The 115,343-nt window shown below is 48.6% G+C and carries 96 protein-coding genes, 1 tRNA gene, 4 pseudogenes and 1 other annotated feature (2 of these 102 only partly in view); of the genes and pseudogenes, 92 read left to right on the forward strand and 9 right to left on the reverse strand.

The features are described from left to right. The 31 genes and pseudogenes from FYJ34_RS09120 to rpsI all read left to right on the forward strand — a co-directional run. Nucleotides 1-561 carry the 3' end of a DNA polymerase Y family protein gene (locus tag FYJ34_RS09120; protein ID WP_330582567.1) on the forward strand. Its footprint begins 666 nt before the window's first position, so the window shows 561 of its 1,227 coding nt (coding positions 667-1,227); its start codon lies off the left edge, out of view; it ends in the stop codon at nt 559-561. Beyond that, on the forward strand, nt 542-1,429 hold the full coding sequence (locus FYJ34_RS09125; RefSeq protein ID WP_154478045.1) for a YitT family protein: 888 nt from the start codon (nt 542-544) through the stop codon (nt 1,427-1,429). Before FYJ34_RS09120 ends, FYJ34_RS09125 begins: the two co-directional genes overlap by 20 nt. 181 nt (nt 1,430-1,610) lie before the next feature. Beyond that, the gene (locus tag FYJ34_RS09130; protein WP_154478047.1) at nt 1,611-2,822 is read left to right on the forward strand and encodes a carboxylate--amine ligase; all 1,212 of its coding nucleotides are present in this window, start codon (nt 1,611-1,613) and stop codon (nt 2,820-2,822) included. A gap of 10 nt (nt 2,823-2,832) precedes the next feature. Beyond that, nucleotides 2,833-3,534 (forward strand): cysteate racemase, encoded by a 702-nt coding sequence (gene cuyB / locus FYJ34_RS09135; RefSeq protein WP_154478049.1) that lies wholly within the window; start codon nt 2,833-2,835, stop codon nt 3,532-3,534. Nucleotides 3,535-3,563: 29 nt separating this feature from the next. Further along, on the forward strand, nt 3,564-5,060 hold the full coding sequence (locus FYJ34_RS09140; RefSeq protein ID WP_173017090.1) for a UDP-N-acetylmuramoyl-L-alanyl-D-glutamate--2,6-diaminopimelate ligase: 1,497 nt from the start codon (nt 3,564-3,566) through the stop codon (nt 5,058-5,060). Beyond that, on the forward strand, nt 5,050-7,092 hold the full coding sequence (gene priA / locus FYJ34_RS09145; protein ID WP_154478878.1) for a replication restart helicase PriA: 2,043 nt from the start codon (nt 5,050-5,052) through the stop codon (nt 7,090-7,092). Before FYJ34_RS09140 ends, priA begins: the two co-directional genes overlap by 11 nt. 24 nt (nt 7,093-7,116) lie before the next feature. Further along, nucleotides 7,117-7,605 (forward strand): peptide deformylase, encoded by a 489-nt coding sequence (def, locus tag FYJ34_RS09150; RefSeq protein ID WP_154478053.1) that lies wholly within the window; start codon nt 7,117-7,119, stop codon nt 7,603-7,605. After that, a complete protein-coding gene (fmt, locus tag FYJ34_RS09155) occupies nt 7,606-8,580 on the forward strand; it encodes a methionyl-tRNA formyltransferase (protein ID WP_154478055.1) in 975 nt (324 codons plus the stop codon). Between the two features lie 24 nt (nt 8,581-8,604). Next, nucleotides 8,605-9,651 carry a radical SAM family protein gene (locus FYJ34_RS09160; RefSeq protein ID WP_154478057.1) on the forward strand — a complete coding sequence of 349 codons (1,047 nt, stop codon included), beginning with the start codon at nt 8,605-8,607 and terminating at the stop codon, nt 9,649-9,651. Beyond that, a complete protein-coding gene (locus FYJ34_RS09165) occupies nt 9,648-10,652 on the forward strand; it encodes an ABC transporter substrate-binding protein (RefSeq protein WP_154478059.1) in 1,005 nt (334 codons plus the stop codon). Before FYJ34_RS09160 ends, FYJ34_RS09165 begins: the two co-directional genes overlap by 4 nt. Then, entirely contained in the window at nt 10,652-11,455 is an 804-nt protein-coding gene (locus FYJ34_RS09170; protein ID WP_154478061.1) for an ABC transporter permease, read from the forward strand. The genes FYJ34_RS09165 and FYJ34_RS09170 overlap by 1 nt, the downstream gene beginning before the upstream one ends. A gap of 156 nt (nt 11,456-11,611) precedes the next feature. Then, nucleotides 11,612-12,313: a zinc metallopeptidase gene (locus FYJ34_RS09175; RefSeq protein WP_154478063.1), complete on the forward strand. Its 702-nt coding sequence runs from the start codon at nt 11,612-11,614 to the stop codon at nt 12,311-12,313. Between the two features lie 52 nt (nt 12,314-12,365). Further along, on the forward strand, nt 12,366-13,664 hold the full coding sequence (rsmB, locus tag FYJ34_RS09180) for a 16S rRNA (cytosine(967)-C(5))-methyltransferase RsmB (RefSeq protein WP_154478065.1): 1,299 nt from the start codon (nt 12,366-12,368) through the stop codon (nt 13,662-13,664). A gap of 213 nt (nt 13,665-13,877) precedes the next feature. Further along, entirely contained in the window at nt 13,878-14,918 is a 1,041-nt protein-coding gene (rlmN, locus tag FYJ34_RS09185; RefSeq protein WP_154478067.1) for a dual-specificity RNA methyltransferase RlmN, read from the forward strand. A gap of 10 nt (nt 14,919-14,928) precedes the next feature. Further along, on the forward strand, nt 14,929-15,672 hold the full coding sequence (locus FYJ34_RS09190) for a Stp1/IreP family PP2C-type Ser/Thr phosphatase (protein ID WP_154478069.1): 744 nt from the start codon (nt 14,929-14,931) through the stop codon (nt 15,670-15,672). Then, on the forward strand, nt 15,666-17,687 hold the full coding sequence (gene pknB / locus FYJ34_RS09195) for a Stk1 family PASTA domain-containing Ser/Thr kinase (RefSeq protein WP_154478071.1): 2,022 nt from the start codon (nt 15,666-15,668) through the stop codon (nt 17,685-17,687). Before FYJ34_RS09190 ends, pknB begins: the two co-directional genes overlap by 7 nt. Before the next feature lie 31 nt (nt 17,688-17,718). Continuing rightward, entirely contained in the window at nt 17,719-18,597 is an 879-nt protein-coding gene (gene rsgA / locus FYJ34_RS09200) for a ribosome small subunit-dependent GTPase A (protein ID WP_154478073.1), read from the forward strand. A 2-nt stretch (nt 18,598-18,599) separates the two neighbouring features. After that, complete coding sequence (gene rpe, locus FYJ34_RS09205) at nt 18,600-19,262, forward strand: ribulose-phosphate 3-epimerase (RefSeq protein WP_154478075.1); 663 nt, start codon at nt 18,600-18,602, stop codon at nt 19,260-19,262. Between the two features lie 79 nt (nt 19,263-19,341). Beyond that, complete coding sequence (locus tag FYJ34_RS09210) at nt 19,342-20,100, forward strand: thiamine diphosphokinase (RefSeq protein ID WP_330582569.1); 759 nt, start codon at nt 19,342-19,344, stop codon at nt 20,098-20,100. 298 nt (nt 20,101-20,398) lie between these two features. Continuing rightward, nucleotides 20,399-20,788: a MerR family transcriptional regulator gene (locus FYJ34_RS09215; protein WP_154478077.1), complete on the forward strand. Its 390-nt coding sequence runs from the start codon at nt 20,399-20,401 to the stop codon at nt 20,786-20,788. A gap of 87 nt (nt 20,789-20,875) precedes the next feature. Continuing rightward, nucleotides 20,876-22,039, forward strand: a complete 1,164-nt coding sequence (locus FYJ34_RS09220) for an iron-containing alcohol dehydrogenase (RefSeq protein ID WP_154478079.1) — start codon at nt 20,876-20,878, stop codon at nt 22,037-22,039. 11 nt (nt 22,040-22,050) lie between these two features. Further along, nucleotides 22,051-22,275 carry a putative quinol monooxygenase gene (locus tag FYJ34_RS09225; protein WP_154478081.1) on the forward strand — a complete coding sequence of 75 codons (225 nt, stop codon included), beginning with the start codon at nt 22,051-22,053 and terminating at the stop codon, nt 22,273-22,275. 93 nt (nt 22,276-22,368) lie between these two features. Next, a complete protein-coding gene (locus FYJ34_RS09230) occupies nt 22,369-22,920 on the forward strand; it encodes a flavin reductase family protein (RefSeq protein ID WP_154478083.1) in 552 nt (183 codons plus the stop codon). A 51-nt stretch (nt 22,921-22,971) separates the two neighbouring features. Further along, nucleotides 22,972-23,079 (forward strand): annotated as a pseudogene (locus FYJ34_RS15165) (ATP-binding protein); the annotation flags it as partial. A 331-nt stretch (nt 23,080-23,410) separates the two neighbouring features. After that, nucleotides 23,411-24,511, forward strand: coding sequence for a redox-regulated ATPase YchF (ychF, locus tag FYJ34_RS09240; protein ID WP_154478084.1), 1,101 nt, complete (start codon nt 23,411-23,413; stop codon nt 24,509-24,511). Between the two features lie 162 nt (nt 24,512-24,673). After that, nucleotides 24,674-25,588: a prolipoprotein diacylglyceryl transferase gene (lgt, locus tag FYJ34_RS09245; RefSeq protein ID WP_154478086.1), complete on the forward strand. Its 915-nt coding sequence runs from the start codon at nt 24,674-24,676 to the stop codon at nt 25,586-25,588. After that, nucleotides 25,563-25,792: a binding site (T-box leader), on the forward strand. Its footprint overlaps the gene before it by 26 nt. A 144-nt stretch (nt 25,793-25,936) precedes the next feature. Further along, the gene (locus tag FYJ34_RS09250; RefSeq protein WP_154478088.1) at nt 25,937-26,083 is read left to right on the forward strand and encodes a hypothetical protein; all 147 of its coding nucleotides are present in this window, start codon (nt 25,937-25,939) and stop codon (nt 26,081-26,083) included. Between the two features lie 12 nt (nt 26,084-26,095). Then, nucleotides 26,096-27,319, forward strand: a complete 1,224-nt coding sequence (gene tyrS / locus FYJ34_RS09255) for a tyrosine--tRNA ligase (protein WP_154478090.1) — start codon at nt 26,096-26,098, stop codon at nt 27,317-27,319. 137 nt (nt 27,320-27,456) lie between these two features. Then, complete coding sequence (locus FYJ34_RS09260) at nt 27,457-27,918, forward strand: DUF1307 domain-containing protein (RefSeq protein ID WP_173017091.1); 462 nt, start codon at nt 27,457-27,459, stop codon at nt 27,916-27,918. Between the two features lie 277 nt (nt 27,919-28,195). Continuing rightward, complete coding sequence (rplM, locus tag FYJ34_RS09265) at nt 28,196-28,624, forward strand: 50S ribosomal protein L13 (protein ID WP_154478093.1); 429 nt, start codon at nt 28,196-28,198, stop codon at nt 28,622-28,624. Nucleotides 28,625-28,651: 27 nt separating this feature from the next. Beyond that, nucleotides 28,652-29,044, forward strand: a complete 393-nt coding sequence (gene rpsI / locus FYJ34_RS09270) for a 30S ribosomal protein S9 (protein WP_276959021.1) — start codon at nt 28,652-28,654, stop codon at nt 29,042-29,044. A 355-nt stretch (nt 29,045-29,399) separates the two neighbouring features. Here rpsI and FYJ34_RS09275 read toward each other — a convergent pair whose 3' ends face one another. Continuing rightward, nucleotides 29,400-30,599 carry an ATP-binding protein gene (locus FYJ34_RS09275; protein ID WP_154478095.1) on the reverse strand — a complete coding sequence of 400 codons (1,200 nt, stop codon included), beginning with the start codon at nt 30,597-30,599 and terminating at the stop codon, nt 29,400-29,402. A gap of 707 nt (nt 30,600-31,306) precedes the next feature. Beyond that, nucleotides 31,307-32,524 (reverse strand): iron-containing alcohol dehydrogenase, encoded by a 1,218-nt coding sequence (locus tag FYJ34_RS09280; RefSeq protein ID WP_154478097.1) that lies wholly within the window; start codon nt 32,522-32,524, stop codon nt 31,307-31,309. Nucleotides 32,525-32,744: 220 nt separating this feature from the next. On the opposite strand from FYJ34_RS09280, the gene FYJ34_RS09285 reads away from it, so the two are divergent. From FYJ34_RS09285 to FYJ34_RS09325, 9 genes are all read left to right on the forward strand, one after another. After that, entirely contained in the window at nt 32,745-34,325 is a 1,581-nt protein-coding gene (locus tag FYJ34_RS09285; protein ID WP_154478098.1) for a putative DNA modification/repair radical SAM protein, read from the forward strand. A 51-nt stretch (nt 34,326-34,376) separates the two neighbouring features. Then, nucleotides 34,377-35,147 (forward strand): TIGR03915 family putative DNA repair protein, encoded by a 771-nt coding sequence (locus FYJ34_RS09290; protein ID WP_330582570.1) that lies wholly within the window; start codon nt 34,377-34,379, stop codon nt 35,145-35,147. 148 nt (nt 35,148-35,295) lie between these two features. Next, nucleotides 35,296-36,189, forward strand: coding sequence for a 4-hydroxy-tetrahydrodipicolinate synthase (dapA, locus tag FYJ34_RS09295; protein WP_154478100.1), 894 nt, complete (start codon nt 35,296-35,298; stop codon nt 36,187-36,189). 15 nt (nt 36,190-36,204) lie between these two features. Then, on the forward strand, nt 36,205-36,963 hold the full coding sequence (gene dapB, locus FYJ34_RS09300) for a 4-hydroxy-tetrahydrodipicolinate reductase (RefSeq protein ID WP_154478102.1): 759 nt from the start codon (nt 36,205-36,207) through the stop codon (nt 36,961-36,963). A gap of 41 nt (nt 36,964-37,004) precedes the next feature. Then, nucleotides 37,005-38,960 carry a fructose-1,6-bisphosphatase gene (locus FYJ34_RS09305; RefSeq protein ID WP_154478104.1) on the forward strand — a complete coding sequence of 652 codons (1,956 nt, stop codon included), beginning with the start codon at nt 37,005-37,007 and terminating at the stop codon, nt 38,958-38,960. A gap of 311 nt (nt 38,961-39,271) precedes the next feature. Next, entirely contained in the window at nt 39,272-41,845 is a 2,574-nt protein-coding gene (gene secA / locus FYJ34_RS09310; RefSeq protein WP_154478105.1) for a preprotein translocase subunit SecA, read from the forward strand. Between the two features lie 151 nt (nt 41,846-41,996). Further along, nucleotides 41,997-43,104, forward strand: a protein-coding gene (gene prfB, locus FYJ34_RS09315) for a peptide chain release factor 2 (protein WP_276958537.1) whose coding sequence is annotated in 2 segments (ribosomal slippage) — nt 41,997-42,071 and nt 42,073-43,104 — 1,107 coding nt in all. Because the reading frame shifts where the segments join, the coding sequence is not laid out codon by codon here. 20 nt (nt 43,105-43,124) lie between these two features. Next, on the forward strand, nt 43,125-44,354 hold the full coding sequence (locus tag FYJ34_RS09320; protein ID WP_154478109.1) for a homoserine dehydrogenase: 1,230 nt from the start codon (nt 43,125-43,127) through the stop codon (nt 44,352-44,354). A gap of 72 nt (nt 44,355-44,426) precedes the next feature. Continuing rightward, the gene (locus tag FYJ34_RS09325; protein ID WP_154478111.1) at nt 44,427-45,629 is read left to right on the forward strand and encodes a cofactor-independent phosphoglycerate mutase; all 1,203 of its coding nucleotides are present in this window, start codon (nt 44,427-44,429) and stop codon (nt 45,627-45,629) included. 82 nt (nt 45,630-45,711) lie between these two features. Here FYJ34_RS09325 and FYJ34_RS09330 read toward each other — a convergent pair whose 3' ends face one another. Next, nucleotides 45,712-46,182, reverse strand: a complete 471-nt coding sequence (locus FYJ34_RS09330; RefSeq protein ID WP_154478113.1) for a CYTH domain-containing protein — start codon at nt 46,180-46,182, stop codon at nt 45,712-45,714. A 207-nt stretch (nt 46,183-46,389) separates the two neighbouring features. Between FYJ34_RS09330 and FYJ34_RS09335 the strand changes: the two genes are divergently transcribed. The 18 genes from FYJ34_RS09335 to guaB all read left to right on the forward strand — a co-directional run bounded on the left by FYJ34_RS09335 (nt 46,390) and on the right by guaB (nt 67,666). Next, nucleotides 46,390-46,938 (forward strand): DJ-1 family glyoxalase III, encoded by a 549-nt coding sequence (locus tag FYJ34_RS09335; protein WP_154478115.1) that lies wholly within the window; start codon nt 46,390-46,392, stop codon nt 46,936-46,938. Further along, the gene (locus tag FYJ34_RS09340; RefSeq protein WP_154478117.1) at nt 46,931-47,611 is read left to right on the forward strand and encodes a hypothetical protein; all 681 of its coding nucleotides are present in this window, start codon (nt 46,931-46,933) and stop codon (nt 47,609-47,611) included. Before FYJ34_RS09335 ends, FYJ34_RS09340 begins: the two co-directional genes overlap by 8 nt. A gap of 111 nt (nt 47,612-47,722) precedes the next feature. After that, on the forward strand, nt 47,723-49,009 hold the full coding sequence (gene tig / locus FYJ34_RS09345) for a trigger factor (protein WP_154478119.1): 1,287 nt from the start codon (nt 47,723-47,725) through the stop codon (nt 49,007-49,009). Nucleotides 49,010-49,043: 34 nt separating this feature from the next. Next, on the forward strand, nt 49,044-49,625 hold the full coding sequence (gene clpP / locus FYJ34_RS09350) for an ATP-dependent Clp endopeptidase proteolytic subunit ClpP (protein WP_154478121.1): 582 nt from the start codon (nt 49,044-49,046) through the stop codon (nt 49,623-49,625). 33 nt (nt 49,626-49,658) lie between these two features. Continuing rightward, entirely contained in the window at nt 49,659-50,915 is a 1,257-nt protein-coding gene (gene clpX / locus FYJ34_RS09355; RefSeq protein ID WP_154478123.1) for an ATP-dependent Clp protease ATP-binding subunit ClpX, read from the forward strand. A 95-nt stretch (nt 50,916-51,010) separates the two neighbouring features. Beyond that, nucleotides 51,011-53,353 (forward strand): endopeptidase La, encoded by a 2,343-nt coding sequence (gene lon, locus FYJ34_RS09360; RefSeq protein WP_154478125.1) that lies wholly within the window; start codon nt 51,011-51,013, stop codon nt 53,351-53,353. A 10-nt stretch (nt 53,354-53,363) separates the two neighbouring features. After that, nucleotides 53,364-53,981, forward strand: coding sequence for a ribosome biogenesis GTP-binding protein YihA/YsxC (yihA, locus tag FYJ34_RS09365; protein ID WP_154478127.1), 618 nt, complete (start codon nt 53,364-53,366; stop codon nt 53,979-53,981). Then, a complete protein-coding gene (gene ytvI, locus FYJ34_RS09370) occupies nt 53,968-55,113 on the forward strand; it encodes a sporulation integral membrane protein YtvI (protein WP_154478129.1) in 1,146 nt (381 codons plus the stop codon). The genes yihA and ytvI overlap by 14 nt, the downstream gene beginning before the upstream one ends. A gap of 192 nt (nt 55,114-55,305) precedes the next feature. After that, nucleotides 55,306-56,853, forward strand: coding sequence for a YifB family Mg chelatase-like AAA ATPase (locus tag FYJ34_RS09375; RefSeq protein WP_154478131.1), 1,548 nt, complete (start codon nt 55,306-55,308; stop codon nt 56,851-56,853). Between the two features lie 15 nt (nt 56,854-56,868). Beyond that, the gene (gene dprA, locus FYJ34_RS09380; protein WP_330582572.1) at nt 56,869-58,047 is read left to right on the forward strand and encodes a DNA-processing protein DprA; all 1,179 of its coding nucleotides are present in this window, start codon (nt 56,869-56,871) and stop codon (nt 58,045-58,047) included. 40 nt (nt 58,048-58,087) lie between these two features. Further along, entirely contained in the window at nt 58,088-60,172 is a 2,085-nt protein-coding gene (topA, locus tag FYJ34_RS09385) for a type I DNA topoisomerase (RefSeq protein WP_154478132.1), read from the forward strand. A gap of 61 nt (nt 60,173-60,233) precedes the next feature. Further along, nucleotides 60,234-61,016 carry a GTP-sensing pleiotropic transcriptional regulator CodY gene (gene codY / locus FYJ34_RS09390; protein ID WP_154478134.1) on the forward strand — a complete coding sequence of 261 codons (783 nt, stop codon included), beginning with the start codon at nt 60,234-60,236 and terminating at the stop codon, nt 61,014-61,016. A gap of 4 nt (nt 61,017-61,020) precedes the next feature. Continuing rightward, nucleotides 61,021-61,320, forward strand: coding sequence for a hypothetical protein (locus tag FYJ34_RS09395; RefSeq protein WP_235899425.1), 300 nt, complete (start codon nt 61,021-61,023; stop codon nt 61,318-61,320). A gap of 126 nt (nt 61,321-61,446) precedes the next feature. Next, nucleotides 61,447-61,731 (forward strand): co-chaperone GroES, encoded by a 285-nt coding sequence (locus tag FYJ34_RS09400; RefSeq protein WP_154478142.1) that lies wholly within the window; start codon nt 61,447-61,449, stop codon nt 61,729-61,731. A gap of 31 nt (nt 61,732-61,762) precedes the next feature. After that, nucleotides 61,763-63,388, forward strand: coding sequence for a chaperonin GroEL (gene groL, locus FYJ34_RS09405; RefSeq protein ID WP_154478144.1), 1,626 nt, complete (start codon nt 61,763-61,765; stop codon nt 63,386-63,388). Nucleotides 63,389-63,714: 326 nt separating this feature from the next. After that, nucleotides 63,715-64,203 (forward strand): DUF6106 family protein, encoded by a 489-nt coding sequence (locus tag FYJ34_RS09410; RefSeq protein ID WP_154478145.1) that lies wholly within the window; start codon nt 63,715-63,717, stop codon nt 64,201-64,203. 202 nt (nt 64,204-64,405) lie between these two features. Further along, nucleotides 64,406-66,076, forward strand: coding sequence for a SpaA isopeptide-forming pilin-related protein (locus tag FYJ34_RS09415; protein ID WP_173017092.1), 1,671 nt, complete (start codon nt 64,406-64,408; stop codon nt 66,074-66,076). 135 nt (nt 66,077-66,211) lie between these two features. Further along, entirely contained in the window at nt 66,212-67,666 is a 1,455-nt protein-coding gene (guaB, locus tag FYJ34_RS09420) for an IMP dehydrogenase (RefSeq protein ID WP_154478149.1), read from the forward strand. A gap of 191 nt (nt 67,667-67,857) precedes the next feature. On the opposite strand, the pseudogene FYJ34_RS15170 reads toward guaB, so the two are convergent. Further along, nucleotides 67,858-69,866, reverse strand: a pseudogene (locus tag FYJ34_RS15170) (oxidoreductase). A 432-nt stretch (nt 69,867-70,298) separates the two neighbouring features. Between FYJ34_RS15170 and FYJ34_RS09430 the strand changes: the two are divergent. Both FYJ34_RS09430 and FYJ34_RS09435 read left to right on the forward strand, forming a co-directional pair. Beyond that, nucleotides 70,299-71,093, forward strand: coding sequence for a shikimate kinase (locus FYJ34_RS09430; protein ID WP_154478883.1), 795 nt, complete (start codon nt 70,299-70,301; stop codon nt 71,091-71,093). After that, nucleotides 71,086-71,592 carry a YqeG family HAD IIIA-type phosphatase gene (locus tag FYJ34_RS09435; RefSeq protein WP_154478151.1) on the forward strand — a complete coding sequence of 169 codons (507 nt, stop codon included), beginning with the start codon at nt 71,086-71,088 and terminating at the stop codon, nt 71,590-71,592. The genes FYJ34_RS09430 and FYJ34_RS09435 overlap by 8 nt, the downstream gene beginning before the upstream one ends. A gap of 19 nt (nt 71,593-71,611) precedes the next feature. Here the strand turns inward: FYJ34_RS09435 and FYJ34_RS09440 are convergent, their stop codons facing one another. Together FYJ34_RS09440 and FYJ34_RS09445 are read right to left on the reverse strand one after the other, a co-directional pair. Next, the gene (locus tag FYJ34_RS09440) at nt 71,612-73,048 is read right to left on the reverse strand and encodes an MATE family efflux transporter (RefSeq protein ID WP_154478152.1); all 1,437 of its coding nucleotides are present in this window, start codon (nt 73,046-73,048) and stop codon (nt 71,612-71,614) included. Between the two features lie 37 nt (nt 73,049-73,085). After that, nucleotides 73,086-73,730, reverse strand: a complete 645-nt coding sequence (locus FYJ34_RS09445; protein ID WP_154478154.1) for a GntR family transcriptional regulator — start codon at nt 73,728-73,730, stop codon at nt 73,086-73,088. 213 nt (nt 73,731-73,943) lie between these two features. Here FYJ34_RS09445 and garR point away from each other — a divergent pair. The 14 genes and pseudogenes from garR to FYJ34_RS09515 form a co-directional block, all read left to right on the forward strand. Next, nucleotides 73,944-74,885: pseudogene (garR, locus tag FYJ34_RS09450) on the forward strand (2-hydroxy-3-oxopropionate reductase); the annotation flags it as partial. 13 nt (nt 74,886-74,898) lie between these two features. Continuing rightward, nucleotides 74,899-76,323 (forward strand): four-carbon acid sugar kinase family protein, encoded by a 1,425-nt coding sequence (locus tag FYJ34_RS09455; protein WP_154478157.1) that lies wholly within the window; start codon nt 74,899-74,901, stop codon nt 76,321-76,323. A 131-nt stretch (nt 76,324-76,454) separates the two neighbouring features. After that, complete coding sequence (locus FYJ34_RS09460; RefSeq protein ID WP_154478159.1) at nt 76,455-77,756, forward strand: four-carbon acid sugar kinase family protein; 1,302 nt, start codon at nt 76,455-76,457, stop codon at nt 77,754-77,756. An 18-nt stretch (nt 77,757-77,774) separates the two neighbouring features. Further along, nucleotides 77,775-78,773 (forward strand): 4-hydroxythreonine-4-phosphate dehydrogenase PdxA, encoded by a 999-nt coding sequence (pdxA, locus tag FYJ34_RS09465; RefSeq protein ID WP_154478161.1) that lies wholly within the window; start codon nt 77,775-77,777, stop codon nt 78,771-78,773. A 22-nt stretch (nt 78,774-78,795) separates the two neighbouring features. After that, on the forward strand, nt 78,796-80,208 hold the full coding sequence (locus FYJ34_RS09470; protein ID WP_154478163.1) for a GntP family permease: 1,413 nt from the start codon (nt 78,796-78,798) through the stop codon (nt 80,206-80,208). 156 nt (nt 80,209-80,364) lie between these two features. Then, entirely contained in the window at nt 80,365-81,126 is a 762-nt protein-coding gene (locus FYJ34_RS09475) for a DeoR/GlpR family DNA-binding transcription regulator (protein WP_154478165.1), read from the forward strand. Between the two features lie 207 nt (nt 81,127-81,333). Continuing rightward, nucleotides 81,334-81,891, forward strand: a complete 558-nt coding sequence (gene efp, locus FYJ34_RS09480; RefSeq protein WP_154478167.1) for an elongation factor P — start codon at nt 81,334-81,336, stop codon at nt 81,889-81,891. Nucleotides 81,892-82,528: 637 nt separating this feature from the next. Further along, nucleotides 82,529-83,452: a DUF5688 family protein gene (locus FYJ34_RS09485; protein ID WP_154478169.1), complete on the forward strand. Its 924-nt coding sequence runs from the start codon at nt 82,529-82,531 to the stop codon at nt 83,450-83,452. Beyond that, entirely contained in the window at nt 83,424-85,631 is a 2,208-nt protein-coding gene (locus FYJ34_RS09490; RefSeq protein ID WP_173017093.1) for a SpaA isopeptide-forming pilin-related protein, read from the forward strand. Before FYJ34_RS09485 ends, FYJ34_RS09490 begins: the two co-directional genes overlap by 29 nt. A gap of 65 nt (nt 85,632-85,696) precedes the next feature. Then, nucleotides 85,697-86,071, forward strand: a complete 375-nt coding sequence (locus FYJ34_RS09495; protein ID WP_154478172.1) for a DUF4160 domain-containing protein — start codon at nt 85,697-85,699, stop codon at nt 86,069-86,071. An 11-nt stretch (nt 86,072-86,082) separates the two neighbouring features. Next, on the forward strand, nt 86,083-86,337 hold the full coding sequence (locus FYJ34_RS09500) for a DUF2442 domain-containing protein (protein WP_173017094.1): 255 nt from the start codon (nt 86,083-86,085) through the stop codon (nt 86,335-86,337). Nucleotides 86,338-86,634: 297 nt separating this feature from the next. After that, entirely contained in the window at nt 86,635-88,056 is a 1,422-nt protein-coding gene (locus tag FYJ34_RS09505) for a hypothetical protein (RefSeq protein WP_154478175.1), read from the forward strand. 151 nt (nt 88,057-88,207) lie between these two features. Further along, nucleotides 88,208-88,279: transfer RNA gene (locus FYJ34_RS09510), tRNA-Arg, on the forward strand. A 345-nt stretch (nt 88,280-88,624) separates the two neighbouring features. Further along, complete coding sequence (locus tag FYJ34_RS09515; protein WP_154478176.1) at nt 88,625-93,223, forward strand: Cna B-type domain-containing protein; 4,599 nt, start codon at nt 88,625-88,627, stop codon at nt 93,221-93,223. 275 nt (nt 93,224-93,498) lie between these two features. Here the strand turns inward: FYJ34_RS09515 and FYJ34_RS09520 are convergent, their stop codons facing one another. From FYJ34_RS09520 to FYJ34_RS09530, 3 genes are read right to left on the reverse strand one after another with little or no spacing between them, the layout of a single operon-like run. Further along, nucleotides 93,499-94,284, reverse strand: coding sequence for a hypothetical protein (locus tag FYJ34_RS09520; protein WP_154478178.1), 786 nt, complete (start codon nt 94,282-94,284; stop codon nt 93,499-93,501). Further along, a complete protein-coding gene (locus FYJ34_RS09525) occupies nt 94,278-94,979 on the reverse strand; it encodes an ABC transporter ATP-binding protein (protein WP_154478180.1) in 702 nt (233 codons plus the stop codon). Before FYJ34_RS09525 ends, FYJ34_RS09520 begins: the two co-directional genes overlap by 7 nt. A gap of 3 nt (nt 94,980-94,982) precedes the next feature. Continuing rightward, nucleotides 94,983-95,348: a GntR family transcriptional regulator gene (locus FYJ34_RS09530; RefSeq protein WP_154478182.1), complete on the reverse strand. Its 366-nt coding sequence runs from the start codon at nt 95,346-95,348 to the stop codon at nt 94,983-94,985. Nucleotides 95,349-95,602: 254 nt separating this feature from the next. Between FYJ34_RS09530 and argS the strand changes: the two genes are divergently transcribed. From argS to mraY, 18 genes and pseudogenes are all read left to right on the forward strand, one after another. Further along, nucleotides 95,603-97,363: an arginine--tRNA ligase gene (gene argS, locus FYJ34_RS09535; protein WP_154478184.1), complete on the forward strand. Its 1,761-nt coding sequence runs from the start codon at nt 95,603-95,605 to the stop codon at nt 97,361-97,363. Further along, nucleotides 97,364-98,536 (forward strand): alanyl-tRNA editing protein, encoded by a 1,173-nt coding sequence (locus FYJ34_RS09540; protein ID WP_235899426.1) that lies wholly within the window; start codon nt 97,364-97,366, stop codon nt 98,534-98,536. It abuts the gene before it with no gap. A gap of 140 nt (nt 98,537-98,676) precedes the next feature. Next, nucleotides 98,677-99,996 (forward strand): S1C family serine protease, encoded by a 1,320-nt coding sequence (locus FYJ34_RS09545; protein WP_154478185.1) that lies wholly within the window; start codon nt 98,677-98,679, stop codon nt 99,994-99,996. Between the two features lie 363 nt (nt 99,997-100,359). Further along, complete coding sequence (locus FYJ34_RS09550) at nt 100,360-102,597, forward strand: heavy metal translocating P-type ATPase (RefSeq protein ID WP_154478187.1); 2,238 nt, start codon at nt 100,360-100,362, stop codon at nt 102,595-102,597. An 8-nt stretch (nt 102,598-102,605) separates the two neighbouring features. Continuing rightward, nucleotides 102,606-102,905 (forward strand): metal-sensing transcriptional repressor, encoded by a 300-nt coding sequence (locus FYJ34_RS09555; protein ID WP_154478189.1) that lies wholly within the window; start codon nt 102,606-102,608, stop codon nt 102,903-102,905. A 126-nt stretch (nt 102,906-103,031) separates the two neighbouring features. Then, nucleotides 103,032-103,229 (forward strand): heavy-metal-associated domain-containing protein, encoded by a 198-nt coding sequence (locus tag FYJ34_RS09560; protein WP_154478190.1) that lies wholly within the window; start codon nt 103,032-103,034, stop codon nt 103,227-103,229. Between the two features lie 47 nt (nt 103,230-103,276). Next, a complete protein-coding gene (locus tag FYJ34_RS09565; RefSeq protein ID WP_154478192.1) occupies nt 103,277-103,648 on the forward strand; it encodes a hypothetical protein in 372 nt (123 codons plus the stop codon). 24 nt (nt 103,649-103,672) lie between these two features. Then, nucleotides 103,673-104,854: an FtsW/RodA/SpoVE family cell cycle protein gene (locus FYJ34_RS09570; RefSeq protein WP_154478194.1), complete on the forward strand. Its 1,182-nt coding sequence runs from the start codon at nt 103,673-103,675 to the stop codon at nt 104,852-104,854. A 177-nt stretch (nt 104,855-105,031) separates the two neighbouring features. Continuing rightward, a pseudogene (locus FYJ34_RS09575) lies at nt 105,032-105,869 on the forward strand (DegV family protein). Between the two features lie 183 nt (nt 105,870-106,052). Further along, nucleotides 106,053-106,298 (forward strand): hypothetical protein, encoded by a 246-nt coding sequence (locus FYJ34_RS09580; protein WP_206671428.1) that lies wholly within the window; start codon nt 106,053-106,055, stop codon nt 106,296-106,298. A gap of 323 nt (nt 106,299-106,621) precedes the next feature. Further along, entirely contained in the window at nt 106,622-106,870 is a 249-nt protein-coding gene (locus FYJ34_RS09585) for a hypothetical protein (RefSeq protein WP_154478196.1), read from the forward strand. Next, entirely contained in the window at nt 106,809-108,176 is a 1,368-nt protein-coding gene (locus FYJ34_RS09590) for a peptide MFS transporter (RefSeq protein WP_154478197.1), read from the forward strand. The genes FYJ34_RS09585 and FYJ34_RS09590 overlap by 62 nt, the downstream gene beginning before the upstream one ends. Before the next feature lie 119 nt (nt 108,177-108,295). Then, on the forward strand, nt 108,296-110,086 hold the full coding sequence (locus FYJ34_RS09595) for an aminopeptidase P family protein (protein WP_154478199.1): 1,791 nt from the start codon (nt 108,296-108,298) through the stop codon (nt 110,084-110,086). 300 nt (nt 110,087-110,386) lie between these two features. Further along, on the forward strand, nt 110,387-110,827 hold the full coding sequence (mraZ, locus tag FYJ34_RS09600; RefSeq protein WP_276958693.1) for a division/cell wall cluster transcriptional repressor MraZ: 441 nt from the start codon (nt 110,387-110,389) through the stop codon (nt 110,825-110,827). Between the two features lie 12 nt (nt 110,828-110,839). Beyond that, nucleotides 110,840-111,790, forward strand: coding sequence for a 16S rRNA (cytosine(1402)-N(4))-methyltransferase RsmH (rsmH, locus tag FYJ34_RS09605; RefSeq protein WP_154478201.1), 951 nt, complete (start codon nt 110,840-110,842; stop codon nt 111,788-111,790). Between the two features lie 173 nt (nt 111,791-111,963). After that, the gene (locus FYJ34_RS09610) at nt 111,964-112,512 is read left to right on the forward strand and encodes a hypothetical protein (RefSeq protein ID WP_235899491.1); all 549 of its coding nucleotides are present in this window, start codon (nt 111,964-111,966) and stop codon (nt 112,510-112,512) included. Between the two features lie 96 nt (nt 112,513-112,608). Then, the gene (locus FYJ34_RS09615) at nt 112,609-114,504 is read left to right on the forward strand and encodes a peptidoglycan D,D-transpeptidase FtsI family protein (protein ID WP_154478202.1); all 1,896 of its coding nucleotides are present in this window, start codon (nt 112,609-112,611) and stop codon (nt 114,502-114,504) included. A 46-nt stretch (nt 114,505-114,550) separates the two neighbouring features. Further along, a protein-coding gene (gene mraY / locus FYJ34_RS09620; protein ID WP_154478204.1) for a phospho-N-acetylmuramoyl-pentapeptide-transferase crosses the window boundary here: on the forward strand, nt 114,551-115,343 show its 5' portion. The gene runs 164 nt beyond the window's last position; the window shows 793 of its 957 coding nt (coding positions 1-793); the start codon lies at nt 114,551-114,553; its stop codon lies off the right edge, out of view.

The following is a 115,343-nucleotide window of genomic DNA, read 5'->3' on the forward strand; positions in this document are numbered from 1 at the left end:
AAAAGCCACGGGCGCAGACTGTGGGAGTTTGCCAATGGAGTGGATACGTCGCCGCTACAGACAGAAAGGCAGGCAGCCAAGGGGGTCGGAAACTCCGTGACCCTCCCGGAAGACCTGAAGACGCAGGAGGAACTGTTTCCGGTACTGTTAAGCCTTTCCCGCAAAGTCGGGAAACGGCTGTCCGGGGCAGGACAAAAGGCGCTGGCTCTTAGCGTAGAGATCAAGTATTATAATTTTGAGACCAGCTCCCATCAGAAGCCTTTGGAAACGGCAACGGACGATCCCATGGTTCTTTATAAGGCGGCGACGGGGCTGTTTTTGGAACGGTGGAACGGGAAACCGGTGCGGCTTCTGGGAGTCCGGAGCATGAAGCTGGTCAGCGGGAGGGAGCCCAGGCAGATGAGCCTGTTTGAGCGGGAGGTCTGGCGAAGCCCGCAGCGGGAACGGCTGGAAAAAGATATGAAAAAGCTTCAGAAAACATACGGGGAACAGGTTCTTGCAAAAGGATTTCGAAAAACAGGAAAGAGAGGGGAAGAGATATATGAAGAGAGGAATCGGTAGCATAGACTGGAAGGAGCTGGGAATAGATATTGGGGTAGATATCCTGGCTGGAATTTTTATTGCGGCGGGAATCTACAATTTTGCCCTGCGGGCCAATTTCCCTGTGGCGGGATTTTCGGGACTGGCCATTGTGATGTACCACCTTTGGAAGATCCCGGTGGGAGCGGCGACCCTGCTCTTAAATGTGCCGGTATCGATCTTTTGTTATAGGTATTTGGGAAAAGCCTTCTTTTTTAAGTCGGTAAAAAGTATGCTGATCACCTCTGCCATTATGGATTATGTAGCGCCTCTGTTTCCGGTATATCAGGGAAGCCGGCTTTTGGCCGCTCTTTGTATGGGAGTCTTGGCAGGAATCGGCTATTCTATTGTATTTATGAGAGCATCTTCTACCGGAGGACAGGATTTCATCAGCGTGGCCATCCGCAAGCTGAAGCCCCATATCACGCTGGGACTGATCACCTTTGTGCTGGATGTGATCACCATCGTCATAGGAACGGTGGTAGTGTTTAAAGATGTAGACGGGCTGATCTACGGAGTGATCGTAACGTATCTCATGGCCATTGTAATGGACAGGATCCTGTATGGAATCGATGAAGGAAAGATGACGCTGATCGTGACGGAGCATGGTAGGGAGATCGCAAGAAAGATCGACGAGTGTTCCGGGCGGGGAGCTACCATCCTGAGAGGACAGGGAACCTTTTCCGGGGAAGAAAAGGACGTGGTCATGTGCGCCTGCAACAACAAGCAGATGTACACCATCAAGAAGGCGGTGCATAAGGTGGATCCCAAGGCCTTTACCATCATTATGGAATCCAACGAGGTGGTGGGAGAAGGGTTCAAGGAGGACAGCAAGGATCTGAACTTTTAGACAGGAATAGCAGAAATGGAAGCCGGCAAAGGAGGGCGGCCTTCGGGTTGACAATCCCGGGGGATTAGGCTAGAGTAAATCCTGTAAACAAAGAGCGGAAGCTGTCTGCGGACAAAAGGCTTCAAACAGGAGATTCCGGACAAGGGCGGATGTCCGCAACGAGTAAAGTGAGGAAAAAACCATGGAATTTAAAAACAGAGAATTTGTTCCCGTTATTTTCGGAGGGGATATCAATACCTACAGTGTGGCGAGGGCGTTTTACGAAGAATATCAGGTGCAGACCTATGTGTTCGGCAAATATCTTTCCGGCCCCAGCTATGAAAGCAGGATCACCATCTATCAGGCAGATCCCCAGATCGAGACGGACGAGAAGGTGATCGCGGCGCTGAACGGACTGGCGGAAAAATTCCCGGATAAAAGGGTGATCGCTTTCGGGGCGGGAGATACCTATATCAATCTCCTAAGCAAGAATAAGAAGCAGTTGAAAGAGAATGTGATTGTTCCTTATATCGACTTTGAAATGATGGATCGTCTCCAAAGAAAAGACTTTTTCTACGACCTGTGTGAAAAAAATGGAGTGGATTACCCGGACACCATTGTATACACGCCGGACATGGGTCTGGATTTTGCCATGGAGTTTTCTTATCCGGTGATCCTGAAGCCGTCAGAAAGCGTGACCTACTGGCACCATCCCTTTGAAGGCCAGGAAAAGATCTTCTACATTCAAAACAGGAAGGAACTGGAAGCTGCTATCCAAAAGACCTATGAGGCAGGCTATGAGAGCCCTATGATCATCCAGGATACGATTCCCGGAAGCGATGAGAGCATGTATGTGCTGACCTCCTATTCCAACCGGGAAGGTCAGGTGGTCATGATGTGTCTGGGGCATGTGCTTTTGGAGGAACACGGTCCCATTGCCAGAGGAAATCATGCGCTGATCATTACGGAAGAGAATGAGACTTTGATGAAGCAGGCAAAGAAGCTGCTGGAAGATATGCATTATGTAGGGTTTTCCAATTTTGATATCAAATACGACAGCAGAGACGGAAAATACAAGTTTTTTGAGATCAACACCAGACAGGGAAGAAGCAACTATTATGTGACTGGATCAGGGTTCAATGTAGCCAGATATGTGGTGGAGGATTATATTTATCAGAAGGAGCAGCCGCTGAAGCTGTCGAAAGATCCTCATCTGTGGATGGTGATTCCGCGAAAAGTGGCGTTTCGTTATGTAAAAGAAGAAAAAAACAAAGAGGCCATGCGTCGGCTGATCCGGGAAAAGAAGGTGGTCAACCCGGTATTTATGAAAGGAGACGGAAAGCTGTCAAGACTGTACCGGCTGTTCCGGACGCATATGAGCCATTTTGTAAAATACAAAAAATATTACAGCTAATGAGGTAAATATGAGGAAAAAGCTAGGAATCATAGGAGGCATGGGACCGGAAGCTACCAGCTTCTTTTATCAGGAGATCATAGCGCATACGGTGGCGGAAAGGGACCAGGATCACCTGGATATGGTGATCCTGAACCATTCTTCCATGCCGGACAGGACAAAAGCCATCCTGTCGGGGGATCACAAAGAGATTCTGGAAGCGCTGATCAAAGACGCCAGGGATCTGGAGTATATGGGCGCTGCACACATAGCGGTTCCCTGCAATACTTCCCATTATTTTCTGGATCAAGTGCAGAAGGAAGTAGGGATTCCGATTCTCCATATGGTGAGGAAAAGTGCAGAATATGCGGCAAAAGAGATGATGCCGGGAGGTAAGGTGGGGATCCTGGGAACGGAAGGGACCATACAGTCGGGAATCTACCACAGAGAATGCCGGATGGCAGGGATAGAACCGGTGACGGTGCCGGAGGATCTGCAGGCGGGGATTACCAGCCTGATTTATGAAGACGTAAAGGGCGGCAGGACGCCGGACGGCAGAAAGCTGGAGAATGCACTTTCTTATCTCCGGGAGAAAGGATGCGAAAAAGTGATCCTTGCCTGTACCGAATTGTCCGTATTCCAAAAAAAGGAAGGAACCTCCCAGGTCTGTCTGGATGCGATGGACGTGCTGGTAAGAGAGGCGATCCTGGCATCGGGAGCAGAGTACCGGTAGAGCAAAGCGAAGATAAGAGGGTGAAAAAAGTGAGAAACTATACGCTGGCACAATACAAAGATAAGGTGGAAAGGCTGGGAGAAAAGACAGAGGAATCCCTGCAGGGAAAAGGTGGGGAGCTTATCCGGCATCTGACCTATAATTCCAGGGAGGTCCGGGAAGGAACGCTGTTTATCTGCAAGGGAGAGAAATTTCGGAAGGAATATCTGGAAGAAGCGATCCAAAAAGGAGCGGTCGCCTATATTTCCGAAAAGGTCTATCCCATGGAACGGGAGGTGCCCTACATTCTGGTAAGGGACATCCGCAAAGTCATGCCGGTGATCGCCGATATGTACTTCGGACATCCGGCACAGGATATGCGGCTTTTGGGGATCGGCGGAACCAAGGGAAAAACCACGACGTCTTTTTATGTGAAAGCGATCCTGGATGCCTACTGCCGGGACAAAGGCAAAACGCCCTGCGGCATTTTGTCCTCCATCTTTAACTTTGATGGAAGAGAAACGAAGGTAGCCCACAATACGACGCCGGAAGCGGTAGAACTGCAACAGTATCTGCAAAAGGGACGGGAAGCGGGGATGGAATATCTGGTCATGGAAGTTTCTTCCCAGGCGTTAAAGTATCACAGAGTGGACACGCTGACCTTTGATGTAGGCGTGTTCCTGAATATTTCGGAGGATCACATCAGTCCCATCGAACACAAAGATTTTGAAGATTATTTTTCCTCTAAGAAAAAGATGTTTGCCCAGACCAGGACAGCAGTGGTCCATCTGGAAACCGACCATCTGCCGCAGGTGCTGGAGGCGGCCAGACAGGCGGAGAAGCTTGTGACCATCAGCTCTCAAAGGGAAGCGGATTACAGAGCAAGCCATGTGGAAAAGACCGAAACAGGCAGCCGCTTCACGGTGGAGGGACCGGGAGGCTACCGGGATGTCCTGACGCTTTCCATGCCGGGACTGTTTAATGTGGACAATGCGCTGGCAGCAGTTGCCGTATGCCGGGAATTGCAGATTCCGCCGCAGTATATCCGAAAGGGACTGGAGACGGCGAAGGTAAAGGGCAGGATGGAGATTTTCAGGAACCGGGAAAGGCAGCTGGTGGCGATCGTAGATTATGCGCACAACAAGCTGAGCTTTGAAACCTTGTTTTCTTCCATGAAAAAGGAGTTTCCGGATCACAGCATTACGGCAGTGTTTGGATGTACCGGAGGAAAAGCGCTGCAAAGAAGGAAGGAACTGGGAACGGTGGCAGGACGGTACGCCGATCTGTGCATCCTCACTTCGGATGAACCGGATTTTGAAGATCCCAGGGAAATCGCGGAAGAGGTTGCGGGATTTGTGAAGGGAGAGGGCTGTCCTTACCGTATCGTGGAGGACAGACAGGAAGCGATCCGTCAGGCGATCTGTGAGGCGGATCCCAAGACACTGGTGATCGTTGCAGGAAAGGGTCACGAAGGATCCATGAAGATCAAAGGAGTCTATGTGGATTATCCGTCTGACCTGGAGATCGTGGAGAAGTATGTACGCTGATATTATCATAGATATTACCCATGAAAAACTAGACAGGATCTTCCAATACAGCATCCCCTCTCATCTGGAGGGGATGCTTGAGATTGGGATGGAAGTAGTAGTGCCTTTCGGAAGAGGCAACCATCCGAAAAACGGATATATTATCGGGTTTTCCAGAGAACCGTCTTACGACCGTACAAAGCTGAAGGCGATCCAGAAGGCGGCTCCCGGCAGGATGTCCATTGAAGCCCGGCTGATCAGCCTGGCGGCATGGATCAAAGAGGAATACGGAGGAACCATGATCCAGGCGCTGAAAACGGTGCTTCCGGTAAAAAAAGAGACCCGGTCCCGAACCAGCAGCCTGGAACAGTTTTCTCTGGAGCAGAAAGAGGCGGCCAGGCAGAAGCAGGAATACGAGAGGCAGGGAGGGAGACCGGTCCTGAACAAAGAGCAGCAGGAAGCCGCAGATCTGTTTCGGGAAGAATTCTGTAAAGGGGTAAGAGACACCTACCTGCTTTATGGAGTGACCGGAAGCGGAAAAACAGAAGTGTATCTGTCCATGATGGAAACGGTAGTGTCCCAGGGGAAACAGGTGATCGTTATGATCCCTGAGATTGCTCTGACCTACCAGACGGCTCTGCGGTTCTGCGAAAGATTTGGAGACCGGGTGGCGATCCTGCATTCCAGGATGTCTCCCGGAGAGCGGTATCACCAGATGGAAAGGGTCAAACAGGGGGAGATACAGGTGATGATAGGCCCCCGGTCTGCTCTGTTTACTCCCTTTTCCGATCTGGGACTGATCGTGATGGACGAGGAGCATGAAGGGACTTACAAAAGCGAACAGGTTCCCCGGTATCACGCCCGGGAAGTGGCCCGAAAACGGGGAGAACTGGAGGGAGCCAGCATTGTTCTGGGATCCGCCACTCCGTCTGTGGAAACCTTTTTTCAATGCGAGGAAGGAACCATCCGAAAACTGACCCTGCAAAACAGGGCGGAAGGAAGACTGCCCTCTGTCCGGACGGTAGATATGCGGGAAGAGCTGAGGGAGGGGCACACGGGGATCTTCAGCCGGCTTTTGCTGGAAGGAATCCGAACAAGGCTTGAAAAAAAAGAACAGGTGATGTTGTTTTTGAATAGAAGGGGATATGCGGGATTCGTGTCCTGCAGATCCTGCGGATATGTGGCCATGTGCAGACACTGCGACGTGGCTCTTTCCGAACATCGGGGGAAAAAACTGGTGTGTCACTACTGCGGATACGAGGAGGCCAGAACAAACACCTGCCCCAAATGCGGATCTCCCTATATCGGAGGGTTTAAGGCAGGGACACAGAAAGTGGAAGAGCTGCTTCAGAAGGAATTTCCGGAGGCAAGAGTGCTGCGGATGGATATGGATTCCACGAAAGGAAAAGAGGGGCATCGGCGGATCCTGGAAACGTTTGGAGCAGGAGAGGCAGATATTTTACTGGGAACGCAGATGATCGTAAAAGGACATGACTACTCCGGGGTAACACTGGTAGGGGTATTGGCGGCGGACCTTTCTCTATATGCAGACGATTATCTGGCGGCGGAGCGGACGTTCCAGCTGTTGGTACAGGCGGCGGGCAGAGCCGGCCGGGGCGAAAAAAAAGGAGAGGTGATCATACAGACCTACAACCCGGAGCATTACAGCATCCAGTTGGCAGCAACCCAGCAATATGAAGCCTTTTACCAAAAAGAACTGTATTACAGAGAAATGATGGAGTATCCTCCCATCAGCCATTTGGCGGCGGTGATACTTTCCGGAAAAGACAAGGAACGGCTGCAGACGGCCGCAGAATATCTGAAAAAATTTATGGAAAAGGCAGACAGGAAACAAGAGATGCGAGTGATCGGTCCGGCGGTTCCGACTGTGGAAAAAGTCAGTGATATCTACCGCAAGGTGATCTATCTGAAAGGAAAAGATCGGAAGTACATGGCAAGGATCAAGGATCTTACGGAAGCATATATTGAGATAAACAGAGGATTTTCAGAGGTGAAGGTACAATTTGATTTTCATCCTATGAATTTCCTGTAGGATGAAGAGAAGGGAGAAAAACAGATGGCAATTCGAACGATCAGAGAGATAGGGGACAGCGTTTTGACAAAGGCATGCAAGCCGGTTACAAAGATGACAGATCGGACCAGAGAACTGATCCATGACATGCTGGACACCATGTACGAAGCCGGTGGAGTAGGGCTGGCGGCGCCACAGGTGGGCGTGTTGAAGCGCATTTTGGTGATCGATATAGGAGAGGGGCCCATTGTGCTTCTGAATCCACAGATCATAGAGACAGAGGGAGAACAGTGCGGAGAGGAAGGTTGTCTGAGTGTTCCGGGAAAAACGGGAACGGTCACCAGGCCCATGTATGTGAAAGTCCGGGGACAGAATGAAGAACTGGAAGAGATCGAGCTGGAAGGAGAGGGACTGCTGGCAAGAGCTTTCTGCCATGAGATCGATCATCTGGAAGGGCGGATCTATGTGGATCTGGTAGAAGGGGAGCTGCGGAACGTGGAATATCAGGAAGAGGAAGAAGAGGAGGAACTGTAATTGAAGGTGATTTTTATGGGAACGCCGGAATTTTCCGTAGGAACCCTGGAGGCTTTGATCCGGGCCGGACATCAGGTGGTACTGGCAGTGACACAACCGGACAGGGCAAAGGGACGGGGAGGAAAGGTACAGGAATCTCCGGTCAAGGAGGCGGCAAAACGCCATGGGATCCCTGTGTTCCAGCCGGAAAGGATCCGAAAGCCGGAGGCGGTGGAAGAATTAAGAAAGTATCAGGCGGATGTCATGGTGGTAATTGCATTCGGACAGATCCTGCCCGGGGAAGTGCTGGAGATGACGCCCTATGGCTGCATCAATGTACATGCCTCCCTGCTTCCGGACTACCGGGGAGCAGCTCCCATTCAGTGGGCGATCCTGGATGGAAGAAAGGTGTCCGGAGTGACTACTATGCAGATGGATGAAGGACTGGACACCGGAGATATGCTGCTGAAAGAGGAAGTGGTTCTGGATAAAAAAGAAACGGGAGGCAGTCTTCACGACAAGCTGGCACAGATAGGGGCAGACCTGTGTGTCAGAACGCTGGAGGCACTGGAGACGGGACAGATTGAAGGGGAAAAACAGCCAAAAGAAAGTCCTACCGATTACGCCAGAATGCTGGACAAAGCCATGGGCAAGGTGGACTGGAGCCAGACGGCCCGGGCGATAGAACAAAAAATCAGAGGGCTGAATCCATGGCCCGCAGCCTGGACCATGTGGAAGGGAAAGCTTTTGAAGATCTGGGAGGGCGAGGTGCTGTCTTCCAAAGATCTTTTGAGAGAAGAAGATCCTTCTGCGCACCTGCCGGGAGAGGTGGTGACCGCCGGAAAGGATGGTCTGGTGGTGCAGACGGGAGAAGGCCGGATTCTGATCCGGGAACTGCAGCTTGCAGGAAAAAGACGAATGGCAACAGAAGAATTCCTGCGGGGAGTAACCTTGCAGGAAGGGGAGATTCTGGGAGAGAAGGAAGCAGAACGATAAAAGAAATCAAAGGAAAATCGAAACATGGAAAAGATATTCCCGGAAGCGGAGAGTAAGAAAGAGATAGATATTGAGAAATCCTTTCAAAAAGCGTTGACGGACGAAATCCTTCTGGAATATGATATAGAATGCCTGTTATATGCCGGGCTGGAAGAAGAAAAGCAGAGGGCTCTTAGGGGGAAGGCCAGAGAGATTGCCGCAAAAGAAGCAGGAAATCAGGGAAAGATCTGGGCATCTATCGGACTGGATTATGTCAATTGCCCGATGAACTGCAGCTTTTGTTCCATGGGATCTGCCTGGAATTCCTATGAAAAAAAGGAAGAGCTTCAGGAGAAGGAAGTAGTAGAAATCGCGGATTACTACGCGCGTCAGGGAGCAGACTGGCTGGTTCTGCGCACAACGGAATTCTATGAGTTTGACCGGCTGCTCCAAAGGATAAAGGCAGTCAGACAAAGGATAAAGAACGACTGCGTTCTGGTTGTCAATACCGGAGATGCAAACTCCCGGAAGGTAGAGGAATTAAAGGCGGCAGGAGTGGATATGATCTATCAGGCATTTCGCCTGAGAGAAGGAACGGACACCAGATTCGATTGCAACGCCCGCAGAGAGACCATAGAAATGATTTCTCAAAGCGGACTGAAGCTGTCGCAGTATCTGGAGCCTGTCGGACCGGAGCATACGGACAGAGAGCTGGCCGGGAGGATGACAGAGCTGATCCGGCAGGGAACCGATGTGGCGGGTATCATGGAGAGAGTTCCTGTTTCCGGAACACCCAAGTACGCTCTCGGAACGATGCTGCCGCAACGGATCGCCCAAATAACCGCAGTGCTTCGGATCGCCTCCAGGGCAAGCATCAGGGATATTGTCATACACCCATACCATCGCCCGGCAGTAGAGTGCGGGGCAAATGCTCTGGTGGTGGATGTGGGAGCGATTCCCAGGAGCCGGGGAATGACCCGAACAAGCTGGAAAAATCAGGATATGTTACAGGCAAAGCAATTTCTGAAAGAAAGCGGATACGAAGTAGACGACGCAGGAAATGAAAGAAATGAGAGGAGCAAAGGAAGATGAAAAGGAAGAAAGTGACAATGGTGTTTCTTGGCGTGATGTTGATGGTGGGGCTGCTTGGAGGCTGCGGAAAGAAGGCGGAAGAGAAAGCAGAAACAAAGAAGGACGCACAGCAGACAACAGAGGCAAAAGAGCAGTTGTACGAAGTGGGAACCTGGAAAACGGCCCAGACCATCCAGCCTTTCCTGTATGAAACGTTTGTAAAAGACGGAGGAAAGGTAGAGGTTAAGCCATTTACCAATCCGGGAGACATGAAGACGGCGCTGCTGTCAGAAAATATTGATTTTTGCGGAACCACCTGGGTGACGGCGATCATGGCGGCTTCCAAGGGAGAGCCGGTAAAGGTAGTGGCCTCCATGACGGAAAAATGCTCTGCCCTGGTAGTCGGAAAAGACAGCGGGATAGAAACGGTGGCTGACCTGAAAGGAAAGACGATCGCGTATGTACCGGGGACCATGCATCATATTCTGCTTCTGGAAACGCTTACAAAGGCCGGGATCGATCCAAATACAGAAGTAACGCTGCAGAAGATTGATTTTTTTGATATGGGACAGGCGCTGGCGTCCGGATCTATTGACGCTTTCTTAAGCGGAGAGCCATATCCCTCCATTGCAGAAACGGATGGATACGGGAAGGTGTTGGAATATCCGTATTACGATGAAAGTGTAGGTTATATCAACGCTGCAATGATCACCACGGAAAAAGAGATCAAGGAAAATCCGGAAAAGATTCAGGCGCTGGTGGACATGCATATTCAGGCAAGCAAATATTATATGGAACATCAGGAGGAATGGATTCAAAAAGCCGCAGAATTTGGCACAGAAGAAAAATACCTGACCAAATCCACGGAAAATATCCAGTTGTCCTGGGACATAGATGCCCAGACCAGGGAAAAAGTAAAAAAACTGGCAGAGCGGATGAAAGAACTGGGAATGATCGAGAATGTTCCGGACATAGATGCTTTATTTGACGTAAGCTTCCTGGAAAAATCGGAATACAGATAATGAAAAAGAAACAAAATAGTTATAAAATAGATTTTGTTAATTTTATTGTGCCAGTAGGATTTCTGGCAGCCTGGGTACTGTTGCCGGCTATTTTGCATACGCCGGAATACCTTATCCCCTCTCTGAAAAAGACAGGGATGGGACTGGTTGATTTTGTTTTTGGAACCTTTCGGATGAGTCCTTATGCGGGAACGTTTTGGAAACATTCCGTAGCAAGCTGGCACAGGGTTCTGGCAGGATTTCTAATCGCTTCCTTTTTGGGAACAGTGGCCGGGATGCTGACCGGATATTTTCAGATGGGAAGGAGGCTGCTGGATCCCTTCATTCACATGATCCGCATGGTTCCGGGAATCGGCTGGTTTCCTCTTGCCATGGTCTGGTTTGGCGTAGGGAATCGGACGACCGTTTTTCTCATCACTCTGGCAGCGTTTTTTCCGGTGTATGTGAACACGCTCAGAGCAGTACGGGACGTGCCTCCCATGCTTCTGGACGTGGGGCGGGTCATGGGAGCAGGCAAATGGCAGCTGTTCAAAATGGTGATCCTTCCGCTTTCCCTCCCGGGGATTTTTACAGGCCTGAGATTGGGGATGGGAATTTGCTGGGCGTATCTGGTTCTGGGAGAACTGACCGGAGTGAATGAGGGGCTGGGTGCGGTTATGATGGATGCCAGAATGCTGGGCAATGTGGATATGATCATCGTTTGCATGATCGTGATCGCCGTTTGGGGCAGGATCGGTGATCTGCTGCTGTTGTTCCTGTATCGGCGGGTAAAGAAAGAAACGGACCCTTATGAAGGAGAGTAAAAGCGGACAGTAACGGCAAAAACAGGTGCTGCAGTCCGGCGTTCCTGAGCAGGAGCATTTAAAAAACATGAAGAATTGTTAAATTTGTATGAAAAACAGGCAACCAGCCTGTTTTTCGTATATAATGGGAAGCATATCATACAGGAGGTAGAAACTATGTATTATTCCATGTATTTTGATCCAACATATATTTTGGTCCTTGTGGGAATGGTGGTGTGTCTGATCGCTTCGGCAAGAATGAACGCAACCTTCCAAAAATATGCGAAAGTAAGGAGCCACTCCGGGATCACCGGAAGAGAAGTGGCAGAAAATCTCCTTCGAAGAGAAGGAATCTACGATGTGCAGGTGGAGCATGTGGCGGGAAATCTGACAGATCATTATGACCCAAGAAACAAGGTGCTGCGGTTGTCCGACGCCACCTATCAGTCCAGCTCGGTTGCGGCAGTGGGAGTGGCAGCGCATGAGTGCGGACACGCCATCCAGCATGCGAAAGGGTATGCACCCCTTGCTCTTCGTTCCACATTGGCGCCTGTAGCAAATTTCGGCAGTATGATCGCCTGGCCGCTGATCCTTTTGGGACTTTTCTTCCGCAGCACCTCTTCCCAGTTGTTTCTGAATCTGGGGATCCTTGCATTTCTGGCAGCCGTGTTGTTCCAGCTTGTGACGCTGCCGGTAGAGTTTGATGCATCCAAAAGAGCCGTTCAGGCGCTGGGGACCAGCGGGATTCTTTACGAAGAAGAGGTAGGACATACAAAGAAGGTCCTGTCTGCGGCAGCCCTGACCTATGTAGCGGGAGCGGCAGCGTCAATGCTTCAGCTTCTGCGTATCATCCTTCTTGCAAATTCCAGAAGAGATTGAGAAAAAACGGCGACCAACAGAAAACAAGAAAGCAGGCAGGAACGAGCAGGGTATGAATGAGAGAGAACTGGCGCTGGAGGTTCTCCTTCAGATCGTAAAAGAGGGAGAATTCAGCCATATTGCATTGAGACAGGTATTGGCCCAGTATCAATATCTGGAAAAACGAAAACGGGCATTTTTGACAAAAGTGGTGGAAGGAACACTGGAACGGATGATAGAGCTGGATCATGTGATCAATTGCTTTTCCAAAACTTCCACAGACAGGATGAAGCCGGAGATCCTGTTGATTTTAAGAAGCGGAGTCTATCAGCTGTTCTATATGGACAGCGTTCCGGACTCCGCCGTTTGTAATGAAGCGGTAAAGCTGGCCAAAAGAAAAGGATTTGCGCCTTTGGCGGGATTTGTAAATGGAGTGTTAAGAAATATCGCGCGCCACAGGAAGGAAATTCCTTATCCAGACAAAAAAGAAATAAAAAAATATATATCAGTTCGCTATTCTCTTCCCGAATGGCTGGTGGATCAATGGGTGAAGGAATATGGGGCAGAGGTGACAGAACAGATGGGACAGGAATTTTTGAAGGAGCAGCCCCTGACCGTTCACATCCACACAGACCGGATAGACAGGCAGGCGCTGATCGCCCTGCTGGAGCAGGAAGGAGTCTGTGTCCGGCAGGATGATACCTACGCAGATGTGCTGTATCTGTCAGAGTATGATTATCTGGGGAAGGTATCAGGGTTTCAAAAGGGGTATTTTCAGGTGCAGGACATCAGTTCCATGGAGGTGGTGCGGCTGGCAGAACCAAAGGAAGGAGATCAGGTGCTGGATGTGTGCGCTGCACCGGGAGGAAAGGCTGTCCATATGGCACAGCAGCTACATGGCACCGGGCAGGTAGAAGCAAGAGACCTGACAGACTACAAGATAGAGCAGCTGGAAGAGAACCGGATACGAAACGGATTGTCTAATATGACAGTGAAGAAATGGGACGCCCGCATCCTGGATGAAGCGGCGGTAGGACAGAAGGACATCGTTCTGGCAGACCTGCCCTGTTCCGGACTGGGGGTGCTGGGCAGAAAGCCGGATCTGAAATACAAGATGACGAGAGATATGACAAAGAGTCTGTGCGCTTTGCAAAAGGAGATCCTGGAGGTGGTACGGCAGTATGTAAAGCCGGGAGGAAAGCTTGTGTACAGCACCTGCACCATCAACCGGGAAGAAAATGAAGAAAATACGCGGTGGTTTTTAGAGCGTTTTCCGGAGTTTGAGCTGAGAAAACAGGAACAAAGACTGCCGGGCATCCACAAAGGAGACGGGTTCTACCTTGCGGTCTTCCGAAAGTGTACAGAAGCTTAGACGAAGCAAAGAAGCGCCGGAAGGAGCAGGAATATGCAGGAAGAACGCCTGCGAACAGGAATTGGGACAAGAAAGTCGGGAATACCGGAAATTCTTTCCGGGACTAAAAAACAGACAGGCGGCAGCTCCCTGAAGCCTGGAAAGAGTAACAGATAGAAAAAAGGACTTTCTGGGAGCAGAAAGAGAAAATGAAACGGAAGTTGGAAAGAGACGATGGCGGAAAAACGAGAGATCAGATCCTGTACCAGACAGGAGCTAACAGAGATGATGGAGGAGATGGGAGAAAAAAAGTTTCGGGGCGAGCAGGTTTACCAGTGGATTCATCAGAAGCTGGCCGAAGACTTTGATGAGATGACCAATCTGCCCAAAAGTCTGCGGGAAAAGCTGAAAGAGCAGACCAGTCTCCACACGCTGCATCTGGAAGAAAGACAGGTGTCCCAGGTGGACAAAACAGAAAAATATCTGTTTTCCCTGGAAGACGGAAATATGATCGAAAGCGTTCTGATGCGCCATGCCTACGGCAACTCTGTCTGTATCTCCTCCCAGGCAGGCTGCCGGATGGGGTGTCGGTTTTGTGCATCGGGGATCGGAGGATTAAGACGGAACCTTTCCGTCGGAGAAATGCTGGGGCAGGTCTATGAAATCCAGCGCAGGACAAAGGAGAGAGTCTCTCATGTGGTGGTCATGGGAACGGGAGAGCCCTTGGACAACTACGAAAATTTTGTAGCCTTTCTGCGGATGATCAGCGACGGGCATGGATTGAACATCAGCCAGAGAAATATCACGGCTTCCACCTGCGGGATCGTTCCGGGGATCCTGCGGCTGGCAAAAGAAAAGTTTCAGATCACCCTGGCGCTTTCTCTTCACGGATCCAGCCAGGAAAAAAGAAAAAGACTGATGCCGGTGGCGTCTTCCTATCCGCTGGATCAGGTCATGGAAGCCTGCGACGTGTATTTGAAAGAAACCGGCAGGAGGGTCAGCTTTGAGTACAGCCTGGTGGCAGACGTCAACGATACAGAAGAGGATATCCGGGAACTGACAGAACTTTTAAAGGGCAGAAACTGCCATGTGAATGTGATTCCGGTAAATCCCATCCGTGAACGGGAATTCAAAAAACCGGGACGGGAAAAAGCTATGCAGTTCAAAAATAAACTTGAAAAAAACGGAATTAATGTTACTATAAGAAAAGAAAGAGGCTCAGACATAGATGGAGCCTGCGGTCAGTTGCGGAGGCGGCACATAACGTCTGAATAAGGAGATATACATGAAGATTTATGCGATGACAGATGTAGGAAGAAAGCGTGAAATGAATCAGGACTACGTCTATGTGACGGATGAACCTGTGGGACCCTTTCCCAACCTTTTAGTGGTGGCAGACGGGATGGGAGGACACAAGGCAGGGGATTTTGCTTCCAAATATACCGTGGGTGTGCTGAAGGAAGAGCTGGAGCATACACCTCTGGACAAGCCGGAAGAGATCCTGCGCAATATCGTCAGCGTTGCCAACGAGAAATTGATCAAAGAAGCGTCCAAGGACGTAAAGCTGGAAGGGATGGGAACGACGCTGGTGGTTTCCACCGTGGTGGGGAACACCCTGTATTTTGCAAATGTGGGAGACAGCCGTCTTTACCTGATCAATGACAAGATCCGTCAGCTGTCCAAGGATCATTCTCTGGTGGAGGAGATGGTCCGTCTGGGAGGGATCAAAGCGGAGGAGGCGAAGAACCATCCGGACAAAAATATCATTACCAGAGCCATGGGAGTCAAGGCGTCTGTGGAGGCGGATATTTATGAGTACCGTCTAAAAAAGGGAGATATCATTTTGATGTGTACCGACGGCCTCAGCAATATGGTAGAGGACGAGGATATGTTTGATATCGTAAAGGGAGCAAGGGATATAGTGGAAGCGGTGCAGATGCTGGTGGAAAAGGCCAACAGCAACGGAGGTCGTGATAATATAGGGGTGATTTTGGCACAGCCGCTTGCAGATGAGGTGAGTATATGGTAAAAGATGGAATATTTCTAGGGAAGAGATATGAGGTGCTAAGTAAGATCGGCGCCGGCGGGATGGCAGATGTCTATAAAGGCAGGGACATCATGCTGAACCGCTATGTGGCCATTAAGGTCCTGAAAAAGGCATACAGGGCAGACGACAGCTTTGTCCAGAAGTTCCGGTCGGAAGCACAGGCGGCGGCAGGACTTTTGGATCCCAATATTGTCAATGTATACGATGCGGGAGAAGACAGAGGTCTGTACTATATGGTAATGGAGCTGGTAGAGGGCATTACCTTAAAGGAATATGTGGAAAAGAAGGGGAGGCTTTCTCATCGGGAGGCGGTAAGTATCGCCATCCAGGTCTGCTCCGGCATCAAGGCGGCACATGCCGCAGGGATCATCCATAGAGATATCAAGCCGCACAATATCATCATTTCCAGAGACGGGAAGGTAAAGGTGACCGATTTTGGCATTGCAAAAGCCATTACATCCAATACCGTTACTTTTAATGCGATGGGATCCGTACATTACAGTTCCCCGGAGCAGGTCAGGGGAGGATACAGTGACCAGAAAAGTGACATTTACTCCATCGGGATCACGCTGTTTGAAATGGTAACAGGCAGCCTGCCGTTTGACGGGGATTCCACGGTTTCCGTGGCAATGCAGCATATCCAGGATGAGATACCGGTGCCAAGTGATCTGGTTTCCGGAGTTCCTTACAGCCTGGAACGGATCATTTTGAAATGTACCCAGAAGAATGCAGAACGAAGATATAAGAGCACAGAAGAACTGATCCAGGATCTGAAGCATTCGCTGGTAGATCCGGAGGGGAACTTTGTGTATATTCCGCCGCTAGAATCGGCGCAGACGATCATGATCAGCGACGAAGAACTGGATGACATCAAAAAATCCTACATTGATGGGGATGAAGACGACGAGGAAGACTATGACACCGGCATTATAGAAGACTACGATGACGAGGATTACGACAAGGAATATGCCAGAAAAAAGGAGCGATCGGCAGATGAAGTCAATCCCCGCATGAACAAGGTGATCAAGGTCATGACCATAGTGGCGGCGATCCTGATCGCTTTGATCCTTATTTTCGTCATTGGAAAGGCGGCAGGGATCTTCAAGTCGTTTCCTGCCATTGACAGCTCGGAAACGGAAAGCAAGGTAAAAGTACCCAATGTCGTAGGGATGACGGAAGAAGACGCCAAGACCGCTCTGAATAAAAAGGGTCTTGGGATCAAGGTGGTGGAACGCAAGGAATCCACCAAGTATGAGGCCGGCGTGGTTTCCAAACAAAAGACGGAAGCCGGCAAACAGGTGAAAAGGAATACAACCATAGAGGTGACGGTCAGCTCCGGACTGGTAGGAGAAGAGATCACTGTTCCGGATGTCAGCGGCATGAGCGAGGAAGAAGCACAGAAGGCTCTGCAAAATGCCGGATTCCAGAAGGTATCCTCCGAGTATGTATACAGTGATTCGGCTGCAGAGGGAGAAGTGATCGAAACGACTCCGGCAGTGGGATCCAAAGCCACCAAGGATACGACGATCGTGCTGAAGATCAGTAAGGGAGGCGAGAAGAAGTCTGTCCCCAATGTAGAAGGGACACAGGTGGCGACAGCGCAGGAGACACTGTTTAACGCAGGTCTGACGGTAGGAACCATCACCTATGAATACAGCAGCAAGGTGGCGAAGGGGATGGTGATCTCCCAGTCTGTGAAGAGTGGGAAGAAGGTGGCGTCCGGAACCAGTGTGGATCTGGTGGTCAGCGATGGGGAGGAACCGGCAGAGCAGGTAACGATCCCGCCCATCACAAACACATCCCTGGAAAATGCGAAGCAGCTGTTGAGTGCGAATGGATTGAAGACCGGCACGGTGACTTATTCCAATAGCGACTATCCGGCCGGATATGTGATCAGCTGTTCACCGGGAGAGGGTGCGGTGGTGGATGAAGGTACCAGCATCAATCTGGAGGTAAGCAAGGGACCTGCTTCTTCCGGAACGCAAAATTCAAATTAAAAAGGTTCTTGGAAATTTCGATGAGGAAATTATGCAGGGAAAGATTGTAAAAGGAATTGCCGGATTCTACTACGTGGATGTAGTAGGATCCGGTGTTTATGAGTGTAAGGCAAAGGGCGGATTTCGCCGGGACGGTAAGAAACCGCTGGTGGGAGATAACGTAGAGATCTGTGTTCTGGATGAAGACAGGAAGGTGGGAAGCATGACGGAGATCTTTCCTAGGAAAAACCAACTGATTCGACCGGCAGCAGCCAATGTGGATCAGGCGCTGGTGGTATTTGCGGCAGCCAGACCCAAACCGCACTTTAACCTCCTGGATCGCTTTTTGGTCAGGATGGAGCGGGAAAAGATCCCTGTCATTCTTTGCTTTAATAAAGAGGATATTGTGACAGAGGAGGATGTAAAGGCGCTGGAGGATATTTATGGAGCGACCGGGTATCCTCTTATTTTTACCAGTGCAAAGGAAGAAACCAACATAGAAATACTGAAAAGGGCATTGCGGGGAAAGACTACGGTGCTGGCAGGACCTTCCGGCGTAGGAAAGTCATCCCTTGTTAATCGTCTGATCCCGGAAGCGGATATGGAGACAGGGGAGATCAGCCGAAAGATCGAAAGAGGAAAGCATACCACCAGACATTCCCAGCTGTTTTTGCTGGGACAGGATTCCTATCTGATGGATACGCCGGGGTTCAGCTCTCTTTCCGTATTGGATTTTGAGAAGGAGGAACTGAAGGCATATTTTCCCGAATTTGCGCGCTGGGAAGAAGCCTGCCGGTTTCATGGATGTGACCATATTCACGAGCCCGGCTGTAAGGTGAAGGAAAAAGTGGAGGAAGGAGCGATTTCTCCTGTCCGATATAAAAGTTATCAGGAAATCTACGAAGAATTGAGAGGAAAGAGGAGGTATTAGCAATGAAGTATATACTTGCGCCGTCTATTTTGGCAGCCGATTTTAAGGAACTGGGCAAGGAAATTGCACGCACGGAAGAAAATGGTGCAGAATATCTGCATTTTGATGTTATGGACGGCATGTTTGTACCCAGCATTTCTTTTGGAATGCCTGTTTTGGCATCTATTCGTAGCGGCACCGATCAGTTTATGGATGCCCATCTGATGGTAGAGGAGCCGATCCGTTATGTGGAGGCTTTTCAAAAGGCAGGAGCCGATCAGGTGACGGTACATCTGGAGGCCTGTAAAGAGGTAGAAGAAACCCTGCGAAAGATCCGGGAGCTGACTATGAAGGTAGGACTTTCCATCTGTCCGGATACGGAGGTTTCCAAGCTGCTTCCTTATCTGGAAATGGTAGACATGGTGCTGATCATGAGCGTTCACCCGGGATTTGGAGGACAGTCCTTTATCCCGGCATCGCTGGATAAGATCCGCGAATTGCGGGCAGAGATCAGCAAGACGGGCAGAGAGATAGACATTCAGGTAGACGGAGGGATTTATCTGCACAACGTCAAAGAAGTATTGGATGCGGGAGCCAATATCATCGTGGCAGGCTCTGCTGTGTTCCGGGGAGACGCAGGAGAAAACACCCGCAGATTTATGGAGATCCTGCGGGAATATTCGTAAAGCCCAAACGCACCGGTATCAGCGGACGGAGCTGTGGAGGATCTCGAAAGAAGTGCGAAACAAAAAAAGAACTGCAGGCATGCCGATGGGAGTGCAGGCAGGAAAGCAAGAGCAGGGACAAGGCAGCAGGAGAGAGGAAGCAGGACATATGGGGAAAACGGCAGTGTTGGTAAGCGGAGGTATCCTGGAAGAGCAGTTTGCAAAAGAGTGGCTGGAAAAAGAGAGAGAGAAAGTTCTGGTAGGGATAGACCGGGGGGCAGAGTTTTTGTTTCACAGACAGGTGATGCCCGACTATGTAGTGGGAGATCTTGACAGCATGGACAGAGAGATCGCCGACTATTATCAGCATGCCGAGGGGGTGATCCTTCGCCGTTTCCATCCGGTCAAGGATGCCACCGACACAGAGATCGCGATCCGCCTCTGTATAGAGCTGAAATGTGATACGGTATATATTCTGGGAGCGACGGGAGGAAGACTGGATCATTTCTGGGGAAATGTACAAAGCCTTGCAATCCTGCTGCAGGCGGGAGTCAAGGGCGTGATCCTGGACAGTCAGAATCACATTTCCCTGCTGGGAAAGGGAGAGGTCTGCCTGAAAAGGCAGGAAGCCTACGGCCCCTATTTTTCCCTGTTTCCGTTGGGGGAAGAGCCGGTGACGGTAGATGTGAAAGGGGCGAAATACCCGTTGACCGGGCACAGGCTTTCCGCCTATAACAGCCTGTGCGTCAGCAATACCTTTGAAGAGGATACGGTTGCGATCCGAAGCTACGGAGGTACGGCGGTACTGATGCAGACCAGGGACGGAAAGAAGGACGGGAACGAAAGGGGCGTGCAATAAAAATCGCAAAATAAGGGGAAAGGAATCTTTCTGATGCACCTTATGGAGCATTCTCTTAGTAAACAGTGGATAGAAGTCATGAGTCCGGATAAAGAAACGATTTACTCCCTGTTTATATATGCGATAAAGCTTTCAAACAAACGAGCAGCAGATCCTGTCGAAAGACAGTTTTTGCTGGTCGTTTTTTTGTAAAATTTTTTGGATTTTTTTCGAGAAAATTATTGACTTGGAGTTAACTCAAAGGAGTATAGTACAGACAGGAGATACCAGAAACAAGTCGATTGGAAGGAGGAATGTCATGACCATTAAGGAAGTGAGTGAGAAATTTGATCTTACTCCGGATACACTACGCTACTACGAGCGAGTTGGTGTCATCCCGGCGGTAAATCGTACAAAAGGCGGCATTCGTGATTATTCCCAGCAGGACATAAAATGGATTGAGAATGCTGTCTGCATGAGGAGCGCCGGGGTTCCGGTGGAAATGCTGATTGAGTATGTGAAGCTTTTTCAAGAAGGGGATTCAACCATTACAGCAAGACGCGATCTTTTGATGGAAGTTCGGATAGAAGTGCAGAAACAGCTGGATAAATATCAGGCTACGATGGACAGGATAAATTATAAGATATCCCGGTATGAAGAAGCAGTGAAAACAGGTATTCTTATTTGGGACGCCGAGGAAATTCAATGAGCAACTGATTCAATTTGCAGCATGGCAACCAGAGTTTGAAACATCATAAACAGAGCAAATCATATTAGAGTTGAAGGAGGAACACATATGCAAAATTTTGATTATTGTACGCCAACCAGATTGATTTTTGGGCAGGGAGTTGTAGAAAAACTTCCTGAAGTTATGAGCCAGTATGGGAAAAAGATTCTTTTTACTTATGGTGGTGGAAGCATCAAGAAGCTGGGACTTTATGATAAGGTAAAGGAACTTCTCAAGGATTTTGAGATGGTTGAGCTTTCAGGGATTCAGCCGAATCCCAAGTATGATCCAAGTGTACTTGAGGGGGTTAAGCTTTGCAAGGAAAATGACGTGGATGTCATCCTTTCCGTTGGCGGAGGAAGTGTGCTGGACTGCTCCAAGGCTATAGCGGCCGGAGCAAAGTATGATGGCGATCCGTGGGATTTGATTTCCTATAAGGCAAAGGCTCAGGCGGCGCTTCCGATCGTTGATATTATTACACTTGCAGCCACAGGAAGTGAATATGACCCGGGCGGAGTCATTTCAAGAACCGAAACCAACGACAAGATTGGATATATAGATCCGCTTCTTTATCCGGCAGTTTCTTTCCTTGACCCTACATATACATTTACAGTATCAAAGAAGCAGACGGCTGCAGGCTGTGCTGATGCCATGAATCATATCATGGAGCAGTACTTCTGTGAGGATTCGACATTTCTTAATGATGGATTTATGGAAGCCGCTTTAAAAAGCCTTATGGCAAATACGAAGAAGTGTCTGGAAAATCCTGAGGATTATACTGCGAGAGCAGAGATGATGCTTTGCTGCACATATGGATGCAACAGAATCTATTCTCTTGGCAACAGTCAGTCAGGATGGCCCTGCCATGGAATGGAGCATGCTCTTTCAGCTTACTATGACATCACGCATGGGGAGGGACTTGCAATCATCACACCGAGATGGATGCAGCATATCCTAAGTGAAAAGACGGTAGGACGCTTTGTAAAATACGGTGTTAACGTATTTGGAATCGATTCAAATCAGGACAAGTTTGCTATTGCAGAGCAGGCGATTGACGCAACATATCAGTTCTTTGCATCTATCAATATTCCTATGCATTTAAAGGAAGTAGGAATTGATGAAAGCCGTATAGATGAGATGGCTCATCATGTAGCAGAAAACGAAGGCCTTGAAAATGCGTGGGTTCCGCTTCTTGAGAAAGATATTGCAGATATTTTCAGAGCTTCCTTGTAAATAAAAAGCATATGGGAAAGAATATACGCTATAACTATTTCCTTCCCATGAACGATCCGGAGACCGTGCTCTTGATCGATGCATGGGCAAGTCAGGAAGCAATAGATTTGCATCATGCTTCGCCTATGATACAGACGATAGCAGAGCTAAGAAAAAAATACGATCTCCATATGAAGGTTGAAAGATATGCAAGCACGGATACTCCGGAATCGGAGAAGCAATTTTTAAGGAAATAATAATGTTAGCAGAAAAGGAGAATGACTTACAGCAAAAGTATAGAGCCTTTCTGGCGGTCAACACACTTTATAAGATGATAGGAGGAACTGGAAATGAGCAGAGTTGATTTTGGAGCAAAACCACTTATGTACCCACAGCCGGTGCTGATTATCGGAACCTATGATGAGAATGGGGTGCCGAATGCCATGAATGCGGCATGGGGAATTACCACTGATTTCAAGGAGGTTACTATCAGTCTTTCGGATCATAAGACTACGGATAATCTGAAAGCAACGAAAGCGTTCACTGTCAGCATGGCTACGGAAGATCAGGTAGTGCCTTGCGATTACGTTGGCTTGGAGTCTGGAAGAAAAGAACCCGATAAGTTTGCGAAAGCCGGTTTCCATGCAACAAAGAGCGTGTTTGTAGATGCGCCTCTGATCGATGAGCTTCCGCTTGCTATGGAATGTAAGGTAAAAAGCTTTGAGGACGGTATTCTTATTGGGGAGATTATAAATGTTTCTGCGGATGAGAGCGTAGTTACCGATGGCACCGTAGACATTACAAAAGTGAGGCCGATCAGTTTTGATCCCTTTGGAAATGCTTACTTTGGAATCGGTTCAAAGGTGGGAAATGCTTTCAGGGATGGCAGGGCATTAAAGTAAACGAAAAACAGCCTCATAATCGCTCTTACACAAAAAACCTTTGGCAGGAATAATTCTTTGAGGCATATTTGGGATTCATTCGAAAAGATAGTTATTGTTGCCGGAACGGAAAAGCCTTGGAGAAATGAGGAGGGATATGTGATCATGGGGATGAAGTAGTTTCTCCGAAATGCCGATAATTTGGAATTTTAAAATCAGTGGCATCTGCCTGAAATATGGCAGGTGCTATTTTTGTATGAACACTCCAGATAGATTGTAAAAACAGAGTCGCTATGTTATAATACGTTGTCGTATTGGACTTTTTCTAAAAGACAAAAGGGGTTCGACAGACATGCATATGCTTACACATGAATCACTGGTAAATGCAGCACGCCAATTTCAGCAGATTACGCCACCAGTTACAAAAAGGGTGTAAAAAGGGTGCAATAAAAATATATAGAAAGGCGAAAATCTCGGTAAATCAAGGATTTTCGGACAGGTAAATACAAAAATGAAATTAGGAATCGTAGGACTGCCAAATGTGGGAAAAAGCACGTTGTTTAATTCTCTGACGAAGGCGGGTGCGGAATCTGCCAACTATCCTTTTTGTACCATAGATCCGAATGTAGGGGTGGTAACCGTTCCGGATGAACGTCTGGAGGTTTTGGGGGAGATGTATCACACCAAAAAGATTGTTCCTGCCGCAATTGAATTTGTGGATATTGCAGGGCTGGTGAAGGGAGCGTCCAAAGGAGAAGGACTGGGGAACCAGTTTCTGGCAAACATCCGGGAGGTGGACGCCATCGTACATGTGGTCCGCTGTTTTGAGGATGACAATATTGTCCATGTAGACGGAAGCGTTCAGCCGCTCCGGGATATTGAGACCATCAATCTGGAGCTGCTTTTTTCGGATCTGGAGATTCTGGAGCGAAGGATCGCAAAGACTGCCAAGTCGGCAAGAAACGACAAGGGGGCAGCCAAAGAGCTGGCGCTTTTGGAGAAGATAAAAGCACATCTGGAGGAAAACCAGATGGCCAAGACGTTTTCCGGTTTTGAGGATGAGGAGGAAGAATCCTGGTTTTCCAGTTATAACCTGTTGACAGGAAAGCCGGTGATCTACGCAGCCAACGTCTCCGAGGAAGAACTGGCGGATGATGGAAATGGCAACGAGAAAGTCCAGGCAGTGCGGGAATATGCAAAGACAGAGCACAGTGAGGTGTTTGTGGTATGTGCGCAGATCGAGCAGGAGATTGCCGAGCTGGACGAAGAAGAGAAAAAGATGTTCCTGGAGGATCTGGGACTGGAGGCTTCCGGACTGGAAAAGCTGATCCAGGCAAGCTACCGCCTTTTGGGATTGATCAGCTACCTGACGGCAGGAGAGCCGGAAGTACGGGCATGGACGATCACGAAGGGGATGAAGGCTCCTCAGGCGGCCGGAAAGATCCATTCGGATTTTGAGAGAGGATTCATCCGTGCAGAGGTGGTTTCTTACGAAGATCTGATGGCATCGGGAACCTATGCGGCAGCCAAGGAGAAAGGGCTGGTCCGCCTGGAGGGGAAAGAGTACGTTGTGAAAGACGGAGACATTATGCTGTTCCGCTTTAATGTGTAGAAAAGCCGGCAGAGGGAAACCCGAAGTGTCCGGTCTGTATCGTAACCCCGACAGAGGAAGGCGCTGAAGCTTTCATCCTGCCTGCAGATGATGCAAAGCAAGGGACCGGAGATCCCGTCTGTAGTTGCGATATAGAAAGAAGAAAGACAGAGGTTGGAATATATGGAAAACAGTATTGCATTTCCCAATCTGGGGATTTTGCTGAAATCGGTGGGCAGCCACATTTCCATCAGAGGATTTGAGATCGCTTATTACGGAATCCTGATCGGAATCGGGATTTTTGCAGGGATCCTGATTGCCGTAAGAGAAGCAAAGCGATCCGGGCAGGATCCGGAGATGATCTACGATCTGGCTGTCTATGGAGTGATCTGTTCCATTGTGGGAGCGAGGATCTATTATGTGGCGTTTTCCTGGGAGGACTATAAGGGAGATCTTTTGAGCATCCTGAATATCCGCCAGGGGGGACTGGCCATCTATGGCGGGATCATAGGGGCGGTACTGACTATTTTTGTGTATAGCCGGATCAAAAAACTGTCCCCCTTCATTCTTTTGGATCTGGTGGCTCCGGGACTTGCCGCAGGGCAGATGATCGGACGTTGGGGGAATTTTTTTAACAGAGAAGCATTTGGGGAATACACGAACAACCTGTTTGCCATGCGGCTTCCTCTTGCAGCGGTAAGGAGCGGTGATGTGACGGAGATGATGCGCCGACACCTTACGGAGGCAGACGGAATTTCCTTTATTCAGGTGCACCCTACATTTTTTTACGAATCCTGCTGGTGTCTGCTGCTTCTTTTGTGTTTACTCTGGTATAGTAGAAAAAAAAGATTTGACGGAGAAATCTTCCTTTTCTATCTGCTGGGATATGGTGCCGGAAGGGTCTGGATCGAGGGGCTGCGGACAGACCAGCTGAGATGGCCGGGCACAGACATTGCAGTGTCTCAGGTACTGGCAATCATCCTGATCCTTCTGTCTGCCGGATGGATCTGTAGCAAACGAAACCGCTTGACAAAAGGAAACAAATCGGCTACCATTTCTAAAACAGTAAAAGACACAGGCGAAGAAGAGAACAAGTAGCAAAGCTGACACCCCAACAGAGAGCTGCCGGCCGGTGAGAGGCGCGGGAAGGACGGTTTTGTGAATACATCTTGGAGCCCTGCACCGAAGTACAGTAGGCTGCAGCGCAGACATGCGTTATCATGTGGGACTGATATTATGCGTCCATGAGGCCGGCTTTGTCGGCGAATAAAGGTGGTACCACGGGAGTTTCTCGTCCTTATCTTCGGATAGGGACGTTTTTTTATTTTACAGAAAGTTGTGTTTCGTGAAATAAAGGATGCTCCGGCAGGATCCTGCTGCACTGATATGAAAATATGCACAAAACGTTTTGCCGCAGGCGGAGCGTTCTGCGAGGCGGGATTTTTGGTGAAAAAAGAAACTGTCGGAAGTCGGCTTGGCGCCAGAACAGATGGAAGGGCAGAAAGCCTGAAAAAACTTATGCCCAGGGAGAACACAGGAAGAGCCGAAAAAGAGAAACAGGAAAACGAAGAAACAAAAAAGGGAAAAGGATAGAGGAGGAAAAACATGGGTATTTATGAAGAATTACAGGAACGAGGACTGATCGCACAGGTAACGGATGAAGAAGAAATCAGAGAGCTGGTCAATGCAGGGAAAGCTACTTTTTATATTGGCTTTGACCCGACGGCAGACAGTCTTCACGTAGGGCATTTTATGGCGCTTTGTTTGATGAAACGGCTGCAGGAGGCAGGGAATAAGCCGATCGCCCTGATCGGAGGCGGAACCGGCTATATCGGAGATCCGTCGGGACGTACCGATATGAGAAGCATGATGACGCCGGAGATCATCGAACACAACTGCAACTGTTTTAAAGAGCAGATGAGTAAATTCATTGACTTTTCCGAGGGAAAAGCACTCATGGTCAACAATGCCGACTGGCTTTTGGACCTGAATTATGTGGAAATGCTGAGAGAGGTGGGGCCTCATTTTTCTGTAAACCGGATGCTGACGGCGGAATGCTACAAGCAGAGAATGGAAAAAGGGTTAAGCTTCCTGGAGTTTAACTACATGATCATGCAGAGCTATGATTTTTACAGACTGTTTTGTGATTACGGATGTAATCTCCAATTTGGAGGAGACGACCAGTGGAGCAATATGCTGGGAGGGACGGAATTGATCCGCCGGAAGCTGGGAAAGAATGCGGCAGCTATGACTATCACGCTTTTACTGAATTCAGAAGGAAAGAAAATGGGCAAGACCCAGAGCGGTGCCGTATGGCTGGATCCCAATAAGACTTCTCCCTTTGAGTTTTACCAGTACTGGAGGAATGTGGCGGATGCAGATGTATTGAAATGTATCCGAATGCTGACCTTCCTTCCCTTGGAAGAGATCCGCCAGATGGAGACCTGGGAGGGAGCAAGACTGAACGAGGCAAAAGAAATCCTTGCCTTTGAGCTGACAAAGCTGGTGCATGGGGAAGAAGAGGCAAAAAAAGCGCAGGAGGCAGCAAAAGCCCTGTTTAGCCAGGGGGCGGCCGCCGACATGCCCAAAACAGAGCTGACAGCAGAAGATCTGTCAGAAGGGAAAGCGGATATTCTGACGATCCTTGTAAAAAGCGGACTGGTACCGTCAAAGTCAGAAGCCAGAAGGGCTGTGCAGCAGGGGGGAGTATCTGTTGACGGAGAAAAGGTGGAAGATATCTACCGGACCTTTTCGGTGGAAGAACTGAAGGGAGAGGGATTTGTCCTGAAAAGAGGTAAGAAGAACTTCCGAAGAATCGTTTTGGCATAACGATTTCGCAAAGAAAATCGCAAGATATGGGCGGAAGGTACGAAGGTAAATTTTTTCTTGAAGAATCATTAGATTTCTTGTATAATATAAAAGATATAGAATGTTGGGGGGATACCCAAACAGGTAGGAGGAAAAATATGAAAAAAATCGTAAGTATTGTAGCAGTGGTTTGCCTTGCATTGGGCCTGGCTGCGTGTGGAGCAAAAGTAAAAGAAGAAAAGGGAGTAGCCGTTCTGACCATGGAACAGGAAGCCCTGAAAACAACCATGACTCTGGATGCAAAAGGGGATACGGTAACAAGGATCACACAGGATTCTGTGATTTCAACAGCAAACCTGACGGAAGAACAGATCCAGATGGTACTGACAGCTTCCGAACAGGCAAAGAGCAGCTATGCAGAGATTAAGGGAATTGAATATTCTCTGGAGCAGAAGGACGGCGAGATCGTAGAGAAGATCGTGATTCCGACAGATAAGGACACGTTGCAGGCAGTTATCAAGGCGGGGCTTCTGCCAGTGACAGACAGCAAAGCAGAGAAATTGTCTGTAAAAGAAACGAAAAAGGCGCTGGAAGCGGCCGGATGGAAAGTTGAAAAATAAGAGGACATCAGGGAGTCAGGCTTTTGAGCAGGGCTCCCTTTTTGCGTGTACCGGAGAGACGAGGCAGAAAAAATCTCTGTAAAGTGAGGGGATATGCAAAGAAATCTACGGAAAATGTATAAAGAAAATCTGCAAAAATCTTGACAATGAACAAATCCTATAATATACTGAATCGGTATGACGAAATAGGAAACAGCACGAAGCCAAAGCCCCGGAGTCTTGCTGATTTCAATAAGTATGGATTAGAAAACATGAATGATTCACAGGAGGTACACCAATGAAAACTTATATGGCAAATCCAGATAAGATTGAAAGAAAATGGTATGTAGTGGACGCTACGGGACATACATTAGGACGCTTGGCATCGGAAGTAGCAAAAGTGCTTAGAGGAAAAAACAAACCGGAATTTACCCCGCACGTAGACACAGGTGATTACGTGATCGTAGTAAATGCTGAAAAGATCCAGGTAACAGGAAAGAAACTGAACCAGAAGATCTACTATCATCACTCAGACTATGTGGGAGGAATGAAAGAGACTACATTGGCAGAGATGATGGCAAAGAAGCCGGAAAAGGTAATTGAATTGGCAGTGAAGGGTATGCTTCCAAAAGGACCTTTGGGAAGAGCGATGATAAAGAAGCTTCATGTATATGCGGGAGCAGAGCATGCACAGCAGGCGCAGAAACCAGAAGAGTTGAAATTTTAAGGAAAAGGTTGAAGGGAGGATATTACAGTGGCTAACGCAAGATTTTACGGAACAGGAAGAAGAAAAAAATCAGTTGCAAGAGTATATTTAGTACCGGGAACTGGAAATATTACAATTAACAAGAGAAGCATTGATGAATATCTTGGATTAGAAACATTGAAGGTTGTAGTTCGTCAGCCGTTGACAGCAACAGAGACAGAAGGCAAGTTTGATGTGATCGTCAATGTAAAGGGCGGCGGATACACAGGACAGGCAGGTGCGATCCGTCACGGTATCGCAAGAGCTTTGCTTCAGGCAGACGGAGATTACAGACCTGTACTGAAAAAAGCAGGCTATCTGACACGTGATCCGAGAATGAAAGAACGTAAGAAATACGGTCTCAAGGCAGCGAGACGTGCTCCACAGTTCAGCAAGCGTTAATCGAGACTTGGAAGACTTAAAAAACCCTGGAAAATCAACAGTTTCCAGGGTTTTTTCTTGCCCAAAAGTTCTGCTGTCATGTGTCATCATCTGTTGCTATTTGCAATTAAAATCGGTGTCAACAAGTGGAAAATTTATGAGGGTCGATTTTTGGTTGCGTCACAGACAAAAATAAGCCACCTGTTATACAGAAAACATTTCTTTTAATAACTGCCAAATATTATGGACAGTTAAGGTTCTTTCTTCCCTCTTGTCCAGCATCCTGTCCAGTTTTTTCATCCATAAGAACATCAGCGTCTGTTTCCTTTTTTGCTTGCATTTTTTGTCATCCTAAAAAACACTGCCTCGTATTGTTTCAACATTCAGCACTAAGCAAAAAATCCGCCAAGTGTACGATTTTTACCCCGTTGACATTCCCTGTGGCCAATTCGTCCAATGTCACAACATATTTAGGGTAGTGATCTTTGATTTCAAGGAGATTAGCGATTTCCCGGTCAGATTCCTCCGGCAGCCTGCGGCATACCTGTACATAGATGCGTTCATCTCGCTGCATCGCCACAAAATCAATTTCCTTCGTTTCGTTCTTTCCAATATAGACTTCATAACCTCGACGCCGCAGCTCAAAATATACGATGTTCTCTAGCATAGCCGCGATGGACTTTGGATTAAATCCCATGATACAGTATTTTAAGGACGCATCTGCCAGATAGAATTTTTCCTGGGTTTTCAGTACAGATTTTCCCTGCAAATCATACCGTTGGCAACGATAGATCACAAACGCTTTTTCCAGCCAGGTCAGATAGTTATAAACCGCCTCCACCGACAGGGAACGCCCCTCGCTCTTGAGAAACTTCGCAATGGCATTGGCTGAAAAGGTTTTGCCCACATTTTCCACGATATACTTTACAACACGGTTAAATAAATCAAAATTCGTAATGTTGTGCCGTTTTGTAATATCGTTCGTAATAACAGAGTTATAAATACCCTCCACGATCTGATAGACAGAGCGTTCGTCAAAGTTGCTCAGTGCCACAATGGGAAAACCGCCCAACCGAAGATATTCGTTTAACAATTCCTTTGGAGAACGGGAATCTGATTTTTTGAATTCCAAATACTCAGTAAAAGATAACGTATATACCGGAATGGAAATGTATCGCCCCGTCAAGTAGGTTGATATTTCGCTGGACATCAGCTTGGAATTGGAGCCGGTCACATAAATATCGGTGTTTGCATTCTCCAACAGACTATTGACCGCTTTTTCCCAATCGTCGATTTCTTGTACCTCATCTAGCAAAAGGTAGTAACGCCCTTCGCCGGTCATTTGCCCCTTTATACCGTCATACATATCTTTGTCGGTCATGCCATCATTAAAATCCTCCGACGTATATCGCATACTGATAATATGGTCTGCGGCAATCCCACTTTCCAGCAGATCCTCCCGCAGCATATCTAAAATTGTGGATTTGCCGCAGCGCCGGATTCCCGCTAATATCTTCACAAGCGGAACATCCCGATAGGTTTTCAGCATATTCATATAGTTTGATCGGATAATCATATCACTCGCCTCCTTATCCTTAGTATATCGAAAAAATCCAGAAATATCAAAGGTTTTTACTATCAATCCGTAAAAACTTATTGCATATCAAAACTTTTTTGTATTGGGACATTTAGATGTGCAAAAACAGGATACATCCATCTTGTTACAGGACATGTAGTTGGACTTGATACGGAAACAAGGGGAGCTCGAAGAAAGCTGCTTTCAATGGCAGGTTTTTGATACAGAACGGACGGGTGGAAACTACCCGCAAAAGACGAGAGCAACCAGAAAATATAGTGCGTCCTGACGCTCAGAGCTCACTTCAGTGGGTTTCAGTGAGTATTAGTTAATCTGAATGAGAGATTTGCCAACGATTACTTGACAGTAAACAGAGTATAACCATTATTGGATCTCTGTTAGCACTAATTGCTTGTGTTCTGAATTTTATTGTATAAAGGTATTGTGCTTCGTCTTCGTACGAAAAATTGTATATCAATACCTGTGGCATAGAGGGAAAGTTACTGAAGGAAAGATGAAATGCTTTGCTGATGCAATCTTTTTGTAAAAAAATAAAATCGCTGCCAGCTTATGCAAACTGGTAGCGATTTTATGACGGCGTTATTGCAGACAAAACGAGAGGGAGTACCGCTCCCTATCCTGACGAGGCAGGGATTCTGCGACACTCCCTCTGGGAGGTTTAAACGATGAAACGTTTTGTTGTCTTCTTAAAAATCTACTTCTGTGTCATAGTAACAGCACTTCAGAAGCTTTTCCATTTCTTCCGGAGAAGGCTGACGAGGATTGGAGCCGGTGCAGGCATCTGCAATGGCATTGACTGCGATTTCCGGCAGTCTCTCCAAAAATACCTTTTCCGGGACAAAGCCTTCCTCACAAGGATAAGAATCGGCTCCGTACTGTTTGATACAAAGCGGAATATTTAATTCTTTATTCATGCCGCGGAGAAAGTCGATCAAAAGCTGTATTTTTTCTTCTACAGAATCTCCGCCAAGGTGGATATGGTCTGCGATGGCGGCATAACGCTTTGCAGCTGCAGGATCCTTTGCATTGTATGCGATTACTTTGGGGAGATACATGGCATTGGCGGCGCCATGGATGATGTGAGCATGAAAATCATCAAAGGCAGCTCCCGTTTTATGAGCCATGGAGTGCACGATACCAAGCAGTGCATTGGTGAAAGCCATCCCAGCCAGGCACTGTGCATTATGCATACGGTTGCGGCTTTCCAGATCACCATTGTAGGACGGAATCAGATGCTCCTTGATCATGGAGATCGCATGAAGAGCAAGAGGATCCGTGTAATCCGAGTTGGCTGTGGAAACATAGGCTTCAATAGCGTGAGTCATAGCGTCCATACCTGTGTGTGCGATCAGCTTTTTCGGCATAGTATGCGCCAGCTCCGGATCTACGATGGCCACATCCGGCGTAATCTCGTAGTCTGCAATCGGATACTTGATGCCTTTTTCATAATCTGTGATGATAGAAAAGGCGGTTACTTCCGTAGCGGTGCCGGAAGTGGAGGAAATAGCACAGAAGCTCGCTTTTTTACGGAGTTTTGGAATGCCGAACACCTTGCACATATCCTCGAAGGTGATGTCCGGATATTCGTACTTGATCCACATAGCCTTTGCTGCGTCGATAGGAGAACCTCCGCCGATAGCAACGATCCAGTCCGGCTGGAACGCCAGCATGGCAGCAGCGCCTTTCATAACCGTTTCGACAGAGGGATCCGGCTCGATCCCATCAAAAATCTGAACTTCCATGCCCGCCTCTTTCAAATAATCAGATACTTTGTCAAGAAAGCCGAATTTTTTCATAGAGCCACCGCCAACACAGACCATTGCCCTGGTTCCGTCAAAGGTCTTTAGCACTTCCAAAGCGTCTTTTCCATGGTATACATCTCTTGGTAAGGTAAATCTGGTCATAGTAAACCCTCCTCTTAATAGTTAAAAAATTATCAATTACAGACAGTGTACGCCTTTTGCAAGAAATTGTCAATGATTTATCAATGACAATTTCAAAGAAAAAACAGCAGCTTTTGAAAAACCAAGTCTGAGAAAGAGGAAGCTGTAAAAAAATATGATTTTGTGAAAAAAGATGGGGTCAACACTTTACAAATCGAACAAATGTTTGTACAATAAAATCATGTTAGAGATAGAGAGAGGATCCACCATTCAGGAAAAATTGCATATTTTAGCGGATGCGGCAAAGTATGATGTGGCCTGCACATCCAGCGGTGTAAAGCGCAAAGGAAAGGAAGGGAGCCTGGGAAATGCGGAGGCATGCGGTATCTGCCACAGTTTTTCGGCAGATGGACGCTGTATTTCTCTGTTAAAGATTTTGCTGACAAACCACTGTGTGTTTGACTGCAAGTACTGTGTCAACCGCTGCTCCAATGATGTTCCCCGTGCTGCATTCACCCCGCGGGAGATCTGCGATCTCACCATAGAATTTTACCGGCGCAACTATATAGAGGGCTTATTTTTAAGTTCGGGAGTTATGAAAAGTCCCGACCATACCATGGAGCAGATGTGCGAGGCTCTCCGCCTTCTCCGGACAGAGTATCGCTTCAACGGGTATGTCCACGTGAAAGCGATTCCGGGAGCTTCGGATGAACTGCTGGCACAGGCGGGATGTCTGGCAGACCGTGTCAGCGTCAATCTGGAGCTGCCCACTGCCGAGAGCTTACGTCAGCTGGCACCTCACAAAAGTTTTCAGACCATTTTGCGGCCGATGGCAAAGCTGAGCCATACCATTGCGGCATACCGCCTGGAAGCGGGACAAAATCCTTCTTTGGAGAGGAGCAGGCTGAATACGCAGCTTCCGGAAAATATTTTCCGACAGAGAGAGCAAGTGACGATCGAGGGAAAAGAGAAACAAAGAATAGAGGCTTTACCGGGAGATTACGGGAAGGAAGAGAAGGATAAGAACCAAAGCGACCGGAGGGCAGAAGGACGGGAAACATGGGCGAACAAAAGGGGAAAGGCAGAAGGGGAAGAAAAACGAAAGACAGGAAACTTGTTGAGAGAAAGTGAAAAGCTGTTTCCGAAGATAAAAGGAAGTGCCGGACGCAGCAGGACGTTTGCGCCTGCCGGACAAAGCACACAGATGATCATAGGGGCGTCGGGAGAAAGCGACTATCACCTGCTTTTGACAACACAGAGGCTGTATCAGTCTTATGATCTGAAGCGGGTATTTTATTCTGCCTATATTCCGGTCAATGAGGATACTGCGCTTCCGGCGCCGGGCACACCGCCGCCGCTTTTACGGGAGCACAGACTCTATCAGGCTGACTGGCTGCTTCGGTTTTATGGATTTCAGGCACAGGAACTGTTATCTCCGCAGCATCCGGATTTTCATCCGCAGATAGACCCCAAATGTGACTGGGCGATCCGAAATCTGGGAGAGTTTCCGGTGGAGGTGCAGACGGCGCCCTTACATCTCCTGCTTCGGATTCCGGGGATCGGCCCCAAGTCTGCAAGACGGATCATACAGGGCAGAAGATACGGAAAATTGTCTTTCCAGGACCTGAGGAAAATGGGAGTGGTTTTGAAGCGGGCACACTATTTTCTTACCTGCCAGGGCAGGATGATGTACAAAATCTCTCTGGAAGAGTCCTTCATCCGGAACCAGATGATCTGTCTGAACGAAAAGGAAAACTGGCAGTTGTCCTACACCGGCTCCGAAAAACAACTGTCCTTGTTTGATGACTTCCATCTAAGATAAGAAAAATCAGAACCACAGAATCCGGAAAAGTCTGGTCGGCAGGAGAAGGAAGTGAGAGGAAATATGAAAATATTTACCTGTGAAAATGGGTTTGAAGGAATGATGACCGGTATCTACCATGCATGGGAGTGGAGTCTTCAAAACGGAAAGGAAAAAGTTGCGTTGAAACGAGAGCCTATCCGTCAGATGACTTTATTTGATGAATATGTACACGTGGAGCCGGACAGAAAGAAGGCGGAAAAGGTGGCGCGCTCCATTCGGAGAAAAATATCTGACAATGCTTATATTACAGTATATTACGCAACACTTTCAGAAGAGGATGTGTTGGATGATATCTATTTGTTTCTGCAGTTGGGGTTTGGTGTGGGAGAAAAGGTCACTTCTATGCTGACAGAGCCCTGTGTGATGAAGCTGATGGAAATACGGCGCAGAGTAGGAAATGAAGTGCATTACTGGCGGGAATTTACCCGGTTTGATGCCATTGGCCGGGTTCTGGTCAGCCACCTGGAACCTAAAAATCACGTGCTCCCTCTTCTAGGAAGCCACTTTAGAGACCGGATGCCGTCAGAAGACTGGATGATCATAGACGATCACAGACGACTTGCCCTGGTGCATCCCAGGAATCAAAGCTATTATCTGCGGATGCTGGAGGAAGAGGAGTGGCTGTCCCTGCAAAAAACGGAACAGCAAAAAGATGTGTACCAGGAGCTTTGGAAGACGTTTTTTGGAGCGATCACTATCGCCCAAAGAGAAAATAAGGCGTGTCAGAGAAATCACATACCGCTTTGGATGCGGAAGCATGCAACAGAATTTCGTAAATAGCTGACAGAATAACTGATAGCAGACAGCGATCCTTGTAAGAGGTACGAAGTGCGATAACATGCATTTGTAAGGTTTGACAGTACCTGGGAATAGTGTTAGAATTTCCCTAAGAAATTTGGCAGACGGCAACAGGAGAAGGAGGAAGAATATGGCTATTTTTGAAGGGTCCGGAGTGGCGATCGTAACACCGTTTTTTGAGGATGAAACCATTCATTACGAAAAGCTGGATCAGCTGATCGATTTTCATTGCGAAAATGGGACAGACAGCATCATCATCTGCGGCACAACAGGAGAATCCCCCACGTTGAGTGAAGAAGAGCATATGCAGGTGGTAAAGTTTGCCGTAGAGAGAGTCCGGGGCAGGATTCCGGTGATCGCCGGCACAGGTTCCAATGCCACCAGAACGGCGATCGACATGTCCAGAGAAGCCGTGGAGTATGGAGTGGACGGACTGCTTCTGATCAGCCCCTATTACAACAAGGCGACCCAGAAGGGGCTGGAAGCGCATTTTACCGCTGTTGCCAGGGAAGCCAAAGCACCTGTTATCCTCTACAACGTTGCCGGGAGGACCGGGATCAACATTGAAGCGACTACCATTGCCAATTTGGTAAGAGATGTGGACAATATTGTGGGAGTGAAGGAAGCTTCCGGCAATATTTCCCAGGTAGCGAAGATCATGTCTTTGACAGATGGGAAGATTGACCTGTATTCCGGCAATGACGACCAGATCGTTCCGCTTCTGTCTCTGGGTGGAAAAGGAGTTATCTCCGTTTTGGCGAATGTGGCGCCGCAGGAGACACATGATATCTGTGAACTGTTTTTTCAGGGAAAAGTGAAGGAAAGCGCGGCCCTTCAACTGAAGGCGCTGCCGCTGATCGATCAGCTGTTCTGTCAGGTCAACCCCATACCGGTAAAGAAAGCCATGAATCTTATGGGCTGGGAGTGCGGGCCGCTTCGTATGCCATTGACCGAACTGCCACCGGAGCAGACTGAGAAGCTGGCGAAAGCGATGCGGGAATTCGGAATACAGATACAGAAATAGAAATAGGAGGAAGATATGATCAAAGTCATATTGCACGGAAGCAATGGAAAAATGGGATGTGTTGTGGAAGCTCTTGTGCGGGAAGAACCGATGATGCAGGTGGTAGCAGGAGTAGACAGAACCGGGGAAATGCTTTCGGATTTTCCGGTGTTTGCTTCTATGGCAGAGTGTGACATAGAAGGAGACGTGGTGATCGATTTTTCCAACGCGCAGGCTGTTGACGGGTTGCTGGAAGTCTGTAGAGAACGAAAACTTCCGGTAGTCCTTTGTACGACCGGACTGTCACAGGAGCAGCTGGAGCGGGCGGAGCAGGCTGCAAAAGAGATTGCGGTTCTCAGATCAGCAAACATGTCTTTGGGAATCAATCTACTACAAAAGCTTTTGAAGGAAGCGGCGTCTGTTCTGGCACCGGCGGGATTTGACATGGAGATCGTGGAAAAGCATCACAAAAAGAAACTGGATGCGCCCAGCGGAACGGCGCTCGCTCTGGCAGATTCGATGAAGGCCTCTCTTTCCGGAGAATATACGTATGTGTATGACAGAAGCACTGTGAGAAAGGAAAGAGGAGAGGGAGAGATCGGGATCGTGGCAGTTCGCGGAGGCACCATTGTAGGGGAACATGATGCGATCTTTGCGGGATGTGATGAGGTATTGACCTTTTCTCATACAGCCTACTCCAAATCGGTGTTTGGAAAAGGAGCAGTAGAGGCCGCCAAGTTTCTTGCCGGAAAGCCGGCGGGACGGTATGATATGTCGGATGTGATACAGTTCTGAGTGCAGAATGTATACATAAATCATTCATATGGGAGGATGTTATGAAAGAGTTAGAACTAAGGTATTTAGAAAGACTTTCTCAGTTGTATCCAACCATCGCCAAGGCATCAACGGAGATGATCAATCTCCAGGCGATTCTGAACCTGCCAAAGGGGACAGAGCACTTTCTTACCGATATTCACGGAGAATACGAGGCATTCTCACACGTGTTGAAGAATGGCTCAGGTGCAGTGCGCCGAAAAATTGATGATGTCTTCGGAAATAGGATGAGTAGCAAGGAAAAACAATCTTTTGCTACTCTTATTTATTATCCGAAAGAAAAGATGGACAGGATACGAAAAGAGGAAGACGACATGGAGGGATGGTACAAGAAGACCCTCTATCAGTTGATCGAGGTGTGCAAGTGTGCGGCGGGGAAATATACGCGCTCCAAGGTCAGAAAGGCGCTGCCGTCAGACTTTGCCTATGTGATCGAAGAACTGATGACGGAAAAGGCAGAAATGGGAGATAAGGAATCCTATTACAATGCCATTGTAGATACCATTATCAGGATCAACAGAGCAGAGCCGTTTATCATTGCACTGTGTGAGCTGATCCAGAGGCTGACAGTGGACCACCTGCACATTGTAGGGGACATCTATGACAGAGGCCCGGGTCCCCATGTGATCGTGGACAAGCTGATCCGGCATCATTCGGTAGACATTCAGTGGGGCAATCATGATGTGCTGTGGATGGGAGCGGCGGCAGGGCAGAGAGGGTGCATCGCCAACGTGATCCGCATCTGTGCCAGATATGGCAATCTGGACATTCTGGAAGAAGGTTATGGGATCAATCTTCTTCCGCTTGCTACTTTCGCACTACACACCTATGGAGAGGATCCCTGTGACTGCTTCCAGCTGAAGGGGAGTTCCAGTGAAAATCCGCAGGAAATGCTGATGGATCTCAAGATGCACAAGGCGATTTCCATCATACAGTTTAAGGTGGAAGGAGAGATTATTCAAAACCGCCCGGAATTTGGCATGGAGAAGAGGAATCTGCTGCACTGTATTGACTATGAACAGGGAACCATCTGCCTGGATGGGCAGGTGTACAACCTTTTGGACAGTTACTTTCCTACCATAGATCCCAGACAGCCTTACGCTCTGACAAAAGAGGAAGAAGATATTATGGAACGCTTGGAAAAGGCGTTTTTAAACTGTGAAAAGCTACAGGAGCATATGCGTTTCCTTCTGGGAAAAGGAAGCCTGTATAAGGTGTACAACAACAATCTTCTTTACCATGGCTGTGTTCCACTGGAGGAGGATGGAAGCTTGAAAGTAGTAGACATCTACGGACACACCTGTAAAGGAAAAGAACTGTATGAAATTCTGGAGCATTATGTGCGGAAAGGATTCTACGCAGTGGACGAGGAGGAGAAAGAGAAGGGAAAGGATATGATGTGGTATATCTGGCTCAGTGAAAATTCTCCTCTCTTTGGCAAGGATAAAATGGCTACCTTCGAGCGTTATTTTTTGGCGGAGAAAGAAACCCACAAAGAAAAGAAAAATGCATATTACAAGCTGTTGGAGGACGAGGCTGTCATAAATGGGATTTTAAAGGAATTCGGATTGCCTTCCGAAGGAGCCCACATCATAAACGGGCACGTTCCGGTGAAGACGAAGAACGGAGAAAGCCCCATTAAGTGTAACGGAAAGGTGCTGGTGATCGACGGGGGATTTTCCAAGGCTTACCAGAAAGAGACGGGGATCGCAGGCTATACGCTGATCTATAATTCTTATGGACTGATCCTGGCAGCTCATGAATCCTTTGAGTCCACAGAGGCTGCCATTGAAAAAGAAAGCGACATCCATTCGGACAGTGTAGTAGTCAAGCGGGTGCTGAAGCGGAAGCTGGTCAGTGATACCGATACCGGCAAGGAGCTGCGGGAGCAGCTGGCGGATCTGGAACGGCTCCTGGAGGCTTACCGTAACGGCTGCATCAAAGAGCAGGTTTTGTAAACAGCCTGTCTGCGGAGCATGGCTTCCGGCGGCCTTTCAGAAGACAATATATCCTATAAAAGTGCGTGTTGCGTTATCTTGGAGGTAAAAGAGACGGCTGTACAGGAAGAGTTCTTGTGCAGCCGTGTTTTTTATGAAACGAAGCGTCTGCTTCCTGCCGTGAGAGGCGCTATAAAGGCAGAAGCCTTAGAAGCGATTTTGGCAGGGGCTGCTCCATCCGTATTTTCAGTTGAACTTGTGCGGGTTAAGTGCTAAAATGGGGAACGTAGTAGAACCATTTTTCAACGAGTAAAAAGAAGGAGTAAATAGTTATGGGACTCATGCAGAAATTGTTCGGCACCCACAGTGAACACGAACTAAAGAGGATTTATCCGATTATTGATACAATAGAAGCCCTGGAGCCGGAAATGCAGAAGCTGACAGATGAAGAGCTTCGTGGGAAAACGGCGGAGTTTAAAAACAGGCTGAAAGAAGGAGAGGCGCTGGATGACATTTTGCCGGAAGCGTATGCGGTGGTGAGAGAGGCGGCAGTGCGTTCCCTTGGGATGCGCCATTACAGGGTGCAGCTGATCGGTGGTGTGATCCTTCATCAGGGCCGGATTTCGGAGATGCGTACCGGAGAAGGAAAGACGCTGGTTTCCACACTTCCGGCATATCTGAACGCCCTGACAGGGGAAGGAGTGCACATCGTGACAGTCAATGACTATCTGGCGAAGCGTGATGCGGAGTGGATGGGAAGAGTCCATGAATTTCTGGGTCTGACGGTGGGCGTGATCCTCAACAGTATGGATAATGATGAAAGAAGAGCGGCTTACAACTGCGATATTACCTATGTGACCAACAATGAACTGGGATTTGACTACCTGAGAGACAATATGGTCATTTATAAAGAACAGCTGGTGCAAAGGGGACTGAAGTTTGCCATCATCGACGAGGTGGACTCTGTCCTGATCGATGAAGCCAGGACACCCTTGATCATTTCCGGGCAAAGCGGAAAATCCACCAAGCTGTATGAAGCCTGCGATATTCTGGCGAAGCAGTTGGAAAAGGGAGAAGCCAGCGGAGAGTTCAGCAAAATGAACGCCATCATGGGCGAAGACATCGAAGAAACCGGCGATTTTATCGTCAACGAAAAAGAAAAGAACATCAACCTGACAGAAGACGGAGTAAAAAAGGTGGAGAAGTTTTTCCACATCGAAAACCTGGCGGATCCGGAAAATCTGGAGATCCAGCACAATATTATCCTGGCGCTTCGGGCACATAACCTGATGTTCAAGGATCAGGATTATGTGGTAAAGGATGAGGAAGTCCTGATCGTAGATGAATTTACCGGACGTATCATGCCGGGACGGCGCTATTCTGACGGTCTGCATCAGGCCATTGAAGCAAAGGAAAAAGTAAAAGTAAGAAGAGAGAGTAAGACACTGGCAACCATTACCTTCCAGAACCTGTTTAACAAGTTCGAGAAAAAATCCGGTATGACAGGTACGGCGCTGACAGAAGAAAAAGAGTTCCGTGAGATTTATGGAATGGATGTAATCGAGATACCGACCAATGTCCCGGTGCAGAGGAAGGACCTGGAGGACGCCGTTTACAAGACACAGAAAGAAAAGTTCCGGGCGGTGTGTGATGCGATTGAAGAGGCGCATGTGCGGCAGCAGCCGGTGCTGGTAGGTACGATCACAATTGAAAACTCGGAGCTACTGAGCCAGATGCTGAAAAAGAGAGGGATCCGTCACAACGTGCTGAATGCCAAGTTTCACGAAATGGAAGCGGAGATCGTGGCGCAGGCAGGTGTGCATGGGGCAGTGACCATTGCCACCAACATGGCGGGTCGTGGAACGGATATCAAGCTGGATGAAGAGGCAAGAGAGGCCGGAGGTCTTAAGATCATCGGTACAGAGCGTCACGAATCCAGACGAATCGACAACCAGCTGCGGGGGCGTTCCGGACGTCAGGGAGATCCGGGAGAATCCAGGTTTTATATCTCTCTGGAAGATGATCTGATGCGGCTCTTTGGATCGGAGCGGCTTATGGGAATCTTCAATACCCTGGGGGTAGAGGACGGAGAAGAGATCCAGCATAAGATGCTGTCCAACGCCATTGAACGGGCGCAGCAGAAGATTGAAAGCAACAACTTTGGAATTCGTAAAAACCTTCTGGAATATGATCAGGTTATGAACGAACAAAGAGAGATCATCTACGAGGAGAGACGGCGAGTGCTGGACGGTGAAAACATGCGCGACTCCATTTTCCATATGATGAATGAATATGTGGAAAACAGTGTGGACGTGGTGATCGGAGACGATCAGGAGACGGAGGACTGGGATCTGACAGAACTGAATCTGGCAGTCAGAAACACCGTGCCCATGAAGCTGATCACGCCGGAGGATGTACAGCGGATGAACCGAAAGGAACTGAAGCATCTGCTGAAGGAGCGTGCCATGAAGGCCTATGAGATCAAGGAGGCAGAGTTTGAAGAGGCAGAGCAGATCCGTGAAATAGAAAGAGTCATCCTTTTGAAGGTGATCGACGCCAAGTGGATGGATCATATCGACGATATGGATCAGCTGCGTCAGGGAATCGGACTTCAGGCCTACGGCAACAGAGATCCGAAGATCGAGTACAAGATGATGGGCTATGAAATGTTTGACCAGATGACGAAAAACATCGCAGAGGAAACGGTACGCGCCATGTTCCATGTGCGGATCGAAAAAAAGGTGGAGCGGGAGCAGGTTGCGAAAGTGACCGGCACCAATAAGGATGACAGCGTAGCGGCAGCGCCGAAGAAACGGGCGGAAAAAAAGGTGTATCCAAATGATAAATGCCCCTGTGGAAGTGGGAAGAAATACAAGCAGTGCTGCGGCAGGAATCCGGTAGCCTAAAATCCAGGCAAAAAGTCGGCAAAAACAGTGCATGGAGGCAGCCCGGACCGTCCGTAAAACGGACGAAAGGTAAAAAAGGGCCGCTTCCGGCGGCCTTATGAAAACGAAAATACAAAGAAAACACAGACAGGAAAAGAAAAGAGGTGAGAAAGTGGTTGAGTTGGATCAGTACAAAGGATTGATGAACGCATATGAGGAACCCCTTTCTGAAATGAGGGATTCACTTTGACTCAAAAGGGAAAAAGGAACGGATAGAAGAGCTGCAGAGGAAAACGGAGGAACCGGGATTTTGGGATAATCCGGAAGAATCACAAAAGCATATGAAAGAGCTGAAATATCTGCAGGAGCAGGTGGAGAAGATCGACGGACTCTATACGGCTTTTGAAGATGTAGGCGTGCTGCTTCAAATGGCAGAGGAGGAAAATGACGTTTCCCTGTTGGGAGAGATCAAAGAAGAAATAGAGACCTTCGAGGCAACGTTTGAAGAACTCCGCATCCAGACGTTGCTGTCCGGGGAGTATGACGGCTGTGACGCCATTGTGACGCTTCATGCGGGAGCCGGAGGGACGGAGTCCTGCGACTGGGCGGGAATGCTGTACCGGATGTATCACAGATGGGCAGACAAAAGAGGATTTTCGCTTCAGGTTCTGGACTATCTGGACGGAGATATTACAGGGATCAAAGGAGTGACCTTTGAGGTCCGGGGAGAAAACGCTTATGGGTATTTAAAATCCGAAAAAGGGGTGCACCGCCTCGTCCGGATCTCCCCGTTTAACGCTACGGGAAAGAGGCAGACTTCTTTTGCATCCTGTGACGTGGTGCCAGACATTGAAGAGGAGATCGATATCGAGATCGGAGAGGACGACTTAAAGATCGACACTTACCGGGCCAGCGGAGCAGGGGGACAGCATGTCAATAAGACGTCGTCCGCCATACGTATTACCCACCTTCCCACGGGAATCGTCGTACAATGCCAGAATGAACGATCCCAGCATCATAACCGTGAAAAGGCGATGCAGATGCTGAAGGTGAAGCTGCAGCTGTTAAAAGAACAGGAGCAGGCAGATAAGGTGTCGGATATCCGTGGGGAGATCAAGGAGATCGGGTTTGGAAATCAGATCCGCTCTTACGTGATGCAGCCGTACACTCTGGTCAAGGATCACAGAACAGGAGAGGAAAGCAGCAACGTAACGGCAGTGCTGGATGGCAACATTGACAGCTTTATGAACGCATATTTAAAACAGGGACTGAAAAGTTAGGCAAACGGCAGGAGGATAGAATGGTAAAGGTAGCGGTTTTAGGATATGGAACGGTAGGAACGGGCGTGGTGGAAGTGATCCATGCAAACCGGGAACTTCTGAAAGAAAGGATCGGCCAGCCGATCGATGTAAAATATATTCTGGTCAGAAGAGAAATTCCCGACTGTTCCGTCTGGGAAAAGCTGACACAGGACTTTGAAAAAATTCTGGCAGATCCTGAAATTTCTATTGTAGCAGAGGTGATGGGCGGGATCGAACCGGCATTTACCTACGCAAAACGCTGTCTGGAAGCGGGGAAAAGTGTGGTAACCTCCAACAAAGAACTGGTGGCAAAGCACGGGGACGAGTTGATCGCACTGGCACAGAAGCGGCAGGTACAGTTCCTGTTTGAAGGGAGTGTGGCCGGAGGGATTCCGGTGATCCGGACACTGCACGGCTGCCTGACAGGAGACGCTGTCACGGAAATCGTAGGGATCCTGAATGGAACGACCAATTACATGATGACAAATATGTTCCAGAACGGAGCGGACTATGCAGAGGTTCTGGCAGAGGCGCAGGAACACGGATATGCAGAGCGGAACCCCGAAGCGGACGTAGAAGGATACGACGCCTGCAGGAAGATCGCGATCCTGACCTCTCTGGTATCCGGGAAGAAAGCGGATTTTGAAGAGATCTACTGTGAGGGGATCACCAGGATCACCACAGATGATATGAAATATGCAAAGCAGATGGGAAAAACCATAAAACTTCTGGCAATCATGAAAAAAGAAGAAGACGGAACCTATCAGGTAAAGGTGGCGCCGTTTCTTCTGGACGCGGGGCACCCTCTTTACAGTGTGGATGGAGTCTTTAATTCTGTATTGATCCGCGGCAACATGGTGGGAGAGGTGATGCTGTATGGAAAAGGAGCAGGAAAGCTGCCTACGGCCAGCGCAGTGGTGGCGGATCTTGTAGAAGCTGCCAGGCATCCGGCAAAGAGTGTGATGCCTGTCTGGAGCGGGGAGAAGCTCTCCCTTCAGGAAGCAAAAAAGGCCAGACACAGATTTTTCCTTCGCCTGAAGACGGAGGGGATGACAAAAGACCATCTGGAACGAATGCTGGGAGAAGGAACGGAGGTTACGGCCGGGATCCCCGGGGAAACAGGCTTTGTAACCAAAGAGATGACCGAAGAAGATTTTGAAAAGGCCATTGCAGAGGCAGAGCAGGAAATCCTTTCTGTGATCCGGGTGGAGGAATCACCGGCGATCTAAGAGAGGCGAAGACGGGAAACAGCAGAAATGATATAGAAAGACAGGAAGAAACAGGCGGAAAGGAGAGAGAAGATGAAATACGTAGTATTGCTAAGTGACGGAATGGCGGGACGGCCGATTGAGCAACTAGGAGGCAGGACCACGTTGGAAGCTTCTCATACTCCTACGATGGATCGGCTGGCAGCAACAGCAGAAGTGGGGCTGGCAGCTATGGTTCCCCAGGGAATGGCTCCGGGCAGCGACACGGCGAATTTGTCTGTGATGGGGTATGATCCCAGGATCTACTACACCGGCAGATCGCCATTGGAAGCGCTTAGTATTGGTGTGGAAATGGAAGAGACAGATGTGTCGGTGCGATGCAACCTGGTAACGCTCTCGGAAGAAACCACGGCTTATGAAGACCGCAAGATGCTGGATCACAGTGCCGGAGAGATTTCTACGGAAGAAGCAAAGATCCTGATAGAAGCGGTAAAAAAGGAACTGGAGGAAGATGGGTATGAATTCCATGTGGGAACCAGCTATCGCCATCTGCTCCTCCAGAAGCAGGGCAGCATCACGGAGCTGATCCCGCCTCACGATATTCTGGGACAGACGGTGGGATCCTTTTTGCCAAAGGAAAAGCTGCTTCGTGACAAAATGAAAAAAAGCTACGATATTCTTTCTTCCCATCCGATCAATCAAAAAAGAAAGGCGCAGGGAAAGAACCCGGCCAATTCCATTTGGTTCTGGGGAGCGGGAAGCAGGCCTTCTCTGGATTCTTTTTTGGAAAAGACGGGAAAGAAAGGAATCATGATCTCTGCGGTGGATCTTTTGAAAGGAATCGCGGCAGGAGCCGGAATGGATGTTGCCGCAGTGGAGGGAGCCAACGGCGGACTTCACACCAATTATGAAGGGAAAGCAAAAGCCGCACTGGATGCTTTGATAAAGGACGGATACGATTTTGCCTATATTCATGTAGAGGCCCCGGATGAAATGGGGCATCAGGGACTGGTGGAAGAAAAGATGAAAGCCATCGAGTATGTGGATCAGAGAGTATTGCGGTTGCTGGTGGAAGGAATGGAAGAGGCAAAGGAAGAGGTGAGGATCCTGGTGCTGCCGGATCACCCCACTCCCATTGCAGTAAGGACCCATACGGCTGACCCTGTTCCCTATCTTCTGTACGACAGTACAAGAGAAAGGGCGGGAGTAGAAGGCTTTGGCGAGAGGACGGCCAGTGAGACAGGAATCAGCCTGTCAGAAGGATACAGGCTGATCGAGCGTTTGTTTGCTGTATAAATACGAGGGAAAACGGCGTTTGCACAGGGAGAAGGGAAAACGGTAGGTTTCCCGATAAATGACGGAAACGGCAGGACTTCTGTTACAGAAGTCCCGCGCCATTGTCAGAGGCGGGAAGCCGGCTGAGAGTACTGTTTTGGTAAGCAGAGGAATAAGTGACCTCTTGTCCAAACCAGTCCGGCGGTAGAAAAGCCCTGGCAGCGGATTCATCCGGAAATTCCACCTCTGCCAGCATTAAAGGCGCCAGATCTCCCTGAAACAGATCCAGCTCGATCACAAAAGGATCCAGAGGGATCAGATAGCGCTTTTTCTGGATCAGACGGCCATCGACTTTAGAAAGAAGATGAAAAAAGGAGTCTTTTGTCAAGGGAAGTGTTTCTTCTCTTCGACTGAGGAATCCTTTTGATTTATAAGTCAGTTCATAAGAGTCTGCATCGCGGCGGATGCGGATCACAGGGTCCGTACACAGATATCCCTGCTGGATCAGGCGAACGGGATAACCGTCCAGTGAAAAAGGGATGGATGAGATCAAAAATTTACGTTCAATTTCCATAGTAGCCTCCAGAATATAAAAACAGATGGTTACCAAAGCCATGCAAAAGTAACTGCCGCAGGCGGCGAATCCTGCCTTGCAGGATACTTTTTAGGGCAGGATGCAGATTTCTAAAGTTGTATCCTTCTTTGAATATGATACAATCATAATACAATAAGATACCAGTTGACAAGGAACAGCGATCAAAAACGAAAAGAGGAGGGCATCATGAAAAAAGTCGGCGTATTTCTGGCAGAGGGATTTGAAGAGATAGAGGCTTTGACAGTGGTGGATCTGCTTCGCAGAGCAGAAATCTATGTGGATATCATCTCTGTGGAAGCACAGGAGGCGGTCAGGGGATCTCACGGGATCTGTGTGCAGGCGGACACCCTGTTTGAAGAGACGGATTTTTCGGAATATCATATGCTGGTGCTTCCGGGAGGCATGCCCGGAACGACCAATCTTCAGGAACACAGGGGGGTATGTACTCTGGTGAAAAGATTTTTGGTAGAAGGAAAATATGTGGCTGCCATCTGTGCGGCTCCTGTGATCCTCTCCGGCCTCGGACTGCTGAGAGGAAAGCGTGTAACCTGCTATCCGCTGGTAGAGCAGCAGCTGCAGGGAGCGGTGCTCACCGGGGGAAGAACTGCGGTGGACGGGCAGATCATTACGGGCCGGAGTGCAGGCGGAGCCGTAGAATTTGCACTGAAAATCATAGAGATCCTGGCCGGAGAAGAAAAAGCAGGAGAGATCGCAGAAGGGATCGTGTATGAATAAAAGCAGACAAAACAGATGCAAGAGGGCTCTTCTGATAAGCGTCAGTGTCCTGATCTGCTTTCTCGGAGGGTGCGGCAGGAAATTTGATGCGGTACATTATACGCAGGCGGTTCTGGACTGGAATTTTCAGGGCAATATTGACGGGATCCGCAGGTATGAAAAGGACGCCACGAAAGAAGAACTGATGCAGGGATATCAGACGGCGGTCGCAGGATTTACCCAGGCAGTGATCGGCAGCGAGTTTCCCATGGACGGCTACAAGGAAGAGGAGTTTAAAGAGCTGGTGTCAAAAATCTTTACCACGATGCGCTATGAGGTGATCAAGGCTGAAAAAAAGGGGAAAAACTATGAGGTCCGGGTGGAAATACGGCCAAGTGATGTGATGATCCGCTTTAAAAATGCGCTGACCACAGATTCCCTGAAACTGGCGGAAGAGACTGCGCAGGGGAAATATACGGGAACAGAAGAGGAGATACAGGAGCAGCTGCTCCGGGATATCGCCAATCGTTCCTACGAGCTGCTGGCAGTATCCTTTGAACACCAGGAATTTTTGGAGAAGAAAGAGATCCGTCTGACGGTGGAAAGAAAGAAGGATGGAAGCTATCAGATGGATGCGGAGGATTTTGAGCGTCTGATCAACAAAATACTCTGTCTGGACGAAATTCAAGGCTAGCTATTTAAGTGGGTATGTGATATAATTCATCAGTGAATGCATAAAATCAGGGTATTTTTCGGAAAACGAAAAAAAACGAAAGAGAAGATAGAAACAGGAGGAAATCAGGATATGGGTTTACAAGTAGAAAAATTGGAAAATAACATGGTGAAGCTGACCATCGAGGTGGAGGCTTCAGAATTGGAAAAAGCGCTGCAGGGCGCTTATATGAAGCAGAGAGGGAAGATCTCTCTTCCGGGATTCCGTAAGGGGAAGGTTCCCCGTCAGATGATCGAAAAGATGTATGGCGCAGAAATCTTTTATGATGATGCAGCAAATGCACTGATCCCGGACGCCTATGCGAAAGCGTACGACGAGAGCCAGCTGGAGATCGTATCCAGACCGGATATTAATGTCGTACAGATCGAAAAAGGAAAGAATTTTATCTTTACGGCAGAAGTTGCTGTGAAGCCGGAAGTAACCCTGGGAGAATATAAAGGGCTGGAAGTGGAAAAGACGGACAGCACGGTTTCCGAAGAGGAAGTAGACGCAAAGATCGCAGCAGAGGCAGAAAAAAATGCCAGGACGGTCGTAGTGGAAGGCCGCGGAGTGCAGGAGAAGGACGAAGTGATCCTGGATTTTGAAGGATTTGTAGACGGAGAAGCCTTTGAAGGCGGAAAGGGAGAAAACTATCCGCTGACCATCGGCTCCGGTTCCTTTATCCCGGGCTTTGAAGAGCAGCTGATCGGAAAAATGGCGGGAGAGGAAACAGAAGTAAACGTGACCTTCCCGGAGGATTATCATGCAGAAGAGCTGAAGGGAAAACCGGCTGTGTTCAAGTGTACCATTCACGAGATCAAGGCAAAAGAACTTCCGGAGATCGACGATGAATTTGCCGCAGAGGTATCTGAGTTTGACACTCTTGCAGAGTACAAGGCAGATGTGAGAACCAAGCTGGAAGAAGAAAAGAAAGAGGCGGCAAAAAGAGAGAAGGAAGACAAGCTGGTAGCAAAGGCAGTGGAGAACGCAAGCTATGATATTCCCAAGGCGATGATCGAGACGCAGACCATCCAGATGTTTGACAATTTTGCCCAGAGGATCCAGTCTCAGGGGCTGTCCGTGGAGCAGTACTTCCAGTTTACCGGAACCACTTCCGAGAAGATGCTGGAGGATCTTCGTCCGCAGGCGATCCGCAGGATCGAGACCAGACTGGTACTGGAAGCGATCGCAAAAGCAGAGCAGATCGAGATCAGCGATGAGAAGTTTGATGCTGAAGTGGAAAAGATGGCAGCTTCCTACAACATGGAAGCAGACAAGCTGAGAGAGTTTATGGGAGAGGCGGAGAAGAAACAGATCCGCGAGGATATGGCAGTGCAGGAGGCAGTAACCTTCCTGGCAGACCATGCGGTGGAAAAATAGAAGAAAGATCAAAGAGAAAGAAGGCGGTGGGAAGATGAGTTTAGTACCTTATGTCATCGAGCAGACCAGTCGGGGAGAGCGCTCCTACGACATCTATTCCAGATTATTGAAAGACAGGATCATTTTTTTGGGGGAAGAAGTTTCAGATGTGTCCGCCAGCGTGATCGTGGCTCAGCTTCTCTTTTTGGAAGCGGAGGATCCGGAAAAGGATATCCATCTTTATATCAACAGCCCGGGAGGGTCTGTTACGGCGGGAATGGCCATTTACGATACCATGCAGTATATCAAATGTGACATTGAGACCATTTGTATCGGGATGGCTGCCAGCATGGGATCTTTCCTGCTGGCAGGGGGCACCAAAGGAAAACGTCTGGCGCTTCCCAATGCAGAGATCATGATCCATCAGCCGTCCGGAGGAGCCAGGGGGCAGGCAACGGAGATTCAGATCGCGGCAGAACATATTTTGAAAACCCGTCATAAACTAAATCAGATCTTAGCTGAAAATACAGGACAGCCTCTTGAAGTGATCAGCGCGGACACAGAGCGCGACAACTTCATGTCGGCGGAGGAAGCCAAGGCTTACGGACTGATCGATGAGGTCATCAAAAGCCGATAGCCGAAGCTTTCGTGGAAGTGAAGGAGTGTAAATATGGCAGGAAGAAACGATGATCAGATCAGATGCTCGTTTTGCAACAAGACACAGAATCAGGTGCGCAAGCTGATCGCAGGACCGAACGGAACTTATATCTGCGATGAGTGTGTGGAGATCTGTGCAGAGATCATTGAAGAAGAATTTTACGGAAGTGAGGGGGAATGGAACCCTCACAAGGATATCAATCTGCTGAAGCCGGAAGAGATCAAAGCATTTTTGGACGAATATGTGATCGGTCAGGATGAGGCAAAAAAGGTTTTGGCAGTAGCAGTATACAACCACTATAAGCGGATCATGGCAGACAAGGATCTGGGAGTGGAGCTGAATAAGAGCAATATTCTGATGCTGGGGCCTACCGGCTGCGGAAAGACACTTTTGGCACAATCTCTGGCCAAGATGCTGGGGGTTCCTTTTGCCATCGCAGACGCCACCGCATTGACGGAAGCCGGATATGTGGGAGAGGATGTGGAAAACATCCTTTTGAAGATCATCCAGGCGGCGGATGGAGATATTGACAGGGCGGAACACGGGATCATTTACATCGACGAGATCGACAAGATCACAAGGAAGTCCGAAAATCCCTCCATTACAAGAGACGTTTCCGGAGAAGGAGTACAGCAGGCTTTGCTGAAGATCATTGAAGGGACGGTAGCCAATGTGCCGCCACAGGGAGGAAGAAAGCATCCGCACCAGGAGCTGATCCAGATTGACACGACGAACATTCTGTTTATCTGCGGAGGCGCATTTGAAGGGATCGATAAGATCGTGGAAAAGCGGATCGACCGGAAATCCATTGGATTTAATGCAGAGATCACCGAAAAGCAGGACAAAAACACCAGTGCCTTGCTGAAAAAGGTACTGCCTCAGGATCTGATCAAATTTGGGCTGATCCCTGAGCTGGTAGGACGTGTGCCTGTGATGGTAGCATTGGAGCAGTTGGATCGGGAAGCGCTGATGAAGATTTTGACGGAGCCAAAGAATGCAATTGTGAAGCAATACCAGAAGATGTTGGAGCTGGACGGTGTCAAACTGACCTTCGATCGGGAGGCACTGGAGGAGATTGCGGAGATTTCCCTGAAAAGAAAGACGGGGGCGAGAGGACTCCGTGCCATTATGGAAAATACCATGATGGATATTATGTATGAGGCGCCTTCCAACACGGCGCTGAAAAGCTGCCGTATCACGAAGGAAGTAGTGAAAGGAACGGGAGAGCCTAAGCTGAAGTTTGATTCCAGTGAATCAGAAAGCGCGTAGATAAGAAGGCGGGTACAAAATCATTGTGCCTGCCCCTTTTACATATGAAGAAAGGAGAAAAATCCCAGTTTTACAGATGGGTTTTCAATACATATATGGAAGAAAAGAACAGGATTCTGCCCATAGTGGCATTAAGAGGGCTTACGATTTTGCCGGAGATGGTAAAACATTTTGACGTAAGCCGGGATAAAACGATGAAAGCGGTGGAAAAAGCCATTGAAGAAAATCAGAAGGTCTTTTTTGTATCCCAGAAGGATCCGGCAAAGGAGGATCCCAAGGAGGAAGACCTGTACAAGATCGGCTGTATCGGAGTTGTAAAGCAGGTGGTGAAGCTGTCCAGGAAAATGACCCGAGTTCTGGTGGTAGGGGAAGAAAGGGCAAGACTTTTGGAACTGGAGACAGAAACGGAATATTTCAGCGGAAAGGTGGAAGCGATCCCCGACGAATATTTCGGAAAGGACGGGGAGCTTCTGGAACGGACGATCCTGGAGGAGGCCATGCTGGGAGGAGCGAAGGATATTTTCCGGGAATATATGCTGAAGGATCCCAAGCTTTCCAAGGAACTTTCAACACAGATAGACAACATTGGAGAGCTGACGCAGATGATCGACATGATCGCAGCCAATGTACCTTTTGATTTCACAGATGCGCAGCAGCTGCTGGAAGCCTACAACGTAGGGGAGAGATACGAACTTCTCATAGATAAAATGGTCCGTCATCTGCAGATCTTATCCATCAAGGAAGAGCTTCAGAACAAAGTCAAGGAACGGATGGATAAGCACCAGAAGGAATATGTACTGCGGGAGGAGATGCGGCTGATCCGGGAAGAGCTGGGAGACGACAGCACGCTGACAGACGCAGAAGAATTTCAGCAGAGGCTGGAAAAACTGAAGGCGCCTGTCGAAGTGGTAGAAAAACTGCAAAAAGAGATCAAGCGTTTTAAAAATTCTCTGAACAGTCCGGCAGAGACAGGAGTGATCCGCACCTATATTGAAACCCTTCTGGATATGCCTTGGGACAGGGTGGTCAAGGAACACAAGGATATCGAGTACGCCAGAAAGATATTGGATGAAGACCATTACGGACTGGAACCGGTAAAAGAACGGGTGCTGGAGTTTCTGGCAGTGCGGGCGCTGACAAAGAAAGGGGATTCTCCGATCCTTTGTCTGGCAGGCCCTCCGGGGACGGGAAAAACCTCCATTGCAAAATCCCTGGCGAAGGCGTTGAAGAAGCCCTACGTAAGAATCTCGCTGGGCGGGGTCAGAGACGAAGCGGAGATACGCGGACATCGAAGAACGTATGTGGGAGCCATGCCGGGAAGACTGGTGACCGGCTTAAAACAGGCAGGGGTAAAAAATCCCCTGATGCTCCTAGATGAGATCGACAAAGTCAGCAATGACTACAAAGGAGATACATTTTCCGCCCTTCTGGAAGTGCTGGATTCCGAGCAGAACCGGAAATTCAGGGATCACTACATGGAAGTGCCGGTAGATCTGTCGGAGGTGCTGTTTATTACGACAGCCAACACGCTGCAGACGATTCCCAGACCTTTGCTGGATCGTATGGAAGTGATTGAGATCAGCAGTTACACAGAAAATGAAAAGCTACATATTGCCGGCAGACATCTGCTTCCCAAGCAGCTTTCCAGACATGGACTGAAAGCCGGACAGCTTTTACTGAGCCGGGCAGCTCTGGGAAAGATCATACGGAATTATACCAAGGAAGCAGGAGTCCGGCAGCTGGAAAGAGTGATCGGAAATATCTGCCGGAAAGCGGCGAAGGAGATTTTGGAAACCGGGAAGAAAGAGATCCGTATTTCGGAAAGAAATCTGGAAAAATATCTGGGCAAAGAAAAATTTGTATATCAGATGGCAAATACGGATGACGAAGTAGGGATCGTAAGAGGTCTGGCATGGACCAACGTAGGAGGCGATACCCTTCAGATCGAAGTCAATGTGATGCCGGGATCCGGAGAGATCCTTCTCACCGGACAACTGGGAGATGTGATGAAAGAGTCGGCCAGAACCGGAATCAGCTACATTCGCTCGGTGGGTGAGGCAAAAGGGATCGCAGACAACTTCTTCAAAGAACATGACATTCATATCCACATTCCGGAAGGAGCGGTGCCAAAAGACGGACCGTCTGCCGGGATCACGATGGCAACGGCAATGCTGTCCGCCATCACAGGGAAAAAGGTAAGGGCAGACGTGGCGATGACCGGAGAGATCACGCTTCGTGGCCGTGTGCTTCCCATCGGAGGCCTGAAAGAAAAGCTTCTGGCAGCAAAAAATGCAGGAATTAAGACGGTGCTGGTGCCGAAGGAAAATGCCAGGGACGTGAATGAGATAGCGGCGGAGATCACAAAGGGACTGGAGATTCGTCTAGTTTCTCAGATGGATCAGGTACTGGAAGCTGCGTTTGTGAAAGAGAAAGAATAAGAGGAACGATATGGTTATTAAAAATGTTTGTTTGGAAACGGTATGTGGGATCACCAGCGTGCTTCCGGAAAATACGCTTCCGGAAATCGCCTTTGCCGGCAAATCAAATGTGGGAAAGTCCTCCCTGATCAATGCCCTGATGAACCGGAAAGCTCTGGCCAGAACGTCGGCAACCCCGGGAAAAACGCAGACGATCAATTTCTACAACATCAATGAGCAGCTGTACCTGGTGGATCTTCCGGGCTACGGCTATGCGAAGGTGTCGGCGAAGGAAAAGGAAAAATGGGGGAAGCTGATCGAAAGATATTTGCACGGATCAAAGCAACTAAAAGCAATCTTTTTGCTTATTGATGTGCGTCACGATCCTTCCGCAAATGATCAAATGATGTATCGCTGGATCGTAGAGCAAGGATTCCAACCTATCATCATTGCAACAAAACTGGATAAGTTAAAGAGAAGCCAGATCGACAAACATCTGAAAGCGGTCCGGCAGGGACTGGGAGTTCTGCCGGGAACGAAGATCATCGGATTTTCTTCTGTGACAAAGCAGGGAAGGGAGGAAATCTGGAATCTGGCAGAGGAAAAATGCCTGCTTCATGAGGAGGTGGAATCGGATGAAAGAGGATAATCATACGCTCCGAAGTGATCAGAGGCCCTACTGGAAGGTGATTGTAAGCCTGACCTTCAGCCTGTTGGGAACTCTTCTGTTTATCGTGGCAGGTGTGAAACTTTTAAGTTTCTTTATGCCTTTTGTAGTAGGGTGGTTTTTGGCGTATTTGGCCAGCCCCCTGGTAAACTGGCTGGAAAAACGATTGAAGATCGTGAAAAAGCTGGGATCGGCTTTTATCATCATTTTGGTGCTGGCGGTAGTGATCTTTCTCATCTATGTAGCCGGAAGCTGGATCTGGAAAGAGATTTCCTCTCTGTCCCAGAATATCCCCAATATGTACGGGGAGCTGGAGAAAGGGCTGCAGCAGATCGGAAGCAATCTGAAGGGAATCTTTGAAAAACTGCCGGAAGGAATCCAAAGCGGTCTGGATTCCAGTATAAAAAATCTGGATAAAACCATGGGAGAGATCATCAGTAAGATCAGTACGCCTACCGTAACGGCGGCAGGAAATGCGGCAAAAAAAATACCGTCGATGCTGATTTCTACGATCGTGACAGTTATATCCGCTTATTTTCTGATCGCAGAGCGGGAGGAGGTGCTGCGATGGTCCAAGAAGGTAACGCCGGATCCCATCGTAAAAAGAATGAGCCTGGTGATGTCCAACTTAAAATATGCGGTAGGAGGCTATTTTAAGGCGCAGTTTAAGATCATGGGAGTAGTGTTTGTTCTTCTGCTGGCAGGTTTTTCCATTACCGGAGTGAGATTTTCCGCACTGCTGGCTCTGGCAGTGGCGCTGCTGGACTTCCTGCCTTTTTTTGGGACGGGAACGGCTCTGATTCCCTGGGCAGTATACAAACTGATGGTGGGAAATTACAAAATGGCGATCGCACTGGTGATTCTGTACGCAGTCACACAACTGGCCCGACAATTGATCCAGCCCAAACTGGTGGGGGACAGCATCGGGATGAACCCACTGATCACGTTGGTGCTGCTGTATGGCGGCTATAAGCTGGGCGGTGTGGCGGCGATGATCTTCGCCGTGCCGGTGGGAATGATCGTGATCAATCTGTACAAGGCAGGAGCCTTCGATTATATTTTGGATGACATCAAGATCCTGGCAGACGGTATTATGAAGCTTCGAAAGCCATAAAGCTTCGGCGGATCCGGACAGTCAGGCATAAAAAAGAGAAAAATAAAAGACCGGCAGACTGTGAATTGACACAGAAAAAGAAATGGGATAAGATGAACACATCTTATCCATTTTTTATTTTCAATCAAAGTCCGGATCGGACACAATTCAAAACAAACCCAAACAATACAACAGAATAAAGGAGGAAGGAGAATGGCGTTTAGCAGAGTTCTGTCTGCGGCGATCTGGGGGCTCCATGTGAAAAAAATCCATGTAGAGACGGATATCAGCAACGGGCTTCCGCTGTTTCAGATGGTGGGATATTTATCATCAGAGGTCAGGGAAGCTTCTGAACGGGTCAGGACGGCGATCCGGAATTCAGGCATCCAGATGCCGCCCAGGCGGATCGTGGTCAATCTGGCACCGGCAGTGCTGAGAAAGCAGGGCACCTGGTTTGATCTTGCGATCGCACTGTCTTTGCTGGAGGGAATGGAGCTATTTCCGAAAGGAAAGCTGGAAGGGATCCTGGTGGTAGGAGAATTGGGGCTGGATGGCGGAGTACGGAAGGTAGCGGGAATCCTGCCTATCGTGCTCTATGCAAAAGAGCAGGGATTTCATACCTGTATGCTTCCCCGGGATAATGCCAGTGAGGGAAGGCTGGCAGAAGGGATCCGGATTCTGGGAGTAGGCAGCCTGCGGGAAGCAGTAGCGTATCTGCGGGGAAATCTCGAAGGATTTAAAGAAAAGGCAGAAGAAAAAAGGACAGAAGAGAAAAAGATAGAAAAAGAAACGAATCAATTTATAAATGATTTCCGGGAAGTACAGGGACAGGAAATCGTAAAAAGGGCGGTTGAAGTCAGTGTGGCAGGAGGACACAATCTGCTGCTCTTAGGTCCGCCCGGAAGCGGGAAATCTATGATCGCCGCCCGGATCCCTACTATTTTGCCGGAACTGACCCGGGAAGAACAGATAGAGATCACCAAGATCTATAGTGTGCTGGGCAAGCTGAATACAGAACATCCGTTATTAGAAGCAAGACCATTTCGCAGTGTTCACCACACAGTGACTAAGACTACGTTGGCAGGAGGAGGCAGGATTCCCGCTCCGGGGGAGATCAGTCTGGCACATAAAGGAGTTCTGTTTCTGGATGAGATGGCAGAATTTCAAAAGGCCGTGCTGGAAGTATTAAGACAGCCCATGGAAGAAAAAGAGATAGAGATCCAAAGAGTGCAGGCAAGCTGTGTGTTTCCGGCAGATTTTATGCTGGTGGGAGCCATGAATCCCTGTCCCTGCGGGAATTATCCGGATGAGGAAACCTGTGTATGCACACCGCATCAGATCCGTACCTACCTGGGAAAGATCAGTCAGCCTATGCTGGATCGCATGGATGTTTGCATTGAAACGCCAAAGCTTTCCTACGAAGTTCTGCGAAGAAAGGAGGAGGGAGAAAGCTCCCGGATGATCCGGGAAAGAGTGCAGAGGACGAGAGACATCCAAAAGGAGAGGTACAGAGAAAAAGAATTTCTGGTGAATGCCCGGTTAAAACCAAAGGATCTGGAAGAGTTTTGTCACCTGGGACCTGTGGAGGAGGAAGTGATGAAGCAAGCATTTAAAAAGCTGGATCTGACAGCCAGAACCTACCATAAGATATTAAAAGTGGCGCGTACCATTGCGGATATGGACGAAAGCGAAAAGATTTCAGCGGTTCATCTAAAGGAGGCGATCGGCTATCGGATGCTGGACAAGAGATATTGGAAATAGAGAAGGGAGTAGTCTGTGAAAGTGAAACAGAAAGAGGAAAAAGAAGAAAGTCAGGAAGAACTGAAACAAAGAGAGAAAGCGCAGGAAGAAAACGGACAGAAGCAGGAAGAGGAGACAGATGTTCCTTACGAAGCGTGGTTTGCCTCCATTTGGCAGATCCGCGGGAAAAAGAAGAAACGCCTGCAGGAAATGCTGGGAAGTGGAAGAGAAGTCTATCATCTGAAACGAGAACTGCTGGATAAGCTGAATATCCTGACAGACAGAGAAAAAGAGATTCTGTGGAAGGCCAGGGAAGCACTCTGTCCGAAAAAGGCATGGGAAAAACTGAAAAAGGAGCAGGTATCGTTTCTTCCTTATCATGCGGCGGAGTTTCCGGAAAGGCTAAGGAGGATAGAGGACGGGCCGTATGGAATTTATTTTAAGGGACGGCTGCCAAAAGAAGGGCAGAAAACGGCGGCTATCGTAGGGGCCAGACAGTGCAGTCGTTATGGGGAAAGGTTTGCCCTGGAATATGGAAAAGTCCTTGGGAAAGCCGGGGTGCAGATCATCAGTGGAATGGCGCGGGGGATTGACGGAGCGGCACAAAGGGGAGCCATAATCGGAGAGGGATATAGCTGCGGCGTCCTGGGAAGCGGTGTGGACATCTGCTACCCCAGAGAAAACAGAGGTCTGTATGCGGATCTGGCAGAAACAGGAGGACTTTTGTCGGAATATCCGCTGGAAGAACGCCCCCGACCGGAATTTTTTCCCAGGAGGAACCGGTTGATCAGCGGCCTGTCAGATGTGACGATTATAATAGAAGCAAGAGAAAAAAGCGGATCCTTTATTACGGCGGATTTTGCGTTGGAACAAGGGAAAGACGTCTATGCACTGCCGGGCCCAGCAGACAGTACATTAAGCCGGGGCTGCCACCGTCTGATCGCCCAGGGAGCGGGAATTTTGCTGTCTCCAAAAGATCTGCTAAGAGAATTGGGGATGACAGAGGCGACATCCTGTGATTTTGAGAAAACAGAGAAAGTGCTTGAAAAAGAAACAGATATAGTGTATAGTTGTGTCGATTTATCCCCAAAGAGTCTGCATCAGCTGGCAGAAGAGACAAAACTTACGGGGAAAGTTCTTATGGAACGACTGATCACGCTGGAATTGATGGGACATATCGAAGAAGTTTCAAAGAATTACTACAGAAGAGTTTAGGATAGAAGCAAGGAAAAGTGTAGAAGATAAGGAGAATGGCATGGCACGCTGTCTGGTAATCGTCGAGTCACCGGCAAAGGTAAAAACAATCAAAAAATTTCTGGGAAGTAATTATGTGGTAATGGCTTCAAACGGTCATGTAAGAGATCTGCCCAAAAGTCAGATGGGAGTGGACGTACAACAGGATTATGAACCGAAATATATTACGATCCGGGGAAAGGGCGAGATTCTGTCCAATCTCAGGAAAGAAGTAAAAAAGGCAGACAAGATCTACCTTGCCACTGACCCGGATCGGGAGGGAGAGGCCATTTCCTGGCACCTTAGTAAGGCGCTGAAACTGGAGGGGAAAAAGGTTTATCGGATCAGCTTTAATGAGATCACCAAGAACGCGGTGCGAGAATCCTTAAAGCATGCCAGAGAGATCGATATGGATCTGGTGGATGCCCAGCAGGCAAGAAGAGTGCTGGATCGAGTGGTAGGGTATCGTATCAGCCCTCTGCTTTGGGCGAAGGTAAAGAGAGGATTGAGCGCAGGAAGAGTACAGTCGGTGGCGCTGCGTCTGATCGCAGACAGGGAGGAAGAGATCAACAGCTTTATTCCCGAGGAATACTGGACTCTGGATGCAAAGCTGAAGGTCAAGGGAGAGAAGAAGCCTCTGACTGCGAAGCTCTATGGAACGGAAAAGGAAAAGATTACTGTTTCTTCTCAGGAAGAGATGGACGGGATCCTGAAAAGACTGGAAGGACAAAAGTTTTCTGTAGACAGCATCAAAAGAGGCGAGCGGACCAAAAAACCTCCGGTTCCTTTTACCACCAGTACGCTGCAGCAGGAAGCCTCAAAGGCTTTGAATTTTGCCACATCCAAGACCATGCGGATCGCACAGCAGCTCTATGAAGGTGTGGATATCAAGGGGAACGGCACGATCGGTCTCATCACATACCTGCGTACGGACTCTACCCGTGTGTCAAAGGAGGCGGAAGCAGCGGTAAGGGCATATGTGGGTGCCACCTACGGCGAGCAGTATGCGGTATCGGGAGCAGGAGAGAAGGAGAAGGAAAAAAAGAGCGTCCAGGATGCCCATGAAGCCATCCGCCCCACAGATGTTTCCCGAACACCTGCCATGATGAAGGATTCTCTCAGCAGAGATCAATTCCGCCTGTATCAGCTGATCTGGAAACGGTTTGTGGCCAGCAGGATGCAGCCGGCGGTTTATGAAACGATCTCTGTTAAGATTGCAGGAGGAGAGTACCGCTTTCAGGTGTCCGCCTCCAAGGTGACGTTTGAAGGCTTCCGTTTGGTTTATACAGAAGCCGGAGAAGAAAAAGAAGAAAAAAATACGCTGGTGGGAAATCTGACGGAAGGGTCCGTGCTGACGGAGGACGGATTTGATGCGAAGCAGCATTTCACACAGCCGGCGCCTCACTACACAGAGGCGGCGCTGGTGAAGGCGCTGGAGGAGCTGGGGATCGGACGTCCCAGTACTTATGCGCCCACCATATCCACCATTCTGGGAAGACGGTATGTGGCCAAGGAAAACAAGAACCTGTATCTGACAGAGATGGGGGAAGTGGTCAATACTATTATGAAGCAGTCCTTCCCCACGATCGTAGACGTGAATTTTACCGCCAATATGGAAAGTCTTTTGGACGGGGTGGCAGAGGGAAAGGTAAAATGGAAGACCATCATTGAAAACTTTTACCCCGATCTGGACAAGGCTGTCCAGAAAGCGGAGGAAGAGCAGGAGCAGGTAAAGATCGAAGATGAGAAGACAGATGTGATCTGTGAGCTGTGCGGCAGAAACATGGTGATCAAATATGGGCCTCACGGCAGATTCCTTGCGTGTCCCGGATTTCCGGAATGTAAAAACACCAAGCCCTACCTGGAAAAGATCGGAGTTTTGTGTCCGGTCTGCGGAAAAGAGGTGGTGCTTCGTAAGACGCGAAAGGGAAGGAAATATTTTGGCTGTGAAAACAATCCGGAATGCGAGTTTATGTCCTGGCAGAAACCGTCAGAGAAGGCCTGCCCACGCTGTGGCTCTTATATGGTAGAAAAAGGAAATAAACTTCTTTGCAGTGACAACAAGTGCGGGTATGTTGAAACTATGGAAAATCATAAAAATATTTAGGGAATTCATTGAAAATTACCTGTTTGTATGATAGTATGCTCTCAGAGAATGGAGGGTTCATATGAGTGTACAATTATTAGATAAAACAAGAAAGATTAACAAACTACTGCATAATAACAATTCCAGCAAAGTGGTATTTGATGACATCTGTGAAGTGTTGACGAATATTTTAAAATCCAATGTTCTGGTTATCAGCAAAAAAGGAAAGGTGCTGGGGGAAAGTGCATCCGAAATGGTTCCCTGCATCACGGAAATGATCGAACACAACATCGGCACACATATTGATGAAATGTTAAATGAAAGGCTTCTGGGAATCTTATCCACCAAGGAAAACGTGAATCTTCAGACGCTGGGCTTTTCAGCAGAAGCAGTAAAGGGATACCAGGCCATCATTACTCCCATTGATATTGCGGGAGCCAGACTGGGAACGTTGTTTATCTACAAGGCGGGCGAGCTGTACGATATTGACGATATCATCCTGAGTGAGTACGGAACGACGGTCGTAGGGCTTGAGATGCTTCGCTCTGTGAATGAAGAAAGTGCGGAAGAGTCAAGAAAAGAGCATATTGTTCATTCTGCCATCAATACGCTGTCCTATTCCGAGCTGGAGGCGATCATCCATATTTTTGATGAGCTGGAAGGAACGGAGGGGATCCTTGTGGCAAGTAAGATCGCTGACCGGGTGGGAATTACCCGCTCCGTCATCGTAAACGCACTGCGCAAGTTTGAGAGCGCCGGAGTGATCGAATCACGTTCTTCCGGAATGAAAGGGACCTACATCAAAGTGGTGAACGAGTACGTGCTTCCGGAACTGCAAAGACTGAAAGAAGAAAAGATCAGGTAAGCTTATGTATGAAAAATGTGATGCATTGCTGCAAATGGAACAGCTCTTTTTGCAAGAGGGATTTTTTGACGAAGAACCCCATCCCTGCCGTGTGATCTTTTGTGACCGGGAGGCAGAAAGGATCCATCTGATCTCCACAGAGGCAAAGCTTCCCAGGTTTTCCCTGGATGCGGCATATCTGTGTCAGATAGAAACAGAGGAGGCCAGTGTGTTCTGCCGGGGGACCATCGTAGAGCGATATGAAAATAAAGCAGGAAAAGTTGTGGTATTTGCCATCAAAAACGGCTTTTATAAAAATGTATAAAAATCTTCTAAACTAAACAGAAAGTCTGTTGACAAAGAGGAGAGGGAGTGCTATCTTATTAATAAGAGTTTTAGCACTCTCTTTTTTGAGTGCTAACAAGACTTGTACACAGAAGGAGGAATTACCATGAAGTTAGTACCATTGGGAGAAAGAGTTGTTTTAAAGCAATCCGTTGCAGAGGAGACTACAAAATCAGGGATCGTGATTCCGGGGCAGTCAAAGGAAAAGCCGCAGCAGGCAGAAGTGATCGCAGTAGGACCTGGCGGAACGGTAGACGGAAAAGAAGTAGAGATGCATGTGAAAGTCGGACAGACTGTTATCTATTCCAAATATGCGGGAACTACCGTAGAAATTGACGAAGAAGAATACATTATCGTAAAGCAGGATGATATCCTTGCGATCGTAGAATAAGACAAGAACAGACAGTTAGGAGGAAGCAGACATGGCAAAAGAGATCAAATATGGAGCAGAGGCAAGAAGCGCTCTGGAGGCAGGAGTCAATCAGCTGGCCAACACGGTGCGCGTAACATTGGGACCAAAGGGAAGAAATGTGGTACTGGATAAATCTTTCGGAGCGCCCCTGATCACCAACGATGGGGTGACGATCGCAAAGGAGATCGAGCTGGAAGATGGATTTGAAAATATGGGAGCGCAGTTGATCAAGGAAGTTGCATCCAAGACCAATGACGTGGCAGGAGACGGAACAACGACGGCTACCGTTCTGGCACAGGCCATGGTACAGGAAGGTATGAAGAACCTGGCGGCAGGAGCAAATCCCATCATTCTCAGAAAGGGAATGAAGAAGGCGACAGATGCAGCGGTAGAGGCAATCGCAGGAATGTCCAGCAATGTAAAAGACAAGGATCAGATCGCCAAGGTGGCAGCTATTTCGGCAGGAGATGCGGAAGTAGGAGAGATGGTGGCAGATGCGATGGAAAAGGTATCCCAGGATGGAGTGATCACCATTGAAGAATCCAAGACCATGAAGACAGAACTGGATCTGGTAGAAGGAATGCAGTTTGACAGAGGGTATGTGTCCGCTTATATGGCGACAGACATGGACAAGATGGAGGCTGTTCTGGACGAGCCGTACATTCTGATCACAGATAAAAAGATTTCCAATATTCAGGAGATCCTGCCTCTTTTGGAGCAGATCGTGCAGTCCGGGGCAAGGCTTCTGATCATTGCGGAAGACGTAGAAGGGGAAGCACTTACTACTCTGATCGTCAACAAGCTGCGTGGAACCTTTAACGTAGCGGCAGTGAAGGCACCGGGCTACGGAGACAGAAGAAAAGAGATGTTAAAAGACATTGCCATCCTGACCGGAGGACAGGTGGTATCCGATGAACTTGGCATGGATCTGAAAGAGACCACACTGGATCAGCTGGGACGCGCAAAATCGGTAAAGGTACAGAAGGAAAATACCGTGATCGTAGACGGACTGGGAGATAAAAAGGAAATCGCAGACAGAGTATCCCAGATCAAAATGCAGATCGAGGAGACCACATCAGAGTTTGATAAGGAAAAGCTGCAAGAGAGACTGGCCAAACTGGCAGGCGGAGTGGCAGTGATCCGGGTAGGAGCGGCTACAGAGACAGAAATGAAAGAAGCAAAGCTTCGCATGGAGGACGCTCTGAACGCAACAAGAGCTGCCGTAGAGGAAGGAATCATAGCCGGAGGCGGATCTGCCTACATTCACGCAGCAAAGAAGGTAGAAGAGCTGGTGGAGAGCCTGGAGGGAGATGAGAAGACAGGGGCAAAGGTAGTCCTGAAAGCACTGGAATCTCCGCTGTTCCACATTGCAGCCAATGCGGGACTGGAAGGTTCTGTCATTATCAATAAAGTAAGAGAAGCAGAAGTAGGAGTTGGATTTGACGCCTTGACAGAAGAGTATGTAGATATGGTAGAAAGCGGGATCCTGGATCCGGCTAAAGTAACCAGAAGCGCATTGCAGAATGCCACCAGTGTGGCATCTACACTTCTGACTACAGAATCTGTGGTGGCTAATATCAAAGAAGAAGTACCGGCTATGCCGGCCGGAGCCGGAGCGGGAATGGGTATGATGTAAGAGTACCGCTTTTTACAGAGGAGAAGAGGAGATTCCTGTCTTTCAGTATGGAAAGACAGGGATCTTTTACGTCGATAGGGCATGAGGCTTTGGTACACAGAAAAGGTTTACGAAATCACAGAGATTTCTGTTAAAAAATCTGTTAAAATAGTTTTCCGTTTATGCTATTTCCAGGGATTTATGATATAATAGGCGACAGGAAACAGGGAAAATGCAGATCCGATAAAAGAGACGACACCGTTTCCGGCCAGATAAAAAGAAAGAAGCTGCGGCGCCCGATCCCAAAAGAGAGGGATCCTGGCTCCGGCAGATCAGGAGGTAGATATATGGGAGATTTTTATACAGAAAAAATGGTTAAAAGGAAAGCCGGGGAAAGGGAATTGGCTCCGGCGGCAGGATTGGCGGCAGCAGCCCTGATTTCGGCATATATCGCGCTGTCCAATCTTTTGGGAGTGCTGCTGGTGATCATCTTTGTGGGACTTTGCGTGATAGCGGTCAGAAGAAGCCGGATCGAATATGAATATCTTTTTATCAATGGAGATCTGGATATTGATAAGATCATCAACAGATCCAGCAGGAAAACCGTATTTTCCATGAATGTTTCAGAACTGGAGCTTCTGGCACCGGAAGGAAACCGGGAGCTGGAGCGTTATGGAAATGCCAGGATGCTGGATTTTAGTTCCAACCAGCCGGCGTTCAAACGATACGTTTTGGTTGCCGGGCGAAAGGGAGAGTTGTACCGGGTCGTGTTTGAACCGGGAGAAGAGCTGGTAGAAGGATTTTTTCTGATGGCTCCGCGGAAAGTACTGCATTAATTTTCAGACAAAAAGGATGAGGGAAGCAAGCAAAAGCACAGACAGTTCCAGGGTCTGTGCTTTTCCTGAAGGCTACAGGATGTTTCGCCTAAGAGCAGGAAATACTCCGCGAAAAAGGAGAAACAGAAGAGGAAGAAAGAGATTGCAACCCACCGGGACAGTATGTTATCATAGGCAGAAACAAAGAATGGGGGAAAACAGTATGAAAATGTTTTTAAAGAAAAAAGCAGCCGGCGTTGCTGCCGCTGCGGTAGTCGCAGTCCTTTTCCTAGGAGGGATCCTGCCGGTACATGCGGCGGATACGTGTGAGCTTGGGAAAAATATCAATACCAGGATCAAGGATATCACCATCAAGGAATACCTCTACGGATATAATGAAAGTACGCAGAAGGTGGAGCAGCTTCCGGATCATACGCCTGTCACGGAATGGGTGTATATCATGGAGAATATCAAAGGGACTCTGGTCAACGACGGAAGCCTGAAGGCCGGCGATTATTTTACCTATCAACTGGATCCGGCAGACCGCTTAGGCGGATTTCAAAGCCCGGAGACGGTACAGGTAGGGAATCTGTATGTGACGGATACCAAGACCGGTGAAGAAGTTTTGTTTGCCTATGCAAACCTGGATCCGGACAGCAACAAGATTACATACATCCTAAGTGACTATATTGAAGGAAAAGAAAGTGTTTCTTTTGAGCTGGAACAGGGTTGGACGATCAAACCGGATGTCATCCGCAAAAATGGAGAATATACATTTCAGGACACATTTGCAGAGAAGCCGGTAAACTATACGCACACCATTGCGTATGGAGGGAATGCAGACGAACGGCAGGGAGCGAATACCTTCAGCCTGATCAGCAGGATCCTTTACGTGAATCCGGCTGAAAAATCCTACACACAGATCGGCTATCTGAATCCCAGAGGAACAGAGCTAAAAGGTGGATTTACAGTAGAGTATATATCGGGAACAGAGAATGGAAACTATACGACACCTCTGGCAGATACGGCAGAGTTCCGTGTGTATGAGGTTCCGGACGGCTATGAATTCCCGGATACCTTTGGGGTGGATCTTTCTGCGCTGAAGGATGTTACGGATACGCTGGAGGTTTCCAAGGGAAGCCAGGGATTCACAAAGTACACCATGGGAACGGACACCCAGAAAAGATATGTATTCTATCTGAAAAACAATTATGTTTCCAACAAGGAACTGAACGAGGACAATATTCTGGTAGAGACACAAAAGACCATCTATTCGGCTTTTAATGTGACGACGCCGGGGATAGCCTCCAATGGAAATCATCTGGCGGCAGTCAGGATCCTGGAGAATACGGTAGGAGCATATGCGGTGGGAGGAGAATCTCTGAGAGAGACCTACTGCAACAGGAACAGAAAGATCCAGGTGAAAAAGATGGACGCCTCAAACAGCCAGCCGCTGCAAGGTGCAGTATTTGAGATCCTAAAAGACGGAAAGGTAGTGGAGACGCTTACCACAGGAGCGGACGGATTGGCAGTAACGGCAGCTTTGCCGCTGGGAGACTACAGCATCCGGGAGATCACGGCTCCCAAGGGATACCAGTTGAGCCAGGAGATTACGGAGGTAAAGCTGGAAAGCACGGATGGATCGGTCAAGACCGTTGAGATCACCAATCAGCCTATCCCCAAACAGCCGGACAAGCCTGCCGCAGAGAAGCCGTCTGTTTCAGGAGGTACAAAAAAGAGTGAGAAGGCGGCAGGCAAAGTGGCGGCGCCTAAGACCGGCGACAAAAATTTTGTTCTTTTCTATGTGGGAGGAATGCTGACGGCGACAGCTCTTTTTGGGAATTCTTTCCTGACAAAAAGACGGCTGTACGTGAAAAGAAGCAGTCGGCACTAAAAAGGCACTAAAAAGAGGCGGACATCCGTAAACGGCGGTTGACAAATCCAAGGAAAATTGGTTATTATAGCAGTTAATCAAGTTCTGTAGAACGAAAAATTGAAAACCATGTGAAAAGAAAGAGAGGTTCGTGAAATGGGAAAAATAATCGGAAACGGCATTACGTTTGATGATGTTCTTCTGATACCGGCTTATTCAGAAGTGATTCCAAATGAAGTGGATTTATCCACTTATCTTACGAAGAAGGTAAGACTGAATATTCCAATGATGAGCGCAGGGATGGACACCGTAACGGAGCACCGTATGGCGATTGCAATGGCAAGGCAAGGCGGAATCGGAATCATCCATAAGAATATGTCCATCGAAGAGCAGGCAGAAGAGGTTGATAAGGTAAAGCGTTCCGAAAACGGAGTCATCACAGATCCTTTTTATCTTTCGCCGGAGCACACGCTGGCAGACGCCAATGAGCTGATGAGCAAGTTCCGGATCTCAGGAGTGCCGATCACAGAGGGAAGAAAACTGGTGGGGATCATCACCAATCGTGATCTGAAATTTGAAGAGGATTTTTCCAAGAAGATCAAAGAGTCTATGACGTCGGAGGGTCTGATCACTGCACAGGAGGGGATCACACTGGAAGAAGCCAAAAAGATTCTGGCGAAAGCAAGGAAAGAAAAGCTTCCCATTGTGGACAAGGAGTTCAATCTGAAGGGTCTGATCACCATTAAAGATATTGAAAAGCAGATCAAGTACCCGCTGTCTGCCAAGGATGAGCAGGGAAGACTTCTGTGCGGAGCAGCCATCGGGATCACGGCAAACTGTTTGGAGAGAGCGGAAGCTCTGGTCAATGCCAAAGTGGACGTAGTGGTAATGGATTCTGCGCACGGACATTCTGCAAATGTGCTGCGTACGGTGGATATGGTCAAGAATAAATTTCCACAGCTTCAGGTGATCGCGGGAAATGTGGCAACGGGAGAAGCTACGGAAGCTTTGATCCGTGCGGGAGCCGACGCTGTTAAAGTCGGGATCGGGCCGGGCTCCATCTGTACGACGCGCGTAATCGCAGGGATTGGAGTACCCCAGATAACGGCGGTAATGGAATGCTATGAGGCCGCCGACAAGCATGGGATCCCGGTGATCGCTGACGGAGGGATCAAGTATTCCGGAGATATGACAAAGGCTATCGCAGCAGGCGCCAATGTTTGTATGATGGGAAGCATTTTTGCGGGTTGTGATGAAAGCCCGGGAACCTTTGAACTGTATCAGGGAAGAAAATATAAGGTATATCGTGGAATGGGATCCATCTCCGCCATGGAAAATGGAAGCAAGGACAGATACTTCCAGACAGATGCAAGAAAGCTGGTGCCGGAAGGCGTAGAAGGCCGGGTTGCCTATAAGGGGACGGTAGAGGATACCGTGTTCCAACTGATGGGAGGACTTCGTTCCGGAATGGGCTACTGTGGAACGCCCACCATTGAGGATCTGAAGCAGAAAGGACAGTTTGTGAAGATCTCCGCAGCCTCTCTGAAGGAGAGCCACCCTCACGACATTCACATTACAAAGGAAGCGCCGAACTACAGCGTAGACGAGTAACAGATAACAGAACATACAAACCTCCCCCAAAGGTGGCAGATCAGAAACGGTCTGCTTCCTGCGGGGGAGGTTTTTTGTGAAAATCGATTGTCAGGATTGGGACCAGTCCGTCAACACGTTTTGTCCTACTGCCTCAAAAGAAGAGACAGAGCAGCAGGATAACTTTCTGCGCTCAGGGTGGAAGAAAACGCTTATCGGATAATGTCCAGAAATCCCATCTGATCCAAAGCATTCAGTACCAGATGTCTGCCGGCATCGGTTCCGTCAATGATCCTCCTGGCACGGACAGAGTCTCCAATATTCAATACCTCTACCGGCTCTCCCAGGAACCCGTCAGAAAGCTCGGCCAAAACGGGAGCATATGCCTTCATGCCAAGACATACAAATCCATAGTCGAAGGGTAGCGTTTCTTCCGTGCCATTTTGGTTGACCAAAAAGGCGTCCGGGAGTACTTTGGTCAAAGCAGTGCCGGTCAGTTGTCGTACTTGTCCCTTTTGCAGGAATTCTTTGACGCTTGCTATGGAAGAAGCATCCAGACCGTTTCCGATGGTAGGAAGCATTTCTACCAGAGTGATCTGCGCATTTCTGGACACGAAAAATTCCACTACATCCAGCCCAACTGCTCCGCCGCCGACTACCACCACCCTTTTGCCGGACAGATCTTCCGGATAGCGCTCCACCTCTGCAATAAAATCCAGAATGGAAAAAACAGGTGCGGAAGACTGCAACTGCTGGGCCAACCCATCAATAGGAGGAAGGATGGGAACGGAACCGGTAGCGTTTACTACCAGGTGCGGGTGATACTGTCTGACACGCTCCAAAGTTCCCTCTGTGTTGGTCAGGATGGTCAGATTTTCCAGCTGTCCGGCACGAGCTTTCAGATAGGTGGGGAAATCGGCCAGACGTTTTTTGGCGGGGATCTTGGAGATTTCCACAGACAGTCCGCCGATTTTGTCTGTTTTTTCTAAAAGGGTTACATGACAGCCCACCTCGGCTGCCGTACAGGCTGCCTCCAGGCCGGCGGTTCCGGCGCCGACTACCACCACGTTACAGGGAGAGGACACCTTGTATTTTTTGTAGGCTTCTCCATAGATCAGGTCGGGATTGATGGTGCATCTAAGAGGCTTATTGCCGCCGATACGATTTCCTACACATCCCACATTACAGGAAATACACTTCCGCAGCTGCTGGGTGCGGCCATACTTGATTTTGTTGCACCATTCGGGATCGGCGATCAGCCCCCGGCCCAGTCCGATAAAGTCCGCATCCCCCGCGCCAGGATATCTTCCGCCACCTGGGGATCACGGATGTTTCCGATAGCGATGGTAGGCTTGTGAAAACGGTCGCGTACAGCTTTTGCCATATAAGCCCGCCAACCGTCTTCCAGATAATTGGCATCGATCTGGTATTGGATAGTGGGGTTCAGGCCGGCAGAGGTATCGAACAGGTCCACCTCATCCTGCAGATATTCCAGGTATTCCAGGCAGTCCTCAATGGTATTTCCGCCTGCCACCAGTTCATCCACACTCAGCCGCAGGGAGATGGGAACATGGGGGCCGATGGCAGCACGCACCTGATCGATGACCATACGGCAGAAGCGGGACCGGTTCTTGGCGGAGCCGCCGAATTCATCTGTTCGGTCGTTCATCGTGGGAGACAGGAACTGACTGATCAGGTAAGAATGCCCTGCATGAATTTCTATCAGATCAAATCCTGCATTTACTGCCCGCTTTGCACCAATCCCATAGTCTTTTGCAATAGCTTCCAGCTCTTCCCTGGAAAGTGGCCGGGGCGTTTCTCCGCCGGGCTTGGAAGGAAGTGTGGAGGCAGATACCGGCTGCATTCCGATCCGGGAGCTCATGGCAGAAGCTCCTGCGTGGTTCAGCTGAATACCGATACAGGCGCCCTGTCTGTGACAGGCTTCCGTCAGATTAAACAGTCGGGGAATATAGCTGTCCTTGTCAATCCGAAGCTGCGTGGTCCCATTGGAACCCTCCGGATACTTCACACAGATGTTTTCAACGATAATAAGGCCCGTGCCGCCTCTGGCACGCAGCTCATAGTATCGGATGTGTTCGTCGCTGAGTTCTCCGTCATGTCCTGCAAAATCACTGCCCATAGGCATCATGACAACACGGTTTCGGACTGTCATGGAACGGAGCGTGATAGGACGGAATACATGTGGAAAATTTACTTTCATAGGCCCTCCTTTGATTTGAGATCTGATGGAAAGTTTCCTCAGATCTTTGATGAATTTGATTGATTTCCGATTTCATAAGAAACATGTCCTGTGAAATCAAAAATACTCCGCCAGGATCGCGCTGCGGCGGTAGGGAAACGTGCCGCAAAAGCGACTCGCCGCAGGCGGAGAATCCTGTAGCGCAGGATTCTTTCTTATTTGGAGTATATCGCATTGTTAAAGAAAAGACTAATTAGTAAAAAATGAGAAATAATAGAATTTATCTATGGATAACAGGAAAAACAGGGCGCTGCCATAGGAAATCGGCGGAGAAAGATGTGACCGATGGAGGAAACTGTGGCAGATCAAAGAAACTGCCTTGCGAAGAGAAAGGAAGCTTGCTATAATACAGCAGATACAGGCAGGTTTATGAAAAGAGATATGAGGGAAACAATGAATGAATTGGAACAGTTTCGGGAGCAGGTAGCAGCCTGCGATGAAAAGATCATGGAGATGCTGATCCGGAGAAATCAGCTGGTGGAAAAAATCATGGATTATAAGGAAAGGCATCAGCTTCCGGTGCTTCAACTGCAGCAGGAAGAAAAGCAGAACCGATACTGGGGGGAGAAGCTTTTCGACAACCGGCACAAAGAAGAGCTGTTTGCCGTATTTGAATGTATCAGAAGGAACAGCAAGAAGATTCAGGCCAGAAGGCTGTTTGATTATAATATCGTTTTGATCGGATTTATGGGTGTGGGAAAGACCACCGTATCCGGCTGTCTGAGCCGTCTGTTTGCTCTGGATGTGGTAGAGATGGATCAGGTGATCGCAGAAAGGGAGGCCATGAGTATTCCGGATATTTTTGCCGCCTGTGGGGAAGAATATTTCAGGGATCTGGAGACGGCCCTTCTGGTAGAGCTGCAGTCCCGAAAGCATACGGTCATTTCCTGCGGCGGAGGAGCTGCCCTGCGGGAAAGAAATGTGGCTGAGATGAAAAAGAACGGGAAAGTGGTACTTCTGACGGCAACTCCACAGACGATCTATCAGAGAGTGAAAGACAGCGAAGACCGCCCTTTGCTGAAGGGAAGAAAAAATGTGGAAGCGATCGCCAGACTGATGGAGGAGCGAAGAGAAAAATATGAAGCGGCGGCAGATATTTTGATCTGCACAGATGAAAAAAGTGTTCTTCAGGTATGTGAAGAACTGATACAGCAACTGACAAAAGAAGGGATACAGAAAAATGTTTGAGATGTTTTTTCCCGATCATTATGTGGCAAGCACCTATGTGATCGATTTTGAAAAATTATATAAAAATGGATACAGAGGAATTATTTTTGACATAGACAACACGCTGGTACCTCATGGGGATCCCTCCGATGAGAGGGCGGAAGCATTGTTTCTGCGGCTGAAGGCTTTGGGATTTCAGACCTGTCTGCTGTCCAACAACGGGGAGGAGAGGGTGAAGCTGTTTAACCAGAAGGTACAGACCAACTATATCTACGACGCCCACAAGCCTTCTCGAAAAAACTACCGGGAGGCCATGAAGCGGATGGGAACAAGCCGGGAAACGACAGTGTTTGTGGGAGACCAGCTGTTTACAGATGTATGGGGAGCAAGGCGGACAGGGATCCATAATTTTCTGGTAAAACCGATCCATCCAAGAGAGGAGATCCAGATCATACTAAAAAGATACCTGGAGAAGATCGTGCTTTATTTTTATAAGAAAAAACAAAGAAAGCTGAAATAGTGGGGAGACCTGCGGTGGATCACTTCCGGGAAGGCAACAGGCGGGTTCGCCTGATGTACAGGTAATAGATAGAAAACAGCAATGCGGTGAGAAACCATGATACCGGATAGCTGCCCAGGATCACCAGGATGGAAGGATGTCCGGGGACGACAAACAGGATCCAGAGGATTCTGGCGGCACAGGTTCCCAAGAGGGATACCAGCATGGGAAGAAAGGTTTCTCCGGTGCCACGGATAGCTCCGGAAAGAATTTCACCAAATACATACAGAAGATAAAAAGGAGCAAGAAAATGCATCATGGAGACCACCAGAGGAAGAATGTCGTGGTCGGCCGGATGCAGGAACAGCTTGCCGATGGTTCCGCTGAACAAGTAAAGAAGGATGCTGAGCAAGGCGACGATTCCGGATGTGATAAAAAGTCCGGAAGCGACGCCTTTTTGTATTCTCCTGTAATGTTTGGCACCATAATTTTGCGCCGCAAACGTAGAGATTGCAGCTGCAAGCGCATCGGTGGAAAGCCAGATCAGAAAATCCAGTTTTCCGCAGAGAGCCCAGGCTGCAATGGAATCTGTGCCGGTAGCGTTGATACTGGTCTGGATCATCATGTTGGCGATGGGATAAAAAGAAGACTGAAGTCCCAGGGGGATGCCAAGCCGAAGGATGGACAGCAGGCTTTCCCTGTGAATACGGAAGGGAAAAAGACGAAGCAGGCTGCCTCTTTTTTGTGACAGCGACGGATCAAAAGCCGGAGCCGTCCGAGGGTCCGGGGTCTGTGCATGATCCCGGATCCTTAGCTGGTCAGACGATTTTATAAGCACATACAGGATCAAAAGGGCGCTGACGGTCTGGGAAAGTACGGTGGTAGCAGCGGCACCGGAAGCCCCCAGACGCAGAAATCCTACAAAGAACAGATCCAGTACCAGATTGAGAGAGCAGGAAAGAAGCAGAATGGAAAAAGGAGTTCTGGAGTTACCCACGGCTCTTAAGATCCCGGCGCCAAGATTGTAGAGGAGGGATACGGACAGTCCGAAAAAATAAATGCGGACATAAGAGAGCGTCTGAGAGTAGATGTCCTGCGGAACTTCCAGGAGATCCAGACAAGCAGGAGCAAATACGATCCCCAGAATGGAAAGAAGGACACCTCCTGCAAAAGAGAAGGCGATGGCAGTGCGGGCAACCTGCGTCAGCCGGCGAAGCTGCTTCCCGCCAAACAGCTGGGAAACGAGAATGGTTGCTCCGGCGGAAAGTCCGGTAAAAAAGTTAAGAGGGAGCTTCAACAGATTGTGCACAGAATCAATGGCAGCCAGACCGGATTTGCCGGCAAACTGTCCGATGATAACCGCATCAACGGTAGTATAAAGCTGCTGAAATATGCTTCCGGCCAGGATGGGCAGAAAAAACAGGATCAGCTGTTTCCAGATGCCCCCCCGGGTAAGATCCAGATTTCGTCCTTCCATAAAATACTTGTCTCCTTTCCGGGAAAAATCTCCTTGCTCACAGATCTTCCAGATTGATTCCTTTTGGCGTTTCCATGTGTACCAGAGTGATCTTGTAGATGTGATCGGCATCGCCTCTTTCCAGGGCGGTGAGGATATTCAGGTGCTCCTGATAGGTAGCCTCCATACGTCCTTCATGAGCCAGGGAAAGCTGAGCCAGTCTCCGCATCCGGTAGTGAAATGTGGAAAACACCTCTTGAAATTGACGGTTTTGTACAAAGTTAATGATTTCCTGATGGAACCGGAAATCGTAATCACAAAATTCAGAAATAGAATGGGAAGTTTCCAGAATACGCTTCAGCTGGGACATCAGCCCGCGAAGACTTTGAAATAAAAGTCTGGCTTCAGGCGTCTGGCTTGCAAGAGCGATCTGATAGGTGCAGTAGCATTCAATAGCGGAGCGTACCTGGAAGGTTTCGATCACGTCCGTCCTGGTAAGTCTGTGAAGCCGGAATCCTCTGCTGGGAATGATGTCGATATAGCCTTCCTGGGCAAGACGGTGGATGGCATCCCGAAAAGGAGTCCGGGAAATCCCGATCTCTTTGGCAAGCTTTGTCTCAGAATAAACCTGGTCATAGGACAGGCGATCCGACTGGATCAGATCCTGCAGATACAGATAGGCCTGCTGATTTAATGGTGTCATAAAAAACCTCTTTTCTTATAGTCTTTTACGTTCACTATAGCGGAAAACCAGGGAAAGGTCAAATATTGTAAGAATATGACAAAAAAATATCAAAATTAAAAATAAATTAGCAAATATGCACAGAAAAGCATGAAAAATATTGTAAGAAAAGGAGAAAAAAAGAGGAAGGCTTGACCGGTATACCGGTTCGGGTGTACAGTCAAACAAAGTTGGAGAAGGATCCGACGGCGACAGAAAAAACAGGAAACAAAACAGAAAGGGTGTAGACATATGAAAGTAGGATTCATAGGACTGGGGATCATGGGAAGACCCATGGCAAAAAATCTGCTGAAAGCAGGAGTAGAACTGATGGTATCGGATCTGAATCCGGAAGCGGTGGCAGACGTAGTGGAAGCAGGCGCAGAAAACGGAACCTATGCGCAGATCGGAGCCGATTGCCAGGTGGTGTTTACCATCGTTCCGACAGGAGAGATCGTAAAAGAAATCCTTTTTGGAAAAGAGGGAGTGGCGTCTTCGTTGAAAGAAGGCAGCATCGTTTGTGATATGAGCTCCGTTACACCGGTAGAATCCAGAGAGTGTTATGAAAGGCTGAAACAGCAGAAAGTAGGATTTGTGGATGCGCCGGTTTCCGGAGGAGAGCCGGGAGCAATTGCGGGAACGCTGGCCATCATGGCAGGAGGAGAGGAGGAAGCCTTTGAACAGTTGAAGCCATATTTTGAGATCCTGGGTTCTTCCGCCCTGTTGATCGGAGGACCGGGAAGCGGCAGCGTAACAAAGCTGGCCAATCAGGTTATTGTAAATAATACCATTGCCGTGGTTTCGGAAGCTTTTGTACTGGCGGCAAAGGCAGGGGCGGATCCGCAGAAGGTGTATGAAGCGATCCGGGGCGGTCTGGCGGGAAGTGCGGTGCTGGATGCCAAGATCCCCATGATCGTAGAACGGAATTTTAAGCCGGGAGGACCCATCCGCATCAACCACAAGGATATTAAAAATGTGGTCCACACAGCCCACTCCATCGACGTGCCGATTCCTTACACGGCACAGCTGTATGAGATTTTGCAGACGTTAAAGATCCACGGACATATGGAAGAGGACCACGGCGGGATCGTACAGTATTTTGAACGGCTGGCAGATGTAGAAGTAAAGAAAAAATAGGAGGGCGGCAGGCATGAAACAAAATATTACCAGTTTCCATAGATTTCCGGAGGTGGACGAGAAGGAGGCGGACAGACTTCTGGAACAGAAAATCCGGAAAAACCAGAAAAAGATCATAGTATTGGATGATGATCCGACAGGAGTGCAGACCGTGCACGACATTTCTGTTTACACCGGCTGGGACGAAGAAAGCATCCGAAGCGGCTTTGAAGAAGACCGTCCTCTCTTTTATATCCTGACCAATTCCAGAGGATTTACCCGGGAGGAGACAGAAAAAGCCCACCGAGAGATTTCCCGGACCATCGGGAAGGTAGCGAAGGAGTTGAAAAAGGAATACCTCCTGATCAGCAGAAGCGACAGCACCCTGCGAGGGCATTATCCTCTGGAAACGGAGATCCTGCGGGAGGAATATGAAAAAATCTGGGGAAAGCAGATAGACGGAGAAATTTTATGCCCGTTCTTTCTGGAAGGCGGACGGTTCACCATGGACAACGTTCACTATGTCAGATACGGAGAAGAGTTGATCCCGGCAAATGAAACAGAATTTGCAAAAGACAAGACATTTGGGTACGAGGCGGCCACAATGCCTCTGTATGTGGAAGAAAAGACGGCAGGAGCCTATCGGGCAGAAGATGTGGTATGTATCTCACTGGAGGACATCAGAGGGTTTCAGGTAGAAAAAATAAAGAAACAGCTTTTGGGAGTAAACAGATTCCGAAAAGTGATCGTCAATGCGATCTCCTATGCGGACGTGAAGGTGTTTTGTATTGCTCTGTACCAGGCGATGGAGGAAGGAAAGCTGTTTTTGTTCCGGTCGGCAGCGGCCTTGGTAAAAGTGATGGGAGGAATCAGCAGCCAGCCGCTTTTGGAACGCAAAGATATGGTAACACGGGAAACCGGGTGCGGTGGTGTGATCGTAGTAGGATCCCATACGGAAAAAACCACCAGGCAGCTTGCGGCTTTGAGAGAGCTGGACGGCATCGGTTTTATTGAATTAAATGCAGGCCTGGTAAAAGAAGAAGCAGAATTTGCCAGGGAGGTAGAGCGGTGCCTGAAGGAAGAGGAAGAATTGCTGAAACAGGGAAAGACGGTCTGCTGCTACACAACGAGAAGCCTGATCACTGCCGATACGGGAAACAAGGAGGATGAACTGCGCTTATCTGTACGGATCTCGGATGCAGTACAGTCTCTGGTGGGAAAGCTGTCCGTTACACCGGCCTTTGTGATCGCAAAAGGTGGGATCACCTCCAGTGATGTGGGGACGAAGGCGCTGGCGGTAAAGAAGGCAAACGTGCTGGGACAGATCAGGCCGGGGATCCCTGTCTGGCAGACAGGAGAAGAAAGCCGGTTTCCCGGGACGCCTTATGTGATCTTTCCGGGAAATGTGGGAGAAGATACCACCTTGCGGGAGGCGGCCCAAATCCTGATGGGAATGTGAAAAAAGAAACAAATGAACAACATAAACAAAAGCAAAATTAATTATTGACACAAAACGAACACAGAAGTACAATTAAAACATAAACGAACAAATAGAAATCGTAATAAGGCAGGAGGGGAAAGGAGAAACATATGACCCAGTGTGTTGTGATTGCAGATGATCTGACGGGAGCCAATGCGACGGGAGTACTTCTGAAAAAAATGGACTACAGGGCGTATACGGCCATGAATGCAGAACGTATTGAACTGCGGACGAAGGAAGCCTATGACTGTGTTCTTTATCCGACGGACAGCCGAGGAGTGGATCCACAGATAGCCTACAACCGGGTGAAAAATGTGTGCAGTCTCTTGAAAAGCCCGGAGGTAAAAATATATGGAAAAAGGATCGACAGCACCTTGAGAGGAAATCTGGGAAGTGAGACAGATGCAATGCTGGACTGTCTGGGAGAAGAATATATCGCGGTGGCGGCGCCTTGCTTCCCTGCTTCCGGGAGGATCGTCATTGGCGGTTATATGCTGGTAAACGGTCTTCCGCTGCACAAGACGAACATTGCCCTGGATCCCAAGACACCGGTGGCACAGTCGGAGGTAGCGGAGCTGTTTGCGAAACAAAGCAAGTATTCCGTGTCTTCTATTTTCATGAAAGATATGATGGACGGAGCAGGGCATCTGACAGACCGGATCGAAGAAGAGCTTGGCAAAGAAGCCAGGATTTTGGTATTTGACTGTGTGACCCAGGAGGATCTGGATCTGATCGCAGATGCGGTGCTGCTAAGCGGCAGAAAGGTGATCGCGGTAGATCCCGGCGTGTTTACGGCTACGCTGGCAAGAAAGTGTATGCCGCCAAAGAAGCGGGAGAAAAACAGGATCCTGACGGTGGTAGGAAGTGTCAATTCCAACACAAAGGATCAGATGGAGGAACTTTGGCTGTCCCAGAAAACTTATTCTGTCCTGGTGCAGACGAGGGAATTTCTGGAAAGCGACGACAGGAGGGAAGCGGAGATAGAGCGCGTGGTATCTCGAATCCTGCAGGAAAGCGAGGATTACTTTGTGGTAACGGTGACCGGAGACGGGATCTATCCGGAAAACCGGATACAATTTGAACCTTATATGAAGAAGTGGGGCGTCGGGTTGGATGCGATCACAGCCAGGATCAATCAGGCATTTGCAGAGATCACATGGAGGATCTTCAGACAGGAAGAAAGTTTTAAAGGACTTTATACCAGCGGCGGAGACGTCACGGTGGCTGTATGCCAGCGATTCGGAACGGCAGGTCTGGCTCTTTTGGATGAAGTCCTTCCCCTTGCCGCATACGGACGGTTTATCAAGGGAGAATTTGAAGGCGTCCATATTGTCACAAAAGGGGGCAGTCAGGGAGGAAAGGATGCCATCAACCGCTGCGTTACATATCTGAAAGAGAAACTATATATCTAAGGAAGAGAGGAAAAGAGTATGAAAAGACCAGTGATCGCAATTCCCATCGGAGATCCGGCAGGCGTCGGACCGGAGATCGTCGTAAAGGCGCTATGTAATGAAAAAGTGAAGCAGGATGCAGACTGTATCGTGGTAGGAGACAGGAAGATCTGTGAAAATGCCATACGGATCACAGGAGAGGAACTAAAGATCCATGTGATCCATCAGGTGGAGGAGGCGGTTTTTCAAGACGGCGTGATGAACCTGATGGATCTGAACAATGTGGATATGACACAGTTTTCCTTTGGGGCGGTCAGCGGGATGTGCGGGAAGGCGGCGTATGCGTACATTGCCAAATGCATTCAGCTGGCAAACGAAGGAAAGGTAGATGCGGTAGCCACGACTCCCATCAATAAAGAATCCCTGAAAGCGGGGGAGATCCCCTTCATTGGACATACAGAGATCTTCGGAAGTCTGACCGGAACGGAGGATCCGCTGACAATGTTTGAGACCAACGGGCTGCGGGTATTTTTCCTGACACGGCATGTGTCCCTTCGTCAGATGCTGGATATGATCAAGAAGGAGCGGATCAAGGATTATGTGAAAAGATGCCTGGAGGCATTGGAAAAATTAGGCGTGAAGGAGGGAACCATGGCGATTGCCGGGCTGAATCCTCACTGCGGAGAACACGGATTGTTTGGGTTTGAGGAGGTGAATGAGATCACACCGGCAATCGAGGAACTACAAAAGGAAGGGTATCAGGTGGTGGGACCCATCGGGGCAGACTCTGTGTTCCATCAGGCAGCTCAGGGAAGATACAACAGCGTATTGTCCCTGTACCATGATCAGGGACATATAGCGACAAAAACCCTGGATTTTGACAGAACCATCGCGATCACAAACGGAATGCCGATCCTTCGGACATCGGTGGACCACGGGACTGCATTTGACATTGCAGGAACAAACAAAGTAAGTGAGATCAGTATGGTGGAAGCAATTCTGTTGGCAGCAAAATACGCCCCTAATTTTACAAAATAAGAAAGAAGAGAGGAGATCGGTTATGGTTAACGGATTGAGTGGTGAGAGGATGCTGATAGGACTGGCGGTTGGAATCGCAGTCCTGATCTTCCTGGTATTAAAAACAAAAGTGCAGGCATTTCTGGCGCTGATCATCTGTACGGTGATCGTGGGCGTGGTAGGCGGAATGCCGCTGATCAACACAATGATCGAAGTAGACGGAGTACAAAAACCCTTCGGGATCGTCAATTCCATCACGACAGGATTTGGAGGAACCCTGGGAAATATCGGTATCATTATCGGCTTTGGAGTTATGATGGGACAGATTTTCGAGGTGACCGGAGCCGCTAAGACGATGGCACAGACCTTCCTGAAGTTGTTTGGGAAGAAAAGAGAAGAAGAGGCACTGGCGATCACGGGATTTCTGGTATCCATTCCCATTTTCTGCGACTCGGGCTTTGTGGTACTGGCGCCTATCGCAAAAGCGATCTCAAAAGTAACGAAGAAATCGGTGATCGGACTGGGTGTGGCACTGGCGGCCGGACTGGTGATCACCCATTCCCTGGTTCCTCCGACACCGGGACCGCTGGGTGTGTGCGGAATCTTTGGAATTGACGTGGGAAAATTCATTCTTATGACGATCCTGCTTGCTATCCCTATGACAGTTGCGTGTATCGCTTACGGAAGACTCTATCTGTCAAAGAAATTTTACCGGATCCCCAACGAAGAAGGCGTGATCGAAGAGCGTCCTTACGAGGAGCCGGATTATGAAAATGCATTTGCAATGACGGAAGAAAAGCTGCCGGGTGTATTTGCATCCTTTATGCCGCTTCTGCTTCCCATTATCCTGATCCTGATCAATACGGTGGCAACTGCGCTGGGCAAGACCGGCGGGATCATGGAAGTTCTTGTGTTCTGCGGACAGCCTATCGTGGCAGTAGGACTGGGACTATTAGCGGCGATCTTTACGCTGGGCAGGACGCTGAACCGCCATGATGCTGTCATGGAAATGGAAAAGGGAATGATGTCGGCAGGCATCATCATGCTGGTAACCGGAGGCGGAGGCGCTTTAGGACAGATCATCAAAGATTCAGGACTTGGCAACTTCATGGCAGAAGGTCTGGCACAGACGGCGATCCCCATTGTGATCCTGCCGCTTCTGATCTCTACGGCAATGCGGTTTATCCAGGGCTCCGGAACGGTAGCCATGACCACCGCGGCAAGTATTTCTGCCCCCATCATCGTAGCAGCCGGTGCAAATCCTCTGCTGGGAGCGATCGCATGCTGTGTAGGATCCCTGTTCTTCGGATACTTTAACGACAGCTACTTCTGGGTAGTCAACAGGACGCTGGGCGTCAGGGAAGCAAAAGAACAGCTGACCATCTGGTCTGTGACCTCCACCATTGCGTGGGCAGTAGGTGTGGTGGAAGTACTTGTACTCAATATCTTTATGTAGATCGAAACATATGGTATAATTACAGCGGAGGAGAGATTCCTCCGCTGTTGACGTGATACGGGACAGAGCGTGTGGCAGAGACTGCTGGCGTGACAGAAGACGGGGCGTGGATTTGGGGCCGATGGTGTTAAGGTCGAAAGGTAAGAGGTGGATCAGATGCTCAGAGTAGAGAGACAGGCGAAGATCGTACAACTTCTGCAGACCAGAGGAAGTCTGCAGGTGGAAGAGCTGGCAAAGGAACTGGGAGTCAGTCCTATGACGATCCGGCGTGATCTGGGGACGCTGGAAGAACACAACAAGGTGGAAAGATATCACGGCGGGGCCGTGGCAAAGCAGGAAGAATCCTATGCCCGGAAAAAGACCAGTCACCAGGGAGAAAAGGAGAGGATCGCCAGGAGGTGCTTCGCCTTTATCAAAGAGGGAGACACGGTGTTTCTGGACGCAGGCACCACTACCTATGAGATCGCCAGATTACTGCAGTCGACGCCGGATATCATGGTGGTGACCAATGACCTGGAGATCGGGCAGTTGCTGAAGGAAAGCCGGGTACGGCTGTTTCTGTGCGGAGGAGAAGTCCAAAAAAGCACCGGGAGTGTGTTTGATCAATACGCCAGGCAGATGCTGGAAAACTTCAAGTTCGACATAGGCTTTTTTGGAGCGGCCTCTATCAACAAAAACTTTGAGGTGACGACGCCTACCATCGAGAAAATGTGGCTGAAAAGGCAGGTACCCAGGCAATGCTCGGAGTCGTTTCTGGCGGTAGATGCCTCCAAATTTGAAAAACAGTCTATGACAAAGATCAACCATTTAGGCGATTATACCGGTGTGATCACAGGAAGAAGGTTTTCCGAGGAAGAAAAAAAGCGGCTGGACGCCATGGGAGCTGTGATCTACGGACTGACGGAGGAAAGCAGATGAACAAGGGTGCAGGTGGGGAAATAAAACAACGGGATCCAAATGCAGGACGGCCCCTGAATGGAAGGGGCAGAAGGCGCAGGATTTCGATAAGGAAAGAAGGCGGAGAGCTGTTAAAAAAAGGTTGAAAAACAGGCGTCTTTATTATAGAATGGAACAAGTAAAAAGAATGAGAGGTGTCTGCCGGACACTGCTTAAGGAGGAATACAAATGGTATCAGCAGGCGATTTTAAAAACGGACTTACTGTGGAGATTGAAGGAAACGTGTACCAGATCATGGAGTTTCAGCACGTAAAACCAGGTAAGGGGGCAGCTTTTGTACGTACAAAGCTGAAAAACATCATCAATGGTGGAGTAGTGGAAAAAACGTTCCGTCCTACGGAAAAGTTTGAAAATGCACATATCGAAAGAAAAGAAATGCAGTATCTGTACAACGACGGAGATCTGTTCTATTTTATGGACACGGCCACATTTGACCAGATTGCGGTCAATGCAGACACGGTGGGAGATTCCCTGAAGTTTGTAAAAGAAAATGAAAACGTGAAGCTGAGTTCCTATCAAGGTAGTGTGTTTGCCATTGAGCCGCCTCTTAGCGTGGAGCTTCTGATCGTGGAGACAGAGCCGGGATTCAAGGGAGATACGGCACAGGGTGCGACAAAGCCGGCTATCGTAGAGACGGGGGCACAGGTTATGGTTCCTCTGTTTGTAGAACAGGAAGACAAGATCAAAATCGATACACGTACCGGAGAGTATCTTTCCAGAGCATAAGGGATCTTAGGCGATGCCGGGAAACACCGGCAGTCTGACGATGCATATGAAGTAAGAATAAGAGAAAAAGACCTTGCATTTTCAGCAGGGTCTTTTTATAATGATAACACCATAGTAATTCAAATCATAGTTTTAGACAGATCAGGTATCGGGATTCCCATCAGGCTTTTATCGAAGCAAGGTTCAGTGAACTTTTACAGTGATAAGCAGAGAGAAGGAGACCTCTGTGTCCATTCAAAAAAGATGCGAGGTCTGGATATTGGAAGCTTGAATATTCAAAATTTGGACATGTAAAATTCAGAGATTCAAAAATTGGACGTATGTGCAGTCGGTATGCCGGTCTGGGTCCGGGTTATCCGGCAATATTTCCAAAAACAGATCAGAATTCTCCGACAACAATCAGCCAATCAAAACAAACAAATCTCTAAAGGACAAATCAAAACAGGCAGATCCATGAATCAAAATGAACAAATCTAAGGAACAAATCAAAACAGACAGATCCATGAATCAAAACAAACAAATTTCTAACAAACAAATCTCCAAGGAACAAATCGAAACAGACAAATCAACCAATCAGAACCCAAACGATTATCAGAAAACGACAGCGAACAAGTCGCAAGGAAAGAAAGGAGTGTAAATGACAGACAGTGCATTTGCAAATAGGCTGCGGGAACAGGTGCAGGAGCTTCTGGGAACCGGAGTCAGGGTAACCTTATGCCATTCTCCTGGTGGAGAAGAAAAAACAGGGCTGATGTTTCAGGGGGAACAGGATATTGCAAGACCTGTCCTCTATCTGGAAACATTTTGCGGAGAAAAGGAAGAAGACAGTCTGGAAGAGCTGGCGAGAAAGATCGCGCTTTGGTATGCAGACACCATAGACCAGGAGAGGATGCCATGTGCATTTCCGATAGAGTATTCTTCCGCCAGGAACAATCTGGTCGTAAAGCTGCTTGGCAAAAAAGAAGCAGAGAAGCTGCCGGAGCAGGTGGTTTCTCAGAAATATCTGGATTTTGTGATGGTATTCGACCTTCTTCTTGCCATGCAGGAAGAAACCTGTGTAACTTGTCGAATCAGACGGGAACATCTGGAAAAATGGAATATAGATATAAAAAGATTACTTTTTGATGCGGAAGCAGCCACAAGAAGAAAATTTCCCGCCCTGTTTCAGACGATGGAGGAAGTCATAGCGTCTTTGGTTAATTGTGCAGCTATTCCGGTCAAAGAGCAGATCTATGTCCTGACCAATGAAAGGAAATATTGGGGTGCTGCTACTCTTTTGTATAAAGGGTGCCTGGAAGAAATCGGGAACAGGCTACAGGAGGATTATTATGTGATCCTCTCCAGTGTCCATGAGGTCATTCTTTTGCCGGTTTCCAGAGCGCCGGCCTGTGACCGGATCAATCAGATGATACAGGAAGTCAACGAGACGCAATTAAAAGAGGAAGAAGTGCTGGGAGATACTGCCTACTATTATGACAGAGTAAAAAAGGAATTGAGAAGGGCGGGATCCGATGCGGAAAAAGGAGGAACTATTGAAACAGACAATCACATGGAAAACTAAGATAAGAAAAGCAGTCGGAATGGGACTGATGATCATGCTTGTGGCAGGGAACTTCTGCCTGCAAAAGAGCAGGATAGTCCGTGCAGAGGGAGAGCATCAGTTGTCCTTCCTGCGGCAGGAAGTGGCGCACATTTTTTTGAGAGGGGCAGGCGGCGTAGACAGGGGAGAAATGGAAGAAGCCGTCCTGGCAGTGGATGGAAGGCCGGTTTTTTGCATGGAACCTTATGCGAAGTTTCAGGAAGGAAAAGGGCAGAAGATCCCCTTGGAAAAGTATCAGGTGGAAGAGTCCCTTCTTAAGAGACTGGGCCTGGAAACTTACTATATCACGCAGTTGAGTCCACAAAAAAACACAGATGCAGGATACATCCTGGCACAGATTCATTTATGGAAAAGTCTGTCTCCCTATAAGGGATGGGACTGCGGCGAAACTTACGCGACTGAATATGTACAGCTTACGCCTGTGTTTGAGGAAGCACGGCAGTGGGCAGAAAAACACAGCGGGTATTACCAGGTGTGGCTGCAACTTTATCAGGCGACAGGCGGTGGACAGATCACCATGGAGGTACAGGTAAAAAAGTATGGATCTCTCCGGTTAAGAAAGGAATCGGCGCAGTCAGAGATGACAGAGAAAAACCCTGCCTATAGTCTGGAAGGTGCAGAATATGGAGTATATCAGGAAGGGACAAAAGAACTGGTGGCAACCTTGGTTACGGATAAAACAGGAGAGGCAGAAGTGTTTTTGCCGGAAGGGCGGTATGAAGTCAAAGAGAGGAAGGCCCCGACGGGATATGCTCTGGATGCCACCGTCTATCCGGTGGAAGTAAAATGGGAGGAAGAGGTTTTGCTAAACAAAGCTTCCCTGAAGGAGCAGCCACAGTATGAAACAGTGGGACTGTTGCTGGAAAAAACAGATAAGGAAACGGGCAAGCCTGTGTCGCAGGGCGGCGCTTCCCTGGCAGGAGCCAGATTTGAGGTGGCGTTTTATCCGGGCTATTACAAGGGGAATCCTATAGAAGAAGGGGGAAAGCCGGAAAGGAAATGGATCGTAAAAACAGATAAAAAGGGACAGGCATTTCTGAGAGAGGAGTACCTCGTTTCGGGAGATGAGCTGTACAGAAATAAGGAGCGGACCCCCGTTCTTCCTCTGGGGACGGTTACGATCCGGGAAATCAAGCCGCCGGAGGGATATCTTCCGGATCAGGGAGTTTATGTAAGAAAGCTGGTGGGATATGGGAAGGAAGAAAGCGTGCAGCTTTATGAAACGGTAAAGATCAGGGAACAGATCATCAGAGGAGACTTAGAAGGCGTCAAGATTGAAGCCTCAACGGCGAGAAGGATGGGAAACGTCCGGTTTCGTATTACGTCTGCCTCAACAGGAGAAGCCCATGAGATCCTGACGGATGAAAACGGTTATTTTTCCACGGCGGCAGAGTGGCACCCGCATACAAGGCACACCAATCGGGGACAGGAGGCAGGAGACGGGATCTGGTTTGGAGGAGGAGAAGCAAAAGATACGGCAGGCGCGCTTCCTTTTGACACCTACATTCTTGACGAATTGGAGGGGCAGGAAAACCAGGGGAAAAAGCTGATCCAAGGATTGCGGGTGGTTGTATCCAGAGACAGACAAAAGGTGCTTCTGGGAACGATAAGCAATGAGAGCAGGCCGGAATCTGATTTTTGGATCCGGACACAGGCGCAGGGAAGCAGCGGGAAGAAAGAAATTCTTCCGCAAAAACATCAGACCTTTCAGGATATGGTTGAATTTGAGGGAAGGAACATCAAGGACAAGGAAGTGCTGATCCGTGGCCAGGTGATGAGAAAGAGCAGCAGATCTCCTCTGGAAATTAACGGAAAAGAAGTGATCACGGAAAAAAGAGTGCGGATTTCCGGAGAAAAAGGGCAGGCAGAACTGGAATTTGAGGTGGATGCTACGGGACTGGCAGGGGAAGAGCTGGTCCTATTTGAATCTATCTACGACAGCTCCGGAAAGCTTTTGGGAAAAGAGACAGATTACGAAAATCCATCCCAGACGATCCGGGTCCGGCAGCAGGAAGGACCATCTGTAGGACAGGGGGTAAAAACGGGGGATGTCAATCATCTTTCCCTTCTGATCTCTTTGATAGCTTCCGGTGCAGTGACGGGCTTTGTCTGGAACAGAAGAAAGGGGATAAAAAAATAGGGATATTTGGAGCAAATGCCTGAAAAATTAAGGTATTGCATGATTGTGTAGCCCTGGGAGAGCAAATGGAAACGGAAGGAAATTTTCTTTTCAGAAAAACAGGGGTTTTTTTGAGGTGCTACGATCTTAATTTAAAAATGACCGAGTGCAGACAACTACAAAAAGTTATGGTAGAATGGAGAAAAGAAGAAATGCCGATAATCAGTATGTTTGCGGGGATGAAGATTTATATGAACTGGAATGAACATAATCCACCGCATATACACATCTTCGCCCAAGAGGGAGAGGCTTTGATTGATTTGCGGACAGGAGATTTGCTGGAAGGAATCTTGAAAGGCAGGAGGCAACGATTGGTGAAAAGATGGGTATGTTTACATCAGGAAGAATTGCTACAGATGTGGAACGCGCAAGAATTCATAAGAATTGAACCATTAGGATAGGAGGGATGTATATGGTATTTCATCATGCGGCAAAAGAACTTAGGTTATTGGGGGAGGGTGTGTTAGAAGTGGATTTTGTAAATGGAGAGCGCAGGAGATACGATATGAAAGTGTTGATTCCTAAGATTCCATGTATGAAACGATTGATTGAAGAGGAAGATTTTTTTCAAAAGGGAGTTTTGTCTCCGGCGGGGTGGGGCATTCGTTGGGATGATGAAGTAGACACAGACATTGAAGAGATTTATGTGAATGGTGTGGCAATTTAAGAAAAAGGAAACGGGAGGTCTGTATAGGTCTCCCGTTTTTGAAGGAAATGAGATAGGAGTAAGAAGAGAACAGGGAAACAGCTGTCCTCTTTTTTCTTTTAAAGAGATAGTGTGCACAGCGACTTTTCGTTCTGATATAGAGAGGCAGCTGGTTCATGTTTGAAATATAGATCTTCCAGGATAAAAAAATATAAAGAAAAATACTTCCGAAGAGAGAAAGAATCCATTGACAATATATATATATATATATATAATGGGTTTCTAAGAAAATATTTAAAGGAAGAAAGGGAAGCTGCTATGAAACGTTTAAAAATACTTGCAGGAATGACTTTAGCGGTGGCGGGCTGTCTGTTGGCAACTCCAAAGGTGTTTGCAGAAGAGTCGTACAATATTCACTACGAATACGTGGAGGAGTCTTCGCTGACGGAGGCAGAAAAGGCGCTGATCCGGACGGGAGATGTGAACGAGACAGTACAAAGCGACGCAGATGTCAAACTGATCTATAAGGCAAAGGATGTTTGTGAGCTGCCGGAGGATCCCAAGGATCCAACACCGGAAGATCCCAAAAACCCGACTCCGGAAACGCCGCAGACACCGGGAACCCCTGGTAAGACGACAGAGAAGGTAAGCGGTCAGCCAAAGATCACAAAAGCTTCCAAAGAGAAGGATCGTCCGAAGACAGGAGATGCATCCCGGGTGCCGGGAGTTTTTGCCCTGTGCGTGGGCAGCGGAGCGGTGATATTCGTGACAGTTCGAAAGAGGAAGCTGGCGGCAGGCGGACTGGCGCTTGCGATAGTACTCTCCTCCCTGTCGGCGCCCGCGATCTTTGCAAAGGATGCGATGCTGGCGGAACTCCCCAAAGAGGGGAAAACGCTGCAGTCGGGAAGCCAGGTTACTTACAAGCCGGAAAAAGTACGCTGCTATGATTATGTGGGATACATCATCCAGAGCAAGACACAGGGGAAGATCATAGCCAGATATTTCCTGGGAACACCGGAAGATTCTGTGCAGCTGCGGGAAAAGCTTTTACGGGAAGGAGACGCAGGCAGTCCCACAGGAGGAAAGGAACAGGTAGAAAACGAAGCGACAGCTTATCTTGGCAGCATTGGGATAACCGATGTGGCGGTTCCCCTGTCTCCGGAAGAGAAGGCAGAATTCATTTCCTCTTATAAAAAGATAGCAGAAGAAGCAATTGCCCTTGTAGATGAGGTTCGCCCAAACAAAGACTTTTATAATAATTATGACGAAAGCTACAAGAGAATTCTCAGATGGAAAGATGAGATCGACAAGCAGGCGGCAGATATGGAAGTTTACAAATTCAAAGACTCTATTACTGGATTTTGGGGTCTGGGGACAGGGGTAACAGGCGGGATGTTTTCTAATGAGAAAGGATTTCTCATGGCAAGTCCGGGACTCAGTCAGGGCTATTTGGTAACAGGCGTAGATATCCAGCCCGATGCGGCAGGAAATTCTACCGTGCTGCGAAAGTTGCAGGAAAAATCAGATACTTATCCCACTTTCTCAAAAAATAACAGACAGTATGTAGAGCAGCTTTCCATCATAGTGCCACTACCTGTTAAGGAGTCAAGATACTTCTTTTTTGATATGGGAGCCTTGGGAGAAATGAAGTATTCACGAGAAGTAAAAAAAGAGCTGGAAGAGGGAACCACCTATATTGACTTTTACCTGGGAAATGTAACAGGCTATCAGGATCAGTAAAAGAGAGTAGGAAAAATACCTCCAGGTAAGAAAAATGAAATACAACGTCACGGAAAAAGATCTGTAATAAAAAATACAAAGAAAAAACAGGTTGGAAGTTTACTTTCTGTGACAGATGTGTTATATTACAAAGGCAGTTTTACTGCCTTAAGCACCCGTAGCTCAGGGGATAGAGCACCGCCCTCCGGAGGCGGGAGCGGCGGTTCGAATCCGCCCGGGTGTGTAACAGAGGGAGTCTCGCAACATAACTGACTGGACAGTTGTGGAGCGGGGCTCCCTTACTTTTGCTGAGATACGGATGGAAATAGAAAAGAAAGGATCCTTAAAAAATAAAGATCAAGAACTTGATTGAAAATTAGGAAACTTCTGGAATAATACGGAAATTTCATTTAATATATTTTACCTCTATGGTATGTTGACAATGGGAGGGGTGTGTGCTGGCTGACATTGGAAGAAGGGGCAGGACTGTGAAGACGGTCGAAAGCGAAAATGTGTCAGACATTCACCACAGATCACCGAACATGTCAATATGCGCCATGGATGAGACGTGGCGAAGAAGGAGGTAACAATGAAGAAAAGGATGCTGGCGATCCTATTGCTGGCTACATTGGTTCTGGGAAATATTGCAGGGAACATTTCTTATGCAGAGGGAAGTCCGGAACCGGAGGAAGCCGCCACGGAAGTGGAGGCACCGGCAAAAGAGGATCAAAAAGAAGAGGCGCCCAAGCAGTCGGAAACCGGGGAAGAAACGACTGCAGAAAGTGTGGAAGTAAAGCAGGAAGAAACGGTGCAGCCGAAGGTAGAAGCGGGGAACGCCGCCCAGGTGCAGACTTCTGCGCAGCCGGAGGCAGAACAGAAAGAACAGGCAGAAACAGAAAAGACAGAGTATAATAAAACAGAGATCAAAGGAACGAAGGAAGTGGGCGGCGTTACAGCTTATGTGACGGCTCCGGTCGGAAGCTTTGAGGAGGGAACCACTCTTCAGATCCGTGCTTTGGGGAAGGATCAGACCAGCAAGGTGGAGGCGCGGCTGGAAGAACAGGATGCCGTTGCATTTGATATTACCTTCCTTTCGCCAACAGGGGAAAAGGTACAGCCACGGGCAGGATATCCGGTGGATCTGCGGTTTTCTGTGTCGGATGACTCTAAGCTTGCAGGGCATGTAAAAGAGGGAAATGCTCTGCAGGTATATCATGTGGAAAACGGCGGCGCCATCGAAAAGATGGGAGGCGCCCAGGGAAAAGAAGTGTCGGTAAACGCGGAGCGGTTTTCTCCCTATGTGGTGGCAGCCGGAGGGCCAAGAAGAGCGCCGACGCCCAGTAGCGTGATCACCGCGATGAGTGTGTCAAGTGAAACCGGAGGGCCCATTGGAATTATTTCCAAATGGCAGAAGTTTCGCGTCAACGCCAAGTTTGCATTGCCGGATAATCAGGTGCACGCAAATGACACGACAGTGATTAAGCTGCCGGATACGTTGCAGTTTTCCAGCATGTCCGCCACCTTTGAGTTGCGGGACAGCAACAACAATCTGGTGGCAAATGCGGCTGTAAGTGAATCGGCCAAGACAGTGACGTTGACGTACACAGACTATGTAGATAGCCATTCTGGCATAACGGGAGAATTTTTCTTCTATGCCCGGGTGGATCATGCTCATATGCAGAACCCGGGAACGGTTACGGCGGACTTTATCGTCAATGGCAGTGTGATCCATGGAGGTTCTTTTGAATTTGAAGGAATACCGGATCCCATCCCCTTTAAAATGACCAAGGCAGGATGGCAGTCACCGGCAGATCCGGATCCGACTGTGTTATATTATCAGCTGCGGATTAATTCAGAAAAAAGAGTTTATGGAAATACAGTGATCAGTGATGTACTGGGGACTCCACAAACATCCTACGTAGAATCTTCCTTTGTTATAAGAAAGGGAACATGGAAGATGGACCAAAATAAAGATTGGCAGTTGGAGGGAGCGGATGTTACATCAAATTACACAATTCAATGGACTCCGGATAAAAAAGGATTCTCCATAAATCTGGGAAATGTAACGGAGCAGGATGGATTTACCATTGATTATAAAATTAAGTCTTCTTATACACCGGTAGACGGGGAACAGTTTGTCAATAACGCAACGATTGTAGGAAGTCAGACACAGCCACAGGATTATAAAGCAGTTTTGGTTTATACGGCGGCAGGTGGATTTGCAGAAGGCTACGTGTACAAGATCAAGGTACACAAGGAAAGTGAAGACGGAACACCGCTGGAAGGAGCGGAATTTAATGTGATCCGGCACGTCAACGGAGTGGTGGTGGGCACCATAAAGACCGGACCAAACGGAGACGGGGAGCTGGGACAGCTTTTGAAGGACAAATACCTTTTGGAAGAGACCAAAGCGCCGAACGGATACCAGAAATTAAAAGATCCCATTGAGATCAATCCCCAGGACTTTGGAAGTGATAAAACGGTTTTAAAAACGGTGACCAACAAGCCGGATACCATCGAGGTGTCTGCGCTGAAGACCTGGGACGGAGGGCCTAGCGAGGATCATACCGCAGTAACCTTCAAGCTGTATCGGAAGCTGCCGGGAGGTGTGAAAGAAGAAGTCACCAACGTATCTCCCACCACGACACAGATTTCACCGGGAGTGTTTGAATATGTGTGGAAGAACCTGCCAAAGACAGGGGCAGGCGGGGCCGTTTATGAGTATACCGTGGAAGAAGACGGAGTGACGGATGGAAAGGTGACCGTCAATGGTCATACTTACCTGGTGGACCAGCAGGGGACAAGCATCACCAATACCTATGAAATCCCAAAGACCAAGTTTACGGGAAAGAAGGTTTGGGAAGGCGGCGCAGATCCCAGACCGGTTATCAAACTTCAGCTGTACAGAAACAATGTACCGCAGGGAGCACCGGTGGAATTGCAAAACGGCGCTACAGAGTATACGTGGGAAAATCTTGACAAAACAGATGAAAACGGGAAACCCTACAATTACCGGGTAGATGAGGTGGAAGTACCGGAACATTACAAAAAGACCAACGTAAATGACTGTACAGTGAAAAACACCTATGAGAGTCCCAAAATAGAAGTAGAGGCAACCAAAATCTGGGTGGGTGGAAGCCAGCCGTATCCAACTATCTGGATGAAGCTTTATAGAGCGACGGAGAACGGAACGACAGAAGCGGTTCCTCAGGCAGAAATCAAAGAATTGCAAAATGGCACCACCACCGTAAAGTGGACGAACCTGGATAAGACAGACGCAAATGGAAAAGATTACCGCTATTTTGTAAGAGAGGTAGATGCTGACGGAAAAGACTGGACTCCCAAGGATTATGTCAAAACGGAAGATGGGCTGAGAGTTGTCAACACCAATATGGAAAAGGTGGAAATCCCGGTGACCAAGGTTTGGAAGAGCGTGGAAGGAGAAGAACTCCCGTCTGCCATTACCTATCGACTGTGGAGGGATGAGAAGGAGATCAACCACCATGTGGCAACGAAGGACAACTGGAATTATACCTTTACAACGGACAAAGACGGGAAGCCGCTGACCAAATATGACATTGTGGATGGACATCTGCACACATACCGGGTGACAGAGGATGCTGTACCGGGCTATGACACGCAGGCCGATGGGTATACCTTTACAAATACCCAGAAGGTGGTTGAAAGAGAAGTTCGTAAAGAGTGGGTCAATGAGACGGGAGAACCGGATCCCACAAGCGTTACGGCAGTACTGCTGAGAAATGGGACAGAGTACAAGACGGCTGTTTTAAATGCAGGAAACGGATGGTATCACAAATGGGAAAAACTGCCGGAGACAGACCCGTCCGGAACTCCTTATGTGTACACCATTGATGAAAAAGAAGTAAAAGGATACACAAAGAAGCTGAATCCACAAAATGGGCTGACGACGATCGTCAACCAGAAAGAACTCATCCAACTGGAGGTTACAAAGACCTGGAAGGATGAAAGTGGAGATCTGGATAAACCTGCAGAGATCACGGTGAATCTATACCGGAGCGATAAGCCGCAGGAAGTGTACAAGAGCATCGTATTAAGAAAAGAAAACAGTGAAAACGAGTGGAAGGGCGTGTTTGAAAAACTGCCGAAGTACGACCAGGATGGAAAAGAGTATCAGTACACGATAGATGAGGTGCCGGTGCCGGGCTACGAAAAAGTCATCCGGGGGTACAGCATTACCAATACAAGAATCCTGATCCAGATCCCGGTGTCTAAGACCTGGGTAATGAAAGAAGAAGTATATCCGTCCGAGATTGTTTATGTCTTGTTGCGGGATGGCAAAGAGATCAACGAATATACAGCCGCAGCCCCCAACTGGGATCATACCTTTGAGACAGACAAGGATGGGAAAAAGCTGCCGAAGATCAATCCGGCTACGGGAAAAGACTATAAATATGAGGTGCAGGAAAAACGGGTTCCCGGATTTGATACGGAAATAGACGGATACGCGGTAACGAATAAGCAGATCCTGACGGAAAAAACCGTGAAAAAGATATGGGAAAACGGGAAAAAGCCGGATGTGAAGCTGGAACTGTGGAGAAAAGGAACGGCAGCAGACGGTTCTGAAATCGATGAGAAGGTGGACGAAGTACTTCTCACCAAAACGAAGCTGACACATACCTTCACGGAGTTGGTAAAATTTGATCCATCCGGAAAAGAGTATGAGTACTATGCAAAAGAGCCGGATGTGCCGCAGTATTACGAAAAGGCAGAAAATGGACTGGAAATCACCAACAAGTTCGTAAGTCCCAAGATCAAGATCAAAGTGACAAAAGTATGGGCAGGCGGACCGGATATCCATCCGACCATTCGATTCCAGCTGTATCGGAACGGAGAAGCCTTTGGAGAAGCAGTGGAACTGAAAAACGGTATGCTGGAATATGAGTGGACGGACTGCCTGCAGTTCGACGATAATGGAAATGAGTATGAGTACACGGTAAAAGAAGAACCGGTAAAAGGCTATACGTCCACCATCGATGCCAGTGATAAGCATAATATCGTGGTAAAGAATACCTATATCCCCAAGCTCAAGAAAAAGAAACATACACCAAAGACAGGGGACGGAGCCTTCCCGGTTTTGCCGATCATGGGAATGCTTGCAGCAGGTACTGTTTTCCTGGTACAGAAAAGGAAACGCAGGACACAGTAATGTGAAAGACAGAATGAACAAAAACGATTGATAGAAACAGGCAACCCCAATCAAGGGCAGGTACACGCCGCATGCGGCGTGTACCTGCCCTTAAAAGTTGGAGTGATAGCCCAACATATTTTGTCCTGTAAGCCAAAAGTTGAAGGAAAAAGGAAGGATTTCGTGTTTGATATGGAAACTTCCTCTATAGATGGATAGATGGGAAACGGAATATGAAAATCCCCGGCGCCGTTATGAAAATCCATAACGGCGCCGGGGAAATCCCTTTACAGATATTAGGGCAGATCCGCTTTTTTTACCAGGATCAGATGTGAGACAATATAGAAGATCACACCTAAGATAAAGGTAAAGAGGGTGCTGACCAGCACAATGTGCGCAAGAGATTGAGGATTATAAAGATACATCAGGGCGCCGGACGACTGGCTTGCCGAGAAGGTGGCTACCGCAGCTGCTACAAAGGACAGCAGGGAAAGAACCGTAGAAATAGAAAAATAAGCGACTACGGAACCAAGGATGCGGTGGCGGGTAAACAACTGCCCGATCATAACGGAAACATAGACCATGCAAACAGAGGTAAAGCACTGCAAAGCGATCACAACGAGAGATGACAGCACAAGCTGCAGCAGTCCAAAATCGGCAGGAAGTCCCAGACCGGTCATAATCCGTACTTTGTTTTCAAGCAGTGCATTCCAGACTTCCGGCATGGAAATTGTGATGCACAGGGAAACGATGATAAGCAGGAGGTTGGCAATGGCCCAAACGGTACCGGTAATGGTCTTGGAGAGCAGGTGCGTTCCCCGGGAAACCGGAAGCGTCCGTGTCAGATATCCTTCATCGGAAAACAGGTTCTTGTAAAAATGAACGGCGATGGTGATATAGGTGGCAAATGAAACTCCGATCAGGAAGAGAATGTAGAGGATCAGAAAGAGTGAAAAGATCACATTCTCATACAAGGGCAGAAATATCCGGACAGCCACAGCAAAAAGAAGCAGAAATCCGTGCATAATCAGCAGGAACCGATTTAATGCCTTAAAATCATGTTTGATTAATTTTCCTAACATTTGAACACCTCCCGAAACAAACTGTCTACAGACTTACCCTGCTGTGTTCGGATATCATCCACAGCAGAATTCAAAACGATCTGCCCCGCTTTTAAGAACAGGACCCGGTCCAGAATATTTTCCACATCCTGGATCAGATGAGTGGATAAAAGAACGGTGGCATTTTCATTGTAGTTGCCGATGATCGTTTTTAAAATATAATCTCTGGCGGCAGGATCGACGCCGCCAATGGGCTCGTCCAGTACATAGAGCTGTGCGTTCCTGCTCATGGTCAGAATCAGATGCAGCTTCTCCTTGGTACCCTTTGACAGGGATTTGATGCGGGCCTTCAGATCGATGTTCAAATCCTCCAGCATATGGATGGCGCGGTCGCGCTGGAAATCTTCATAAAAATCTTCAAAATAAGTCAAAGCCTGAGAAATCTGCCAGGAATCATTAAGAGAAAACCTGTCGGGCAGATAAGAAACAATTCCCTTCGTCTCTGCACCGGGGATCTGTCCGCCGATCAGGACGCTTCCGGAGGAAGGAGAAAGGATATCGTTGACCAGCTTGATCAGCGTGGTCTTACCGCTTCCGTTGGGACCTAACAGGCCGACGATCTGCCCTCTTTCCAGGGTCAGGTTGACGTTGTTTAGTGCAATGTGGTTGGAAGAATAGACCTTAGTCAAACCAATGCATTCTAAAATGGGATTCATGTGTTAAGCCTCCTTTGCTGCTGACTGAATGAGTTGAAGAATCTCTTCCCGGGAAAGCCCCAGAAGAGTCATACGTTCCATAAATTCCTGAACATGCTGCGCTGCCAGTTGTGTTTTGAGTTGTGTAAGCATCTGTTCATCCTCCGTAATAAATCTTCCGCTGGTTCGTTTTGAGTAGACCAGCCCAAGTCTCTCCAGCTCGGAAAATGCTTTCTGCATCGTATTGGGATTGACGGCAGCCTCCAAGGCCAGTTCTCTGACGGAGGGGAGCCGGTCTCCACAGGTATAGATACCGGATACGATATCCTGCTGGATGCGTTCCATCAGCTGCAGGTAGAGAGGACGGTCATTGTCCAGCTTCCAAGCCATAAGTATTCACCTCCAGATTGATTGTGTTATTTGATTAATACAATCGAATAATAATACAAAAAGCATGGGAAGTCAATAGGGTTTTGAAAAATAAAAAAAGAAGGAGCGTCGGACTTTCGGCGGAAGCGGAAGAGCCGGAAGACTTTCGGTTTCTAAAGAAAGGAGGTTCTCATACTACGCAACGTGTGGTAAAATAGCTGGCAGAGAAAGAAGAGATCTCCGGCAGCAAAGGAGATCTCTATAAGGAGGAAAACATGAAAAAGATCAGGGAATATATGGAAGAAGAAATCCGGCAGGCCTTTTTGGAGGCGGGGTATGAGGCGGAGTACGGAAAGGTGACGCTGTCCAACCGGCCGGATCTGTGCGAATATCAGTGTAACGGGGCCATGGCGGGAGCGAAGGCATTCCGGAAAGCGCCCATCAAGATCGCGCAGGAAGTGGCGGAAAGATTAAAAGACAGCCGGTGGCTAAAGGAAGTTTCCGTGGCTCCTCCGGGATTCCTGAACCTGACCCTGAAAGAGGAAAGCCTGGCGGAATATCTTGGCCGGATGCAAAGAGAAGATCTGGGGCTGACCCAGGTAGAAGAACCGCAGACGATCCTGGTGGATTACGGCGGACCCAATGTAGCCAAGCCTCTGCATGTAGGGCATCTTCGGTCTGCCATCATCGGGGAAAGCGTGAAGCGGATGAGCCGTAAAATGGGACACCGCGTTCTGGGCGATATCCACCTGGGAGACTGGGGATATCAGATGGGACTGATCATTACCGAGCTGAAGCAAAGACAGCCGCAGCTTCCGTATTTTCAGGAAGGAGCCGACGACTTTCCGGAGGAAGCGCCGTTTACCATAGGAGAACTGGAGGAGATCTATCCCACTGCAAGCCAGAAAGCGAAGGAGGATGAAGCCTACAGGGAAGAAGCGCTGGAAGCGACAAAACAGCTGCAATACGGACACAAAGGGTATCTTGCCATCTGGCAGCATATTATGAAGGTGTCCACTGCCGACCTGAAGAAAAACTACGATCGACTGAAGGTCAGCTTCGATCTGTGGAGAGGAGAATCTGACGCGCAGAAAGATATTCCGGATATGGTCAGCTGGCTGAAAAAAGAGGGGCTGGCGCATATGGATCAGGGAGCGCTGGTGATCGATGTGGCAGAGGATACAGATACCAAGGAGGTACCGCCCTGTATGATCCAGAAGTCAGACGGGGCCTCTTTGTACGGAACCACAGACCTGGCCACCCTGATCCAAAGAGAAAGAGAATTTCAGCCGGATCAGGTAGTATATGTGGTAGATAAAAGACAGGAACTGCATTTTGTCCAGGTGTTTAGGGCAGCCAAAAAAACGGGAATCGTCGGGGAGGATACAAAGCTGTCCTTCCTTGGGTTCGGCACAATGAACGGCAAAGACGGGAAGCCCTTCAAGACCAGGGAAGGCGGAGTGATGCGTCTGGAATACTTGATTCAGGAGATCGCCGATAACATGTATGAGAAGATCAGCGCAAACCGTACCGTCAGCGAAGAAGAAGGAAGAGAAACGGCGAAGCTGGTGGGTCTGGCAGCCATCAAATACGGAGATCTTTCCAACCAGGCTTCTAAAGACTACATTTTTGACGTGGACCGCTTCACTTCTTTTGAAGGGAACACGGGGCCGTATATTCTCTACACCATCGTTCGGATCAAATCCATCCTGGCTCGTTATGAAGAGGCCGGAGGAAACCTGGATCAGCCGGTGATCCTGCCGCCTGCGGGAGACAGTGAAAAAGAGCTGATGCTGCAGGCTGCCAGGTACAGCGAGGTGATGGAAGGGGCGGCACAGGAATTGGCGCCTCACAAGATCTGTGCGTATATTTTTGAATTGTCCAACAGCTTTAATCGATTCTACCATGATACCAGGATCCTGGGAGAGGAGGATGCGGCAAAGAAAGAAAGCTATATCGGTCTGCTTTGCCTGACCAGACAGATCCTGGAAGAATGTATCGATGTGCTGGGCTTTGAAGCGCCGGAGAGAATGTAAATGATGGAAAAGACCAAACGATTATTTGAGACAGATCCTTATCTGAAAACATTTTCGGCCAAAGTGGTGTCCTGCCGCCGGGAAGAGGAAGGCTGGTTTCTGGCGTTGGATCAGACTGCCTTTTTTCCGGAAGGAGGAGGGCAGTACGGAGATATCGGCTGGATCGACGAGGCAGAGGTGGAGGACACCCAGGAAAACGACGGAGTGATCTGGCATAGGGTGTCGGCCCCTGTTCCGGTGGGGAAGGAAGTGGAGGGCCGGCTGGATTTTGAAAAAAGGTTTGACCGGATGCAGCAGCATACAGGAGAACATATTTTTTCGGGACTGGTTCACCGCCATTTTGGTTATCCCAATGTAGGATTCCACCTGGGAGAGAAGATCTGCACCATGGATTTTCCGGGAGAGATCACCTGGGAGGAGATCGAAACGCTGGAAGAGGAAGCCAATGAAGCGATCTTTCGAAACCTTCCGGTTTCTGCCGTCCATGTGGATCACCGGGAGGCGCAGCAGATTTCCTTTCGCAGTAAGATAGAGATAGAAGGCCGGATCAGGATTGTCACGGTGGAAGGATATGATGTCTGTGCCTGCTGTGCCCCGCATGTAGCCAGGACGGGGGACATCGGCCTTTTAAAGATCATAGACAGGGTATCTTACAAAGGGGGCGTCCGGCTGACTGTCGTCTGTGGCAGGAGGGCTCTGCTGGACTATAGAGGGAAAGACCGGGAGACGAAAAGGATCTCCGCACTGCTCAGCGCCAAAGGAGAAGAGATTTCCCAGGCAGTTCAAAGGAAGAAAGAGGAACTGGAGGAATGCAGAGAAGTCGTCCGCCGTCTGGAGCAGACGCTGCTGGAGCAGAAGGCAAAGGAGATTTTTGGTGAAGCGGAAGACAAACAGATGGTTTTGGCGGTAGTGGAAGGACTTTCCAAGGAGCAGCCCCGCGGACTGATGAACCTGATCCTGCAGGAGGGGGCGACGTGCTGCGGCGTGTTTCACTTTACGAAGCAGGGAAGCTGTCAATATGTGATAGGAAGCCGGATGCTGGATGTACGTCCGCTGAATCTGTGCCTCCTTCAGGAGCTACAGGGAAAAGGCGGAGGAAAAAAAGAAATGGTACAGGGAAGCCTGACCGCTTCCCCGGAAGAGATCCGGGCATTTTGGAAAAGAAAGACATAGGAGGAACACGGAAGGGAAAGTTAACGGTTTTCTCATAGATTTTACACAGAATAAACACAATTGCGGGATAGACTTTCTTCATAACAATTGATTCCGCCTGAAAGAAGGGCAGGAACCGGCAGAAGAAAGGAGTCTTGTATATGGATCAGGAATATACTTATCATACAGAAGAGGAACAGAAAAAGGCGGAGACGGATGTTTTGGAACCTGCAGAAACGGCATCCGGTGCGAGAGATGCAGAAGGCGGTGCAGCAGGGCAGAAGGAAGCGCCTGTAGGAGGCAAGAAAAAGAAAGTGCCGAGATGGGTGAAGATCTGTTGTCTGGGAATGGCGTTTGGCCTTGTGACCGGAACGACGTTCCAGGTGGCGAACTTTGCAACAGGTAAGATCTTGGGGACGACAGGAACCGTAAAGCAGGCAAAGACCACGGGAACCGTCTCCAATACGACCCTGACGACGTCCAAGGGAAGCGTGACAAGCTCGGACATTGCAGAGATCACCAAAAGTGCCATGCCGTCTGTGGTATCCATTACGAATCTCACCGTGCAGCAGGTGCAAGACTTTTTCGGAGGCGTCAGAGAACAGAAAAGCACTGCTGTGGGATCGGGGATCATTATCGGGCAGAATGAGAAGGAACTGCTGATCGTGACAAACAACCACGTGATCGAAGGCAGCGGTAATCTGACGGTATCTTTTATTGATGAAGAAAGCGTGGAGGCAAATATAAAAGGGACAGACGCCAACAGAGACCTGGCGGTACTGGCGGTGGATCTTTCTCAGATCAAAAGCTCCACCATGGATCAGATCGCAGTAGCGACCCTGGGAGATTCTTCCAAGCTACAGGTAGGAGAGACTACCATCGCCATTGGAAATGCGCTGGGGTACGGACAGTCTGTTACCACCGGTATCGTATCTGCCTTAAACAGGGAGCTAGAAGGCTTTGACGGAAAATTGATCCAGACGGATGCGGCCATCAATCCGGGAAACAGCGGAGGGGCGTTGTTGAACGCCAAGGGAGAAGTCATTGGGATCAATACCATTAAGGTGGCGACGGATCAGGTAGAAGGGATGGGATATGCGATTCCGATATCTGACGCCCAGGATATTATCACCAACCTGATGAATCAGGAAACCAAGACGAAGGTCACCGCATCGGAGAGAGGATATCTGGGGATCCAGGGAGTGGATGTCAATGAGGAAAGCGCCAAAATGTACAATATCCCCACAGGAGTCTACGTATCCGAAGTGATAAGCGGAAGCGGAGCAGAAAAAGCGGGTCTGGAAAAAGGCATGATCATTACCAAGCTGGAAGGATCCTCTGTTTCCAATATGCAGACACTGAAGGAACAGTTGCAGTATTACAAAGCCGGCGATACGGTGAAGGTGACTGTCAGTGTACAGGGAAAAGACGGAGGCTATGGGGAGAAAGAAGTGTCTGTTACACTGACAGAGCAGAATTAGAGACCTGTTGGAGATAATTGAAAGTAGTGGCGGAAACGGAAAAGACAGATAATAAAAGGCACGCCGGATGTAGCGCCATAGAAGAGAATATAACGGGAGTATATAACGGACACAGCGGAAGATTCCGCAGTGTCCGTTTTTGGCAGAAAGTGCTGAAGCGTAGAAAGGATTTTTCAAACCGGCAGACAGCCGCCAAAGCTTACGAAAACCGGGGAAAGGCTGGTTGTCTGCCACTGTGGGAGGGATCCCGGACTTTTGCCGTTGTAGAGGAAATTTGCAGCTCATGCCTCCTGCTTGACAAATGGGTAGAGAGATGCTTTAATAAACATATACCCTATGGGGGTATAAGAAAGGAGGAGGCTTATGACCACAAAACAATACAAAATAGCAGGAATGAGCTGTGCAGCCTGCTCGGCAGCGGTAGAGAAGGTGACAGGAAAGCTGAAAGGTGTTTCTGCAAGCAGCGTCAATCTGACCACAGGGATCTTGACCATTACTTTTGATGAAAAAGAAGTGGGAGAGGAGGCGATTAAAAGCAAGGTAATCCGTGCAGGATTTGGAATAGAGGAAAAAGAAGAGGAAACGAGGCAGGAAACAAAACTACGCAGGGAAAAGGAAGAGAAAAAGCAGACGGCAATGAAACGGACTGTGTGGACAAACATCCTGCTGTCACTCCCTCTTCTGTACCTGTCTATGGGACATATGCTGCCGGTGCCGCTTCCTCTTCCGGATATAGTATCGATGGAAAAACACCCCCTGTACTTTGCGGCGGCGCAGTGGATCCTGACAACGATCATTCTGATCAACGGCAGAAGATTCTATGTGTCCGGACTGAAAAAGCTGTTTCGCGGGATCCCCAACATGGACTCGCTGGTAGCCGTCGGAACGGGAAGTGCATACCTGTACAGCCTGGTGATGATGTGGAACATCCAAAGAGGAGGAGACCATGTACACCATCTGTATTTTGAGTCGGCGGCTATTGTGGTGACACTGGTTATGCTTGGGAAATACCTGGAAGAAAGAAGCAAGGGAAAGACGTCGGATGCCATCCAAAAATTAGTGAAACTGACGCCGGACCGGACGATCCTGGTAAAGGAAGGGCAGCAGACGGAAGTTCTGATCGAAGAGATCCGCCCGGGAGACAGGATCTTGATCCGCCCGGGAGACCGAATCCCTCTGGACGGAGAAGTGATCGAAGGGGTTACCAGTGTAGACGAGTCTATGCTGACAGGAGAAAGCATTCCCGTAGAAAAAGAAGCGGGAAGTAAAGTAACCGGAGGCAGCATGAATTATCAGGGAGCCATTACGGTACGGGTGGAAAAAACAGGAGAAGATACCACACTGGCAAAGATCATACGTCTGATGGAGGAGGCTCAGGGAAAAAAGGCCCCCATTTCCAAACTGGCGGATAAGGCGGCAGGCTATTTTGTTCCGGCTGTCATGGTCATTGCCCTGACAGCAGCGGTTATCTGGGCGCTGCTGGGCTATGAACGCTCCTTTGTACTCAATGTATTTGTGTCTGTACTGGTGATCGCCTGCCCCTGCGCTCTGGGGCTTGCAACTCCGACGGCCATCATGGTAGGCACCGGACTGGGAGCGGGCAACGGGATTTTGATTAAAAGTGGAGAAGCGTTGGAAACCGCTCACAGGGCAGATACGGTGGTACTGGATAAGACCGGAACGATCACCAGAGGAACTCCGCAGGTTACAGGGATCCTGCCGTCGGACAAGGCGGAAGAGGTGCTGGCTCTGGCGGCTTCCTGTGAACGATCCTCGGAGCATCCTCTGGGAAGAGCCATTGTAGAACGGGCGAAAGAAAAAGGATTAGAATTTTTTGAGACGGAAGAGTTTACCAGTATAACAGGAAAGGGAATTGGGGCAAAGATCCGGGGGAAAGCGTATCTCCTTGGAAACGGGAAGCTGTTGAAAGAGGCGGGAATTTTTCCGGGAGATTATGAAGAAACCGCCAAAGAAGCGGCAAGCAGGGGAGAAACTCCCATGTATCTGGTAGAGGAAGGACAGGTAAAAGGGCTGATCCTGGTAGCGGATACCATCTGGGACACCAGCCGGGAAGCGATCCGGAAACTGAAGGAGATGGGACTGCAGACGGTCATGTTGACGGGAGACACGCAGCTGACAGCAGAATACATCGGCAGACAGGTGGAGATAGACCGGGTGATCGCAGAAGTTTTGCCCCAGGATAAAGCAAGTGTTGTGGAAGAGTTGCAAAAGAAAGGCCGTCGGGTTATTATGGTAGGAGACGGCGTCAATGATGCCCCGGCTCTGGTACAGGCAGATGTGGGGATCGCGATGGGAAAAGGAAGCGATATCGCCATCGACTCAGGCGATGTGGTATTGATGAAGCAGGATCTGCGGGGAGTGGAAAAAGCCATCCGGTTAAGCCATGCGACCATTGCCAATATCAAACAAAACTTGTTCTGGGCATTTTTCTATAATGTATGCGGCATTCCACTGGCAGCAGGAGTGTTCTACGGCTGGAATCATGTATTGCTAAGTCCAGTTTTTGCAGGACTTGCCATGTCGTTCAGCTCTGTTACGGTGGTGGGAAACGCCCTTAGGTTAAGACGTCTGAAACTCTAGGAGGGACTATGACAGAAAAGGAATGTTGTGTCAGGAAAAAAGTGCGTGAGCAGTCGGAGCATCAGGATATGATCACCAGACTGAACCGCATTGAAGGACAGGTAAGAGGAATCCGCAAGATGGTGGAGGAAGACCGGTACTGCGTGGACATACTGACCCAGGTAATGGCGATCCAGGCAGCGCTGAACAGCTTTAATAAACAGCTTCTGGTCAGCCATATCCACACCTGCGTGGTAGACGATATGAAGGCGGGGAAGGAAGAAGCGGTGGACGAGCTGTGCGCCACCATCCAAAAGCTGATGAAGTAGCAAAGAGATGCCAAAGAACAGACACGTAGGGCGGACGGGAGGAAGCGGGCGCTTTCCAGGGGGAAGACAGCAGATTTCCGGACGATAACGAGAATCCGGAGGTTTCCGGAAGAATGGAGGAAGATCATGTCGGTCATTGATGTGAAGGATATGCACTGTGAAAAATGCGTGGAAAGGATCACGGGACTCTTAACAGAAGAAGGACTTGGGTTTGAAGTGGATCTAAAGGAAAGGACCGTGACGGTGGACGGAGATTCCAAGGAAGTCAATACGGCAATAGAAGCGCTGGAGGATCTCGGCTTTTCACCAAAGCTTCGATTTTAAAAAGGCAGGAGAGCAGTCTGCCGGACAGAGAAAAGGAGGGGGCGTCAATGAAATGTCCATTTTGTAAAGGCGAGTTGACAGAAAGTAAAAAAAATCCGGAGTATATGCTTTGTTACGCTTGCAGGAAGAAGTTTAAAAAACCGCAGCAGATGACAGCAGATGAAGGAAAACAGAAGGGAAAAAGGGACAGCCGGCTGGAAGACCCGGAAGAAAAAGAGAAGCGGTTCCGTGAAGAAAAAAGAAGGCGGAGGCTTCAAAAACAAAAAGAGCAACAAGGGGAAGAAACAGAAATACAGGACAACGAGGAATTGCAGGATCTGTTTGAAGAGGAAGAAGGAAGATTTTCCCGGCTTCCCATGATCCTTTTGGCAATTGCGATCCTTGCAGTGGCGGGAGTAATCGTGTATTTACTGTGGTAAAGAGGCAGACGGGGAGTAAGGGAAATGAAAAAAAAGAAAAAAAGCGAAGGGGGCGGTCGGATCAGGGAGCTGTTCCGGCGGCCGCAGCGCATTGATTATAGTCTGCTGGCGATCTTGATGTCACTGATCTGCTTTGGACTTCTGATGCTATACAGCACCAGTTCCTACAGTGCTTCCATGTACTATGGAAAAGGAACTTACTATTTTGGAAAACAGGCGTTTTTTTGTGTGCTGGGATTTGGCGTTATGATGCTGTTTTCCTGTGTCAGATATCAGAAGCTGGGGATGGCTAAATACAAGCTGTTACTTTACTGGGGATCCATTGCAGCCATGGCTTTGGTGTGGACGCCGCTGGGAATTGAGGTGAACGGTGCCAGAAGGTGGATTACCGTGGGGATCGGACAGCTTCAGCCATCGGAGCTGGCAAAGGTCGCCGTGATCCTGGTAATACCGGCGCTGATCTGCCAGAAGGGAAACAAGATACAGTCGCCGGCAGAGTGCCTGAAGATCATCGGGATTGCAGGAATTCCGGCGCTTGCAGCTTATAAGATCACACAAAATCTCAGTGCAGCGATCATCATCGTAGGCATCGCCGTTGTGATGATCTTTGTGATCCACCCTAAGACCAAGCCGTTTTTTTTGTTGGCAGGGATCGGAATGGGACTGGTAGTGGCTCTTCGGATCTATCTGCAGAGATTTGCAGGCACAGATATAGCGGTGGGAAGCTTCCGTTTAGGCAGAATTCTGGTATGGCTGAACCCGGAGGCTTATGCGGACAAGGGAGGCTATCAGACGCTTCAGGCGCTGTATGCCATCAGCTCCGGCGGATTTTTTGGAAAAGGACTTGGCAACAGTACACAAAAGATGATCATACCGGAGGTACAAAATGATATGATCTTATCGGTGATCTGTGAGGAGCTGGGCGTATTTGGAGTTCTTCTGATACTGATCCTGTTTGGACTCCTAATCTTCCGGCTGGCAGTGATCGCCCAAAATGCTCCGGATATTTATGGGACACTGGTGGCGACGGGGATCCTGGCGCATATCTTTATTCAGGTCACACTAAACGTGGCGGTTGTGACCAATCTGATCCCAAATACAGGAATCACCCTTCCTTTTATCAGCTATGGAGGGACGGCGACGGTGCTTCTGATGCTGGAAATGGGAGTGGCTATGAGCATTTCATCAGAGATCAAGGTGGAATGACCGCGGCAGTATCCCGAGGGCAAGCCCCGGAAGCTGATCATAGAAATCCCCTTTTCTTCCCAGAAAAAGTATGATATACTGCACCTAGTATTGAAAACCAGGTAAACTAGAAGAGAATAACCGGAAAGTGTGCCGGAGCAGGAAACGGTGCAGAATATAGAGGTTAAGGGAGGTTCTATGAGTTACAAGATCGTGGTAGACAGTTGCGGGGAGCTGACGGAGGAAATGAAAGCTTCGGGATATTTTGAGACGGCGTCTCTTTCCATGGAGGTGGGAGGAAGACACATTCCGGACGACGAGACGTTTGACCAGAAGGAATTTCTCCGGTTGGTGGCCCAGGCGCCGGAATGTCCCAAGTCATCCTGTCCTTCGCCGCAGCGATATATGGAAGCGTGCTGTGGTCAGGAGGAGAGGATTTATATCGTGACACTTTCCAGCCGCCTGAGCGGCTCCTACAACAGTGCGATGCTGGGGCGGAAGCTGTATCTGGAAGAACATCCGCACAAAGACATTTATGTATTTGATTCCCGCTCTGCTTCTGTGGGAGAGACACTGATCGCACTGAAGATCCGGGAATGTGAGCAAAGGGAAATGAGCTTCCAGAAGGTCGTTGATACGGTGGAGGAATATATAAAGGGCAGAGCACCTACTTTGTCCTGGAAACGCTGGATACCCTTCGGAAAAACGGGCGTTTGACCGGATTGAAGGCGATCATGGCGACGGCACTCCACATCAAACCGGTTATGACGGCGAACGAGGCAGGAGAGATTGCAGAGGTGGCAAAATGCCGGGGGACAAAAAAGCGCTGAGTAAGCTGGTGGAGGCGGTAGTGCGCAGCGTGCGCTCTCCGCAGGAAAAGATCCTGGCAATCTCCCATTGTAACTGCAGGGAGAGAGCAGAGTCCGTGAAGGCCATGCTACTGGAAAAGGAGACGTTCGGAGACGTGATCATCCTGGATACGGCGGGGATCAGCAGCATGTACGCAGCGGACGGCGGGATCATCGTGGTGGTATAAAAGTGGTTGTGAAAAAGTGATAGCAGAAAAGGCACAGCAATAGAAAAGCAGGCATGGCAGGAATGTCAGAAATGTCAGGCAGGATACAGGGAAGGCGTAAGAGAAGAGCAATCTCTCCTGTGGGGAGAAGGTACAGGGAAATAAGAGAGAAATCTTCCTTGCCCGGCAAGAAAGGAGAACACAGTGAGTCAGCAGAAAGTAGACAGATATAAGAAAGAAAAAGCCAACAGAAAGCAGACACTCAAAAAAGAAAAGAGGAAGAACATGATCTGCAGGATGGCGGCGGCAGCGGCGGCCGTCGTTGTGGTAGGCGGGATCGGATACAGTATCTATCACACGCAGGCGGAGAAGGCTGCAAAGGCAGGAGTGCAGGTGGATTATACGGCGGTAAACGAGCTGGCAGCAGAACTGGCGGGAGCGTCAGAATAGTCGGCTGCGGGATGGCAAAGAGCTCCCGGAAAGAGGGTGAGAAAGCCTCCTAAACAGTTTGGATGAATGTTTATGCAGGTATTGCTTTGGTTCGACGGAAAAACCTGCGGCGCATGACCTTTCCTTACAACAAAATGACGGATAGAAAGAGTCTCGGAAGCAAACGCTTTCCAGAGACTTTTTTGCTTCATGGGAGGCTGCGCTCCGCAAGAGAAAACCGGCCTTTGTTTATGCAGAAAAATGAGAATTTAAAACCAACAAAATAGCTTGCCTTTCAAATGCTGAAAACACGGAAAAACAGCTGAAAAACAGGGCGTTTCGGGGTGCCTGAAAAAGTGGAAAAACCTGCAAAAAACCAGATGGTTTTGCTTGATAACAAGGAGCTTTGGTGCTATAATTTGAATCATTCAAGGAGTGATGTGAGGAGGAAAACACTCTACTGTACCTTGGATAGATTCGTTGCATTTTTCCATATTGTTTCACAAAAAAAGAACAGGAGGTACTATTCGTATGGAAAAGAAACAAAAATATCCAGTTGCGTTTTGGGTGGCGGGATGTACAGAAATCTTTGAAAGACTTTCTTTCTATCTGGGAAGATCTTTGATTCTGGTTTTCGTCACCACCGCAGTGGCAGCAGGAGGACTTGGTCTTCCTGACACAACGGCTGCATCCATGCAGTCTGACATCACAGCATATTCTTATCTGGCAGGTCTGGTAGGAGCCATCATCGTTGACCGTTTTGTGGGGCCCTTCTACACGACGCCGGTGGGTATGCTGATCATTTCGTTTGGATACTTTTCAGGTGCGGCGGCAACGAGCGCCACAGGAGTATATATCATGATCTTCTGCGTGGCGTTTGGTCTGGGTCTGTTTAAGACCGGCCCCATGATCGGCCGTATCGTAAAGCCGGAGCAGTTGAACTCTGCTTACTCCATTCGTTATTCCCTGGTAAACGTAGGAGCCTTCATCGGACCTTTCGCAGCAGGTATCCTGTATCAGGATGTGTTTGCAAAGGGAGAGGTTCTGGGATTCCGCGGGTGCTTCAGACTTGCCGGTATCGTAATGCTTCTGGGATGCGTTTGGTTTACGGTTGGAATGATCCTGAAAGGAAAGGGAGCAGGAAGACGTCCCTTCAAGCATGAGAAGACCAAGGAAGAGCTGGAAAGAGAAGAGAGAGAAAAGGCAGAAAAGAAGAATGCTCCGAGACAGAAGATGACCACCATCGAGAAGAAGCGTATCAGCGCCATCGTTCTGATCTCCGCATTCCAGATCGTGTTCTGGCTGTTCTGGTATCTGGCGTACCTGCCGATCTATTATCACTGGGCAGAAAATATGAACTGGTCTGTTGGCGGACTGAAGATCCCGGTTACCTGGGTAGATGCCGTAAACGCATTGTTCTGTGTGATTTCCGGACCATTGACAGCGCTTCTGTGGCAGAAGCTGTCTGCAAGACCGCAGGGAGACTTGAGTTTGTTCAAAAAGCTGGGAATCGGACTTTCCTTCCTGGGAGTTGCCTATATCTACTTTGCGATCCTGGATATAGCAAGAGGCGGAGCAAAGGTAAGTGTACTGGCTCTGATCCTGTTCATGGTATTCCTGACACTGGGCGAGATGTTTTTCTCCCCGCTGGGATCCGCTTTTATCGGACTGTATTCCCCCAGCCGTTATCTTTCCGTTATGGGAGCAGTATGGGGACTTGGTATCTTCGCAGCTGCTAAGCTTTATGGTAACGTTTACAGCTTTGCATTCGGCGGAAAGTTTGCCTTCCCGAAAGCTTGTATCGGAGTTGCAATTGTAGCATTTATCTGTACCGTGGTACTTTTCCTGATGGACAACAAACTGACGTCCCTGGTAAAAAAGAAAGACGGAGAAGAATAAAACTGAATAGAGATGGAATAAAGTAACGATATGCCCTTTGGGTCCTTTGGACCTAAGGGGCATTCTAGAAAATAATAGTGAAAATGCAGCGGAAAAAACAGACAGGAGGAAGACTTAAAATGAGTACAGTACCAGAAAGATTGTCGAAATTACGTGAGCTCATGGTTCGAGACGGTATCGATTACTATATCGTTCCCACGGCAGATTTTCACCAGAGTGAATATGTGGGAGAACACTTTACGGCAAGAAAGTACATCACAGGTTTCTCAGGTTCTGCCGGAACGGCAATGATTGATGCAAAAGAGGCCCGTCTGTGGACGGACGGAAGATACTTCATTCAGGCGGCAGACCAGTTGGAAGGAACGACGGTAGAACTGATGAAAATGGGTCAGCCGGGAGTTCCGACTCTGACAGAGCATCTGAAGCAGGTGGTGAAGCCGGGTGAGGTCATCGGGTTTGACGGTCGTGTAGTTTCCATGGGAGAAGGCCAGGGCTATGAGGCGGTTGCAGATGCGAAAGAGGCGCGCATCGTATATACCTGCGATCTGATCGACGAGATCTGGACAGACCGTCCGCCCCTTTCAGAAGAGCCGGCATTTGCACTGGAACTGCAATATGCAGGAGAAACGACAGCAGAAAAGCTGACCCGTATTCGCGAAGCAATGAAAGAGAATCAGGCGACGGTACACGTAGTGACCACGCTGGATGATATCTGCTGGACATTGAATATGAGAGGAAATGACATTGAGTATTTCCCGCTGGTGCTTTCTTATGCGATCGTGACCATGGACGAGTACCATCTTTACATCCAGGAGAGCAAGCTGTCGGAAGAGATGAAGGCGGCCTTTGCAAAAGACAAAGTAGTGCTGCATCCTTATAATGACATCTACGAGGATGTGAAAAAATACGGAGCCGGAGAGAGCCTGCTGGTAGATGCAAAAAACCTGAACTATGCTTTGTATAACAACCTTTCAAAAGACGCAAAGCGGGTGGAAAAGGCAAATCCGGAGATCAGATTCAAGGCGATCAAGAATGCGACGGAGATTGAAAACATCCGTCAGGCGCAGATCAAGGACAGCGTTGCCCATGTGCGTTTTATGAAATGGCTGAAAGAAAACATTGGAAAAGAAGAGATCACGGAGCTGAGTGCGGCGGCAAAGATGGATTCCTTCCGGGAAGAGATGGGCAACTTTATCAGCCCCAGCTTTGAGCCGATCTGTTCTTTCGGAGCCCATGCGGCTATCGTGCATTATGCACCCAGTCCGGAAACGGATATTCCGTTGGGAATGGATGGATTTTTCCTGACAGATACCGGTGCAGGCTTTAAAGAAGGGTCTACGGATATTACCAGAACCTATGCACTGGGCAATATTACCCGGCAGATGAAGGAGGATTTCACGCTGGTTGCCATCAGCAATCTTTCCTTGGCAAACGCCGTGTTTATGAAAGGCTGCAACGGAGTCAATCTGGACAGCTATACCCGCAAGCCGTTTTGGGACAGAAGATTGAATTTCAATCACGGTACAGGTCACGGAGTAGGATACCTTCTGAATATTCATGAAGGCCCGGCAGGGATCCGCTGGCGTTATGTAGCCGGAGATACGGAGCCTTTCGAGGCAGGAATGGTGATCACGGATGAGCCCGGAAGATATATCGAGGGCGCTTACGGGATCCGTCTGGAAAACGAACTTCTGGTGTGTGAAGACGAATTAAACGAATTCGGACAGTTTATGCGGTTTGATGTGATCACGTATGTTCCGTTTGACCTGGATGCTATCATACCGGAGTTTATGACGGAAGAAGAGAGAAAGCTTCTGAATACCTATCACCAGTCTGTGTTTGAAAAAGTGTCTCCACATCTGAACGAAGAAGAGAAAGAGTGGCTGGCAAGATACACAAGAGCAGTGTAAGCTGAAAAGAGACCGCTTGAGAAGACGGACGGAAAATGAGCCGGACGAAAAAGCGAAAACGAAAGAAAATATCCGTATAGAAATAAAAAAGAGAAAAAGGATCCAGATCCTGGCAAAGGAGAAATTCCAGAGCCAGATCCGGGTTCTTTTTTTCGTGTGAGAGCGATTTCACGAAAAAGAATGAAAAATCGCTTGCATTCCCTGAAAATATGCTATAGAATGTGTGTAAGTGGTAGAAAGTGGTAAGTTGTGGTGAAAAGTGGTAAAACCACATGGCTAAGTGGAAGAAGGTGAGACCAGGTGCTGAAAGGAGAATACAGTCACAACATAGATGCCAAAGGAAGGATGATCATACCTTCCAAGATTCGTGACGGACTTGGGGAGAAGTTCGTGATCACGAAGGGGATGGATGCGTGTCTGTATGTATACCCGGAAGACGAATGGAATCGCTTTGAAGCACAGTTAAATGCCCTGCCGACAACCACGGACAAAAAGGCCAGACAGTTTGCGTACTTTTTTCAAGGAAGTGCAACGGACGGAGATCTGGATAAACAAGGAAGAACGTTGATTCCATCGGTGCTCAGAGAATTTGCACACCTGGACAAAGAGGTGGTGCTGGTCGGTATGGGGAAGCGTGCCGAAATCTGGGACAAGGCAAGATGGAATGCAGCGAATGCTGAAGTGGAACAGAACATAGAGGAGATCGCCTCCGATATGGAAGCCAGCGGATTCAGTATCTAAGAGGGAGAAGATATGGAATTCAAACACAGGTCGGTTTTATTGGAGGAGACCATAGAGGGTCTTCAGATCCGGAAAGATGGCATCTATGTGGATGGGACACTCGGCGGAGGCGGACATACGCTGGAGATATGTAAACGCCTGGGAGAAAAAGGGAGTATTGTAGGAATAGACCAGGATCAAGCTGCTGTTAGGGCAGCTTCGATCCGCTTAAAGGACTTCGGGGAGAAGGTCACGATAGTTTGGAGCAACTACTGTGATATGAAGTTCGTGCTCCAACAACTGCAGATTGACAAGGTAGATGGGATCATCCTTGATCTGGGCGTATCCTCTTATCAGCTGGATACGGCAGAACGGGGATTCTCTTACCGGGAAGACGCCCCCCTTGATATGCGCATGGATACCCGTCAGGAGAAGACGGCAAGGGACATTGTCAATGGCTATAGTGAGACGGAGCTTTTTCGCGTCATCCGTGACTACGGGGAAGAAAAGTTTGCAAGAAACATTGCAAAAAACATCGTAGAGCGACGTGAGAAAGCTCCCATCTGCACTACAGGGGAGCTGACGGATATCATACGCAGTTCCATTCCGATGAAATTTCAAAAGAAAGGCGGACATCCGGCAAAGCGTACCTTTCAGGCGATCCGGATCGAACTGAACAAGGAGCTGGAGGTTTTGCGAGAGTCGCTGGATGATATGATAGAGCTTCTGAATCCGGGCGGCAGGCTTTGTATTATCACCTTTCATTCCCTGGAGGACAGGATCGTGAAAAACGCTTTTCGCAAAAATGAAGATCCCTGTATCTGTCCGCCGGATTTTCCGGTCTGTGTGTGCGGACGGACATCCAGAGGGAAGGTGATCACCAGGAAGCCTATCCTACCCTCTTCCGAAGAGATGGAAGAAAACAGCCGCTCCAAAAGTGCAAAGCTTAGGATCTTCCAAAAGGGTTTTGCTGAAGGAGCATAAAAATCCGTGCAGATACAAAAAGCCGGAAGGCGCGGCGTAAAAAGAGAAGGAAAAGATCGCAGCATGGAAGCTGTATAAAGATTTGAAAAAATATAGATGTAGTAAAAAAGAAACGTATAAGGCGGGCAGGACCGTACAAGAATTTACACAGGAGAGAAAGGCAGGTGAAAAAGATGGCAGGGGAAAGAAATTATGCTTCCGGAAATCGCAGATATGACCAGGGAAGATATGAAAGCTATGGCAGAAGTGCCCGGACAGGGACTTATGTGTATGGCAATGCAGTGGAGAATCCGGTTTACACACCGGAAAGACGGCAGAAAGTACAGGAGCCGAAAAGGCAGGTTAGCAGGCAGGTAAAAAGAAACCGGAGGAGAGCGGCCAGAATGAGCCGGGGATATGCCGTCTTTTTAGGATTGTCTTTCGCTTTGGTGATGGCTATGGGAGTCTATTATGTCAGACTGCAAAATAATGTAGCGGCAGGAAACCGCAATATTATTTACCTGCAGAATGAGTTGACCAGCCTGAAGGAAAAGAATACTACGGACTATAATGCCGTTATGAATTCCATGAATCTGGAGACAGTCAGACAGAGAGCCCAAAACGACCTGGGAATGATCTACGCCTCTCCGCAGCAGATGATAGAGTATACCAATCCGGTGGGAGACTATGTAAAGAAATACGAGGCGATCCCAAGCAGCGGAAAGGTATCAAAGCATAAGTGATGAGTGGGATGACACAAAAGGTATCCAAAGTAAAAAGATAGCCCCGGCAGTGGAAGCATAGCAATCTTCTGCCAGCGAAACAGTGGGGAGAGTTCTATGGCAAGAAAGAGACGCAACTTTTTTAACCGAAAAGCTTCTACAGTGATGCAGCGAAAGCTGATCGTTCTAATACTCCTGGTAGCAGGAGTTTTTGCCTGTTTGGCGGGATATATTATGTGGGAAGCAGGCAGATACAAGGATGAATATACCAGAAAAGTCCTGGATCAGCAGGAGTATGGAGGCCGTGTGATCCCATTTAAGAGAGGAGATATCCTGGATCGAGGCGGTACCGTTTTGGCTACCAGCGAAAAAGTATACAACGTGGCGCTGGACATCGTGGAAGCAAAAAAGACGGAGAAGTCTCTGGAGGAAACGCTGAGTGTGCTGGAAGAGTGCTTTGGGATCTCCCGGCAGGAAGTCAAGACGCTGATGGAAGAAAATCCAAAGCTGCGCTATACCATTCTGAAAAAAGGTGTGGATTATGCCACGGCTGAAACCTTTGAAAAGAAGAAAGAAGACGGAGAACATTCCCTGAACCTGCAGGGAGTCTGGCTGGAAGAAAATTATGCAAGAACGTATCCTTATAATACGTTAGCATCGGATGTGATCGGATTTGTATCAGACGGAAATCAGGGAAGTACCGGCCTGGAAGCTTCCTATAACGGGATCCTGAACGGAACCGATGGCAGGGAATATGGATATCAGGGAAAAGATGAGACGCTGCAGCGGTCGGTAAAAGAAGCGGAAAATGGAAGCACGCTGGTTACCACCATAGACCTTCAGGTACAAAGCATCGTAGAGAAACACATCCTTGCGTTTAATGAAGCACATAAAAATGAAGCGACAGAGGGAGAAGGAAGCAAGACGACGGCTGTACTTGTGATGAATCCACAAAACGGAGAAATTCTGGCAGAAGCTTCTTATCCCAATTACGATCTGAACCACCCGTCCGACCTAAGCAGGTATTACAGCGAGGAAAAGCAGAAAGAGATGTCGGATGAGGAAAAAAACAAGGTGCTCAACGAACTTTGGAATAATTTTTGTGTCAGCGCCACTTATGAACCGGGATCTACGTTCAAGCCCTTTACCATGGCAGCAGCCCTGGAAACCGGGGTTTTATCAGGGGAAGAAACACTTTACTGCGGATCTATGCTACATGTAGGAGATCATGATATTTACTGTTATGACAAGACGGCGCATGGTACGCAGACGCTAAAGCAGGTGATGGAAAATTCCTGTAATGTAGGCCTGATGCAGATCGGAGCCGCCATGGGGGCGGAGGCATTCTGCAAATATCAGAGGCTGTTTGGATTTGGAGAGTATACGGGAGTGGATCTTCCGGGGGAAGGAGAAACAAAAGGACTGCTCTATACGCCCGAAAATATGGATCCGGCCAGTCTTGCGACGAATGCATTTGGGCAGAATTTTAACGTGACCATGACACAGATGGCGGCATCCTTCAGCGCACTGATCAACGGAGGCGACTATTATAAGCCTCATCTGGTAAAGCAGATTCAGGATGAACAGGGGAACGTGACAGAAAATAAGGAACCTGTGATTGCCAAAAAGATCATTTCCAAAGAAACCTGTGAAGTGATCAAGGATCAGCTGCTGGGAGTGGTGGAAGAAGGAACCGGGAAGTCTGCGAAAGTAGAAGGATACGATATTGGAGGAAAGACCGGTACGGCAGAAAAGCTGCCAAGAAATAACGGGAAATATCTGGTATCTTTTATAGGATATGTGCCTCAGGAGAATCCGGAGGTGGTGATCTATGTGGTGATCGACGAGCCCAATGTGGGAAATCAGGCAGTCAGCAGTTACGCAACCCGTCTGTCGGCAGATATTATGGCGGAGATACTTCCTTACCTGGGAGTGGAAAAAGTGGCGGAAACCCAGGGACAGGCGGCAGATGCGAACGGTTCTGCCACGCAGACCGGCAGTACACAGCCATAAAGAAAACAATAAGATACTCAGCAAAGTACGCAGAGAGGATAGGATTATGAACGAAAAAGTATGGCTGCCGATTCTGGCAGGATTTGTGGTAAGTGCCATTTTGGGACCTGTGATCATACCGGTGCTACAGAAAATGAAAATGGGACAGACGGAGCGGGAAGAAGGAGTGCAGGCACATTTGAAAAAAGCGGGAACCCCCACGATGGGCGGAGTGATCTTCCTGCTTAGCATTACACTGGTCTCTCTTTTCTATGTCAGGGAATTTCCTCACGTGATCCCTGTCCTGTTTGTGACGCTGGGCTTTGGCCTGATCGGATTTTGGGACGATTACCTGAAGGTTGTAAAAAAGGATCCCGACGGTTTGCTGCCCAAGCAGAAAATGGCTTTGCAGATAGGAGTGACGGGCATATTTGCTTTCTATATGATCCGGTTTACCGACGTGTCTTTGGCAATGCGGATCCCGTTTTTAAAAGACACCCTGCTGGATATCGGCTGGCTGGCGATCCCGCTTATGTTTTTTGCGGTGATCGGCACGGTGAACGGAGTGAACTTTACAGACGGACTGGATGGTCTGGCTTCTACTGTGACGGCAGTGGTGGCAGGATTTTTTACGATGACAAGCCTCTGGCTTTCCGGAGGGATAGAGCCGGTCACGTCAGCAGTGCTGGGGGCTCTTCTTGGATTTTTGCTCTACAACGTTTATCCGGCCAAGGTCTTTATGGGAGATACCGGATCCCTGGCGCTGGGAGGATTTGTGGCGGCGTCGGCTTATATGCTTCAGATGCCGGTATTTATCGTGATCATAGGCCTGATCTATCTGGTGGAAGTGCTGTCTGTGA

Source organism: Suipraeoptans intestinalis (assembly GCF_009696485.1).
Taxonomy (GTDB): Bacteria; Bacillota; Clostridia; order Lachnospirales; family Lachnospiraceae; genus Suipraeoptans; species Suipraeoptans intestinalis.

What these genes read in the sequence shown, in the direction of transcription:
- FYJ34_RS09525 (WP_154478180.1), bottom strand. Translation starts at nt 94,979, where the DNA reads ATGAATCCCATTTTAGAATGCATTGGTTTGACTAAGGTCTATTCTTCC.
- rsmB (WP_154478065.1), top strand. Translation starts at nt 12,366, where the DNA reads ATGAATGAGAGAGAACTGGCGCTGGAGGTTCTCCTTCAGATCGTAAAA.
- guaB (WP_154478149.1), top strand. Translation starts at nt 66,212, where the DNA reads ATGGGAAAAATAATCGGAAACGGCATTACGTTTGATGATGTTCTTCTG.
- FYJ34_RS09590 (WP_154478197.1), top strand. Translation starts at nt 106,809, where the DNA reads ATGGAAAAGAAACAAAAATATCCAGTTGCGTTTTGGGTGGCGGGATGT.
- rsgA (WP_154478073.1), top strand. Translation starts at nt 17,719, where the DNA reads ATGCAGGGAAAGATTGTAAAAGGAATTGCCGGATTCTACTACGTGGAT.
- FYJ34_RS09540 (WP_235899426.1), top strand. Translation starts at nt 97,364, where the DNA reads ATGATGGAAAAGACCAAACGATTATTTGAGACAGATCCTTATCTGAAA.
- FYJ34_RS09340 (WP_154478117.1), top strand. Translation starts at nt 46,931, where the DNA reads ATGAATAAAAGCAGACAAAACAGATGCAAGAGGGCTCTTCTGATAAGC.
- FYJ34_RS09550 (WP_154478187.1), top strand. Translation starts at nt 100,360, where the DNA reads ATGACCACAAAACAATACAAAATAGCAGGAATGAGCTGTGCAGCCTGC.
- FYJ34_RS09505 (WP_154478175.1), top strand. Translation starts at nt 86,635, where the DNA reads ATGAAACGTTTAAAAATACTTGCAGGAATGACTTTAGCGGTGGCGGGC.
- FYJ34_RS09330 (WP_154478113.1), bottom strand. Translation starts at nt 46,182, where the DNA reads ATGGAAATTGAACGTAAATTTTTGATCTCATCCATCCCTTTTTCACTG.
- FYJ34_RS09210 (WP_330582569.1), top strand. Translation starts at nt 19,342, where the DNA reads ATGCCGATGGGAGTGCAGGCAGGAAAGCAAGAGCAGGGACAAGGCAGC.
- FYJ34_RS09445 (WP_154478154.1), bottom strand. Translation starts at nt 73,730, where the DNA reads ATGACACCATTAAATCAGCAGGCCTATCTGTATCTGCAGGATCTGATC.
- FYJ34_RS09435 (WP_154478151.1), top strand. Translation starts at nt 71,086, where the DNA reads ATGTTTGAGATGTTTTTTCCCGATCATTATGTGGCAAGCACCTATGTG.
- FYJ34_RS09500 (WP_173017094.1), top strand. Translation starts at nt 86,083, where the DNA reads ATGGTATTTCATCATGCGGCAAAAGAACTTAGGTTATTGGGGGAGGGT.
- FYJ34_RS09440 (WP_154478152.1), bottom strand. Translation starts at nt 73,048, where the DNA reads ATGGAAGGACGAAATCTGGATCTTACCCGGGGGGGCATCTGGAAACAG.
- FYJ34_RS09280 (WP_154478097.1), bottom strand. Translation starts at nt 32,524, where the DNA reads ATGACCAGATTTACCTTACCAAGAGATGTATACCATGGAAAAGACGCT.
- FYJ34_RS09570 (WP_154478194.1), top strand. Translation starts at nt 103,673, where the DNA reads ATGAAAAAAAAGAAAAAAAGCGAAGGGGGCGGTCGGATCAGGGAGCTG.
- FYJ34_RS09230 (WP_154478083.1), top strand. Translation starts at nt 22,369, where the DNA reads ATGAGCAGAGTTGATTTTGGAGCAAAACCACTTATGTACCCACAGCCG.
- FYJ34_RS09515 (WP_154478176.1), top strand. Translation starts at nt 88,625, where the DNA reads ATGAAGAAAAGGATGCTGGCGATCCTATTGCTGGCTACATTGGTTCTG.
- FYJ34_RS09130 (WP_154478047.1), top strand. Translation starts at nt 1,611, where the DNA reads ATGGAATTTAAAAACAGAGAATTTGTTCCCGTTATTTTCGGAGGGGAT.
- FYJ34_RS09125 (WP_154478045.1), top strand. Translation starts at nt 542, where the DNA reads ATGAAGAGAGGAATCGGTAGCATAGACTGGAAGGAGCTGGGAATAGAT.
- FYJ34_RS09495 (WP_154478172.1), top strand. Translation starts at nt 85,697, where the DNA reads ATGGAAACGGAAGGAAATTTTCTTTTCAGAAAAACAGGGGTTTTTTTG.
- priA (WP_154478878.1), top strand. Translation starts at nt 5,050, where the DNA reads ATGTACGCTGATATTATCATAGATATTACCCATGAAAAACTAGACAGG.
- FYJ34_RS09190 (WP_154478069.1), top strand. Translation starts at nt 14,929, where the DNA reads ATGAAGATTTATGCGATGACAGATGTAGGAAGAAAGCGTGAAATGAAT.
- FYJ34_RS09415 (WP_173017092.1), top strand. Translation starts at nt 64,406, where the DNA reads ATGAAAATGTTTTTAAAGAAAAAAGCAGCCGGCGTTGCTGCCGCTGCG.
- FYJ34_RS09485 (WP_154478169.1), top strand. Translation starts at nt 82,529, where the DNA reads ATGACAGACAGTGCATTTGCAAATAGGCTGCGGGAACAGGTGCAGGAG.
- cuyB (WP_154478049.1), top strand. Translation starts at nt 2,833, where the DNA reads ATGAGGAAAAAGCTAGGAATCATAGGAGGCATGGGACCGGAAGCTACC.
- FYJ34_RS09320 (WP_154478109.1), top strand. Translation starts at nt 43,125, where the DNA reads ATGGTAAAGGTAGCGGTTTTAGGATATGGAACGGTAGGAACGGGCGTG.
- FYJ34_RS09285 (WP_154478098.1), top strand. Translation starts at nt 32,745, where the DNA reads ATGTTAGAGATAGAGAGAGGATCCACCATTCAGGAAAAATTGCATATT.
- tig (WP_154478119.1), top strand. Translation starts at nt 47,723, where the DNA reads ATGGGTTTACAAGTAGAAAAATTGGAAAATAACATGGTGAAGCTGACC.
- efp (WP_154478167.1), top strand. Translation starts at nt 81,334, where the DNA reads ATGGTATCAGCAGGCGATTTTAAAAACGGACTTACTGTGGAGATTGAA.
- rpe (WP_154478075.1), top strand. Translation starts at nt 18,600, where the DNA reads ATGAAGTATATACTTGCGCCGTCTATTTTGGCAGCCGATTTTAAGGAA.
- FYJ34_RS09175 (WP_154478063.1), top strand. Translation starts at nt 11,612, where the DNA reads ATGTATTATTCCATGTATTTTGATCCAACATATATTTTGGTCCTTGTG.
- FYJ34_RS09220 (WP_154478079.1), top strand. Translation starts at nt 20,876, where the DNA reads ATGCAAAATTTTGATTATTGTACGCCAACCAGATTGATTTTTGGGCAG.
- FYJ34_RS09395 (WP_235899425.1), top strand. Translation starts at nt 61,021, where the DNA reads ATGTATGAAAAATGTGATGCATTGCTGCAAATGGAACAGCTCTTTTTG.
- def (WP_154478053.1), top strand. Translation starts at nt 7,117, where the DNA reads ATGGCAATTCGAACGATCAGAGAGATAGGGGACAGCGTTTTGACAAAG.
- ytvI (WP_154478129.1), top strand. Translation starts at nt 53,968, where the DNA reads ATGAAAGAGGATAATCATACGCTCCGAAGTGATCAGAGGCCCTACTGG.
- FYJ34_RS09545 (WP_154478185.1), top strand. Translation starts at nt 98,677, where the DNA reads ATGGATCAGGAATATACTTATCATACAGAAGAGGAACAGAAAAAGGCG.
- FYJ34_RS09595 (WP_154478199.1), top strand. Translation starts at nt 108,296, where the DNA reads ATGAGTACAGTACCAGAAAGATTGTCGAAATTACGTGAGCTCATGGTT.
- ychF (WP_154478084.1), top strand. Translation starts at nt 23,411, where the DNA reads ATGAAATTAGGAATCGTAGGACTGCCAAATGTGGGAAAAAGCACGTTG.
- FYJ34_RS09610 (WP_235899491.1), top strand. Translation starts at nt 111,964, where the DNA reads ATGGCAGGGGAAAGAAATTATGCTTCCGGAAATCGCAGATATGACCAG.
- dapB (WP_154478102.1), top strand. Translation starts at nt 36,205, where the DNA reads ATGATCAAAGTCATATTGCACGGAAGCAATGGAAAAATGGGATGTGTT.
- FYJ34_RS09560 (WP_154478190.1), top strand. Translation starts at nt 103,032, where the DNA reads ATGTCGGTCATTGATGTGAAGGATATGCACTGTGAAAAATGCGTGGAA.
- tyrS (WP_154478090.1), top strand. Translation starts at nt 26,096, where the DNA reads ATGGGTATTTATGAAGAATTACAGGAACGAGGACTGATCGCACAGGTA.
- FYJ34_RS09615 (WP_154478202.1), top strand. Translation starts at nt 112,609, where the DNA reads ATGGCAAGAAAGAGACGCAACTTTTTTAACCGAAAAGCTTCTACAGTG.
- FYJ34_RS09470 (WP_154478163.1), top strand. Translation starts at nt 78,796, where the DNA reads ATGGTTAACGGATTGAGTGGTGAGAGGATGCTGATAGGACTGGCGGTT.
- FYJ34_RS09215 (WP_154478077.1), top strand. Translation starts at nt 20,399, where the DNA reads ATGACCATTAAGGAAGTGAGTGAGAAATTTGATCTTACTCCGGATACA.
- clpP (WP_154478121.1), top strand. Translation starts at nt 49,044, where the DNA reads ATGAGTTTAGTACCTTATGTCATCGAGCAGACCAGTCGGGGAGAGCGC.
- FYJ34_RS09170 (WP_154478061.1), top strand. Translation starts at nt 10,652, where the DNA reads ATGAAAAAGAAACAAAATAGTTATAAAATAGATTTTGTTAATTTTATT.
- codY (WP_154478134.1), top strand. Translation starts at nt 60,234, where the DNA reads ATGAGTGTACAATTATTAGATAAAACAAGAAAGATTAACAAACTACTG.
- pdxA (WP_154478161.1), top strand. Translation starts at nt 77,775, where the DNA reads ATGAAAAGACCAGTGATCGCAATTCCCATCGGAGATCCGGCAGGCGTC.
- FYJ34_RS09160 (WP_154478057.1), top strand. Translation starts at nt 8,605, where the DNA reads ATGGAAAAGATATTCCCGGAAGCGGAGAGTAAGAAAGAGATAGATATT.
- FYJ34_RS09165 (WP_154478059.1), top strand. Translation starts at nt 9,648, where the DNA reads ATGAAAAGGAAGAAAGTGACAATGGTGTTTCTTGGCGTGATGTTGATG.
- FYJ34_RS09555 (WP_154478189.1), top strand. Translation starts at nt 102,606, where the DNA reads ATGACAGAAAAGGAATGTTGTGTCAGGAAAAAAGTGCGTGAGCAGTCG.
- FYJ34_RS09410 (WP_154478145.1), top strand. Translation starts at nt 63,715, where the DNA reads ATGGGAGATTTTTATACAGAAAAAATGGTTAAAAGGAAAGCCGGGGAA.
- FYJ34_RS09335 (WP_154478115.1), top strand. Translation starts at nt 46,390, where the DNA reads ATGAAAAAAGTCGGCGTATTTCTGGCAGAGGGATTTGAAGAGATAGAG.
- FYJ34_RS09305 (WP_154478104.1), top strand. Translation starts at nt 37,005, where the DNA reads ATGAAAGAGTTAGAACTAAGGTATTTAGAAAGACTTTCTCAGTTGTAT.
- FYJ34_RS09225 (WP_154478081.1), top strand. Translation starts at nt 22,051, where the DNA reads ATGGGAAAGAATATACGCTATAACTATTTCCTTCCCATGAACGATCCG.
- FYJ34_RS09430 (WP_154478883.1), top strand. Translation starts at nt 70,299, where the DNA reads ATGAATGAATTGGAACAGTTTCGGGAGCAGGTAGCAGCCTGCGATGAA.
- dapA (WP_154478100.1), top strand. Translation starts at nt 35,296, where the DNA reads ATGGCTATTTTTGAAGGGTCCGGAGTGGCGATCGTAACACCGTTTTTT.
- FYJ34_RS09275 (WP_154478095.1), bottom strand. Translation starts at nt 30,599, where the DNA reads ATGATTATCCGATCAAACTATATGAATATGCTGAAAACCTATCGGGAT.
- lon (WP_154478125.1), top strand. Translation starts at nt 51,011, where the DNA reads ATGGAAGAAAAGAACAGGATTCTGCCCATAGTGGCATTAAGAGGGCTT.
- clpX (WP_154478123.1), top strand. Translation starts at nt 49,659, where the DNA reads ATGGCAGGAAGAAACGATGATCAGATCAGATGCTCGTTTTGCAACAAG.
- lgt (WP_154478086.1), top strand. Translation starts at nt 24,674, where the DNA reads ATGGAAAACAGTATTGCATTTCCCAATCTGGGGATTTTGCTGAAATCG.
- FYJ34_RS09520 (WP_154478178.1), bottom strand. Translation starts at nt 94,284, where the DNA reads ATGTTAGGAAAATTAATCAAACATGATTTTAAGGCATTAAATCGGTTC.
- FYJ34_RS09460 (WP_154478159.1), top strand. Translation starts at nt 76,455, where the DNA reads ATGACCCAGTGTGTTGTGATTGCAGATGATCTGACGGGAGCCAATGCG.
- groL (WP_154478144.1), top strand. Translation starts at nt 61,763, where the DNA reads ATGGCAAAAGAGATCAAATATGGAGCAGAGGCAAGAAGCGCTCTGGAG.
- rsmH (WP_154478201.1), top strand. Translation starts at nt 110,840, where the DNA reads ATGGAATTCAAACACAGGTCGGTTTTATTGGAGGAGACCATAGAGGGT.
- secA (WP_154478105.1), top strand. Translation starts at nt 39,272, where the DNA reads ATGGGACTCATGCAGAAATTGTTCGGCACCCACAGTGAACACGAACTA.
- FYJ34_RS09530 (WP_154478182.1), bottom strand. Translation starts at nt 95,348, where the DNA reads ATGGCTTGGAAGCTGGACAATGACCGTCCTCTCTACCTGCAGCTGATG.
- yihA (WP_154478127.1), top strand. Translation starts at nt 53,364, where the DNA reads ATGGTTATTAAAAATGTTTGTTTGGAAACGGTATGTGGGATCACCAGC.
- FYJ34_RS09260 (WP_173017091.1), top strand. Translation starts at nt 27,457, where the DNA reads ATGAAAAAAATCGTAAGTATTGTAGCAGTGGTTTGCCTTGCATTGGGC.
- FYJ34_RS09400 (WP_154478142.1), top strand. Translation starts at nt 61,447, where the DNA reads ATGAAGTTAGTACCATTGGGAGAAAGAGTTGTTTTAAAGCAATCCGTT.
- rlmN (WP_154478067.1), top strand. Translation starts at nt 13,878, where the DNA reads ATGGCGGAAAAACGAGAGATCAGATCCTGTACCAGACAGGAGCTAACA.
- rplM (WP_154478093.1), top strand. Translation starts at nt 28,196, where the DNA reads ATGAAAACTTATATGGCAAATCCAGATAAGATTGAAAGAAAATGGTAT.
- argS (WP_154478184.1), top strand. Translation starts at nt 95,603, where the DNA reads ATGAAAAAGATCAGGGAATATATGGAAGAAGAAATCCGGCAGGCCTTT.
- FYJ34_RS09375 (WP_154478131.1), top strand. Translation starts at nt 55,306, where the DNA reads ATGGCGTTTAGCAGAGTTCTGTCTGCGGCGATCTGGGGGCTCCATGTG.
- topA (WP_154478132.1), top strand. Translation starts at nt 58,088, where the DNA reads ATGGCACGCTGTCTGGTAATCGTCGAGTCACCGGCAAAGGTAAAAACA.
- pknB (WP_154478071.1), top strand. Translation starts at nt 15,666, where the DNA reads ATGGTAAAAGATGGAATATTTCTAGGGAAGAGATATGAGGTGCTAAGT.
- FYJ34_RS09565 (WP_154478192.1), top strand. Translation starts at nt 103,277, where the DNA reads ATGAAATGTCCATTTTGTAAAGGCGAGTTGACAGAAAGTAAAAAAAAT.
- FYJ34_RS09325 (WP_154478111.1), top strand. Translation starts at nt 44,427, where the DNA reads ATGAAATACGTAGTATTGCTAAGTGACGGAATGGCGGGACGGCCGATT.
- FYJ34_RS09455 (WP_154478157.1), top strand. Translation starts at nt 74,899, where the DNA reads ATGAAACAAAATATTACCAGTTTCCATAGATTTCCGGAGGTGGACGAG.
- FYJ34_RS09475 (WP_154478165.1), top strand. Translation starts at nt 80,365, where the DNA reads ATGCTCAGAGTAGAGAGACAGGCGAAGATCGTACAACTTCTGCAGACC.